The organism is Mucilaginibacter sp. Mucisp73, assembly GCF_059491465.1.
The window spans coordinates 2,941,245-3,056,587 of the sequence record NZ_CP168507.1 but is presented as its reverse complement, the minus strand read 5'-3'; the positions used below and the strand labels follow the sequence as shown (position 1 = coordinate 3,056,587).

Annotated in this window: 82 protein-coding genes (2 of these 82 cut by a window edge); 46 read left to right on the top strand and 36 right to left on the bottom strand. The window is 41.7% G+C overall.

Annotation, left to right across the window (positions count from 1 at the left end; genetic code table 11):
- From ACEN82_RS12875 to proB, 6 genes are all read right to left on the bottom strand, one after another.
- Positions 1 to 2,657, bottom strand: the start of a protein-coding gene (locus ACEN82_RS12875) for an alpha-2-macroglobulin family protein (RefSeq protein WP_413317276.1). The gene continues 2,950 nt to the left of window position 1, outside the view; only the first 2,657 of its 5,607 coding nucleotides appear in the window; it begins with the start codon at positions 2,655 to 2,657; its stop codon lies off the left edge, out of view.
- Between the two features lie 65 nt (positions 2,658 to 2,722).
- Positions 2,723 to 3,127 (bottom strand): hypothetical protein, encoded by a 405-nt coding sequence (locus ACEN82_RS12870; protein WP_090525388.1) that lies wholly within the window; start codon positions 3,125 to 3,127, stop codon positions 2,723 to 2,725.
- A 96-nt stretch (positions 3,128 to 3,223) separates the two neighbouring features.
- A complete protein-coding gene (gene topA, locus ACEN82_RS12865) occupies positions 3,224 to 5,617 on the bottom strand; it encodes a type I DNA topoisomerase (RefSeq protein ID WP_413317274.1) in 2,394 nt (797 codons plus the stop codon).
- 234 nt (positions 5,618 to 5,851) lie between these two features.
- Entirely contained in the window at positions 5,852 to 6,940 is a 1,089-nt protein-coding gene (gene mnmA / locus ACEN82_RS12860) for a tRNA 2-thiouridine(34) synthase MnmA (protein WP_413317272.1), read from the bottom strand.
- Positions 6,941 to 7,699: 759 nt separating this feature from the next.
- On the bottom strand, positions 7,700 to 8,947 hold the full coding sequence (locus tag ACEN82_RS12855) for a glutamate-5-semialdehyde dehydrogenase (RefSeq protein WP_413317270.1): 1,248 nt from the start codon (positions 8,945 to 8,947) through the stop codon (positions 7,700 to 7,702).
- 5 nt (positions 8,948 to 8,952) lie between these two features.
- Positions 8,953 to 10,032 carry a glutamate 5-kinase gene (gene proB, locus ACEN82_RS12850; RefSeq protein ID WP_413317268.1) on the bottom strand — a complete coding sequence of 360 codons (1,080 nt, stop codon included), beginning with the start codon at positions 10,030 to 10,032 and terminating at the stop codon, positions 8,953 to 8,955.
- A gap of 340 nt (positions 10,033 to 10,372) precedes the next feature.
- Here proB and ACEN82_RS12845 point away from each other — a divergent pair, with 340 nt between their 5' ends.
- Positions 10,373 to 13,321, top strand: a complete 2,949-nt coding sequence (locus ACEN82_RS12845) for a TonB-dependent receptor (protein ID WP_413317266.1) — start codon at positions 10,373 to 10,375, stop codon at positions 13,319 to 13,321.
- A 343-nt stretch (positions 13,322 to 13,664) separates the two neighbouring features.
- Here the strand turns inward: ACEN82_RS12845 and ACEN82_RS12840 are convergent, their stop codons facing one another.
- The 7 genes from ACEN82_RS12840 to ACEN82_RS12810 all read right to left on the bottom strand — a co-directional run bounded on the left by ACEN82_RS12840 (position 13,665) and on the right by ACEN82_RS12810 (position 20,655).
- Positions 13,665 to 14,375 (bottom strand): phosphoadenylyl-sulfate reductase, encoded by a 711-nt coding sequence (locus ACEN82_RS12840; protein WP_413317264.1) that lies wholly within the window; start codon positions 14,373 to 14,375, stop codon positions 13,665 to 13,667.
- Between the two features lies 1 nt (position 14,376).
- The gene (locus tag ACEN82_RS12835; protein ID WP_413317262.1) at positions 14,377 to 15,885 is read right to left on the bottom strand and encodes a TSUP family transporter; all 1,509 of its coding nucleotides are present in this window, start codon (positions 15,883 to 15,885) and stop codon (positions 14,377 to 14,379) included.
- Positions 15,863 to 16,648, bottom strand: coding sequence for a uroporphyrinogen-III C-methyltransferase (cobA, locus tag ACEN82_RS12830; RefSeq protein ID WP_413317260.1), 786 nt, complete (start codon positions 16,646 to 16,648; stop codon positions 15,863 to 15,865). Before cobA ends, ACEN82_RS12835 begins: the two co-directional genes overlap by 23 nt.
- On the bottom strand, positions 16,648 to 18,738 hold the full coding sequence (locus ACEN82_RS12825) for a ferredoxin-like domain-containing protein (protein ID WP_413317258.1): 2,091 nt from the start codon (positions 18,736 to 18,738) through the stop codon (positions 16,648 to 16,650). The genes cobA and ACEN82_RS12825 overlap by 1 nt, the downstream gene beginning before the upstream one ends.
- Before the next feature lie 241 nt (positions 18,739 to 18,979).
- On the bottom strand, positions 18,980 to 19,414 hold the full coding sequence (locus ACEN82_RS12820; RefSeq protein WP_090525408.1) for an RrF2 family transcriptional regulator: 435 nt from the start codon (positions 19,412 to 19,414) through the stop codon (positions 18,980 to 18,982).
- 117 nt (positions 19,415 to 19,531) lie between these two features.
- Positions 19,532 to 19,816: an Rdx family protein gene (locus ACEN82_RS12815; RefSeq protein WP_413323074.1), complete on the bottom strand. Its 285-nt coding sequence runs from the start codon at positions 19,814 to 19,816 to the stop codon at positions 19,532 to 19,534.
- A complete protein-coding gene (locus ACEN82_RS12810) occupies positions 19,813 to 20,655 on the bottom strand; it encodes an MOSC domain-containing protein (RefSeq protein WP_413323073.1) in 843 nt (280 codons plus the stop codon). The genes ACEN82_RS12815 and ACEN82_RS12810 overlap by 4 nt, the downstream gene beginning before the upstream one ends.
- Positions 20,656 to 20,846: 191 nt before the next feature.
- Between ACEN82_RS12810 and ACEN82_RS12805 the strand changes: the two genes are divergently transcribed.
- Together ACEN82_RS12805 and ACEN82_RS12800 are read left to right on the top strand one after the other, a co-directional pair.
- Positions 20,847 to 22,556, top strand: coding sequence for a GMC oxidoreductase (locus tag ACEN82_RS12805; protein ID WP_413323072.1), 1,710 nt, complete (start codon positions 20,847 to 20,849; stop codon positions 22,554 to 22,556).
- A 144-nt stretch (positions 22,557 to 22,700) separates the two neighbouring features.
- Positions 22,701 to 23,417 carry a ThuA domain-containing protein gene (locus ACEN82_RS12800; RefSeq protein ID WP_413323071.1) on the top strand — a complete coding sequence of 239 codons (717 nt, stop codon included), beginning with the start codon at positions 22,701 to 22,703 and terminating at the stop codon, positions 23,415 to 23,417.
- Positions 23,418 to 23,547: 130 nt separating this feature from the next.
- Here the strand turns inward: ACEN82_RS12800 and ACEN82_RS12795 are convergent, their stop codons facing one another.
- The 4 genes from ACEN82_RS12795 to ACEN82_RS12780 all read right to left on the bottom strand — a co-directional run bounded on the left by ACEN82_RS12795 (position 23,548) and on the right by ACEN82_RS12780 (position 27,368).
- Positions 23,548 to 24,807 carry a nucleoside permease gene (locus tag ACEN82_RS12795; RefSeq protein ID WP_413323070.1) on the bottom strand — a complete coding sequence of 420 codons (1,260 nt, stop codon included), beginning with the start codon at positions 24,805 to 24,807 and terminating at the stop codon, positions 23,548 to 23,550.
- A 193-nt stretch (positions 24,808 to 25,000) separates the two neighbouring features.
- Positions 25,001 to 25,600, bottom strand: coding sequence for a bifunctional nuclease family protein (locus ACEN82_RS12790; protein WP_090526212.1), 600 nt, complete (start codon positions 25,598 to 25,600; stop codon positions 25,001 to 25,003).
- Positions 25,601 to 25,623: 23 nt separating this feature from the next.
- Positions 25,624 to 26,601 carry an electron transfer flavoprotein subunit alpha/FixB family protein gene (locus ACEN82_RS12785; protein WP_413323069.1) on the bottom strand — a complete coding sequence of 326 codons (978 nt, stop codon included), beginning with the start codon at positions 26,599 to 26,601 and terminating at the stop codon, positions 25,624 to 25,626.
- Between the two features lie 29 nt (positions 26,602 to 26,630).
- Positions 26,631 to 27,368, bottom strand: a complete 738-nt coding sequence (locus ACEN82_RS12780) for an electron transfer flavoprotein subunit beta/FixA family protein (protein WP_413323068.1) — start codon at positions 27,366 to 27,368, stop codon at positions 26,631 to 26,633.
- A gap of 45 nt (positions 27,369 to 27,413) precedes the next feature.
- Here ACEN82_RS12780 and ACEN82_RS12775 point away from each other — a divergent pair, with 45 nt between their 5' ends.
- The gene (locus ACEN82_RS12775) at positions 27,414 to 27,755 is read left to right on the top strand and encodes a tetratricopeptide repeat protein (RefSeq protein WP_090525421.1); all 342 of its coding nucleotides are present in this window, start codon (positions 27,414 to 27,416) and stop codon (positions 27,753 to 27,755) included.
- Positions 27,756 to 27,892: 137 nt separating this feature from the next.
- Positions 27,893 to 29,092, top strand: coding sequence for a chromate efflux transporter (gene chrA / locus ACEN82_RS12770; protein ID WP_413323067.1), 1,200 nt, complete (start codon positions 27,893 to 27,895; stop codon positions 29,090 to 29,092).
- Positions 29,093 to 29,173: 81 nt separating this feature from the next.
- Here chrA and ACEN82_RS12765 read toward each other — a convergent pair whose 3' ends face one another.
- Together ACEN82_RS12765 and ACEN82_RS12760 are read right to left on the bottom strand one after the other, a co-directional pair.
- Positions 29,174 to 29,383 (bottom strand): hypothetical protein, encoded by a 210-nt coding sequence (locus ACEN82_RS12765; protein WP_413323066.1) that lies wholly within the window; start codon positions 29,381 to 29,383, stop codon positions 29,174 to 29,176.
- Positions 29,384 to 29,511: 128 nt separating this feature from the next.
- On the bottom strand, positions 29,512 to 29,907 hold the full coding sequence (locus tag ACEN82_RS12760) for a hypothetical protein (protein WP_413323065.1): 396 nt from the start codon (positions 29,905 to 29,907) through the stop codon (positions 29,512 to 29,514).
- Between the two features lie 447 nt (positions 29,908 to 30,354).
- On the opposite strand from ACEN82_RS12760, the gene ACEN82_RS12755 reads away from it, so the two are divergent.
- The 6 genes from ACEN82_RS12755 (at position 30,355) to ACEN82_RS12730 (ending at position 40,320) form a co-directional block, all read left to right on the top strand.
- On the top strand, positions 30,355 to 30,885 hold the full coding sequence (locus ACEN82_RS12755) for an RNA polymerase sigma factor (RefSeq protein ID WP_413317254.1): 531 nt from the start codon (positions 30,355 to 30,357) through the stop codon (positions 30,883 to 30,885).
- 36 nt (positions 30,886 to 30,921) lie between these two features.
- Entirely contained in the window at positions 30,922 to 32,067 is a 1,146-nt protein-coding gene (locus ACEN82_RS12750; RefSeq protein WP_413317252.1) for a FecR family protein, read from the top strand.
- A gap of 241 nt (positions 32,068 to 32,308) precedes the next feature.
- Complete coding sequence (locus tag ACEN82_RS12745; protein ID WP_413317250.1) at positions 32,309 to 35,797, top strand: TonB-dependent receptor; 3,489 nt, start codon at positions 32,309 to 32,311, stop codon at positions 35,795 to 35,797.
- A gap of 19 nt (positions 35,798 to 35,816) precedes the next feature.
- On the top strand, positions 35,817 to 37,793 hold the full coding sequence (locus tag ACEN82_RS12740) for a RagB/SusD family nutrient uptake outer membrane protein (protein WP_413317248.1): 1,977 nt from the start codon (positions 35,817 to 35,819) through the stop codon (positions 37,791 to 37,793).
- 39 nt (positions 37,794 to 37,832) lie between these two features.
- Entirely contained in the window at positions 37,833 to 39,038 is a 1,206-nt protein-coding gene (locus ACEN82_RS12735; RefSeq protein ID WP_413317246.1) for a DUF5000 domain-containing lipoprotein, read from the top strand.
- 34 nt (positions 39,039 to 39,072) lie between these two features.
- Entirely contained in the window at positions 39,073 to 40,320 is a 1,248-nt protein-coding gene (locus ACEN82_RS12730) for a DUF4998 domain-containing protein (protein ID WP_413317244.1), read from the top strand.
- A gap of 70 nt (positions 40,321 to 40,390) precedes the next feature.
- Here ACEN82_RS12730 and ACEN82_RS12725 read toward each other — a convergent pair whose 3' ends face one another.
- Complete coding sequence (locus ACEN82_RS12725) at positions 40,391 to 41,599, bottom strand: MFS transporter (RefSeq protein ID WP_413317242.1); 1,209 nt, start codon at positions 41,597 to 41,599, stop codon at positions 40,391 to 40,393.
- Positions 41,600 to 41,676: 77 nt separating this feature from the next.
- A complete protein-coding gene (locus ACEN82_RS12720) occupies positions 41,677 to 41,952 on the bottom strand; it encodes an ArsR/SmtB family transcription factor (RefSeq protein ID WP_129568074.1) in 276 nt (91 codons plus the stop codon).
- A gap of 229 nt (positions 41,953 to 42,181) precedes the next feature.
- Here ACEN82_RS12720 and ACEN82_RS12715 point away from each other — a divergent pair, with 229 nt between their 5' ends.
- Complete coding sequence (locus ACEN82_RS12715) at positions 42,182 to 42,490, top strand: hypothetical protein (RefSeq protein WP_413317240.1); 309 nt, start codon at positions 42,182 to 42,184, stop codon at positions 42,488 to 42,490.
- Positions 42,491 to 42,500: 10 nt separating this feature from the next.
- On the opposite strand, the gene ACEN82_RS12710 is transcribed toward ACEN82_RS12715, so the two are convergent.
- Positions 42,501 to 42,974 carry an Lrp/AsnC family transcriptional regulator gene (locus tag ACEN82_RS12710; RefSeq protein ID WP_090525447.1) on the bottom strand — a complete coding sequence of 158 codons (474 nt, stop codon included), beginning with the start codon at positions 42,972 to 42,974 and terminating at the stop codon, positions 42,501 to 42,503.
- Positions 42,975 to 43,122: 148 nt separating this feature from the next.
- Here ACEN82_RS12710 and ACEN82_RS12705 point away from each other — a divergent pair, with 148 nt between their 5' ends.
- The 8 genes from ACEN82_RS12705 (at position 43,123) to ACEN82_RS12670 (ending at position 53,850) form a co-directional block, all read left to right on the top strand.
- A complete protein-coding gene (locus tag ACEN82_RS12705) occupies positions 43,123 to 44,121 on the top strand; it encodes an NAD-dependent epimerase/dehydratase family protein (RefSeq protein ID WP_413317238.1) in 999 nt (332 codons plus the stop codon).
- Positions 44,122 to 44,132: 11 nt separating this feature from the next.
- A complete protein-coding gene (locus ACEN82_RS12700; protein WP_413317236.1) occupies positions 44,133 to 44,987 on the top strand; it encodes a sigma-70 family RNA polymerase sigma factor in 855 nt (284 codons plus the stop codon).
- Between the two features lie 279 nt (positions 44,988 to 45,266).
- Positions 45,267 to 47,123: a beta-galactosidase gene (locus tag ACEN82_RS12695; protein WP_413317234.1), complete on the top strand. Its 1,857-nt coding sequence runs from the start codon at positions 45,267 to 45,269 to the stop codon at positions 47,121 to 47,123.
- Between the two features lie 297 nt (positions 47,124 to 47,420).
- The gene (locus ACEN82_RS12690; RefSeq protein WP_413317232.1) at positions 47,421 to 49,790 is read left to right on the top strand and encodes a response regulator; all 2,370 of its coding nucleotides are present in this window, start codon (positions 47,421 to 47,423) and stop codon (positions 49,788 to 49,790) included.
- A gap of 241 nt (positions 49,791 to 50,031) precedes the next feature.
- Complete coding sequence (locus ACEN82_RS12685) at positions 50,032 to 50,637, top strand: RNA polymerase sigma-70 factor (RefSeq protein ID WP_354482689.1); 606 nt, start codon at positions 50,032 to 50,034, stop codon at positions 50,635 to 50,637.
- Between the two features lies 1 nt (position 50,638).
- A complete protein-coding gene (locus ACEN82_RS12680; RefSeq protein WP_495644134.1) occupies positions 50,639 to 51,601 on the top strand; it encodes a FecR family protein in 963 nt (320 codons plus the stop codon).
- Positions 51,601 to 53,334, top strand: a complete 1,734-nt coding sequence (locus ACEN82_RS12675; protein ID WP_413317228.1) for a carboxypeptidase-like regulatory domain-containing protein — start codon at positions 51,601 to 51,603, stop codon at positions 53,332 to 53,334. Before ACEN82_RS12680 ends, ACEN82_RS12675 begins: the two co-directional genes overlap by 1 nt.
- Positions 53,335 to 53,379: 45 nt before the next feature.
- Positions 53,380 to 53,850, top strand: coding sequence for a RidA family protein (locus ACEN82_RS12670; RefSeq protein WP_413317226.1), 471 nt, complete (start codon positions 53,380 to 53,382; stop codon positions 53,848 to 53,850).
- Between the two features lie 238 nt (positions 53,851 to 54,088).
- Here ACEN82_RS12670 and ACEN82_RS12665 read toward each other — a convergent pair whose 3' ends face one another.
- The gene (locus ACEN82_RS12665; RefSeq protein WP_413317224.1) at positions 54,089 to 55,396 is read right to left on the bottom strand and encodes a PQQ-dependent sugar dehydrogenase; all 1,308 of its coding nucleotides are present in this window, start codon (positions 55,394 to 55,396) and stop codon (positions 54,089 to 54,091) included.
- Between the two features lie 274 nt (positions 55,397 to 55,670).
- Between ACEN82_RS12665 and ACEN82_RS12660 the strand changes: the two genes are divergently transcribed.
- Both ACEN82_RS12660 and ACEN82_RS12655 read left to right on the top strand, forming a co-directional pair.
- On the top strand, positions 55,671 to 56,474 hold the full coding sequence (locus ACEN82_RS12660) for a hypothetical protein (protein WP_413317222.1): 804 nt from the start codon (positions 55,671 to 55,673) through the stop codon (positions 56,472 to 56,474).
- A 191-nt stretch (positions 56,475 to 56,665) separates the two neighbouring features.
- Positions 56,666 to 57,679 (top strand): LacI family DNA-binding transcriptional regulator, encoded by a 1,014-nt coding sequence (locus ACEN82_RS12655; protein WP_413317220.1) that lies wholly within the window; start codon positions 56,666 to 56,668, stop codon positions 57,677 to 57,679.
- Between the two features lie 57 nt (positions 57,680 to 57,736).
- On the opposite strand, the gene ACEN82_RS12650 is transcribed toward ACEN82_RS12655, so the two are convergent.
- The 5 genes from ACEN82_RS12650 to ACEN82_RS12630 all read right to left on the bottom strand — a co-directional run bounded on the left by ACEN82_RS12650 (position 57,737) and on the right by ACEN82_RS12630 (position 63,064).
- Positions 57,737 to 58,423 (bottom strand): arylesterase, encoded by a 687-nt coding sequence (locus ACEN82_RS12650; protein WP_413317218.1) that lies wholly within the window; start codon positions 58,421 to 58,423, stop codon positions 57,737 to 57,739.
- Between the two features lie 20 nt (positions 58,424 to 58,443).
- Complete coding sequence (locus ACEN82_RS12645) at positions 58,444 to 61,002, bottom strand: ABC transporter permease (protein ID WP_413317216.1); 2,559 nt, start codon at positions 61,000 to 61,002, stop codon at positions 58,444 to 58,446.
- 4 nt (positions 61,003 to 61,006) lie between these two features.
- Positions 61,007 to 61,696, bottom strand: a complete 690-nt coding sequence (locus tag ACEN82_RS12640; protein ID WP_373613881.1) for an ABC transporter ATP-binding protein — start codon at positions 61,694 to 61,696, stop codon at positions 61,007 to 61,009.
- 106 nt (positions 61,697 to 61,802) lie between these two features.
- Positions 61,803 to 62,402: a GNAT family N-acetyltransferase gene (locus ACEN82_RS12635; protein WP_413317214.1), complete on the bottom strand. Its 600-nt coding sequence runs from the start codon at positions 62,400 to 62,402 to the stop codon at positions 61,803 to 61,805.
- 29 nt (positions 62,403 to 62,431) lie between these two features.
- The gene (locus ACEN82_RS12630) at positions 62,432 to 63,064 is read right to left on the bottom strand and encodes a MarR family winged helix-turn-helix transcriptional regulator (RefSeq protein WP_413317212.1); all 633 of its coding nucleotides are present in this window, start codon (positions 63,062 to 63,064) and stop codon (positions 62,432 to 62,434) included.
- A 247-nt stretch (positions 63,065 to 63,311) separates the two neighbouring features.
- On the opposite strand from ACEN82_RS12630, the gene ACEN82_RS12625 reads away from it, so the two are divergent.
- The 7 genes from ACEN82_RS12625 (at position 63,312) to ACEN82_RS12595 (ending at position 73,853) form a co-directional block, all read left to right on the top strand.
- Positions 63,312 to 65,066 (top strand): ABC transporter ATP-binding protein, encoded by a 1,755-nt coding sequence (locus tag ACEN82_RS12625; RefSeq protein ID WP_413317210.1) that lies wholly within the window; start codon positions 63,312 to 63,314, stop codon positions 65,064 to 65,066.
- A 35-nt stretch (positions 65,067 to 65,101) separates the two neighbouring features.
- Positions 65,102 to 66,862 carry an ABC transporter ATP-binding protein gene (locus tag ACEN82_RS12620; RefSeq protein WP_373613879.1) on the top strand — a complete coding sequence of 587 codons (1,761 nt, stop codon included), beginning with the start codon at positions 65,102 to 65,104 and terminating at the stop codon, positions 66,860 to 66,862.
- A gap of 173 nt (positions 66,863 to 67,035) precedes the next feature.
- The gene (locus ACEN82_RS12615) at positions 67,036 to 67,740 is read left to right on the top strand and encodes an NUDIX hydrolase (RefSeq protein ID WP_413317208.1); all 705 of its coding nucleotides are present in this window, start codon (positions 67,036 to 67,038) and stop codon (positions 67,738 to 67,740) included.
- 646 nt (positions 67,741 to 68,386) lie between these two features.
- The gene (locus tag ACEN82_RS12610; protein ID WP_413317206.1) at positions 68,387 to 71,920 is read left to right on the top strand and encodes a PKD domain-containing protein; all 3,534 of its coding nucleotides are present in this window, start codon (positions 68,387 to 68,389) and stop codon (positions 71,918 to 71,920) included.
- Position 71,921: 1 nt separating this feature from the next.
- Complete coding sequence (locus ACEN82_RS12605) at positions 71,922 to 72,938, top strand: PorP/SprF family type IX secretion system membrane protein (protein ID WP_090525486.1); 1,017 nt, start codon at positions 71,922 to 71,924, stop codon at positions 72,936 to 72,938.
- Positions 72,939 to 73,199: 261 nt separating this feature from the next.
- A complete protein-coding gene (locus ACEN82_RS12600; protein WP_090525488.1) occupies positions 73,200 to 73,601 on the top strand; it encodes a hypothetical protein in 402 nt (133 codons plus the stop codon).
- An 18-nt stretch (positions 73,602 to 73,619) separates the two neighbouring features.
- On the top strand, positions 73,620 to 73,853 hold the full coding sequence (locus ACEN82_RS12595) for a hypothetical protein (protein ID WP_090525490.1): 234 nt from the start codon (positions 73,620 to 73,622) through the stop codon (positions 73,851 to 73,853).
- Positions 73,854 to 73,910: 57 nt separating this feature from the next.
- Here ACEN82_RS12595 and ACEN82_RS12590 read toward each other — a convergent pair whose 3' ends face one another.
- Together ACEN82_RS12590 and ACEN82_RS12585 are read right to left on the bottom strand one after the other, a co-directional pair.
- Positions 73,911 to 75,305: an arginine decarboxylase gene (locus ACEN82_RS12590; RefSeq protein WP_090525492.1), complete on the bottom strand. Its 1,395-nt coding sequence runs from the start codon at positions 75,303 to 75,305 to the stop codon at positions 73,911 to 73,913.
- A gap of 230 nt (positions 75,306 to 75,535) precedes the next feature.
- A complete protein-coding gene (locus tag ACEN82_RS12585) occupies positions 75,536 to 76,516 on the bottom strand; it encodes a GlxA family transcriptional regulator (RefSeq protein ID WP_090525495.1) in 981 nt (326 codons plus the stop codon).
- Between the two features lie 158 nt (positions 76,517 to 76,674).
- Between ACEN82_RS12585 and ACEN82_RS12580 the strand changes: the two genes are divergently transcribed.
- The 3 genes from ACEN82_RS12580 to ACEN82_RS12570 all read left to right on the top strand — a co-directional run bounded on the left by ACEN82_RS12580 (position 76,675) and on the right by ACEN82_RS12570 (position 78,163).
- Positions 76,675 to 77,097 carry a DoxX family protein gene (locus ACEN82_RS12580; RefSeq protein ID WP_090525498.1) on the top strand — a complete coding sequence of 141 codons (423 nt, stop codon included), beginning with the start codon at positions 76,675 to 76,677 and terminating at the stop codon, positions 77,095 to 77,097.
- A gap of 62 nt (positions 77,098 to 77,159) precedes the next feature.
- On the top strand, positions 77,160 to 77,735 hold the full coding sequence (locus ACEN82_RS12575) for a dihydrofolate reductase family protein (RefSeq protein ID WP_188831890.1): 576 nt from the start codon (positions 77,160 to 77,162) through the stop codon (positions 77,733 to 77,735).
- 104 nt (positions 77,736 to 77,839) lie between these two features.
- Positions 77,840 to 78,163, top strand: coding sequence for an HTH domain-containing protein (locus ACEN82_RS12570; protein ID WP_188831891.1), 324 nt, complete (start codon positions 77,840 to 77,842; stop codon positions 78,161 to 78,163).
- On the opposite strand, the gene ACEN82_RS12565 is transcribed toward ACEN82_RS12570, so the two are convergent.
- On the bottom strand, positions 78,145 to 79,425 hold the full coding sequence (locus ACEN82_RS12565; protein ID WP_188831892.1) for a hypothetical protein: 1,281 nt from the start codon (positions 79,423 to 79,425) through the stop codon (positions 78,145 to 78,147). The two genes, ACEN82_RS12570 and ACEN82_RS12565, sit on opposite strands and share 19 nt — an antisense overlap.
- Positions 79,426 to 79,581: 156 nt before the next feature.
- Between ACEN82_RS12565 and ACEN82_RS12560 the strand changes: the two genes are divergently transcribed.
- The 5 genes from ACEN82_RS12560 (at position 79,582) to ACEN82_RS12540 (ending at position 86,677) form a co-directional block, all read left to right on the top strand.
- Complete coding sequence (locus tag ACEN82_RS12560; RefSeq protein WP_188831893.1) at positions 79,582 to 79,953, top strand: DoxX-related protein; 372 nt, start codon at positions 79,582 to 79,584, stop codon at positions 79,951 to 79,953.
- Positions 79,954 to 80,360: 407 nt separating this feature from the next.
- Positions 80,361 to 81,416, top strand: a complete 1,056-nt coding sequence (locus tag ACEN82_RS12555) for a hypothetical protein (protein ID WP_176624600.1) — start codon at positions 80,361 to 80,363, stop codon at positions 81,414 to 81,416.
- The gene (locus ACEN82_RS12550) at positions 81,416 to 82,516 is read left to right on the top strand and encodes a S8 family peptidase (RefSeq protein WP_413317201.1); all 1,101 of its coding nucleotides are present in this window, start codon (positions 81,416 to 81,418) and stop codon (positions 82,514 to 82,516) included. The genes ACEN82_RS12555 and ACEN82_RS12550 overlap by 1 nt, the downstream gene beginning before the upstream one ends.
- Before the next feature lie 47 nt (positions 82,517 to 82,563).
- A complete protein-coding gene (locus ACEN82_RS12545; RefSeq protein ID WP_188831895.1) occupies positions 82,564 to 84,663 on the top strand; it encodes a hypothetical protein in 2,100 nt (699 codons plus the stop codon).
- Between the two features lie 277 nt (positions 84,664 to 84,940).
- A complete protein-coding gene (locus ACEN82_RS12540) occupies positions 84,941 to 86,677 on the top strand; it encodes a phospho-sugar mutase (RefSeq protein WP_413317199.1) in 1,737 nt (578 codons plus the stop codon).
- 82 nt (positions 86,678 to 86,759) lie between these two features.
- Here ACEN82_RS12540 and ACEN82_RS12535 read toward each other — a convergent pair whose 3' ends face one another.
- Positions 86,760 to 87,176, bottom strand: coding sequence for an RNA recognition motif domain-containing protein (locus tag ACEN82_RS12535; RefSeq protein ID WP_413317197.1), 417 nt, complete (start codon positions 87,174 to 87,176; stop codon positions 86,760 to 86,762).
- Positions 87,177 to 87,347: 171 nt separating this feature from the next.
- On the bottom strand, positions 87,348 to 87,944 hold the full coding sequence (locus tag ACEN82_RS12530; protein ID WP_413317195.1) for a hypothetical protein: 597 nt from the start codon (positions 87,942 to 87,944) through the stop codon (positions 87,348 to 87,350).
- Positions 87,945 to 88,423: 479 nt separating this feature from the next.
- Here ACEN82_RS12530 and susR point away from each other — a divergent pair, with 479 nt between their 5' ends.
- From susR to ACEN82_RS12505, 5 genes are all read left to right on the top strand, one after another.
- Positions 88,424 to 90,034 carry a SusR family glycan utilization regulator gene (gene susR, locus ACEN82_RS12525; protein WP_090525521.1) on the top strand — a complete coding sequence of 537 codons (1,611 nt, stop codon included), beginning with the start codon at positions 88,424 to 88,426 and terminating at the stop codon, positions 90,032 to 90,034.
- A gap of 508 nt (positions 90,035 to 90,542) precedes the next feature.
- Positions 90,543 to 93,584, top strand: a complete 3,042-nt coding sequence (locus ACEN82_RS12520) for a SusC/RagA family TonB-linked outer membrane protein (protein WP_413317193.1) — start codon at positions 90,543 to 90,545, stop codon at positions 93,582 to 93,584.
- A 10-nt stretch (positions 93,585 to 93,594) separates the two neighbouring features.
- The gene (locus tag ACEN82_RS12515; protein WP_208102466.1) at positions 93,595 to 95,133 is read left to right on the top strand and encodes a RagB/SusD family nutrient uptake outer membrane protein; all 1,539 of its coding nucleotides are present in this window, start codon (positions 93,595 to 93,597) and stop codon (positions 95,131 to 95,133) included.
- Between the two features lie 70 nt (positions 95,134 to 95,203).
- Positions 95,204 to 98,506: a VCBS repeat-containing protein gene (locus tag ACEN82_RS12510; protein ID WP_413317191.1), complete on the top strand. Its 3,303-nt coding sequence runs from the start codon at positions 95,204 to 95,206 to the stop codon at positions 98,504 to 98,506.
- Entirely contained in the window at positions 98,493 to 101,840 is a 3,348-nt protein-coding gene (locus ACEN82_RS12505; RefSeq protein WP_413317189.1) for an FG-GAP repeat domain-containing protein, read from the top strand. Before ACEN82_RS12510 ends, ACEN82_RS12505 begins: the two co-directional genes overlap by 14 nt.
- Positions 101,841 to 101,847: 7 nt before the next feature.
- On the opposite strand, the gene ACEN82_RS12500 is transcribed toward ACEN82_RS12505, so the two are convergent.
- Complete coding sequence (locus tag ACEN82_RS12500; RefSeq protein WP_413317187.1) at positions 101,848 to 102,777, bottom strand: GyrI-like domain-containing protein; 930 nt, start codon at positions 102,775 to 102,777, stop codon at positions 101,848 to 101,850.
- Between the two features lie 245 nt (positions 102,778 to 103,022).
- Here ACEN82_RS12500 and ACEN82_RS12495 point away from each other — a divergent pair, with 245 nt between their 5' ends.
- Positions 103,023 to 104,351 carry a vanadium-dependent haloperoxidase gene (locus tag ACEN82_RS12495; RefSeq protein ID WP_413317185.1) on the top strand — a complete coding sequence of 443 codons (1,329 nt, stop codon included), beginning with the start codon at positions 103,023 to 103,025 and terminating at the stop codon, positions 104,349 to 104,351.
- Positions 104,352 to 104,382: 31 nt separating this feature from the next.
- Positions 104,383 to 106,422, top strand: a complete 2,040-nt coding sequence (locus ACEN82_RS12490) for a kojibiose hydrolase (protein ID WP_413317183.1) — start codon at positions 104,383 to 104,385, stop codon at positions 106,420 to 106,422.
- Between the two features lie 133 nt (positions 106,423 to 106,555).
- Here ACEN82_RS12490 and treA read toward each other — a convergent pair whose 3' ends face one another.
- Positions 106,556 to 108,148, bottom strand: coding sequence for an alpha,alpha-trehalase TreA (gene treA / locus ACEN82_RS12485; RefSeq protein WP_413317181.1), 1,593 nt, complete (start codon positions 108,146 to 108,148; stop codon positions 106,556 to 106,558).
- 187 nt (positions 108,149 to 108,335) lie between these two features.
- Here treA and ACEN82_RS12480 point away from each other — a divergent pair, with 187 nt between their 5' ends.
- A complete protein-coding gene (locus ACEN82_RS12480) occupies positions 108,336 to 109,487 on the top strand; it encodes a beta-1,2-mannosidase (RefSeq protein WP_413317179.1) in 1,152 nt (383 codons plus the stop codon).
- 284 nt (positions 109,488 to 109,771) lie between these two features.
- On the opposite strand, the gene ACEN82_RS12475 is transcribed toward ACEN82_RS12480, so the two are convergent.
- Positions 109,772 to 113,161 (bottom strand): DEAD/DEAH box helicase, encoded by a 3,390-nt coding sequence (locus ACEN82_RS12475; RefSeq protein WP_413317177.1) that lies wholly within the window; start codon positions 113,159 to 113,161, stop codon positions 109,772 to 109,774.
- Between the two features lie 158 nt (positions 113,162 to 113,319).
- Here ACEN82_RS12475 and ACEN82_RS12470 point away from each other — a divergent pair, with 158 nt between their 5' ends.
- Positions 113,320 to 115,343, top strand: the 5' portion of a protein-coding gene (locus ACEN82_RS12470) for a bifunctional YncE family protein/alkaline phosphatase family protein (protein WP_413317175.1). It continues 715 nt past the right edge of the window; the window shows 2,024 of its 2,739 coding nt (coding positions 1-2,024); the start codon lies at positions 113,320 to 113,322; its stop codon lies beyond the right edge, outside the window.

The following is a 115,343-nucleotide window of genomic DNA, read 5'->3' as shown; positions in this document are numbered from 1 at the left end:
TGGTCCTTATCAGTAACCAACATGCCCGAAAGGTCACTGCCTTCAGGTGTCTTGATCCCTACGTAGCCTGGGTAAACGTTATAAGGCATGCTCACCTGGTTGATGCTGAAATTACCGCCCGGCTCAAATACCTTAACCAGGAAATTCGCACGAAGCTGACCAGGGGCCTGTTTCTCCACATTTACATTTGCGTCAACATCGGCCGTACCTGTTTCGCTTAGTTTGCCATCAAAAACGGTTTGAACCTGCGTATTAAAAGCCAGTGTAGGATCATCAAAAACATAATCTTTATATTTTTTGAAGCTGGTATTCTGTGCCGATAAATAAGCATCAACTTTGGCTTTTAAGTTTTGGGCCGCACCACCAAAAAGCCATTGTGCGCTTAGTTTTCCATTGGCGTTGTTTCCTTTGGTCAATTCAGCAGCCCCGCCGAAAGACAAGCTAAGCTTAAGCCGGTTAGGCATTATGGTTTCAACCTTTATCTTTTTCTCAAAAGTAGCGCCGCCAACCTTAACCTTAGCTGTCCAGTTACCGGTAGGGGACGAGGTTTCCGTCGCTGTATGGAAACTGTAAAATCCATCTAAGCTTTTGGTTTGGGTAATGCGCCTGTAAAGCTTATCACTTGGATCATACAATTCAAATTCGACAGGATGATCGGCCGGAAGAGTTTTTAATTTATCCTCCAGAATAAAAGATGTATAAATGGAGTCTCCCGGACGCCAAACACCGCGTTCGCCATAAATAAATCCTTTGAGGCCATTCTGCACTTCTTCACCGCCAACATTAAATCTTGACAGAGGTAAAGAGCTTCCGTCATCCAGCTTTAGGTAACCTCGCTGTACGCCTTTTTTGGCTACCAACAGGTACGGTTTACGCTTCAGGTCGAATTTGGCAAGCCCATCGCCGTCGCTGGTTGTTTTGTAAATCACCTGTTTTTGGTAGTCAAGTAATTCCAAATCCACGTTATTCATCGGCTGGGCACTAAGTATATCAGTAACAGCTATCAGCATACTGTTATCATTGCCACGTTTGGCAATAAGACCAATGTTTGAGGATATGATGTTTCGGGTAGCCCAGCGTTGCTTACTATAATACGAATCTGTGCACGCATCGTCGCGTTCCTGCCAGTTATACCCTTCGGGATAGTAATTGTCGTAGCGTTTCCAGAAGTCGTCGTCCTCGTCGCTTACTTTTGATGAATTGTCGCTGTATTCACCGCCATAGTATTCGCCTTCGTCACTATCACCGTTATCTTTTTGAACTTTACCGCTATAAACCTTGCAGTTGAACAACGAGTACGACCGCCTGAAACCGATTACCACGCGATAGATAGCGCCGGGTTCAGTTCGGATCATCTGGTCAAGATCAAGCATAAAGCGGTTTTTCTTGTGCAGGTTAAGACCTTTATCATTATCCAGGCGGATAGTTTTTTGCACTATGGGCTTACCAACCTGCCTTAATTCGGCACTGCCGTCAAAACCATTGCTTTGAAAGTATTGAGGTACGTTGTTTTCGTAGATCTTGATGATGGTGACATCAACCGCGTTCAGGTTAATTGCTTCAAACGGCATCATAATGCGGCCCGAATCGGGGAGGATCACACCCTTGCCGGGGATAGTAACTGCAGGCAAACGATTTTCAAAGAATAAATTAGCGGTATAACCCTTCGTGATCCTTTTAAGGAGCGTGTTTTTAATGCCTTCGTTCACAGATATGGTGTAATCCCCCTGCAAACGATCAGGTGCGTAAACTTTGACCAGGCTGCCATCTATGCTATAAGCAGGATCAGTTATATTATTGATTGTGATAAGCCCGTTAAGCTCCTGGCCAACCAAAATGTTATCCGAAAACTGTACTTCAACATACTGATCATTGTCCTGCACAGCGCGGATATTCAGTACCTTAAAATCGCCAATGGCGGGCACTTCAAAACTCTGGTTACCTTTTTTATCTACGCCAATGCTGCTGCCATCCCACTTAATAGTAAGTGGATTGGCTTTGCCTGCAATACGGGTTAAGCCGGTTATGGTAAAATGATGGTTTTTGTGGGCAGCGTCATGCTCCCAGTTTATTTTTACCGGAGATGCGTAGTTGGGTATGAGGATCTTATCAACAGCCGATGGATCTTCTGCATCGGCTGTTTGTACATCGCCAGTCAGTTTCATTTCGGTGTTTGAAGTGCTGGTTGCAGTTTGCATGCCAACAAATGAAACCGTAAAATCGGGCTGAATAATCTGGAAATTAAATTTAAAGTGTTCAAAATGATCCGACACTTCAATAAGCTTGCTCAATTTAAAATCGGCAGTATAGTTTTTACCGGGGTCGAGCTTTTCATCGGGCCTGAACTCGATGGTACGCGCATCCGTCCAGATAGCTTTTCCTTTTATAGCTGGTGAAAAGTTGAAAAGATCTTCGTTTATCTCCTCATTTTGCTGGTGCGTTACCTGCACGTCACTGGCCAGCCTGATACGAATGGGGCTCTGTTTGGAAATAACACCAGTTGTATACGACTCGATATACTTGCTGAAAGCAGGATCAACTATTGTTTTTTTATGGCCATGAGCTACCAGGTATATGATAAGTAATGCAAGAGCAATGGTAGTGACAACAGTGATTAAGGTTCGGCGTTTGCGGAATTGATTGTATCCGTTTTCCATGAATAGGTTTATTTATTATCAGGTAAATTATGAAATTTATGACAATAAATAATTTAAAGCGAAAATTATTTTATCATAACTCCGGGCTTATTTAAAACCGGGATTTTGATAAAATTCATCTCCACAATACTTTCAGGAAGGAATATAAATTTCTTGTCGAAAATGTCTTTGCCTATGTAATAGCTTAGCCAATATTCGTTGTTAAGGCCAAAGGTTTGCTCATCAATAGGCTCGATAAGCTTATATGCTTTGCTGTCAACAACAGGGATCATATGCCTCAGGGTGGAGGTTTTTACCTGTTCACCGTCCTTTTCCCCATAGCCTTTTGAGGTTATGAGCACGTTTTCGATCGGCTCGTTTTTAAGGTTAATGAGATATACATACCATACCTTACTTTCCACGCTCTCGCTCTCTAATGCTACCGCGATAGCAATATCCTTTACATTATTTTCGGGCAGGTCTTTTTTCATTCTTTTGGTTGATTGGGTTAATTAGGCTGATTAGGTGAGTGGTTTAGTAAAGATGCGATTAGAACCATTTCCCTAATCAACCCAATTAACTATTCACTACTTCTTCTTAGTTGCCGCCTTTTTCCTAGCCGGTGCTTTAGTTGCAGTAGGTTTAGCTGAGGCAGCAGCTTTACCAAAGCGGCCTTTCTTTGCATCCTTCGGTGTTGCATCGGCGAGTGCCTTGCATTCCTCGTAGGTCAGGGTCAAAGGATCTTTATCTTTAGGGATCTTAACGTTCAGTTTGCCGAATTCAATATAGGGCCCCCACCGGCCGTTCAATACTTTTACATCCGGATCTTCATCAAAAGCTTTGATTAACTTTTCAGCATCTTTTTTTCGCTTAAGGTTAATGAGCTCAATGGCTTGTTCCTCAGTAACATCATGCGGGTCGATCTCTTTAGGTAAAGATACAAAAGCGCTGTTGTGGCTGATGTAAGGCCCGAAACGGCCGATGGCCACTTTCATTACCTTGCCTTCATACTCGCCCACAACTTTGGGAAGCTTGAATAGCTCAAGTGCTTCTTCAAGGCTGATGGTCTCGATACTCTGTCCGCTCCGAAGACTTGCATAGAGGGGTTTCTCTTCGTTTTCGTCTGTAGCGCTCTCTCCAACCTGTACAAATGGCCCGAAACGGCCTATCCGAACAGAGACTTTTTTTCCGCTTTCCGGGTGGATGCCTAATTCGCGTTCGCCGGTTGCTTTGTCGGCCTTTTCGATGGTGCTTTCAACTTCTTTATGGAATGGATTATAAAAATCATGGAGCATTGCAGTCCACTCTTTCATTCCTTGCGCTATCTCGTCAAATTGTTTTTCAACGCTGGCGGTAAAGTTAAAATCAACAATATCCTTGAAGTATTGTACCAGGAAGTCGTTAACAACTGCACCAATATCAGTAGGGAACAGTTTGCCACGTTCGGCTCCGGTGTTCTCTGTTTTTTCCTCTTTGGTGATGCTGCCCGCCTTCAATGTTAACACCCGGAAATTACGCTGTTTACCTTCGCGTTCTTCCTTAACCACATAACCACGGTTTTGAATGGTGGAGATAGTTGGAGCGTAGGTTGACGGACGCCCGATACCAAGCTCTTCCAACTTTTTCACTAAGCTTGCCTCAGTGTAGCGTGCCGCCGGACGTGAGAAACGTTCGGTAGCCGACATTTCCTGTAATGCTAAACGCTGACCCTTGGCTAAAGGAGGCAGTATGGCATTTTCACCGTCCTGTTGTGGTTCGTCTTCCTCATCTTTCGATTCGAGGTAAACTTTCAGGAAGCCATCAAATTTCATTACCTCGCCGTTTGCCACTAAATCTTCATTACGGGTTGAGATGCTGATTTTTGCTGTGGTTTTCTCAAACTGGGCTTCGCTCATTTGCGAGGCGATGGCGCGTTTCCAGATTAGCTCATATAAGCGCTTTTCTGCCGATTCACCATCGATAGAATGATTATTGAAATATGTTGGCCTGATCGCTTCGTGCGCTTCCTGTGCACTGGCATTTTTGGTTTTATATCTTCTTTGCTGATGGTATTTTTCGCCATAGGCCGATACGATTTCGCTTGCAGCCGAATTTAAAGCCAGTTCAGACAGGTTTACCGAATCGGTACGCATGTAGGTAATGTAACCAGATTCGTATAGCCTTTGTGCAACCTGCATAGTCCGCGCTACTGAATAACCAAGTTTACGGCTTGCTTCCTGTTGAAGGGTAGAGGTAGTGAACGGCGCAGCTGGCGAACGCTTTGTTGGGCGGGTATCTAACAATTTTACATCGAAATCGGCCGCAATACAATCCTGTAAAAACTTTTCAGCATCTTCCTGTTTTGCAAAGCGCTCTGGCAATTCGGCTTTAAATGCTTCTTTGCCTTTACCAAATATGGCTACAATTTTAAATGATGCTTCTGATTTAAATTTATTGATTTCACGTTCACGATCAACAATAAGCCTTACCGCAACTGATTGTACGCGACCCGCTGAAAGCGACGGTTTTACCTTTTTCCATAAAACCGGGGAAAGCTCAAAACCTACAAGCCTGTCCAAAACGCGGCGTGCTTGCTGGGCATTAACCAGGTTATAATCAATTTTACGTGGTGTATCTATTGCTTTTAAAATGGCCGGCTTGGTAATCTCATGGAATACGATGCGTTTGGTATGCGCATCTTTTAGGTCCAGCGTTTCAAACAAGTGCCAGGATATTGCTTCACCCTCGCGGTCCTCGTCCGATGCGAGCCAAACCATTTCGGCTTCCTTAGCTAACTTCTTTAATTCGCTAACCACCTGCTTTTTATCTGCGGGTACCTCGTATTTTTGTTTAAAGTTATTAGCTATATCAATTGCATCTTCCGACTTAACCAGATCACGGATATGCCCATAGCTGGACTTTACAGTAAAGTCCTTTCCAAGGTAACCCTCAATGGTCTTAGCTTTCGCAGGTGATTCAACTATCAGTAAGTTTTTGGCCATTTAATCAGTTTTAGTTTTTGCAAATAAAACATAAAGTAAGCGAAACACCAATTAGTTTTTAGTAAAAGGTGTAAAAGTTGGAGGCGAATTATGTTTTAAGTTGAGATTTTTACGCGAAAATGCCTGTGAAAATTATATTCTTGCAAAATAACTAAACTGATTTTAACAAAATGATAACGAGCCGCTAAGGCGGTTCATGTTGTTAAGTTCAAAAGATTGCAGGAAAAGGGCTCTTTACATCAGGAAACCGCCGCCAACAAGGTCATCTCCTTCATAAAATACAGCTGATTGGCCCGGCGCTATGCCCGATACATTATGATGAAAATCAACTTTCATATGTTCGCCCATCTGAAGAATGGTACTTTGAGCACCGGCGTCCTTGTAGCGTATTTTGGTAATAGCTTCGAGCGGCTCATTTATATTTTCATATTTAATGAGGTTGAGGTTTTTTACCCAGGCTTGTTTGCGTTCAAGCTCGTCGGCGGTGCCTAAAACAACTGTGTTGGTAGCCGGATCGATTTTTGTAACAAACATAGGATGACCTAATGCCACGCCCAAGCCTTTACGCTGGCCAATGGTATAAAAAGGATAACCCTGGTGTTTGCCTACTACGGTGCCGTTGGTAAGTACAAAATTACCCGGACCTATGCGCTCGTCAAGGTCTTCTACTTTATGGCGCAGAAATGAGCGGTAGTCATTATCGGGTACAAAACAGATCTCGTAGCTTTCACTTTTACCGGCAAGCTCTATTTGCTCCATATCAAGCGCCATTTGCCTGATCTCGGGCTTTGAAAAACTACCCAGCGGGAATTTAGTACGTGCAAGGTTTTTTTGAGATACTCCCCACAACACGTACGATTGATCCTTATTGGCATCCTTGCCTTTTGATATCACATAACGGCCATTATCCTGCAAACGGATATTGGCATAGTGACCGGTGGCAATAAATTCACAATCGAGTTTATCAGCACGTTTTAGCAATGCTTCCCATTTAATATGGGTATTGCACAAAACGCATGGGTTAGGGGTGCGGCCGGCTAAATATTCATCAACAAAGTTATCGATCACAAAATCGCCAAACTCATTACGGATATCTAATATATAATGAGGGAAACCGTAACCAACGGCAAGGGCACGCGCATCATTGATGCTATCTAAACTACAACAGCCGGTTTCTTTTGAGCTGCCGCCCGATGAGGCATAGTCCCAGGTTTTCATGGTTAAACCAATAACTTCATAGCCCTGTTCATGCAGCATCACTGCCGCCACCGAACTATCAACCCCGCCGCTCATTGCCACTAATATCCTGCCATGCTTACTCATAATGCTGCAAAGATACCTAATTTGATTTTCATGTTAACACAAGCTTGGTCAGTATAGGGTAAAATGTGTTGAGATAACTATTGCTTTGCATTAATTAATAGTTAATTAATGCTGTATTCCAGTATTTTATATAGATTATATTAAGCAAAAGTGATGATCATATTCAAAACAAATTCGGGATAAATACTGCTCATAAATCCTGATTGCGTCGTCTTTAGTTTTATTGTTTCTTTAATATAAGTTAAAATACCCCAATAGCTATTTCCTTAACATACTATTAATATTGTATAATAATTGATAAAATTTAATCTACTTAGTGTAAAAAGGGCTGATTAAAAAAAGGAATTAAACGCGCGCTCCGGGAGTTCATTTCGTTGTAAAAAGTGTGTTTGTAACAGGTGTAGGTGATACACTAATTTCAACATTAAAAGACATTTGTTGCTAAAATTTTAAATAATAAATGTAGAGTTGACTATTATAAAAACAAGCAACATTATTTATTAAAAATAACGTAAAAGTGATGCTGCCTATTGTAACGGACCTATTACATTATAAATTTGCTATATCCTAATTAATAAAACAATGTTAACTCAATTGACTTTAGAACAAAAATTACAGGGCGTAATTTTAGTGATTATTTGCTTTATTGCAGCAGCCAACTACTTAATAAAGTAACGCTTAACAATACGAATAAACACGTTGAGGTGCTTACTACACAGAGTAAGCACCTTTTTTATGCATATGGTTTTACAGGATGTCTTACGGATTACGTGTTTGTCCGTTGCCTTTAACTATCCACTTGTAACTGGTAAGTTCTTCCAGGCCCATAGGACCGCGGGCATGAAGTTTTTGAGTGCTGATGCCAATCTCGGCGCCAAGACCAAATTGGGCGCCATCAGTGAACGCTGTTGATACGTTTGCATAAACAGCTGCAGCATCCACATCATTTAAAAATTTAGCAATGTTTTCTGCATTTTCAGAGATAATAGCTTCACTATGTTTTGAACTGTTTACAGCGATATATTCTAACGCTTCAGTAAATGAACTTACCGTTTTAATAGCCATTTTCATGGAAAGAAATTCTGTACCAAAGTGTTCCGGACTGGCTTTATGTAAAAGGCCGGCAGGATAGTCGTTTTTTAACGCTGTAAAAGACTGCTCATCGGCAAAGATCTCCACTTCTTTTTCCCTGAGGATCCGCGCCAGTCGCGGCAAGTCGTTTAAGCGGGTCGAGTGGATGAGCAAACAATCTAAGGCGTTACAAACACTTACACGGCGGGTTTTAGCATTGGCAATGATTTCAGCCCCTTTCTCCAGATTGCCCGATTCATCAAAATAAGTATGCACAATACCGGCACCTGTTTCAATAACCGGTACCTTGCTATTATCCCGCACAAAATCAATCAGCGACTGGCTTCCCCTTGGGATGAGCACATCGATATAACCAATAGCTGTCAATAAGGCGGTAGTGGCTTCACGGTCGGCAGGGAGCAGGGTAACTACATTAACATCAACGCCATGCTTTATCAATACCTTATGGATAACGGAGATAATGGCCCGGTTGGAGAAATCGGCATCACTACCACCTTTTAATACACTGATGTTACCCGTTTTAAAGCAAAGAGCAAAAACATCAAAAGTAACATTGGGGCGGGCTTCATATATAACACCAACAACGCCAAGCGGTACGCGTATTTTTGATATCGATAAGCCATTAGGCATTTCGGTAGCCGAAAGTTGTTTTCCAAGCGGACTATCCAATTTTGCGACGCTTATCATATCGCCTGCAATACCTTTTATCCTATCGGCGGTAAGTTTCAGGCGATCATATTTAGGATCAGCCGGATCCATTCGGTCAAGATCTTTCTGGTTTTCGGCCAGGATATATTCGGTTTGAGCTATAGCCTCAGCAGCAACATCCTCCAAAATTCCGTTGATTACGGAAGGGGCGAGGGGGGCTTTGCGGCTTGCTTCACGTGCTTTATCAAAATAGCTGTTATAATTCATGGTGTTTAGCCTTGTAAGTAAAGATAATCATAATGTACCAGTGCCTTTTGGTTTTTTTGGCCTACACGTTCGCGGGCCTTATCGGCACCATATTCGGCAATGCCTAAACCAATAAGCTTATCGGTATCATCTATCAGTTTAATAATATCGCCTTTTTTAAAGTCGGTTATTACCCCCACTATGCCAACCGGCAATAAGCTGGTTGCCTTGTTGGAGATGAGCGCGGCTTTTGCGCCGGCGTTAATGAGTACACTGCCCGTTGCTGATTTTTCGGAATGGGCAATCCACTTCTTTTTGCCTGATGCTGTTTTATTGGGAATGAAGCGGGTATGTGTAACCTGGTTTTCCAAAACATCGGTTAAAATCTGGTCCCGTTTACCATTGGCGATGTGCACCGAAATACCAAGCTGGGCGGTTTTTTGCGCCATGGTTGATTTGGTGATCATGCCACCTCTGCCAAATTGCGAACGTCCCGATGATACAAAGCTTGAAAAATCGAGTTCATTACCGCTAACTTCATCTATTACTGTCGAACCTACTGCTTTGGGATCGCCATTGTAAATACCATCAACGTTGGTGAGGATGATGAGCGCATTAGCGTTTAGCATAGATGCTATAAGGCCTGCCAATTCATCATTATCGGTAAACATAAGCTCGGTTACCGATACCACGTCGTTTTCGTTTACCACAGGGATCACCTCATATTGCAGTAATGCCTCAAGGCAGTTTTTCATATTGAGGTAATGCATCCTGTCCCTGAAATCCTCGCGGGTAACCAAAACCTGCGAACATAATATCTGAAACTGCTCAAACAAATGTGAATAGGTATTGATCAGTTTTACCTGCCCAATAGAGGCCAATACCTGCCGGGCCGCAACAGCATCTGATTTTTCGGCAACCGTAATGAGGCTGCGACCGGATGCTACAGCGCCCGATGAAACCAGTATCACTTCAATGCCTTGCTTTTTTATCGCAGCTATCTGGTCAACCAAATGGGTTATTCGCGGAAGGTCGGGGAGGCCGTTTTCCTGGGTAATAACATTTGAGCCGATTTTGATAACGATGCGTTGATAATTGAAAGCCATTAGTGCAGTACAGATTGAGGCTTCAATATTACAAATTTGGGAGAAATTAGGCCTTGTTTATTTTGAAATATCCAGTAAAGTGATGGATTTTATAGTGAAATGATGCGAAAGTCATCAAAAATTTAAAAAAACAGACAGAAAAGCTTGACAGTTAGTATTAAATTTATATTTTTGTCGACTAATTCTATAGACAATGTATCATTTTAGTGCAATTGCCGCTCTGTCCAAGTTAAAAATGCAGCTCCTAACTGCAATGTGTTGTTGTTGAGCCATAACCTCCATCAACGATAATACACAACCCAAAATCACAATTTTAATTACCACCACCACAAATTACTTCATGAAAATTTTTACAAACTTAGTTAGAATACTTGTGCTCTTCCTGGTACTATTGCCGGGTATAAGTTATGCACAGCTTAACGGCTCATATATATTGAGCGGAAAAGTGAACGACGATCAGGGTAAGCCGCTGATAGGTGCAACCGTATCTATTAAAGGCACAACCAATAAAACATCAACAGATACTACCGGTAAGTTTTCATTAACTACCAGTGCCAAATTGCCCTATACACTTGTTTTTACCGCGATCGGTTATCAGCCGCAGGAGTTTTACATTAAAAATGCCAATAGTGCCGTAAATATCACGCTTACTACGCAATCATTGTTGGTTAATGAGGTGGTAGTAACGGCATCCCGTAAGGAGGAAAAATTGCTTCGCTCGCCCGTAGCTATCGAAAAATTGAGTATCACGGCGTTAAAACAATCGCCTGGCCCAAGTTTTTATGATGCTTTGGAGAACGTTAAGGGCGTACAGATGACAACCACCAGTATCACCCTTAAAGTGCCTAATACCCGTGGCTTCAACAGTCCCAACAACTTCAGGTTTATGCAACTGGTTGATGGCGTTGATATGCAGTCGGCTACATTAGGTGTACCGCTTGGCAATGCCATTGGGCCGACTGAACTGGATATTGCCAGTGTGGAGATCACCCCGGGCGCTGCTGCTGCCCTTTATGGTACTAACGCCATTAACGGCCTGTCAAACCTGTTCACTAAAGATCCATTCAAATACCAAGGCTTAAGCTTTTACCATCGCCAGGGTTTAAACCATGTTGGTAAAGACCGCTTAGGGGCAAGTTCACTTACCGAGGATGCTTTGCGCTATGCCAAAGCTTTTAACGATAAGTTTGCGGTGAAAGTAAACTTTAGCTATATGCAAGGCCAGGACTGGCAATCAGATACCCGCCTTGATCAAAATCCAACTAACCTTAAATCGGCCAACCCTGCTTATCCTGAATTAACAGGTACCAGCAACGCAGCTTATGATGGCTGGAACAAATATGGTGATGACGCGCTCGCAGGTAGTAATACCGTATCAATAAAAGGTATCACGGTTGATGGCAAAGCCCGGCCAAATCTTACCGTAGCCCGTACAGGCTATAACGAAGTCGATCTGGTTGATCCGCATGTGAAAAACTTAAAACTTGATGGTACGCTGGCTTATAAATTATCGCCAAACACCGTCTTGTCGTATACTTATCGCTATGGCAGACTTGACGGCGTGTTTCAGCGCGGTAACAAAATCTCGTTACAAGGCGCAACAGTTCAGAATCATAAAATTGAGTTAAAAGGAAAAGACTTCCTGGTTCGTGGCTACGAATCGATTGAAAACACCGGCAACTCGTTTAACGTGAAACCACTGGCAGATAACCTTGATTTGAACCACGCCAGCAACTCGGCCTGGGCAACTCTATATGGCAATGCTTTAAAAGCTTATAATGGTGGTGTACTTACTTCAGCAAATCTGGCAGCGGCTGAGCAGGCTGCCCGCGCTGCCGCCGATAAAGGTCGTGTAGAGCCAGGTACTCCTGAATTTGATGCTTTGAGGAAAACCATTATAGGCATTAATAACTGGGATATTAAGTCAAGCCTGATCCCTAATGCACCGGTTACAGGTGGTGCGGCCTTGGTTCAGAAAAGCCATATGTATAACGGCGAGGCCCAATGGGATTTAAGCAGTAAAGTTAAATTTGTCGACTTGTTGGTTGGCGCCGATGTACGTGTGTACAGCATTACACCTGATGGTAACAACTTCGTAGATTTTAGCCGCCCAATTGCCGACAGAAACACCCCATTGGCCGATGGTACTTTCGGTAAAGACGTTATCTATAAAAAATACGGTGCATTTACCCAGGTTACCAAAACCTTTTTTGACGAAAAACTGAAAGTATTCGGCTCTATCCGTTGGGACCGCAATCCATACTTTGATCCTAAGTTTACACCGCGTTTAGCTGCTGTTTACACCGTTAATCAAAATCATAACTTCAGGTTTACATTCCAGAATGGTTATCGTTTCCCTTCATTGTTTGAGGCTTTATCATATGTAAATAACGGTCGCGTAAAACGTGTGGGTAGTTTACCATTCATTAACGAAGGCTTGGGGTATCTTGGTAATAGCTATACCCAAACATCGGTAGTGGCATTCAACGCTGCAGTAAACGCTGCAGGCGGCTCAGACCAGGCAGCTTTGGCTAACCGCAACCTGTTAAAAGTAGCGGACCTGCCACCTGCCCGCCCGGAGCAAATTACTTCTTTCGAGGTAGGTTATAAAGGTATCGTAGCCGACAATAAAGTGTTCATCGATATTGACGCTTACACCAACCGTTATGATGGTTTCCTTGGCCAGGTACAAGTTTTTGTGCCAAACGGTGTTACCGTAGGTTCAGACGCAGCTGTATTAGCCATGCTTGACATTAACCGTGATCCCACGACAGGCACATCAAGTAACGCAGCCAGCCAGGGGCAAAGCAGGTACCGCGTTTATACCAATGCTAAAAACATCTATCATAATTATGGTTCTTCGGCAGGTATCACTTACAATTTCTACCAGCACTATACAGTATCAGGTAACGTGAGCTTCAATAAGCTGAAAGCCCAAACAGCTTCAGATATTTTTGTTACAGGCTTCAATACCCCTGAGTGGTCGGGCAATGTATCATTCGGTAACCGTGAAGTGGTTAAAAACTTCGGCTTCAACGTAGTTTATAAGTGGCAGCAGTCATACCTGTGGGAGAGCCCGCTGGTTACCGGCACAGTGCCATCAATTAAAACAGTTGATGCGCAGGTTACTTACCGTGTACCTTCATACTATGCAACCTTTAAATTAGGTGCTACCGATATCTTTAATAAAAGGTATTACCAATACGCCGGCGGGCCAACCATCGGTGGCTTGTATTATGTATCGGTAACACTTGATGGATTATTAGCAGGTAATAATAATAACAAGTAAGCGCTTTTATTACGTTTTATATAGTTTGTAAGGGGATGGGATGTAAAAACTTCATCCCCTTTTTTACCGTTGATTTTTCTGTGATTTTTGTGATTACGCTGATCTTTTTGCGGTAGTATACATTGAAGCCAAAAGGAAAAAATAGTTACCGACGCTAAAAAAACATCAACGAAATCAGCGCAGTCACCAAAATCAGCGGTAAAAAAAGGCCAACTGATTTTTCAACCAATTGACCTACGTATAAAAAAAGCATCTTGAACTTGATCTGCCTGATTAAAGGATTTTCATGATTGGGATTAGCGCAGTTTGTACATTTTTCAAGCTAATTCCTAAATCCTATTCATCATGGTTTTGCTGTCTCATGCAAACCGCATTCTTTTTTCGATTGATCTTCCCACCACCACCGGCCGGCACGGAAGTCTTCGCCTTCGGCTACTGCACGGGTGCATGGCATACAGCCAATACTTGGGAAACCTTTATCGTGTAATGAATTATAAGGGATATTGTATTGTTTGATATAAGCCTTTACTTCATCCAGTGTCCAGCCGAAAATAGGGTGGAACTTAACCAGTTGGTTTTGCTCATCCCATTCCAGGTCATGCATGTCATGACGGTTAACCGATTGATCGGCGCGGATGCCGGTGATCCAAATTTTGTTGCCTTTTAAAGCGCGTTTGAGCGGTTCTATTTTACGGATCCCGCAGCACTCTTTGCGGTTTTCAACCGACTCGTAAAAGCTGTTTGGGCCTTTTTTGCTTACCATTTCTTCCAGCAACTCGTTATTGGGATAGTAAGCATGAATGGGTTTTTGATACCTGTTCATGGTAGCTGACCAAACCGAATAGGTTTCGCGGAAAAGCCTGCCGGTTTCAAGCGTAAATACTTTAATAGGCAGGTTATTGGCAAAGATCATATGACTGATCACCTGGTCTTCCCAACCAAAGCTGGTTGAAAATATAACTTCACCGGGGAAAAGCCCTGCCAGTTTAGTGAGGGCTTCCACGGGGCTAAGTCCGGTGGTTACGCCTTGTATTTGTTGTAATGCAGTGCTCATTTTATATAACCTTAGTAATAAACATTATAATAGAACGGATACTGATGAGGATCACGATTACTGATACCGCCACCATGATAGTTTTCGCAGAGATCTTATTAGAAATCTTAGCTGCGATTGGCGAAGCAAGGGCGCTGCCCAATATAAGTCCGGCTACAGCCTGCCAGTGATCGCTGCTTACCATGGCAATAAAGGTTATTGATCCCATCATTGCCACAAAAAAACGTGAAAGTTTAACGGTGCCTAATGAAAAACGTGGGCTCCGGCCACCGGCTATCAGGGTTGATAGCACGATTGAGCCCCAGCCGCCGCCACCAACGGCGTCGATAAAGCCACCGCCTAAACCCAGCAGCGAAATGCGTTTTACCTTATCGGCCGATTTTTTCTTTTGCGTATTGAATGCCTTCCTGAATATCACTATACCCAATATCAGGGTATAAACCGATACAACAGGTTTGGTGTACATACTGTAATGCTCAAGCGAAGATAGGAGATAAGCACCTGTTACCGCTCCTATTATACCTGGAATAACTAATAACTTAAATAGTTTCCAGTTGATGTTGCCCATGCGATAATGCATCCAACCGGCTATACCGCAACTCATGATCTCGGAAAGGTGTACGCCCATACTGGCCGAGGCCGGAGGGATACCCATAGAAAGAGAGAATGTGGTTGAAGTAACTCCGTATGACATGCCAATGGCCCCGTCAATCATTGCAAATACAAACCCGGCACCTAAAAAGTAATAAAAGATAGGATCGATGCCGGTTACGAAGTGCTTAAAGTTAGGCTCCTTGAAATAAAGCGCCGTAATACCAATAGCCAACGATACAATAATGGTTGACCAGATTAACCAAATGAAATTTTTACGGCTGGCGGCTTTAGGTTCAACCAGTACAGATGTTATACCATTTAATTTTTTTACCTTGTCAGCAAAGTCGCCTTCAAGGGTATTTCTTAGTTCGCTCATTTGCTGCAAAGTGATGTCGAGTTCAGCAGGGAGGCTTTCATTTAATACTTCTTTTAATCGTTTTGCCACAGTAGGTGATTTTCCATTGGTAGATATGGCTAATTTCAGGTCACCCTTTTGCACTATTGATCCCAGGTAAAAATCACATAGCGCAGGCTTATCAGCTACATTGATTAGCAGCTTACGGTCATGGGCGGCATTGCGGATATAGTTATTAAGTTCGCTATCATTAGTAGCAGCGATAACAATATCGGCGTCGTTCAGGTCGTCGTCGGTAAATGATTTTTGTATAATGCGGATGCCCGGATATTGCGATGCAAGTGTGTGTACCTCGGGCAAAAACTCTCGCGAAATAACAGTTACCCTCGCGCTGTTGCTGTTATTAAGTACAGCGGTAAGTTTTTCCAAACCAACATTACCGCCGCCAATAAGCACCGTATGCAGATCATTCAGTTTTAAAAATACTGGAAAAAGCTGGTTACCTTCCTGTTTTTCATCCTGAATGTTAGTTAAACTTTTATCCCCGGGCAACAAAGTCATAAACTTCTTTTATCAGTTGGAATTTTGGATGAAGTGATACTACCTCGCCTAAAACAATAACGGCAGGCGATGAAATCTCACTTTCTTCAACAGTATCAACAATGGTATCCACCGTCGCAACAGCGATCTTCTCGTCTGCAGTAGAACCGCTTTGAATAACGGCTACGGGTAGTTTGTTCTTGCCTTGTAACTTGAATATTTCAGCGATCTCGGCCAGCTTATGAATGCCCATCAATACAACCACGGTAGCATTTGATCGTGACGCATCAATAAGATCGTTCGAGATCTTGCCATTTGCAGTAGTTCCGGTAACCACCCAAAAACTTTCACTTAAACCGCGGTGAGTAACCGGGATCTGCTGCAATTCGGGTACGGCTATCGAGCTGGAAATGCCCGGAATAACAGAAGCGGATATATTGTGTGCCGCGGCAATTATCAACTCTTCATATCCACGACCGAATACAAACGGATCACCACCCTTTAACCTGACTACGTGACCATAGTTTTTGGCATAATCAACCATAAGATTGTTAATAGCTTCCTGCGAAAAGGTGTGATCGCCTGAACGTTTGCCAACGTAAACTTTTGTTGATGTTTCGGGAGCGTATTCAAGCAGTTCTTCATTAACCAACGCATCGTATAAAACAACATCGGCTGTTTTTAAAGCTTTGATGGCTTTCACGGTTATCAGGTCGGCATCGCCGGGACCGGCACCCACCAGGGTAATGCGCGGTTCTTTTATATTTTTATTGCTATCAGTCATTACTGTACAAGCGCCTCTCTCTTATCCTTGCTTCTGCTTAAAAATTCTGTAGCCTGAGCTAAATATGCGGTAGCAAATTCTTGCGAAGGCTCATTTTCATTGAGCTGTAATACCAGGTCGTTAAAGCTCCCGTTCAATTCAAACTCGCCTTTTTCAACGTATTGCGCATCAAACTCGCGGATCACGCCTATTTGTGTACTGCTATTAACACCTTTGTCAAGCAGTAAAGCTTTTGCGGAGCTTACAAACACGTTATAAGCATGATAAATAGCGTCAGCCCAGCGGCCATCAGCATAAGCTTCGTTAGCCCAGCCTAATTTTTCTTCCGATTCAAACAGGAGGGTAGCTACCAGGTCGATGATCACACCGGCGCATTCACCTACGCCTATAGCGGTAACAAATGTTTCCTGGTGCCCCCAGTCAATATATTCGTCATCGGTAAGAGTAGTTAAATCGGCAAGTGGTTTCAGCAAACGGTAAAAATAATCTTTACCCTGTCTGTCATAATATTCATGGTAAGTTTCACCCTCGGGCGAAAACTCTTTATAGTCGTTCAATAACCACCTTAGCACATCGGTAGCACGTTTGGTAGGTACTTTGATCACCCTTTCGGCAGCACGGCCAACGCCATCGCCAACAGTACCTCCACCTAACATTACTTGTACCGATGGTAATACTTTAGCGCCCGCTTTTAGTGAACTGCCATGAAAACCTATATGCGCCAAACCATGCTGACCGCATGAGTTCATACAGCCGCTTATTTTGATTTTGATTTCGCGGTTATAAATAAAGTCCTCGTATTCGTTATAGATCAGGTCCTCGAGTACGCGCGCCATGGTCATGCTGTTGGAGATACCAAGGTTGCAGGTGTCTGTACCCGGGCAGGTAGTAACATCAGCAATGCTATCAAAGCCCGGCGCAGCCAGTTCAAGCTTAGCCAGGCCTTCATATAAAGCAGGCAATGCTTCCTTTTGAACATATTTTAAAAGCAATCCCTGGTTTTGAGTAATGCGGATCTCGTGACCAACCAATGGCTCTAATGTTTTAACCAGTGCACGGGCAGTATCCGATGAGATATCACCTACAGGCACTTTAATATACACGCCGTAAAAACCTTTTTGTTTTTGCTCAAAAACGTTGGTAGCCAGCCATTGCTCATAGCGCAACGGGTTACTGATGGTTACCTCAGGATAGCTGTCAGTTGGTGGTAAAGCCGGGGCATCAATAGCATCCCGGTTGATAGGGTATGATTTTACTTTGTTGGCCGTACGCTCGATTTTGGTTAAACGCAATACCTCGTCTAAACCTAATTTTTGGATAAGGTATTTCATACGGGCTTTGTTGCGGTTATTGCGTTCGCCGTAACGGTCAAAAACACGGATTACTGATTCTATATAAGGGATCAGCTGATCTTCTGGTAAAAATTCTTCAACAATACTGGCTAAAATTGGCTGTGCACCTAAACCGCCGCCAAGCATGATCTTAAACCCACGTTCGCCATTGGCATTTATTTTAGGGATAGCACCGATATCATGAATGTATGAAAACGCTGTGTCCTCATCACTTGACGAGAAAGAGATTTTGAATTTGCGGCCCATTTCCTGGCATATCGGGTTACGCAGAAAATAATCAAACGTAGCATATGCGTAAGGGGAAACGTCAAATGGTTCTTTTGGGTCGATACCTGCAGTAGGAGAGGCTGTAACATTACGCACGGTATTGCCACATGCTTCGCGCAGGGTGATGTCATCCTGTGCAAGCTTAGCCCAAAGCTGGGGTGTACGGTCAAGACTTACATAGTGGATCTGGATGTCCTGGCGGGTGGTAAGGTGGAGATTACTGCTCCCAAACTCGTCAGAAATCTCGGCAATCTTCAATAGTTGCTTAAAGCTAACTTTGCCAAAAGGTAGTTTAATACGTACCATTTGCACACCTGGCTGACGCTGGCCATAAACACCGCGCGCCAAGCGTAAGCTTCTGAATTTTTCATCATGAATTTTACCTTCACGAAAAGCATGGATCTTTTTTTCAAGATCTATAATATCCTTCTCAACAATAGGGTTCTCCAGTTCCGTTCTGAAGCTCTGCATATTCTATGTATTAATTCTTTTATAAAAAAGCCCCTTTGGCTGTGGCTAAAGAGGCATATATGGGTAAATATTACGTTTACAGCCTCGTTTTCTCATTGCACATATAGCAATAAGTCAGCTGGTTAAGACAAGTAATATTAATGCTCTCATGATTCATTTCCCAAATATATATATAGTATACGGAAAAAGTAGCATTTAATTTAAAAAAACTGTGTTATGACAGTTTTATGAAGTTTTAAAATTAAACGCTGATGAGGGTGGTTTCGCGTTTGATGATATCGGCGATGCTGGTTTCGCTTAATATTTTAAGTGTGGCATCTCTTACATCAACAAATACATCCCTTATGCCGCAAGTGCTTTCCTGGTGGCATTCATCGCATTTGTGGTAAAAGTTTAAGCTGGCGCAGGGCACCATGGCAATAGGTCCGTCGGTTATACGCATGATACTTACCAGGAATATTTCTTTGGGATCGCGGTTAAGGCTGTAGCCACCACCTGCTCCTTTTTTGCTGTAAAGAAACCCCGCATTGCGCAGATCAAGCAGTATCTGCTCAAGAAACTTTTTAGGGATTCGTTCAATTTCGGCAATCTTCGAAATTTGCATAGGCGGCTGGTCCATGTTCTTGCCAAGAACCACAAGTGCCTTTATAGCATACTTAGTTTTTTTTGAAAGCATTTTCTAAAATAAAACTCACAAAGGTAAATAAAGATATTCTCTAAATTAACTATTTTTTCGAGTAATATTATAGATTATATAGAAAGGATATTTTATACAGACATTGTTATATAAAAGTTACAACTGATGCCTGTCTGAATGACCGAGGCTTTTACCCGGGTTAACTTTATCACGAACGGCCTGTTTTAACTCTTTGATTTCCGGGAAATGGCCGTCGCGCTTGCGGTCAAACAGTGTTTCTTCATCAACGGTTATCGTATACCTGCCGCTTACTTCACTTGGTTTTAAGGTAACACCATTTACATCATCGGTGAATGTTGTAAGCAGTTCCTGCGCCATGTAAGCGGCGCGCATCATCCAGTTGCATTTTGGGCAATATTCAATTGTTATTGTTGGTTTCATGCGGTTATCGGTTTCTTTTCTACAATAAATCTTTCCTCGGTATGGATACTTAAAACCTTAAGTTCATCGCCTACCGAAATTATGCCGGTATTTTCATGTACCAGGTTTTGCCCAAACATGATCTTATTGTTTTTCATACGGTAAGAAGCCAGGGTTTTTAGAGGCTCCTTAGCTTTCACGGCTGTTTGCTGATCGATGGTGGTTAACACACAACGTGCGCAAAGTTTTGCCCCGTAGAAGGTTATCCCTGCTATTGTTATCTGGTTCATCAGGTCCTCGCTATAAGCATCACCGCCGGTAAAAACTATATTGGGACGAAAGCGGTTCATTGGCAAAGGCAATGACATACGTTTGTTAAGGTCATTAAGCGAAGCCTGCCCAATAAGCAGGAAAGGATAGGCATCTGCAAATGAAGTGATCATGCCGGGTTTGGCGTAGCGCTGGTCAACTTCGCGTTCACTGTCATCGGGCATGTAAACGAGGCGGCATTTCATATTGAGTGCTTCGCTGAACCATTCGTCGAATTCTTCGCTTACATATTGTCCAAAACAGGTGTCTTCCCAAACTGCAAACTGTTGCAAAGGTTTTCTTTCGCAATTAAACGGAATTAATAACGACCCACTTGACTGATGATGTACTGTTATCCCATCCGATTGGATTGATGCCTTCAATAAGGCCATTTGCGGAAACTCCCGCTGGGTTATAAAGTGCCCGTGTTCATTAACCAGCATCCAACGCCTGTCGTGTTGTAAACCGCGACGGGTAACCTCCGCATTTTGTACCGCAACGCCGCCCAATGATTTAATAGGGTAGATGTATAATTCGCTTACTTGTAGCATGGGGTAAAAATAAATAAAAGAACCATGATTTTCAGGATTAGAGGATTTCATGATGGCTGAATAAAACTTATTATCAAGGTAATCCATCAATCCCATAAATCATGGTTCACACTTTTCTTCACAATCGATTGCTATATCGATTTTTAATTAATATAATTGTTTTATCCAATCTCAAAACCAATTTATAAACTATGCCATTAAGTAATATAAACGGCAAGGCTAAGGCTAATAATACCTATGATGCCATTGTAGTAGGGTCTGGCATCAGCGGTGGCTGGGCAGCAAAAGAGTTATCCGAACTTGGCTTGAAAACCATTATGCTTGAACGGGGGCGAAACTTTGAGCACATTAAAGATTATAAAACTGCTAATCAGGACCCCTGGGACCGACATCATGCCGGAAAGCCAACGCAAGCCCAACGTAAACAACGCCCCGTAATTTCACGTAATTGGGGAGCTTCCGAACCTATTATGGATTACTGGACCGACGAGCAAGCCGCTCCGTATACCGAGATCAAACCCTTTAACTGGTGGCGTTCATATCAGCTTGGCGGTCGCTCCATTTTATGGGGAAGGCAAAGCTATCGCTGGAGCGATTTTGATTTTGAAGCAAATGCTAAGGACGGCTGGGCTATTGATTGGCCTATCCGCTATAAAGATCTTGCGCCATGGTATGATCATGTAGAGAAATTTGCAGGTATAAGCGGCTCATTGGAAGGCTTACCACAACTGCCCGACGGTCATTATTTGCCCCCGATGGATATGAATTGGGTGGAAAAAGATGTCGCTGCCCGCATCAAGAAAAATTACAACGGCACCAGGCATATGATCATTGGTCGCTCGGCCAATTTAACTGCTGCTATTCCGGGACGTACGGCTTGCCAGTTCAGGAACAGGTGCTGGGAGGGTTGCCCTTTTGGTGGATACTTCAGCACGCAATCTTCAACATTGCCAGCGGCTTTGGCTACAGGCAATCTAACCGTGAGGCCATATTCTATCGTCACTAAAATATTGTATGATAAAGATACTAAAAAGGCCAGAGGGGTGGAAGTGCTTGATGCCGAAACCAACCAAACTTATGAGTATTATTCAAAGATCGTTTTTGTAAACGCCTCTGCTTTGAACAGCGCCTGGGTATTGATGAATTCGGCTACCGAAATTTGGCCTGATGGTTTGGGCAGCAGCAGCGGAGAGTTAGGCCATAACATTATGGATCATCATTACAATCTCGGCGCAAGCGGATTGGTTGAAGGTTTTGAAGATAAATATTATTACGGTCGCCGGGCTAATGGTATTTATGTTGTGCGTTTTGCCAACCTGTTTGGTGATAAACGCGATTACCTGCGTGGTTTCGGTTACCAGGGCGCGGCAAGCCGTATGGGATGGAGCCGAGAAATTGCTGAATTGAACATTGGAGCCGACTATAAAGACGCACTTACAGAGCCAGGTCCGTGGACTATAGGCTTAAGCGGTTTTGGTGAATTGCTGCCTTATCACGAAAATAAAATTACCCTTGATAAAACCCGCAAGGACAAATGGGGGTTGCCTATTTTAGCGATGGATGCTGAGATCAAAGAAAACGAAAAGAAAATGCGCTTTGATATCGTAAAGGAAGCCAAAGCGATGCTTGAAAGTGCCGGTGTAAAAAACATTGAAACCCATGACCGCGGCCACAATGTTGGCGATGGAATTCACGAAATGGGTACTGCAAGGATGGGACGTGACCCTAAAACTTCGGTACTTAATGGAAACAACCAGGTCTGGGATGCCAAAAACGTCTTCGTTACCGATGGTGCAGCTATGACCTCATCAGCGTGTCAAAACCCATCATTAACGTACATGGCAATGACGGCCCGCGCCGCTCATTTTGCTGTAGATGAATTGAAGAAAGGGAATTTATAATTTATCCAACACATCATCCCGAATTTATTTCGGGATCCCACATGCTAAGTATGCGCCATACTTGTCGGCTACTTGGCATGTGGGGTGCTGAAACAAGTTCAGCATGACGTTCATTTTTAATCTGATAACCAATAACAATCAACTATGAAAAAACTACTTACCATTTGCCTTTTAATAGGCGCACTAATAAGCCAGGTACTTGCTAAAGATAAGGTACTGATATTTTGTAAAACCGCGGGATTCCCTCATAAATCAATAGCGGTAGGCGTAACTGCAATAATTAAACTGGGGCAGGAAAATAATTTTGATACAGACAGTACCACTGATGCCGCGAGGTTTACGGTAGATAATTTAAAACAATATAAGGCGGTAATATTTTTAAACACCACCGGCGATGTTTTAAATGATGCCCAACAAACTGCATTTGAGCAATATATTAAGGCCGGCGGCGGTTTTGTTGGTGTTCATTCCGCAACTGACACCGAGTATGAGTGGCCATGGTATGGTAAACTGGTAGGGGCTTATTTCAAAAGTCATCCAAAACAACAGGAAGCAACATTACATGTGGTCGACTGTAATTTTATTGCCACTAAACATCTGCCCGAAACCTGGAAGCGATGGGACGAATGGTATAACTATAAATGGATAGGTGATGATCTGCACGTACTGATCAAAATAGATGAGAAAAGCTACACCGGCGGCGAAAACGGTGATAATCACCCAATGGCATGGTATCATAACTTCGATGGCGGCAGGGCCTTTTATACCGAATTAGGTCATACTGATGAATCATATGCTGATCCATTATATTTGAACCATCTGTTAGGTGGTATTAAATATGCAATGGGTTGGAAGAAGTAGTTTGAACCGGGATTTGGGGGTATTTTTTGGATTTCCCGAATAACATGCAATAGAGAGGGCTCACGATAATTCGTGAGCCCTCTCTATTTAACTAAGAAAATCCATAATCCCCCAAATCTCGTTTCAAAACTTACGCATGTTGTATCGCTTCAACGAGTGCCTTATTGTGCTTATATCTGAATACGAAAGGGAAAACAATGGCTATTACAAGAGCATACCCGGCAAACGTAAGCCAGATCCCGTGCCAGTCTTTGCTACCGCCGGGCAGCAGAAAGAAGTGATCGATAATAAGTCCGCTTGCGATGCTTCCGAAAAAAGCCCCGAAACCGTTTACCATCATCATAAACAAGCCCTGTGCGCTCGCCCTGATGTTGGGAGTGGCCTGGGTTTCGACGAAAAGTGAACCAGATATATTGAAGAAATCGAAGGCCATACCGTAAACAATGCATGATAAAACAATCATCCATAAACCACCTGCCGGATCGCCAAAGGCAAAAAGGCCAAAACGCAGCACCCAGGCCAGCATGCTGAACAGCATTACATACTTAATACCAAACTTACGCAGAAAGAACGGGATCAGTAAAATGAAAAACGTTTCAGAAAACTGGGAAATAGACATGATAATGGCCGGGTATTTTACGCCGACCGAATCTTTATAAATGGCTATATTTTTAAAGTCTTGTATAAAGGTATCACCGTACGCATTGGTAAGTTGCAGTGCTGCGCCCAAAAGCATCGAAAATGCAAAGAAAATAGCAAACTTTGGATCTTTGAATAGTTTAAAGGCATTTAGCCCCAATGAATCAACAAACGATTTGTTATTTGCTTTGGCCGAAAGTGGCGGGCATTTAGGAAGACTAAAAGAATAAATGCCAAGTGCAAGAGCTACGGCCGATGCAATATAAAACTGGTTGGGAGAGGTTTCGTTATGTGTGAGGCTCACTGTCCATAATGCGGCTATAAACCCGATAGTTCCCCAAATCCTGATAGGGGGATAATCTTTAACTACATCTTTGTTGTTACTTTTTAACGCCGAATATGCCACTGTTATTGATAATGAAAGGGTTGGCATATAAAAGATCATGTTGATCAGCATTACCCAGAAAAAGGCGGAAGGACTGGTAATTAAAGGCAAGGTAAATAAGGATGCCGCCCCTAAAATATGCATGATACCGTAAAGCTTTTCAGCATTGATAAACCTATCGGCTATGATACCGGTAAGGGCAGGCATAAATATTGCCGAAATACCCATGGTACTGAAGATTGCCCCAAATTGTGCGCCCGACCAATGTTTATCCTGGAACCAGTATGCACCAATGGTAAGCAACCAGGCACCCCAGATAAAAAATTGCATAAAATTCATCAGTATTAAGCGGAACTTAATATTCATATGGTACCGGGTTTAAATAATTTTAGTCAGTGTTAAATTAAAAGCGGAAAGTAGTGAAATAAATGTAAATCAGAAAGCTACAAGTGTAGAAATTACGATTGTTAAACAGAAATCCGGGGTTGGATTTCTGTTTAATATTATTATTTGTGATAAATTATCTTTTGGCAAATCCGAAATCGAAAATCCGAAATCCTCAGGATGCTTTACGCTTGTTCAGTTCATCACGGATCTTTGCCGCTTTTTCGTATGATTCTTCGGCGAGGGCTTCCTGAAGTTTGGTTTTGAGCTCTTCAGTACTGATGGAAGCATAGCCACTTACGGATGCACTAACCGATTTCTCCTCAGGTGCTTCATTGATATTCTCTAAATACACAAAGTCATTACCTTCGATAACGATACCCGCTGTTGAAAGGATAAATTCATAAGTGAAGATAGGACAGTCAAAGCGTACAGCTACTGCAATAGCGTCAGAAGTGCGGGCATCTATTTCTACAGAACGCTTTCCGTCGCTGCAAACCAATTTGGCATAAAATATCCCATCAACCAGGTTGTAGATAATTACTTCCTGAACTTCAATCTGGTAAGCCTGAGCGAAACTTTTAAACAGATCGTGCGTAAGCGGGCGGCTTGGGGTCATTTTTTCTATTTCGATAGCGATAGCCTGAGCTTCAAAGCTTCCGATGATAATAGGTAAGCGACGACGACCGCTAACTTCACCCAAAACAAGTGCATAGGCGCCCGATTGAGTTTGACTGTATGATAAGCCGACAATATCAAGCTTTATTTTTTTCATGTTATTCCCCATCACACCTGTATTTATGCTGAAGCTTTATATTCTTTAACGGCTGCAATTAATTTAGGGAGTACTTCAAACGCGTCGCCCACAATTCCGTAATCTGCCACCTTAAAAAACGGTGCTTCCGGATCTTTGTTTATGACTACAATAACTTTTGACGAACTTACCCCAGCCAGGTGTTGAATTGCACCTGAAATACCGACTGCAATATACAAATTTGGACTGACAGCTATACCGGTTTGTCCAACGTGTTCGCTATGTGGCCTCCAGCCAGCATCTGATACAGGTTTTGAACATGCAGTAGCTGCGCCTAAAAGTTCGGCAAGTTCTTCTATCATGCCCCAGTTTTCGGGGCCTTTTAAACCGCGACCGCCCGAAACAACGATTTCAGCATCAGGCAATGAAACTTTATCCGTTGAACGAACGATTTCTTTAATCATCGCCTTAAAGTCTGAAGCTTTAGTTTCAACACTAAAGTCCTCAACCTGGGCAGTACCGCCAGTTTCAACAACTTTATAAGAGTTGGGTACAAGCGCAATAACTTTTATGGCGGAGGTAAGCTCGACAGTTGCGAAAGCTTTACCTGAAAATGCTGTCTTTTTTACTTTAAACGAGCCGCCTGTCTGTTCAGGTAAAGCAACCGCTCCGTCGGCAACACCGGCTTCCAGTTTAATACCTATACGGGGCGCTAAACCACGGCCCGAAAAGGTGTTTGATAATACCACAACTGCAGAACCTTCTTTTTTGGCCGCCTCGGCTATGACAGATGCGTAGGCCTGGTTTACAAATTCCTTCAATTTATCTCCTGATACATTAAGCACTTTATTTGCACCGTATTTACTTAATAAAGCTAATTCGGTGGCGTCAACGTTGCCTATTGAAACAGCGGTAAGAGAAGTATTATTTTGATCGGCAATGGCGCGGGCATAAGAAACGGCTTCAAAAACTGATTTCTTGAATTTGCCCCCCGTATTTTCCGCATATATTAAAACTGACATATTTATCTGTTAATGATTTAGATCATAATTTATATAACACGCGCTTCGGTATGCAGCAGCTCAACCAGTTTAGCAGTATCATCAGCAGGTATAAGCTTCACCTGGCCGCGTGGAGCAGGTGTTTCATAACTAATGATCTCCGAAAATGTTTTTATCTCAACCGGTTCAACAACTGTAAGTGGCTTGGTTCGGGCAGACATAATGCCGCGCATATTGGGTATTTTGGGTTCGGCCACACCTTCGGCCGTACCGGCTACAAAAGGATAGGGAATAGTTAAAACCTCTTTACCACCTTCAATCTCGCGCTCAACGGTTGCCTCTGTGTCAGCGGCATCTAATTTTTTAATGATGGATACCGATGGCAGATCAAGCAGTTCGCCAAGCATACCGGCAACTTTTGATCCATTATAATCAATAGATTCACGACCTGTCAGGATCAGATCAAAAGGATTTGATTTTACATATTGCGCAATCTGATATGCTACATACCAGGCATCGTGCGGTTTAGCGTTTATTCGTATCGCATCGGTAGCGCCAATGGCCAGAGCTTTACGTATAGTGGCTTCTGTATTTGCTTCCCCAACATTTATTACAGTTACTGTACCTTTACCGCCGTCGGTTAGTTCAATGGCGCGGGCAAGTGCAATTTCATCATAAGGGTTAAGTATAAACTGAACCCCGTTTGTATTAAATTGCGTGTTATTATTAGTAAAAGTTATTTTTGTGGTGGTATCAGGAACATTACTTACACATACCAGAATCTTCATATCAATAGGTTTTTGCAAATTTAGTTAAAAAAGATAGAGTTTAAAATGGAGTTAAGCAGATTGAATAAGCTGTTGGAATTTATAAAAAATGAACCGGATGATGAGTTTCTGAAATATGCCCTGGCAACAGAATATCTGCGTCTGAATGAGACAGATAAGGCTCTTGCTTATTATGAAGACCTGGTAAATAACCACCCCGGCTATACAGGTACCTATTATCATTTGGGTAAGCTTTATGAAGCGCTAAACCGAAAGGATGACGCCATTAAAACTTATGAAGCCGGTATGAAAGTGACAAAAGAAAAGCGCGATAACCATGCTTTTTCTGAATTGCAGGCAGTATATAGGCAGGCAATGGGTTTTGAAGAAGACGATGACGATTATTAGTAGTTCATAGTTATGGTTAATAGTTCATGGTAGCTCCGCAGTATTGGCTCGTCCATTTTTCGTGAACATATCTATGATCTGCCTGCTATGAACCATATCTATGAACTATCTGCAAAAAACTATCTGCGAATATAAAAATGAAGAAACGGCAACTATTATTTCTGCGGGATGTGCTAATTTATACTTTTACCGCTTTTGGCGGACCGCAGGCCCACATTGCTGTTTTGCTGCGCGAATTTGTTGAAAAACGAAAATATATTACCGAAGATGAGTTGATGGAGCTTAACGCCTTATCGCAGGTATTGCCCGGCCCTTCGTCAACCCAAACACTGGTTGGGATAGCCTGGAAAGTGGGTGGACTTAGGCTGGCTATTATTACATTTTTAATTTGGATCCTCCCCTCGGCCACTATTATGTGTATGGCGGCTATCAGCTACAGCATGGTTGCTAATAAGGCCAAATTTGCTCATGTAATCAGTTATGTACAGCCTATAGCGGTAGGCATAGTTGCTTATGCCACTTATACATTTGCCAACAAATTTTTAAAAACCAGGATCAGCACCATGCTGGCAATTGGTTCACTGATTGTGACACTCATCCTTCAAAATGCTTATGCCTTTCCGATACTCATATTGCTTGGCGGCATTATATCATCGGCTATGGAAACCCAGCAGCATGAAAACGAATTGAGGGTAAAACTATATTCAAATGTAAACCCTAATAAAGTAGCATACTTTATAGGGATTCTGCTTTTTTTTGCTGCTTTAGGTGCGGTTGTAAATCAAACGTCCCCATTAAGTTTACCAATCCGTTTATTTGAAAACTTTTACCGCAACGGCATCCTTATTTTTGGAGGGGGACAAGTGCTGGTACCACTCATGTATACCGAATTTGTTGAGGTTAAGCATTACTTAAGCCGGTCGGAGTTTTTGTCGGGATATGCTTTGCAGCAGGCTTTGCCGGGGCCCACATTTTCATTTACTTCGTTTTTGGGCGGCATAACGCTTGGCAACAAGGGATACAGTATTTGGGGGCAGGTAATCGGTAGCCTGGTTGCTGTTATTGGCATCAATACACCAGGCCTTATCCTTATCCTGTTTATTGTGCCGTTTTGGGAGGATCTGAAGAAGATTACACGTATAAAAAACTCACTAAGCGGTATAAATGCAGTAGCTGTAGGTTTTATGGCTACTGCGCTGATTTTACTGGTAAGGCCTTTTGGCTTAAATTGGACAGCCTATGCCTTAATGATCGGCACCTTCCTGGTGCTGCATTTTACCAAAATAAAAACACCGATAGTGATCATTATCGGCGTGGTTTTAGGAATAATATTTTAGCCTCCTGGCCCTAAAGGGGGAGGTTAGGGAACCCAGGGATTACTTTTAACGGCATCATATTCCACAATCAGCAATTGAGAATTATCCTTTCTCCAGCTGTTTTATCAATTTTGGTTTATCAGCTACAAAAAGCAGTGAATTTGCCATAAGCCCCCCATCCAGCGAGTTAACGCCAATCTGCTCATTTACAAAATCGACTTTTCTGAAATCTATTTTGACGTCATCACTAAACGCCGGAAAATGTTGTTGCGTTTTGTCGATGGCTGTAATATAACTTTCCGGGGGCAGCAAGCTTGCAAGGGCAAACCTAAATGTGCCGTTTTCGTAACCCGGATCTGCCCGGCATTGTGGATGTTCACTTGTTATTCCTTTTTTATAAGCGCTATAGCTCCGGACTGTTGCAGGCCTGAAATGAGGATCTAAAACTCTTCGGCCGTGCTACGGCTGTCAATAAAGGGCGAACTATAAAGATTTATAATTAAAAGCTTGTAATCAACGATGAAAGTCCATTCTGATGTTTGATTTTTTTTATGGGTAACCAGGTCTTCGCAGCCGAACGCATAGTTGATATCTAATACTATTCGGAAACTTCCCTGGCCTGTGTTCTCATCAAATTTGATCCTGTCAAAATTTAAGCTGACCACTTCCGGCGAGCCCTCAGGTCTGAATTCACGTTCAAGGGCATACTTAAGCTGTCCGTAGTTTGCTGAAAGAGGCTCAAATATAACATTCAGAAAATTTAACAAGCTGGCAGGTTCATCCTTTAGCTCATCGAGCTGCCCTTTGTGAAGTTTAATTTGCAAGCTGTTTATCATCAAAACAAAATTAAAAACAAAGCCGGATTAAATGAAATGCGAAATAGAACGAGTGTTTTTGCGCATTTTGTAAAAAAAAGCGTCGGATAAATTTTGATGCCGAACTGGATATCCTAAGTTAAAAAGAATTAAAAGAGGAATGCCTTATTTTTATTTTTTAATTGTTTTTATTACAATAATTACTAAATGAAATCGATTGCTTTTGAATATTTTTTAAAACCAAAGCATATCCCGTTTCTTACGATGTATCAAGAATGTCTCCGCTATAAATCTTAACTTTTAAATGGCCCGTTTAGTAAAAAAGGCTTGTTAGAGATCCTGGTTTTGAGTAAAGTGATGATTTTTTAATATTTTTTTAATAATTGTTGTTTTGACAATAAAAGTTTTTACATTTAGCTTTCTATAGTAGCCCAACCTATTTAATTATAAACCAGTTAAGACCAATTCATGGAGATTTTGAACGATGCTCATATTATTGAGCAATTAAAATTGGGGAACAAGGAGGCCTTTGAAGCAGTATTTAAAAAATACTATAAGCTGCTTAATGTATCGGCCTTTTATATTTTACGGGATGAAATGGAAGCTGAAGATACCGTTCAGGGTTTTTTTGTTGATCTTTGGGAAAGACAATTATATACCAATATTAATTCGTCATTAAAAGCTTATTTAACTACAGCAATCCGTAATAGATGCCTCAAAAAAGTTGAAAGCGAAACACGAACGCAAAAAAAATTGGTAGATTACAAATATACACTTACCGAAATAGAGGAGGAAGAAACACCTGTACCGGAAATTTATCCTGAAAAAGTGCTGGCCGATTTGTCGATACAGCGGATGCAGGCTTTTACCCTGGTGCATTATGAGCATAAAAAGTATAAAGATGCGGCCTTTGAGATGGGTATTAGTATAAATTCTTTGAAAACTCATTTGAAACTGGCAATAAAAACTTTAAAAGAAGGGTTAAAAAGTGCCAAATAAGTTCACCCTTTTATCCATAATGAGGTCTTATATATAATGACATACAATAAAGCGTATTTTCAGGAGCTAATAATTGAGCAAATTACGGGGGTAATCAGTGAGGAAGAAGGTCATTTGCTTGAACATGCTATACAAAACGATCCCCGGATTAAACAACTGTGGGATGAAATGCAACAGGTACTTACTTCAGATAAAGCTCAAACCTTCTTTAATAATATTGATGAAAATAAAGCCTGGGATACAATCCAGCCCGAAATAAAGCCGGTACGATCGATCAGGCCTGGCTGGACAGGCGCAATAAAATGGCTTTCTGTAGCGGCTTTATTATGTGTCGCTTTTACTGCCGGATATTATTGGCGGCAAATACCTGTTAATACTATTGTTGCTGCAAAAAAAAATCTTAAAACACCGTCCATTGAGTTACGGCTGGCAAACGGGCAGCATATCAACCTGTCTGATACCAGCAAAAAGGTGATTAATATGTCGTTCGCTCATTTAAATAAAGGTGTTAACGGTTTAAGTTACCAGGTAGATAATAGTAAAAATGAGGAGTGGAGCACACTCGTTATTCCTTCAAAATTAAACTACCGGATAGTACTTTCAGACGGTACACAGGTTTGGTTAAATTCGGTATCGAGTCTGCGCTTCCCGTTTTCATTTTTAGGCAAAACCAGAGAAGTGTACTTAACAGGCGAAGCTTTTTTTAAAGTTGCAAAAAATGCTGCTCACCCCTTTATAGTTCATACAGGCCAAACTGATGTAAAAGTTTTAGGTACGGAGTTTAATGTAAATACTTATCATGCCGATGAAACGGTAACCTCGTTGGTTGAAGGCTCGGTATCAACAAGCGGCCAGGATAAGCAAAAAATGCTTTTACAACCTGGCTACCAGGCTGTTTATACATCGGGGTCCGGGTTCCGGTCCCAACCATTTGATCCTACTGTTGAACTGGCCTGGATGAATGATATTTATTATTTCCATAACACTAAACTTCACGATATAAGCGATGTACTGCTCCGCTGGTTTGATGTAAAAGTAGTTTTTGACGATCCTGCGAAAGCTGATGAAGCATTTAGTGGCGCTATTCAAAAAAACAAACCAATTGAAGTTTTTATTCAAAATATTAAAGCATCTGCAGGGGTTTCGACCCTTTTAAAAGAAGGGGTTTTACACATCAGGTAAGAAAACGACGTCGGTTAAACCACAACTTGTTTCCTGGTTATTTAATGCCTGGCCCTTAAGCGCCATGGGAATCATTTGCCCTTTTTTGTAAAACGGATAGTGTTGGTAATTCATTGAAATAGTGTTGATTAATAGCTTTTGTTTTTCATTGTAATAAAAAAAATACAATTTTTCTTATTTCCGTTCACCCGTTTTAGCAGGAACAGGTCTTAGAGAAAACCAAATCGTAAACCCAATAAATATGGAGAGAATTCTATTCAGCCGGCGGCTTATACTGCCCTTTATTTTTCTTTTATTGGTAACCCGGTATGGCGCTGTACAAGCGCAGAGTACGGGACCAATAACACTCAAAAAGGCCAACATCAGTTTGGCCGAAGTATTTAAAGCAATCAAAAAGCAAACGGGCCTAACCGTTTTTTACAGTAACACGCTGTTGAATGACAAAGAACTTGTTACTGTAGATTTTAAAAACGCTGAATTAAAAGAAGTGTTCGGCGTTCTTTTGAAAGGAAAAAGCCTGAGTTATGTAGTACGCGACCAACTCATTGTTATTGAAAAGAGTGAACCCGCACCCGTTGTAAACCCTCCCAAAAAAGAACCTGCAGGAGCCGTCGTTCCTAAAAAAGTGCAGGGGATTGTTTCTGATGACAAGGGGCTTACTTTACCAGGCGTAACTGTTAAGGTTAAAGGCGGCACCAATGGAACGCAATCAGACATTGATGGTAAATATACCCTTAATTTAAAGGAAGGCGGAAGTTCAATCATCGTGTTTTCATTCGTAGGCTCAAAATCGCAGGAATTTGACCTTGCAAACTATTCCCCGTCGGCAGCCGGCGTTTATAAAATAAACGTGCAAATGGGTGCTGATAAAAATGCACTTGAAGAGGTTGCAGTTGTTGCCTATGGTACGCAAAAAAAGACAAGCCTTGTTAGCTCCATTACCACTGTAAACCCTAAACAACTTAAAGGGCCATCAAGTAACCTTACAACGATGCTGGCAGGTGTTGTACCCGGGATGATCTCCTATCAGCGAAGCGGCGAACCCGGTGCTGATAATGCCCAGTTCTTTATAAGGGGTGTAGGGACGTTTGGTGCAGGTAAGGTTGATCCGCTGATATTAATAGATGGTATTGAATCGGGCACTACCGATCTGGCAAGGCTTCAACCGGATGATATATCGGGCTTTTCGGTATTGAAGGATGCTACAGCTTCATCATTATACGGTGCGAGAGGTGCAAATGGCGTAATATTGGTTACTACCAAACGTGGCGATGTAGGCACTGTGAAATTCAATATCCGCGGTGAAAACTCAACATCCTCAAACATCAAGAATATTGACCTTGCCGATAATATTACTTACATGACACTGGCCAATGAGGCGGTGCTTACGCGTAATCCATTGGGCATTTTACCTTACTCGCAAAATAAAATAGATCATACGGCCAAAGGTGATGATCCGTTGTTATACCCCAACAATAACTGGATCAAGCAGTTGATCAAAACCAAAACCAATAACCAGAGATTCAATATGAACGCCAGCGGCGGGTCAGAAAAAGCTAAGTACTACCTGGCCATGACCTATAATATTGACAATGGCAATCTGGCGGAGAATAGCCTTAACAATTTCAGCAACAACATTAAGCTGCAATCATATTCTATTTTATCAAATACAACTTTAAACCTTACTAAAACCACTGAAGCAGTAGTGAGCTTAAAAGGTCAGTTTGATAGTTATCATGGGCCGATAAATGGTGGCGGCTATACTTTTTTAAATGCTTTATGGAGTAACCCGGTAGCTTTTCCGGCTATTTACCCCGGCAACCTGTTGCCATATGTAAGTCATCCGCTTTTTGGTAATGCTATTATACCCGGTGGCGGTCTTTATATGAACCCATACGCGCAATCTCTGTCTGGTTACCAAAGTTCCAATACCAGTACATTGACGGCGCAATTAAATTTGAATCAAAAGCTTGATTTTATTACCCAGGGCTTATCCAGCAGGGTAATGGCATACACAACCCGTTATTCATACTTCACGGTTTCCCGCCAATACAGCCCTTATTACTACCAATCAAACGTACTTAACGGTCAATTTAATGGTTTAACTTTACTTAATAGCGGAGCGGCAGGCAGCGTAGGTGCCACTCCAACCGAGTACTTAACTTATAGCCCCGGAGGAAGTGTATCCAATGCAACCACATATATTGAAGCAGCGGTAAACTACAACCGTACATTTGGGCAAAAACACGCTGTTAGCGGCTTGTTAATTGGTACTATGCGCAATTATCTTACAGCTAATGCGCCAACGCTTCAACTGTCCCTGCCATCGCGTAACCAGGGCGTATCAGGCAGATTTACGTATGGTTATGACAATCGTTACCTGGTTGAATTTAACTTTGGTTATAACGGCTCGGAGCGTTTTGCCAGCAACCACCGTTTTGGCTTTTTCCCATCTGTAGGTGCGGGTTGGGTGGTATCAAACGAAAAGTTTTTTGAGCCGCTACTGTCAACCATTGATAACCTTAAATTCAGGGTTACCTATGGTTTAGTAGGTAACGATCAGATTGGTTCGGCTAATGATCGCTTCTTCTATCTTTCTGATGTTAATTTAAATAATGGTTCTAACGGCCAATTCGGTACTAATTATTCCTATAGCAGGCCTGGCGTAGTTACCTATCGTTATGAAAACCAAAATATTACCTGGGAGCAATCAAAGCAAACCAACATAGGTATGGATTTAACGGTAGCTAAAAACTTTACTTTAACTGTAGATGCCTATCAGCAAAAGCGTGATAATATCCTGATGGTACGTAGTACTATACCTACTTCAATGGGTTTACAGGCCAATATATCATCAAACGCCGGTAAATCATCGAGCAAGGGTATTGATATCGCCATGGATTATAAAAAGAACTTTAATAATTCATTTTGGATTCAATCGCGCGGTACGCTTACCTATTCCCAAAGCAAACTGTTAAAAAACGAAGAACCTCTTTACAGCGATAACCTGAAATACCTCAGCAAGGTTGGCAACTCTTTAAGCCAGATCTATGGCCTCCTGGCCGAACGGTTATTTGTTGATGATAAAGATGTAGCCAATTCACCGGTGCAAAGCTTTGGTGATTATAAAGCAGGCGATATCAAATATCGTGATATGAATGGCGATGGTAAAATATCCAGCTCGGATGTTGTGCCAATAGGGTATCCCCTTGTACCCGAAATTATTTATGGCTTCGGTTTTTCCGTAGGGTATAAAAATTTCGATATCAGCGCATTCTTCCAGGGATCAGCACGCTCATCTTTTGTTATCAATTCGGCAGATATTTCTCCTTTTTACCTGGTAAACGGCTTGCAGAGTAACGGCCTTAACTCCGGTAATCAAAGCGGTTTGTTAAGCACAATTGCTAACGACCACTGGTCGGAAGATAACCGCAACCCATACGCTTTTTGGCCAAGGTTAAGCACTAATATACAGGGTAATAATACCCAAACATCCACATGGTGGCTGCGTAACGGCTCATTTGTACGTCTTAAATCGGCCGAGTTGGGATACAATTTCAACAAGAGCCAGCTCAAGTTTATCCATTTGAGCAGTGCGCGTATTTATTTAAATGGCTTAAACCTGTTAACCTTAAGCAGCTTTAAACTCTGGGACCCTGAAATGGGAACATCTGGATTGGGGTATCCGATTCAAAAAGTGTTCAACTTAGGCTTAAGGGTAGAATTTTAAAAGCTTTCAAATCAGTTATATGAAAACTAATTTTATAAAAAAAATTAAGCATTCAGTATTGGGCCACGCAACTAAAGGGAATATTACCCTTTTAATGGTTGGCTTAATAATGATTGTGCCGGTATCATCCTGTAAAAAATCATTTTTGGATGTTGTTCCTGATAACGTGTCAACAATAGCAAATGCTTTTGTTTCAAAAACCGAGGCAGAAAAGTACCTGTTTACCTGCTACTCATACCTCCCAACAGAAACCGATCCTACTTATAACGTTGGCCTCACTGCCGGCGATGAAGTTTGGGTAGAAGACCCTGCTAATCACATCAGGTCGACAAACGTATTGCAATTGCCAAGAGGCTTCCAAAACTCGTCGGACCCTATTGCCAATTATATGAACGGCACCAGGGACGCAGCGGCAAACTACAAAGCCATACGTGATTGTAATGTTTTTATTGAGAATGTAAGTGACAAGGGAAAGGTGCTTGATTTAGATATCGATACCCGCGAACGCTGGATAGCCGAAGCACAGTTTTTAAAGGCATTTTATCATTTTCAACTTTTTAGGGCTTATGGGCCAATCCCAATTATTGATAAAAATCTGGCCATCGATGCACCTATTGACGAAATAAGGGTAAAACGCCGCCCGGTTGATGAAGTTGTAAACTATATTGCTAATTTATATGATCTGGCAGCTGCAAAACTACCTTTGACTATTCGAAATGAAGGGAGTGAATTAGGCCGGGTTACTAAAGGTGCAGCATTAAGTATGAAGGCAAAACTGCTGGTTACAGCTGCGAGCCCGCTCTTTAATGGCAACCCTGATTATAGCTCATTCAAAAATAAAGACGGTGAGCAATTGTTTAACCCTGCTTTTAGCACCGAAAAATGGCAACGTGCAGCGGATGCCTGCAAAGCCGCTATTGATTTTTGCGAAGCGCAAAGCATACACCTGTATACGTTTCCTGCACCAACTATTCCGCTTAGCCAAACTACCATGACGCAAATGAGCATCAGGAATGCGATGAGCGAAAAGTGGAATGATGAGCTGATATGGGGTTTAACCGCTAACAATAATATCAATTACAATTCTTTTTTCCAGTCGATGTGCGCGGGGCAATATGATTTTAATAATGCCGATGCCGCAAAATCAGCAAACCGCCCATTGCTTGGTCCTACCATAAAAATGGCTAAGATGTTCTACACTAAAAACGGAGTACCTATTAACGAAGATAAAACGCTTGATTTTAGTGATATATCGCAGTTGAGGGTGGGTACGCACGATGAACGTTTTAATATCAAAGAAGGTGAAACAACTGCGAGGCTCAATTTTGACAGAGAACCGCGTTATTATGCCGACCTTGGATTTGATCGCGGTGTGTGGTATATGGCCAACAGCCCAACCAAAACCGACGAAGATACCTGGTGGATGAAATCCCGCGGCGCCGAAGTAGGTCAATCGTCCCCAATACCAATTGCCGGCTTTTATATGAAAAAAGCACTGAACTGGCATTATGAATGGGCAACTGTTACCTATATCAACTATCCGTGGCCCGAAATGCGTTTATCTGATCTTTATTTACTTTATGCGGAATCATTAAATGAAGCACAGGGACCTGTAGCCGATGTGTATACCTACGTAAACCGTATAAGGGCGAGGGCCGGTTTGGCCACTGTTCAGGAGTCGTGGTCAAATTACAGTATCAACCCAACTAAATATACCACTAAAGATGGTATGCGTTCAATCATTCAGCGCGAACGCAGCCTTGAGCTTTGCTTTGAAGGACACCGTTTCTGGGATCTGCTGCGCTGGAAAACCGCAGGAGTTGAGCTTAACGGAAACGTAACAGGTTGGTCAATCAGCGAAAACTCGCCTGAGTTATATTATCGCGAACGCACCATTTATTCGCGGCATTTTGTGATCCCGCGCGATTATTTATGGCCGATACAGGAAAACGACCTCCTGGTTAATCAAAACCTGGTACAAAATCCCAACTGGTAAATGCATAGCAATAATATGTTTAACATTAAAAGCATTAACATGGAAACAAGGAAATTACAAACTGCTTTCTGCATTTTACTATTAATGATAGTAATAACAGGCTGCAAGCAGGAATCACTCAATAAACCCACTATAACCAATAACAATGGCCCGGGGACTGTAAGCAACGTACAGGTACAAAACCTGAATGGTCAGGCTACTTTAACTTATTCTTTACCCGGCGATAACGATCTTTTTTATGTAAAGGCTGTTTACGAAACTTCGCCCGGCAAAACCCGCGAAGTAATAGCATCGCATTACACCAACAATTTAACTGTGGATGGCTTTGGAGATACGCTGGCGCATGTAGTAAAACTATATGCGGTTAATTCCAGCGAAAAGGCTTCGGCACCGGTTTCAGTCACAGTAAATCCTTTAACACCTCCTTTTTTACTTGCTTTCCGGTCGCTAAAAGTAACGCCTACTTTCGGCGGTTTTAATGTCACTTGTGATAACGTAGCTAAAGACAACCTTGCTATTGTACCAATGGTTGATACCGCCGATAATGGCCAATATGTGCAGCCAAAGGGAATGGATAATATATACAGCAACAGCGTTTTAATAAAGGCAGCAGTAAGGGGCCAGCCGGCTATTGAACGTAAATACGCGTTTTTTGTACGGGACAGGTTTTTGAATAAATCCGATACTTTGTTTTTGAAATTTACACCGTTTTACGAAGAGCAATTTGCAAAATCGGATTGGTCGGTTTATAAGTTGCCGGGTGATGCCACCAATTTATATTCATATACTGATGTAACCAAGATTTTTGACGGGAACTTTACAGGTGGCTGGCCAAATTGCCTCTTTACGGTTGAGAGCGCCGGCAGTCCGCAAATGGTAACTATCGATCTGGGCAAGCAGCGTGTATTCAGCCGTTTTATCCTTAATCCTTTTATCGAGATAGGTAACGTGTACTATGTAAGGGGTAACCTGCGTGATTTTGAAATATGGGGGTCGAACGCACCAAACGTGAATGGTGCGCTGGATGCATCATGGACAAAATTAGTAACCTGTAATATAGTGAAGCCTTCCGGTTCTCCGTCGGGTACGGAAACAGCTGCCGATTACAAATACGCTCATGACGGATGGGGCTTTGATTTTCCGGCCGGTTTAAGTGGTTATAGGTATCTCAGGATCAGGAGCCTGCGTAACTGGACAGGGTCGTACTTTATGAGTATCAGCGAGTTTACACTGTTTGGGAAATAATAAGGCTTACTTATTTATCAATTTAATTTCAATCATGAAACTATATAAAATAACATCATACTATCTGTTGGTACTGGTAACTTTCGTTGTAAGTGCCTGTACTAAAATGGATGATTACAAAAAGAAATATGAGCCGAACGGGCCAATTATATATCCGGGAAAGCTGGATTCGGTACAGGTGTTTTCGGGCCGGAACCGCGTGCTGTTAACCGGCCTTTTTACATCCGATCCTAAAATTATAAAATACCGGGTATATTGGAACAGTAAACAAGATTCAATAGAAACTCCGGTAACCCGCACTTCAGGAGTTGATACCGCAAAATTGTTGATACCTAATTTACCAGAAGGGATCATGACTTTCGAAATCCGTACTTATGACAATGGGGGGCATGTATCTATCCCGGTTACGCTGGCAGGCAACGTATATGGCAGTTTATACCAAAGTTCGCTTATTAACCGCGGTATAGCCAAAGCAGAGCTGCAAACAGATGGCTCGGCCTTAATCAACTGGGCTGATGTGAATGCCGATGATGGTTTGCTCTCTATGCGGATTAAATTTACCGATGCTTCCAATAAACAGCATGATACATTGATTATTTCATCACCAACCGGGTTAAGCACATCACTGCCTAAATTTAAAGCAGGTAGCGTGATCACTTATCGTACCGCGTTTAAACCCAACAAAACCGCTATCGATACCTTTTATACAGATTACCAGGATCATAGTGTTAAGGCTGATGTGACAAGTATTTACCTCTCAAATACAGGCCCTTTTCAAAGGAACACCTTTGATGGTCGTTGGGGAACACTTGCCGCGCCGTGGATAACCAACGCGGCAGCCAAAAATAAAGATGGCGGTACTAATGGTGGCTATAGTTCTGATGGTGGTGGTACCATTAACTGGGAAACATGGAATAATACCCCGGTGGTAAACGGTATAGTATATCAGGCTACCTCATCAGCATTGCCTGCCGGTAATTATATCGTCTCGTTCGATTCTTATTCGGAGGTGCAATCAAATTCATCTGTTTATTGTGTGGCTGCTGCCGGAGGGAATGGCATCCCTGTACTCGCAGATCTTTCTACCGCGCTGGGATCCGTAAATATGTTTAATGGCGCAAAAGTAGGCGCTACGAGTCCTAATTCAAGGGAGGTGAAAACTTTCACGTTTACACTTTCTTCACCGCAGGTGGTATCCATAGGATTTCTGGGTAATCTGGTCGGTAATGGAAACCCGGGCAATTACTTCACGGTGTTTAATATTAAATTGTTTAAAAATTAAGAATGATAAAAAGTCCCTGGTGTTAGCCAGGGACTTTTTACTTTAATATAGTCATCGTTTACAATTGAGCTTATTCATAAATGGCTATCTGTACAGGTTCGTCCTCAGGTATTTCCCCAATTTGAGCTGACATTGATTTTTCCGTAGCATTTGAGGTAATAAAACTCATGCCAAATGCAAGTAAAAGCAGTGGTACTGTCATCCAGATTACCTGATGGATACCATAATGAGCAATCACAAAACCGCCCAGTAAAGTGCCCAATGTAATACCTGCGTTAAAGAAGGAGGGAAGCAGGCTGTTTACAAAGTCAAGCGCTGGTTCCTGAATGCCATGGGTAAGCTGTATATTTGCCGCCAGAAATCCTCCGGTGTGTATAAAGCCCCAAACTGAAAGAATAATAACCATTGGAATAAAATGCCCGCCAAACAGATATGCCAAAACATGGGTTGCAACTAAAGACAGCAAAAACAGCCGCGTTGTAAGTGTTACATTTTTACTAAGCGCTATACCCATAAGCCAGTTGCCGGCTATCCCTGTACCTCCAAATACCAGCAACATGATGCTAATTTGAGCTCCGCTCATACGCGAAACTTTATCCAGGTATTCGGCAAGATAACCATAGGTGGCAAACATGCCTGCCAGGATAATGGTTGAAGCCAGTAGCTTAATCCATAAGTGTACACTCCGCAGCAGCTTTACCTGGCTTTTGGGACTTGCCTGTTCCTCATTAACGGGCATTGAAGGTGCAAATAGCGTCAACGCGCCAAAGGCTAATAGGTTAATGACGGCTGATAAGAGAAAAGATGCCCTCCAACTAAAAAGATCTGCCATATAGGTGGTGAGAGGTACCCCTAACACGGTAGCAACGCTAAGCCCGGCCATTACTATCGAGATGGCTTTTGGCGCATCTTTTGGCCCCGCTTGTTTTGCAGCCGCAGTCATGGATACTGCCCAGAACACCGGGTGCAAAAATGCCGGTAGTATACGGGCAATCATAAGTACGGTGAAGTTCGGCGCTATTGCCGATAACAGGTTAGAAATAACAAATATCCCTAATACCAGGCACATCACAAATTTGCGGTTAAGACGTGCTGTTAGCATATTGGTAAACGGTCCTGCAAGCGCCACCGTTAACGCGAAGGCACTAAGCAGCCAGCCTGCCGTATCAATGGAAATATGAAATTCTTTCACCAGGTCGGGAAGGATACCGATAACTCCGAACTCCGTGGTTATGATGCCGAAGGCACCAAGGGCCATAATGTAGATTAATTTATTCATGAGTAGATGCATTTAAATATTTGAATGTTTCGATGTTTTATGTTGAAGTAATCAGTCAAATCAGAAGATGTCAGTACTTAGCTTTTCAGTTCGTTCAGGCAGGCAATGTAGTCGTCAAGTACCTGTTGGTTCAATACATATTTAAGGTTCCGACCTTCTTTTTGTGATAGTAATAAATCGGCATCAACCAGTTGTTTAAGGTGGTGTGATACGGAAGGCTGCGTAAGGTCAAGCAGATCATTTACCTCCGCACAGTAAAGGCAATCTTTCCTTTTTTTAAACTGTTGTAAAATAGCTATCCGGTTCGCATCACTCAGCGCCCTGGATATTTTCTCTATTTTTTTGTTGTCCATTTTTTGCCGTCAATTATATGTAATCAGCGTTATGATGTAAAGGTAAAATAATATTAACATATAGAAATGTTTCTATGTATTTAAAACGCATAAATGACAATAAAAGGATATAAAGACAGGCCTTATGGAGGAGAGATGCTTCTCCGATGTTCCATTTTGTCACAAACACACCCGTTTGTTGGCATATTTACCTGTTTAATAGTGATCGTGCTGATCTTAATTTTATGGTATGAAAGTAGTAAGAGTACAATATACCACACGCCCGGAGTTTGCGGCCACCAATCAGCGGAACATCGCTGCCATTGTTGAAGAGTTGAAAATTCTAAATCATCCCGGTATTAAATATACAGCATGGCTATTGCCCGACGGTAAAACATTCATGCATTTTGATCAGCTCGAAAATGAAGAAGCCCACCTTGTATTACAAGGGCTGGCTTCGTTCCATAAATTTGCTGACGAACTTGAAGCCAGTGATTTAGAAGTCGAACCCAAGCTTGAGCTGCTTTCGCTTGTGGCGTCTACGGAGACCTATTTTTAATGCACTAAAACTATTGTTTGCCGATTGGTAAAGCCGTTTCTGTTTTCGCAGCTTTCATCACGAGTTTGGTTTCTACTTTACCAATTGCAACGACCGCGAAAAGCCGGTTCATCAAAAAATCATAGTACTCTTTGCGGTCTTTTACGGTTACCTTAAGTATAAAGTCAAAATCGCCGGTGAGGTGATAGCATTCCAGTACTTCCGGAAGTTTAATGATCTCACTTTCAAAATGGCTTAAGCTGTGCTGACTGTGATCTTTCAGTTGCACATGCGTAAAGGTCATGAAATCCAGCTCGAGCTTTTCATGATCAAGCACCGCAACGTATTTTTTAATATAGCCTCGCTCCTGGAGCGAACGGATCCTGTTATTGATAGGAGTAGTGGTTTTGTTAAGCTTAAGGCCTATCTCCTGGCCGGTAAGGCGCGCATTTTCCTGTAAAAGCTGGAGTATGCGGATATCTGTTTCATCGAGTTGGTTGAGCATGAGAGTTATAAAAACTAAAATATAAGCTTTAAATATTTATCAAAAGTTTTAAAACCTGTTTTTAAGAAGATTTTTAGTCTTAAAAACCAAATTTTAAGTGCTGTGTGGATTATGAGATTGTGAATATACAATTTTACATCGTAATACTATGAAGCACGACAAAAAACAACTATCGCCGGTAATCCTTGTTACGGGCGCCCGGGGGCAGATCGGTACCGAACTGGTTGCCGCTTTAAGAAATGTTTATGGCAGGGAACAAGTAATTGCCACCGACTTACATGATGCTATGGCAACCCCGGATTTAGAGGGGCCATATCACCAGTTAAATGTATTAGATAAAGATGAGCTGGAAAACCTGGTTGCTACCTACGGAGTAACTCAAATTTATCACCTTGCAGCTACCTTATCTGCCAAAGGAGAAGAGGCCCCGCTAAAAGCATGGCACCTGAACATGCAAAGCCTGCTCAATATATTGGAAGCAGCCAAAGATCATAAATTGGATAAAGTGTTTTGGCCGAGCAGTATCGCTGTATTCGGGCCTTCAACAGCACGTAAGATCAGTCCCCAGAATGCTTTGCTTGATCCAAAAACGGTCTACGGTATCAGCAAGGAAGCTGGTGAGCAATGGTGCGCCTATTACAGGGAGCATTATGGAGTGGATGTACGCAGCTTGCGTTATCCAGGATTGATCAGCTACAGCGCCCCGGCTGGCGGGGGTACTACAGACTATGCGGTAGCTATATTTCACGAAGCTTTGCAGAATGGACGTTACGAATGCTACCTAAGCCCCAACACCGCATTACCTATGATGTATATGGATGACGCGGTAAGGGCTACACTTCAACTGATGAACGCGCCCGTGGAAGCACTCAAAGAACGCGGAGCATATAATATCGGTGCTTTAAGTTTTACACCTGCTCAGCTTGCCGTAGAGTTGAAGAATCACCTGCCCGATTTTACCATTAGTTATAACACCGACAAGCGCCAGTCCATTGCAAACTCATGGCCCGCCGGTGTTGAGGATGCTGAAGCAAGGCGCGACTGGAACTGGCGTCCTGAATATGATCTTGTTACTATGACTGCAGATATGCTCGGTCATCTTACACCTGTTTATAAAAATAACAGCAATACTGCTGCAGTGAGTTAAATAAGGGTTTAATGAGAGACCTGAATATTACCCAATCGATCACAGCCCGGGATGCCGCTTCGCTGGAGAAGTATTTTAGTGATATTGCCCGCGAGCCAACTATCAATACGGAAGAAGAAGTTCTGTTAGCTCGGAAGATCCGGCAGGGAGATCTGTCGGCTTTGCATAGGTTGGTAAAGGCCAATCTGCGTTTTGTGGTTTCCGTGGCAAAAAAGTATCAGCACCAGGGCATGCCCATGGGCGACCTGATAAGCGAAGGTAATTTGGGTTTGCTTGAAGCTGCGAAACGGTTTGACGAAACCCGCGGCTTCAAGTTTATATCTTATGCAGTTTGGTGGATCAGGCAGCGAATCATGGAAGCGCTGTTGGATAAAACGCGGATGATCCGCCTGCCTGCCAACCAGGTGGATATGATTGTTCATGTTAACAGGGCTACAGGGGTTCTGGAACAACGACTTGAGCGACTGCCCGTTCAGGATGAAATAGCGGCATTCCTGGAAACTGCTGAATGGAAAGTAAAAGAAGCTTTACATGTGGCTCCTTTTACTCATTCGTATGATAAAGCCGATACACCCGGCAATGACGGATACAGCCTGCTTGATCGTTTACATACAGATGAATCCGGAATAGAAGGCCTTTTGGAAGCTTACCAACTTAAACAACAGCTTGATGATTTGCTTAATAAGCTAAACGATGCTGAACGATCTGTTGTGTTTTATCATTATGGTCTGGACGGGCACAGTGAACTCTCGGCTCCCGAAATCGGCAACCGGCTTGGTATTAGCGCAGAAAGGGTAAGGCAGCTAAGAAACCGGGCTATTGACAAGCTTAGGGAAAGTGCTAATTTGCAAAAACTTGAAATTTGAGATAAGAGGTAGGGATTTTATTTTCTGTGTCTTAATTTCTTTCGGTGCTTTATCATTCGTTTGTTAACTTCACCAGTCCATTATTCAGAGCTAATTTGCGATTAAAATGAGCTGCTGAACTATTTATCTTGCATCCGCTGGATTAAGCAAACGTTTGCGCTAAATTAAGATTGCAGGAAATTAGGCATTCCTATTTAACCTTTATAATTTAGGAGCTTAAAAACATCATGGTCGGTACACTTAATATACGGTCAATCATGTTCAACCCTACAAATGCAAATGAAAAAAATACTCCTCTCTTTATTATTGCTAACCCTCATAATTTCACAGGCTTTTAGCCAGGCGAAACATAGTTTTAAAATTGCTGATGGTAATTTTATTTATGATGGAAAATCCATTCAAATCCACTCGGGCGAAATGCATTTTGCAAGAATCCCTAAAGCTTACTGGAAGCAACGCCTGCAAATGCTCAGGGCAATGGGTATGAATGCGGTTGCCACTTACGTTTTCTGGAACCATCATGAGGTTAGTCCGGGTGTGTGGGACTTTAAAACTGATAACCGCGATATCCGCGAGTTTGTAAAAACCGCACAGCAGGAGGGCTTAATGGTAATATTAAGGCCGGGCCCCTACGCTTGTGCCGAATGGGAATTTGGCGGCTATCCCTGGTGGCTCCAAAATGATAAACAATTGGTTATCCGCAGTAAAAACGACCGCTTCCTGGACTCCTGCAAAACTTATATCAACCAGTTGATGGGGCAGGTTAAAGACCTGCAAATAACCCATGGCGGGCCAATAATCATGGTTCAGGCCGAAAATGAATTTGGATCATATGTAGCTCAGCGTAAGGATGTGCCACTTGCCGATCATAAAATTTATAGTGCAGCTGTAAAAGATCTGCTTTTAAAAGCGGGCGTTGATGTGCCATTGTTTACTTCTGATGGCGACTGGTTGTTTGAAGGCGGCGTAATTAAAGGGGCATTGCCAACTGCCAATGGCGAAGGTGATACCAGAAATTTGAAGAAGCTCATTAACCAATATAACGGAGGAAAAGGCCCTTATATGGTGGCCGAATATTATCCTGGCTGGCTTGATCATTGGGGCGAGAAATTTGAAAAAGTATCAGAAACCTCGGTAATTAAAGACCTGGAGAAGTACTTGAAAGATACCGTATCATTTAATATATACATGGCACATGGTGGCACCAATTTTGGTTTCACAAGCGGTGCTAATTATGACAAGGAACATCAAATTCAGCCGGATATCACCAGCTATGATTATGATGCCCCTATCAGCGAGGCAGGATGGGTAACTCCCAAGTTTACAGCTATCCGCAACCTGATGAAAAAGTATGCAGCTTATGCTATTCCTGAAGTACCCGCGCAGCTTCCGGTGATCCAGATACCGGTTATTAAGCTTACCAAAACGGCCGATTTGCTGGAGATGGCGAAAGACCAGCCCGCTGTAGAAAGCGATACCCCGCAAACATTTGAAACGCTTAAGCAAGGCCATGGCTATGTATTATACAGCCGTAAATTTACCCAACCTGTCAGCGGCACTTTAAACCTGGAAGGCCTGCGGGATTATGCGACCATATATGTAAATGGCGAAAAAGTTGCAGAGCTTAACAGGCAAAGTAATAAATTTAGCTGCCCTGTAAATATTCCTTTTAATGCGCGTTTGGATATTTTGGTTGAAAACCTTGGCAGGATCAATTACGGGGGCGAGATCATTCACAATCTTAAAGGAATCATTAGCCCGGTGAAGGTTGACGATCATGAAATTACAGGCAACTGGCAAATGTATAAGCTACCTATGGATAAAGTACCGACGCTCGGGGCAGGCACAACAAACACACCCGGCCATCCAGCACTTTACCAGGGGACATTTGACCTGACTAAAGTGGGAGATACCTTTTTAGACATGAAGAATTGGGGTAAAGGTATAGTATTCGTAAACGGGATCAACATTGGTCGCTATTGGAAAATTGGCCCGCAGCAAACGCTTTATTTGCCAGGCTGCTGGCTAAAAAAAGGTACAAACAGTATCGTTGTACTTGATCAGTTGAATGATATCCAGCAAACAGAGATCGCTACGGTAACCGTGCCGGTATTAGATGGCCCGGTAAGTAAATAATATAATTTAACTTAATGAATGACGGCAGGATACTATCCTGTCGTTTTTTTATGGCTGTTATTTAACAGGATTTGGTTTTAATATTTAACTATTACTATTTAAAAATAAGAGGTAATTTAACCTATTGTTTATATCAATAGATAAGCCTTAATAATAGTTCTAAATATTCGTACGGGTTGGTATATTCACACTTAATTATGAAATCCTTAAGTTAGATTAAGGAAGATAAATCCTGTTTCTTATTCCCGAACGAAACAATTTGTAAGCTTTTGGTTTGATAATAAGTGCCGTAAATCGATGAAAATCAGTAAGGTTCTATATGTTGTATTTATATTATTGATCGGAACCATAGCGAGGGTATCTGCCCAAAATACCTATGTAGCCGCGGTGCACGGCGTACTCGATCTTCGTAATCAGCCTGTCAATGATAAAATTGAACTGACCGGAAACTGGTTGTTTTATTGGAACCAATTAATAAATCCCAATGACACTACTGCTATTAAGGACAGGCTTTTGGTTGAGTTTCCATTTAAATGGAGTGGATATGCCTGGCGGGGCAAAAAGCTACCTGCGTTTGGCTATGGTACTTACCGACTTAAAATTTTACTTCCCCAAAAACACGGCGAATTAAAGCTGGCCATGCCTGATGTTTACAGCGCGTACAGGCTGTATATTAACAAAAAGTTAGTATCATCAAACGGGAAGGTAACTACTTCCGGAAAGGGATTTGAAGCACATTGGGAATATCATGCTGTTGCCCTGCCCAACAGTGATACCATCAATATCACATTACAAATTTCCAATTTTATACACAGTAAAGGAGGAATCAGTAAACCCATTTTCATAGGGCCTGCGGAAAGAATTGACCTGGCCCGGCATCGCGCCGAAGGTATTGATCTGATGCTGACGGGCTGTTTACTGATGGGGGGATTATTTTTTCTTGGTTTATATCTGCTGGGCAGCCGTGATAAAGCCATTTTACTTTTTGCCTTGTTCTCGATAGTTTATAGTTACCGGATCATAGGTACAGATAACTATGTGCTGCACACCTTATTGCCTGATATTAACTGGTACATAACGGCCCGGTTGGAATATATGAGCTTATTTTCGGGGATAGGTCTGTTTGGGCTTTACACGTTATACTTATATCCGGCAGATGTAAATCGGCGGGTTGTAAATATTATTAATGGCATTTGCTTTTCGTTCACTTTAATGACATTATTTAGTCCTCCGTGGATTTTTACCCAGCTCGTGAACCCATTTTTAGCAGTGATGCTGTTTTGCCTCGTTTATATTCCATATGTATACTCAAAAGCCTGGCGCAATAACAGGCCCGGATCTGTTTATGCTTTAATGAGCGCGTTTGCTTTAATGTCGGTATTTGCGATATCGCTTTTTCATTACTGGGCATTAATACCTCCGTTGCAGCTGGTTAGTTTTTTAGGATATATCGCTTTTTTCTTTTTGCAGTCGCTTGTGTTAGCGCACCGGGTATCATTTGTATTGAAAAAGGCGAGGGCTGAAGCCGAACAGGGTTTAAAGGTTAAAAGTGAATTTTTGAGCACGATGAGCCACGAAATCCGGACACCGCTTAATTCGGTAATAGGGATGAGCCATCTGCTGCTTAAGAACGAGCCACGCAAGGATCAGATCGAACATCTCAACGTCATGCTTTTTTCGGCTAATAACCTTTTGGCAATAGTGAATGATGTACTGGATTATAACAAGATAGAAGCCGGGAAGATAACTTTTGAAAGCATTGAAATGGACCTGGCTGCACTTGCCCGTAATGTAGTAGGTGGTTTGCAAACAGTAGCACATGATAAGGATATAACCCTACGCCTTGATTTTGATAAGAAATTGCAGCATAAACTGCTTGGCGATCCCACCCGCTTATCGCAGGTAATTACTAACCTCGTTCATAATGCTATAAAGTTTACCCCAAGCGGGGAGGTTGTGTTAGGGATTGAGGTGAAAGAACAAACCGAAACTACGGCCACATTAATGGTGTTTGTTAAAGATACCGGTATCGGTATCCCCCGTGGCAAACAAAAACTCATATTTGAACGCTTTACCCAGGCCGATTCGTCCATATCACGCAGTTTTGGTGGGACAGGTTTAGGTCTCGCAATCAGTAAAAAAATATTGGAGTTACAGGAATCGTCCTTGCAGTTGATTAGTGAGGAAGGAGTAGGCTCGGTATTTTATTTTGTTAAAACCTTTGAAAAAGCTGGTAAAATATCAGAGGCGGTTAATGTTAACGTTAAACCCGATGCAAATGATAAGCTCCTGAGCGGGATCTCTATCTTGCTGGTTGATGATAACCCGATGAATGTGCTGGTGGCGCAAACTTATTTAAAACGCTGGGGGGCTGCTACCGATGTGGCAACCAACGGACAGGAAGCACTTGACAAGCTGGATACGTCAAAACATCGTCTTGTGTTGATGGATTTGCAAATGCCTGTGATGGATGGGTATGAATCCACAAAAAAAATGAGATTGAACGGTATAAATATCCCCATTATAGCGCTTACCGCCAATCTTCCCAAAGATGTAGAGGACGAAGCTTATAAAACAGGTTTTGACGATATTGTGATGAAACCTTTTTTACCCGATGAACTGCATAGTAAAGTATTGCACCACGTTTTTAAGCAGGAGCATGTGTAAGATATTCCTGAATCAAACTTCCTGTTTATTTTCTGAATAAAAATTTCATTTACTCATAGGGGTAAAATGATCCTGGCGTGTTTCAGGATAAATTTTACTAAAATGAACTCATTAGCTTCCTTATTACTTCTTATTACTTTTATTTACCCTCCCGATAATAATCGGGCCAGCCGGATGATTGAGGAAAATAAATGGATAAACATCCTTACAACCATTAATTACCGCGTTAAGATTTAATTGAATGTTAACCCAAACTGATGATATTTTGGATATAAATAGCGAACAATTGATCCCGCTGTTGCTCTCGGGCGATGAAGCGACCTTTGAAAAGGTATATAAGCACTTCATCAGACCGTTACATGTGTATGCTATCTCTATTTTAAGAGATGAAGATACGGCGAAGGGGATGGTACAAAACGTTTTTATGCGGCTGTGGGAACGAAAGGAACGGCTGAATTTTACCGGCTCGATAAAGGCCTACTTGTATGGCGCGGTTTATAACGAATGCCTTAACAACCTCAGGCACCAGAAAGTAAAGGTTAATCACCAGCAGCACGTACTGTATATGACAAAGGATAAAGTTGATGGGGCCGCCGGTATGGAACTGCTTGACCTCAAAGAAAAATTACAACAGGCATTGAATGACCTGCCCGAAAAATGCCGTACAGTGTTTCAGCTGAGCAGGTTTGAGGATTTAAAATACCAGGAAATTGCTGATGAATTAGGCATCTCCATAAAAACAGTAGAAAACCAGATGGGCAAGGCCCTGAAAACATTACGGCTCAAATTAGTTGATTACCTGCCGTTGATCATTTGGCTTATCAGCCGGGCTTTTAATATTATTTAACATGATGGACGATTTATTAACCAAATACATGCTGAACGAGACCACGCCGGTTGAGAACGAAACCATCAGCCGCTGGCTTGGCGAAAATGACGATAACCGGAAATATTTCGATCATTTTAAACTGATCTGGGATACCAGCCGCGAACTTAAAATAGAAAGTAAGCTTGATCCCGAAGCTTCATGGGCCGAATTTAAACAGCTGGCGCAAAACAGGGATGAAGCACCGGCTACAATTAAACCTTTAAAACCGGCAAACAGCTGGCTTAAAATGGCTGCTATGTGGCTGGTGATATTGGGAAGTGCGGGGATCTTGTACGCCGTATTCAAGCCGGTAAAAGTTAATATGCTTGCACTGCAAAGCGGTAATATAGTACGCAAGGTTACCTTATCAGATGGATCATTGATCACCATGAATAAAAACTCGGTGTTGAATTACCCGGACAGATTTACCGGCGGTACCAGGGAGATATCATTAAAGGGGGAAGCCTTTTTTGATGTGGCTCATGACAAATCAAAACCATTTATGATCCACGTAAATGACCTGGTTGTGAAGGTGGTAGGTACATCGTTCAATATCAAAACTACCGGCCCCAATACCGAGGTTATTGTTGAAACCGGCATTGTGCAGGTAATTCAGCAGGAGATAGTGGTGAAACTAAAACCTAAGGAGAAAGCATCGGTACAAAGTGGCCGCCTGCAGAAAGGCAGCAGCCAGGATGAGCTATATAATTATTATCGTACCCAAAAGTTCGTAGCCAATAAAACACCACTGTGGCGGCTTGTGGATGTGCTTAATGAAGCCTATCACGCAAATATTGTTATAGATAATAAAAAACTGGCTAACAGGACTATAACAACCACATTTAAAGCAGATTCACTTGATGGGATATTAGAGGTCATAAGCAAAACCCTGGGCGATGTTAAAGTGGTCAAAAAACCTCATCTCATCATAATCAAAAACTGATGGAAAAGAAACTAAGCATATTATTTTATATAATGCTCGTGTTGGCGGGCTGCCTGCTCATTACCAATGCGCTGGCGCAGGATAACCTGAACCGTACTGTAGCGCTCAATGTTAAACAAAAAAAGATAGCCGAGATCCTCACCATTATCGGCGAAAAAGGGAAGTTTTATTTCTCGTACAGCAATGATGTCATCAAAACCGATAGTGTGGTGAGCATAGTATCATCCGGGCAAACGATCAAAAACTTACTTGATGAGCTGTTTCATGGCAGGGTTGATTATAAGGAGTCGCCGGGATATATTATTCTCCGGCCTACCCCGTACAGGTTAACCCTTGTGCCTGATACCCTGGCCCGGCCAGGCAATGTTTATTACATCAGCGGGTACGTGTATGATGATATCACCGGCAAAAAACTTTACAATGCCAGTGTTTATGAAAAAAATTCGCTGGAATCAACCCTTACCGATCAGAACGGTTACTTCCAGCTCAAGATAAAAGCCAATGGTATGATTACACTTAATGTAAGTAAGGAGCTATATCGTGATACCAGTATCAATTTTTTAAATAATGTAAACGTATCCATAAAGTCACGCGAATATTATTACAGCGCCGATGCCGCAAATTCAAAATCAGACAGGAGCTGGCTGGGCAGAATGTTCCTTTCATCCGGCCAGAAAATACAGAACCTTAATTTAGGTGGATATCTTTCAACGGTTCCGGTACAAACCTCGCTTTTACCAAGTTTAGGAAGCCATGGTATCATGAGCGGGCAAATAGTCAATAACTTTTCGCTCAATATTTTAGGGGGATATAACGGTGGCGTTAATGGCGTTGAACTTGGGGGACTGTTTAATATCAACAAACAAGAAGTTAAATATGTACAGGCCGCCGGGCTCTTTAATATTGTTGGGGGTAACAGCAAAGGCGTTCAATTGGCCGGCATTAATAATAACGACCAGAAAAACATAGAAGGTATCCAGGCGGCTGGTATATATAATATGGTAAAAGACAGTCTTAAAGGCGTTCAGCTTGCCGGGATCTTTAACCACGTGAGCAATAGCAAAGGCATCCAGGCGGCAGGTATTTACAATTACACCCGGAAAAACAACAAAGGTTTTAGTATTGCGGGGATAGCCAATGTTACAGGCAACGAAGCAAGCGGAATACAGGTAGCAGGAATTTTTAATAAAGCCCGGGTGATAAAAGGCGTGTCATTTGCTATGGTAAATATTGCCGATACGCTTGATGGTTATGGCATCGGCTTATTGAATATTTCGCGTAATGGATATGCTAAAATTGAAGTGTACAGTAACGAGATCACTACAACAAACATCGCCTTTAAGTCGGGGAATGCTAAACTGTATTCCATCATATCAGGCGGAGTTAATTTTACGGACAAACATGTTTATTACAGCACAGGTTTTGGCTTAGGTCACGATTTTATCTTCAATAACAATATGTCACTGTCAGCTGAAGGTTCGACTCAGTTACTATTGGCAAAAGGATGGAAAAACCAAAATCAGATAAACCGGGTAAGCGCGTTGCTCAATTTCAGAGCAGGTTCAAAAGTTAGCTTCTTTGCAGGGCCGTCGTTTAATGTTTACACTAATTATGGCAATCATCCCGGAGACAGCGATATTCAGCAGATCATAAAAAACAAACCTGGTTTGATTGATTGGGGTAACCGCACAAAAGGTTGGATCGGTTGGTCGGCCGGTATCACGATATTGTAAGTGTGCTTTAATATGTCCAAATTTGTGGAAATCACTAATCACCTGATGAAAAAACTCCTTTATCTCATTTTGTTCTGCGCACCGTCAGCTTGTTTTGCCCAGGATTCGAATAAAGACGTAACTTTCTTAAACCCATCTACAGTTGTTAAGCCATTTGGCTATTCTCACGCTGTAATTGTTGATCTGGGTAAAAATAAAATGGTGATCATGTCGGGTCAGGTTGGTTTGGATCAGGCCGGTAAGCTTGCCGGCAAAGGTGATCTGGCCAGCCAAACTGAACAGGTTTTTGCCAATATCAAAAACATTGTTGAGGCTGCAGGCGGGACCATGAATGATCTGGTTGAGTTGAACTACTATATCATAGACGCATCGCAGGTGCAGGTAGTTCGTAATATAAGGGATAGATATGTGAATACAAAGCAACCACCGGCAAGTACACTGGTGCAGGTAAGCAAGCTTTTCAGGGATGATATTTTAATTGAGATAAAAGCGACGGCTGTTATCAAAAAGAAGTGAGGTTAATATTAAGCCTACGAAGTTTTAAAAACTTCGTAGGCTGATTTACGTGTTACCATTTATTGGCAACCCTTGCTGCCTTTACCTGTGCAATATTGAGTAAAAAGGGCTTGGCCATTAATTTTTAAAAACCGACGACAGGTTTCCTTATCGCCGGTTTTTATGCCTTGTTTATACCTGTGAGGCAATACTTGTAAGTGATTATGATAATAAAATGACAGCTTTTTTTAGTCCGTTATTATTTCTTATAAGTGATTTTATAAATATTTCCAGCTACATCATCGGTAACGTAAAGTGAGCCATCCGGGCCTTGCGCCAAGCCGCATGGACGGTGGGCCGCAGCACCTGAAGCTGTATTAGCAGCAGAGCCAGAAAAGCCGTCGGCAAAAACTTCCCACTGACCATCGGGCTTGCCATCTTTAAACGGTTGAAATACCACGAAGTAACCAGCCTGCGGTTCAGGTGCGCGGTTCCATGAACCATGAAAAGCTATGAATGCACCATTTTTATATTTCGCGGGGAACTGATCGCCGGTATAAAATAACAGGCCGTTAGGGGCAAGATGGCCCGGATAAGCGGCGGCAGGGTCGATAGCATCTTTTCCGCCTTCAATCTTGCCGTCGCCGCCATATTCAGGCATCAGCATTTTTTTATGTTGTTGCTGGTCGTAATACATATAAGGCCAGCCTGCATTATCTCCTTTTTTAAGCGCATACATACACTCGGCAGGTAATATGGCCGATTGTTTAGCAGTGAAATATTGTGGATAGAATTCAAAAAGCTGATCGCGGCCGTGCTGCATTACAAAAAGCTGGTTGTTTTGCTGATTCCAGGTGATACCTACAACATTACGCAGACCGGTAGCATAACGTACACCATCGCCATAATGCTGGTTCAATTTATCTGCTTTAAACTGCCAGATGCCGCCGGCCGAATCTAAAATAGGGCAGCCCTTTTGGCCCGGGGAACCCTTTTTTCGGTCTTCAACCTGGCAGGCATTTGAGTAAGCGCCAATGTTTACGTAAATGTTGCCATCGTTATCAAGCGTTATGGCCTTAGCTTCGTGCTCGTGGCGGCTGATAAGCCCTGTAACGATTTTCTCAGGCTGATCAGGATTGATAACCTCGCCCTTATCGTTCAGTTTATAACGAAAAACCTCTTCATCCGACGATGCATACAGGTATCCGTTTTTAATCGACATGCCTGTACCGCTATAAACACCAAAGCTGTTCTTTACGGTAGCCTTGCCGCCATCTTCGTGAAGCATTAATATTCCCTTGTTGTTTTTGACGTTAGTAAGTTTTACGTAGATGTCGCCCTGTGGAGTGATGGCAATATGGCGGGTGCCCCCAAGTTTTTCAGCAATAATACTGGCGCTAAAGCCTTCTGGAGTTTTAATACCCGCGTTTTCTGTTGATGGAGCGGGGGTAGAAGTGCTATCGGCAGTTTTCTTTGAGTCGTTATTACTTTTGCAGGCTGTAATAAACATAATACCTCCCATAGCAACTACAGGCAGTATGGAACGTAATAATTTGCGGTTTTTCATGGTAAAGATTAATGGTTATCAAATTAAGTAAATATACCGATAATCCTAAAATCTGTTTTGTAGTAATCAAGTGACACTTTGTTTTTTATTTAACCATGCCAATTAATAAAATTTGGCAGCAATAGATTGCGGTATTAATTGTTTGAAATAAAATTTGGTTAAATAGCTTGTGGGTAAAACATAGTATCAATCAACTAATGTTGTGACATATAATGCTGTGTTTGATTAAACCATTGCTGATAGATATCGTCCTAATTATATAAAATTTACAATTATGAAGAAGTTAGCCATATTATCAGCAATAGCAGCCGGAAGCTTATTTATCAGTAAAGCCAACGCACAAGTATCTATACAATTTGGTATCAATATCCCCGCTCATCGCGTTTACGTACCTGCCCCTCCTCCGCCAGTAGTAGAAGAAGAGCCTGTTTATGATGATAACGTAAATGTTAGTGACGACGATGATTATTACTATTTACCGGAAGTAGAAGCTTACTATAATGTAGGTGCAGGATGCTACTACTACAATGACGGCAGCCGCTGGGTAAGCTGTGCTTATCTGCCTGGCGCTTACCGTGACTATAACTGGCGTACTGCTGTACGATACGAGGTAAGAGCGCCACGACCATACTTGCGTCACGATTTTTACAGGCAAAGGTGGGGCGGTTACATGGGCGACCGTGGTAACTGGGGACACCGTTTTGACAGAAGGCCTGCAGGCGGCTATGCTTATCGCCCGGGTTGGGGTGGTGACCGTGGAAGCTGGGGCAGAAGACCTAATCCGTATGATAACCGTGGTAACTGGGGAAATGGCAGAGATAATCATAACTGGGGCAACGGTAATCATGACCGTGGTAACTGGGGTAATGGAAACCAATCTGACAATGACAACCATGGTAACCATGGCGGATGGGGTAACGGACAGCCTAACAATGGCAACAATGATAACCATGGCGGTCATGACAATCGCGGCAACTGGGGTGGCCGACCATCAAACGGCGGCGGTTATGACAGGGGCAATGGTGGTGAGCGTTTTTCTCAAAATGGAAATTACGGCCGGGGCATGCGCAGGTTTTAATATTCTAACTCCCTATATATTAACTGAAAGGTCGCCTGTTATGGGCGATCTTTTTTGTTTTATATATTGTTGTGCATTTTTGAGTTATCCTGCATGCATTAATTAATAAGTAATATAAACCATTTATTATCTACTAAACCTGTTTAGCATTACCATTTATATTATATATTTGGTTTTAAAATACTAAATCCTTGAAGAAGAAATTATCTATAGTTGACATTGCCAATAGCCTTAATATATCTAAAACTACGGTATCTTTTATCCTTAATGGTCGCGCGCAGGAAAAACGCATCAGCGATGAGTTGGTGAAGCGCGTACTTCAATATGTAAAAGAGGTTGGTTATAAACCTAATTCGTTAGCCAAAAGTTTACGCACCGGCAAATCAAATATCATTGGCTTGCTGGTGCAGGATATTTCCAATCATTTTTTTGCCACAATAGCCCGCCGCATAGAGGACCTTGCTTACCAAAACGGTTATAAGATCATTTACAGCAGTACAGATAACGATACGCAAAAAACGCGCGAACTGATAGCTATGTTTCGCGACAGGCATGTTGATGGGTACATTATTACCCCGCCCGATAATATTGAAGAAGATATCAGCGATTTGATCAAAGATGGTTTCCCTGTGGTACTTTTTGACCGCTACCTGCCTAAAGTAGCTACCGACTATGTAGTGGTTGATAACCTGTTCAGCACCTTTAACGCCACACAGTACCTTATTGATAAAGGACATAAAAATATAGCTTTTATAACTTACAGCTCTATCCAAACTCAAATGATAGAAAGGCTTGAAGGTTATGAAAAAGCCATGCACCAAAGCAAATTAAAACCCAATATAACCGAGGTCGATTTTCACACTACTGTTCAGGAACTGCTTAAGTTAATGACAAACTTCCTGGAAAAAAATAAAGATGTCGATGCCATTCTGTTCGCCAATAATCATTTGGGCAAATGCGGCTTGAAAGCCATCCGTAAGGCAGGTAAAAATATACCGGGTGATATTGCTTTGATCGCGTTTGACGATTACGAACTTTTTGAATTGTATAACCCGGCTGTTACCGCTATAGCTCAGCCAATTGACGAAATAGCCGACAACGTGATCAAGCTGCTGATGGAAAGGCTTAACACAGCTGTCCCCGAAGAAAAAAATCAACACATAACATTAGCAACCGAACTAATTATCAGGGATTCATCAAACTAATGAACTATTTTGCAGAATGAATTCAGGGTGATGATGCACCACGTCCTGAACGATTGATTATTTCAATTCATCTTTCAATATAGCCCAAACATTATTGGCTACAATCTTTGCACCCTGAGCGGTAGGGTGGATGCCATCGCCCTGGTTAAGTGAGGGTACGCCTCCAACGCCTTGCAATAAAAAGGGGACAAGGGCCATATTGTTTTTTTTAGCCAGATGGGGGAAAACGTTTTTAAACTTAGCGGTATAATCGGCGCCCATGTTCGGCGGTACCTGCATGCCCAGCAAAACAAGTTTAGCATCAGGATATTTGGCTTTTACCTTATCTACTATGGACTGAAGATTTTTGGCGGTTTCGCTTACCGGGATGCCACGAAGGCCATCGTTGGCGCCAAGCTCTAATACAAAAACGTCTACTTTTTGCTTTAACAGCCAGTCTATGCGGCCATTGCCGCCTGCGGTAGTTTCGCCGCTTAATCCGGCATTTATTACTTTATACGGTAATTTTAATGAGTCAACCCGGCGACTGATAACGCCGGGAAATGCATCTGCAGGATCATCGAGGCCGTACCCGGCAGTGAGGCTATCGCCAAAAAACAAAACAATTTTCTTTGATGCCGAATCGGTTTTGACATTTTCTGTGGCAGCTTCCGCCTGATCATTGTTTGACGATTTAGCACCATCGCCGCAACCTGCCATTGTGAGGGCCGCAAGCAAGATACCGCTTAATGTAACTTTGTTCATATAAAATAAATACAATGCGCTCAGGCGTTTGTTCTTAAAATCTCAAGCGGCGGCTTGTTTAACACTCCACGGCTGTTCAGTAAGCCAATAACAACAGTCAGCAAACTTATTATTAAAAATAGTACAAGTGCCGGTAATATGTTCACACTGTATGGTATTTCAAAACTATATTTTGCCAGGAAATAAGTACCCGCAAAAGCTATCAGGATTCCGGTTAAGGCCGACAGGCTACCCAAAAACCAGTACTCTAACGCTGTTATAGTGAATATTTGTTTACGGCTTGCACCAAGCGTACGTAATAAAACACTTTCCTGTATGCGCTGATATTTGCTGATCCGTACAGATGCTATCAGTACCACAATACCTGTTATAATACTGAACGCGCTCATGAAACGTATAACGTAGCTGATTTTACTTAACAGCTCATCAACAACACTTAAAATTAGCCCCAGATCAATTATCGAAACGTTAGGATAAGCCCTTACTACAACCTGCTGAAAAGCTGCTGATACCTTGTTTGATGGCACGTGTGTCATCAACACATGAAATTGCGGTGCACCCTCAAGTATTCCCTTCGGAAAAACTACCTGAAAATTGGTTTGTACCTTACCCCAGTTAACCTTGCGGATACTGGCAACATATGCCGGCATTTGTACGCCCTGCACATTAAATACTATTTTATCACCTATTTTAAGGTTGCCCCGTTTAGAGAGGTTTTCTTCAACAGATACCGGGATTTCTTTTGAAGGATCGGCTTTGCCAATCCATTTGCCATCCAGCAATTTCTCTGATGATGTTAACGAATCTCTGAACGTTACACGGTACTCCCAGGTAAACACACCATGCTGTATTTTAATAGTAGTGTCTTTTGTAAGGTCGGCGGCCGTTTTACCGTTGATTTGTTCAATACGCATCGTAACAATAGGCACTTGTTGCAGCACAGGAAGTCCCTGTTGCTTTGTTAACTGAACAACCCCTTTTTCCTGGCTGCTCTGAATATCAAACAGGATCATATTTGATTGATTGCCGCTGGTTGAAAGATTGACTTGCTGTACCAATAATGTTTGCACGAAATAAAGTGTGCAAATAAACATGGTACTTAAACCAATGGATACGATAAGAATAATGGTTTGATTATTGGGCCGGTATAAATTGGCAAATCCTTGTCGCCATAAATAACTCCAGGAGCCTTTAATAATGGATTTAGTAACGCGCATGAGTAACCATGCCGTCGCCGTAAGGATCATGAATGCAATTAAGATTCCAAGTGTAAACAGGATACTACCTATCACGCTATCCAACTGCAAATAAGTAAAGGCAATTATAAAGATCAGTATCAGCAGGTAAACCAGCCAACGCAAAGGATCCCGTCTGTTCCCGCTCTCATCAACTGAAATTCGGAGCGTGTTAAGCGGCGAGATATTGCGAACGGAGATTAAAGGTAGTAAAGCAAATAGTATAGAGATAATCACACCCAGTAAAATACCCTGGCCAATAGCCATCCACGAAATTTGTACGGAAATGGTAAACGGTAAAAAGTCCTTAAATACAATGGGGAGTAAATGTTGAACAGCGGTACCCAATATAGCCCCGGTAACAGAACCGATAATCCCGATGCCTACAATTTGTATCAGGTAAATCAAAAATGCTTCGGATGATTTAACACCAAGACAACGCATAATAGCTATCGATGCAATTTTTTCTTTTACATAAATATGGATTGCACTGGCTACACCAACGCAACCTAATAATAGGGCAACAAAACCAACTAAGGATAAAAAGCGGCTTAAGTCACCGAAGGCTCGCCCCGTATTGTCTTTTTTTGTTTCGATGGTTTCAAAGCGCATCCCTGCCTTGTCAAGCATAGGATCGATCTTTTTCCCGATCTTATCTACATTAACCGACGAATTAAACTTATAATAAAAACTATAATTAACCCGGCTGCCAATTTTTACAAGCCCGGTTTGCTCCAGGTACTGCATGGGGATATAAACTACCGGGGCAATACCCGCCATTACACCGCTTTGGCCCGGTGCTTTATTGAGGATCCCGGCAATCAGGAAATTGAGGTTTCCCACCTTTACCGAATCACCGACTTTAGCATTAAACTGTAGCATCAGGGTTTTATCAACCAACGCCATTCTGCCTTTCTTGAAGGTAAGTCCGGCCACCTCGGGTGTGGTTTCTAAAGTGCCGTAGTAGGGGAAACCTCCCTGCAATGCCCTGATCTGTACCAACCGGGTGCCTTTTGTTCGCGGAAAATAAAGCATGGACGCAAAGCTTCGTTCCTGTGAGCGCTCGTCGCCTAATGAATCGAGCATATGCTTCAATTTATCATCAACAGGTTTGTTTCCGGATATGGCGAGATCTGCACCTATGAGCGTGGCTGCCTGATCGTTCACATCATTTTGTACATTGTATTTGAACGAATAAATAGCCACCAGTGCAGCAATCCCAAATACGATGGCCGATATAAAAAGGAACAGCCTTGACCGGTTGCGCCGGCTATCGCGCCAGGCCATCCGAAACAGCCAGGGGATATTTATTTTTCTTTTGAAATCAATAGCAGTATTATCCATTAGCTTATCCGTTAATGGTTTTTTCGTCGGCAATCAGTTTGCCGCCTTTGATCCTGATGATGCGCTGGGTTTTGGCTGCCAACTCAAGATCATGGGTCACCACTACAAGTGTAGTACCCGCTTCCTTATTCAGGTCGAAAATGAGTTTGATCACCTTGTCACTGGTTTCTGCATCGAGGTTTCCCGTAGGCTCGTCGGCAAAGAGGATCCGGGGGGCATTTGAAAAAGCACGAGCCAATGATACACGTTGCTGTTCACCACCCGAAAGCTGGAGCGGGTAATGATGTCCGCGCTCTGATAAGCCCACTTTATCTAAAAGATCCAAAGCCCTTGCTTTGATGTTTTTTTCGCCTCTAAGTTCAAGTGGCACCATGACGTTTTCGAGCGCAGTAAGTGTAGGTAGCAACTGGAAATTCTGGAATATGAAACCTACATGCTGATTCCGCACTTGTGCACGCTGATCTTCAGTAAGTTTATTAAGGTTAATACCATTAAGCTCAACAGTGCCTGAAGTTGAGCGGTCAAGCCCGGCACAAAGGCCAAGCAGGGTGGTTTTTCCGCTGCCTGATGGCCCAACTATAGCATTGGTTGAACCTGCCGCAACGGAAAAATTTATTTGATCGAGCACGGTGAGCGTACGACCGGCACTTTGGTATGTTTTACTTAAATCAGAGATATTGAGGATATTGTCCACAGCTGTTTTTTTTATGGTATAGATACAAAAAAGCCGGGGTTGTTACCACGCCCGGCCATTGAATGTCCAAGTATTATGCCATCTTTACTTTTAGCTGACATTGAGTTTAAAGGCGGCTTTTCAAGCTGTCTCTTAGTTTATTTTCCCATTCGTCTTTTAAAATACTCAACACTATCGAGTCGCGGCGGCTGCCATCGGCGAGAGGCGTATGATTTCGCAAAACGCCTTCAACTGTACAACCAATGCTTTTCATGGCAGCTATGCTTCGCTCGTTTCGGGCATCGGCCCTGAACTCCACGCGTTCTATTCCCAGTTGGTCAAAAGCAAATTGAAGCAGCAAAAACTTACAATGTTTGTTGAGCCCTGTGCCCCTGAATTTTTCGCCATACCAGGTATAGCCTAACTGTAAGGTTTGATAGGCAGGCTGAATATCATAGAAACGGGTACTGCCTGCATATCCGCCGCTTGCTTTATCAAAAATTATAAAAGGATATTCCCTACCTGTCGTGCGCCCATTAGCAGCTGCTTTGATATAAGCTCGCATGCCATCCTCACCGGCGGCACTTGTGAGCGAATAATTCCAGGTATCGGGTTCGTTGATGGCGAAAGGGAGCAGGTAGTGAAGATCAGTTTCCTGTAAAGGGCGTAATAGTACCCTCTCATCTTCTAAAACATAGGGTGTTTCGGGGTTGAATGCAGCGCTCATCGGTTAATTGTTATTACCTGGTATTGAAGTTAAACTTTATCGGCCATTGCAAGCTCATACATCTGGTCAAAAGGTTTATTTTTTAGTTCGATGGCAACAGCGGAGTTCCGCTGCTCACAATATTTGAGCATTTCGTAACAGTCGGTTAAGATATCATCGTCAATACCTTTGAAGGTCATTTCAACCACTTTTCCAGAGATCTTATAATATTCGTCAAGAGCTGCAATACCCTTCTCGGTTATTTTGATCAGCTTAGCCCGTTTGTCATCGGGGGAGGTTCGTTCATCTATCTTGTTTTCCCGGATGAGCCGGTTAATGACTTCCATGCCGGTTGTTGTTTCGGCAAACATATAGTTTATCAGGTCGCTTTTTCTTACCTCCCCAAGGTGAAGTAAACCATTTAGGTAATAGAAACTTTCGGCAGGAGGGATGCCGATGTGGTTAACTGCCGACCGGAAATAAAGCGAATAAGCGCTCAGGATGCGGCCGAGGGTTTTAAGCAGGTAAGCTCCGTTCATGATGCGCTCACCTTTTTTGCCGGCTTGTTTAGGCTTTGGGCGTTGCTTTTGCAGGTAGTATCTACAAAATGCTTCTACAGTAGGTTGTTCACTTACTTCTTCAAAAGCAGCCCATTCGTTAACTAATTGCACTATTGGTTTCATTTTATTCCTGTTTGGGTGTAAAATTAAAAATTTATTTCTAAAATGTTTTAATTATTCCCAAATAGAAATATATTTGTCAAACTATATCGAAATAGAAATATATGGAAAATGAGAATGGCTTACCGTTCCGTTCTGATTTATTTCGATAATTTTAGATTGAAATAAAAATGTTTTGCAGGTTCAGTCGTCAACTATAATAAAAGCGCGATTTGATACCCGCAAAAGAGAATTATAAATCAAGATCACTATGCAACCTGATCCTACAAAAAAAACAAACAATAAACCTCCCGGCGTATTTAGTTTGCTGAAACCATATAAAGGGCTTGTGGCGCTGTTACTGTTATTTGCTTTACTGGGCAACGCCATGAACCTTTGGCTGCCTAAAATTATAGCTAACGGTATTGATGCTTACTCCAATCATCACTTTGTGATAAACGAGGTTATGGCCAAATTTCTGACGGCGACAATTGTGGTGTTTTTGTTTGCAGGCTTACAGGCAATTGTTCAAATATATGCATCTGAAAAAGTAGCGCGTGATCTCAGGCAGCAACTGGCTGATAAAATATCCCGCCAAACCCATGCTTTTATCGAACAGGCAAACCCTTCAAAACTGTTAACCAATCTAACTTCGGATATCGATTCGATCAAACTATTCGTATCGCAGGCTTTGGTTTCTATTGTATCGTCGCTGTTTATTATTATTGGCTGCAGTGTTATGCTGCTTACCATTAACTGGAAACTTGCGTTGGTTGTGATCACTATTATTCCCATCATTGGCGGTACTTTTTTTTACGTTTTGAAAAACGTGCGCGCGTTGTTTATGAAAAGCCGCGGCGTTATCGACCAGCTTAATAAGGTAATTAACGAGAGCATACTCGGCGCAGCACTCATCAGGGTGATCAACTCGCAGCAGTTGGAATACAATAAATTCCTCGCTGCCAATACCGAAGCAAAGGATTACGGTTTAAAGATCCTTGGTTTTTTTGCCGGGCTCATTCCCATTGTAACGTTTACCGCTAACATGGCAGCATTTACTATTTTGGTAATGGGCGGGCATTTCGTAATCAGCGGCAGCATGACCCTGGGTAGTTTCGCGGCTTTCAACAGCTACCTGTCGTTATTGATATTCCCGATATTCATTTTAGGTTTCATGAGCAACCTGATAGCCCAGGCTACGGCTTCATTTACGAGGATCAGCATGGTTTTGAATGCGCCGGATGTTACCGACGGTGGCCCGTTGAAGGATCCTTTGCGCGGCGATGTGGAACTGAGGAACGTTACAATAAGCTACGGCCAAAAATCGGCGCTGAAAAACGTCTCATTTAAAGTAAAGGCGGGTTCAAAAATCGCCATCATCGGGCCTACATCTGCCGGTAAAACACAATTGTTGTACCTGCTTACAGGTTTGATTAACGCCACTGAGGGAGAAGTGTTGTTTGATGGTAAAGACCTTGCCGAATATGACAGCGAAACCTTTCACCGGCAGGTTGGCTTTGTTTTTCAGGACAGTATCATCTTTAACATGAGCATCCGTGAAAATATAGCTTTCAGCGATACGGTAACTGATGAATCGCTTCAAAAAGCTATTGAAACGGCCGAGTTAAGTACGTTTATCGATAACCTGCCCGATAAATTGAGCACCATTGTTTCTGAACGGGGCTCAAGTCTTTCGGGCGGACAAAAGCAACGCATTATGCTGGCCCGGGCACTTGCAGTTAATCCAAAGGTTTTGCTGCTTGATGATTTTACGGCAAGGGTTGATAACAACACAGAAAGGAAGATCCTGGCTAATATCCAAAAAAATTATCCGGGTTTAACTCTGATATCCGTAACCCAGAAAATTGCGTCTGTTGAACACTATGACCAAATCATACTATTGATGCAGGGCGAAATAGTGGCCAGTGGTGTGCATGATGAGTTGATGAAAACCAGTCCGGATTATGTACAGATCTTTAATTCACAGCAAAGTACCAGCAATTACGAACAGGGTGTTAACCATTAAACATAAAGTTAACGACTGAAAAAATATTGATTACAATGAACTACGATCTTAACCAATTAGGTAAAAATCAGCCAAAAACTTCTACGCTGGCCGGATTAAAAAAGCTGCTCCAGCTGATAGCCCATGAAAAGCGTACACTCATCATTGCTTTTTTTGCCATCCTTGTTAACTCTACACTTAACCTGCTCGGGCCGCTCATTATTGGTCATACTATTGACAAATATGTGCAGCACAAGGATTTTAGCGGAGTTTTACATAATGCGGCTATTTTATTTTGTATGTACCTGGTAGCTTTATTTACCAGCTATAAGCAAACCACGCTGATGGGAGGGGTAGGGCAAAGGATGTTATTTACACTACGCAATTCTATCTTTAATAAGTTACAGCAGTTGCCGGTAGCCTTTTTTAATCAGAACAAGGCCGGCGACCTGATATCGAGGGTTAACAACGATACCGATAAGCTTAATCAATTCTTCTCCCAGTCATTGATGCAGTTTATCGGCAATATCTCTATTATGATTGGTGCCGGTATTTTTTTGCTGGCTATCAATATTGAGCTGGGAGCAGCTGCTTTATCTCCGGCCTTGGTCATCCTGTTTTTAACGCTGGTATTATCACCATGGATAAAAAGGAAAAATGCAGCAAATTTGAAAAGTACCGGTGCATTGAGCGGTGAGATCCAGGAGAGTATTAATAATTTTAAAGTGATCATCGCTTTTAACCGGCGCGATTATTTCAGGAAGCGTTTTGACATAGCTAACAATCAAAACTATAAAACAGCCATTGGATCGGGCCTGGCTAACAATGTCTTTGTGCCGGTATATGGTTTACTTGCCAGTATGGCCCAGCTTACCGTACTATGCTTTGGTATCTACCTGATCAGTAAAGGTATGTTCTCTATAGGATTGCTGGTGAGCTACTTATCATATGCTACCAATTTTTATAACCCCTTAAGGCAATTAGCTGCCTTATGGACAAACTTTCAGCTGGCGATGGCGGGCTGGGACAGGATCTCGCAGATCTTATCCCTTGAAACCGATTTACCCGTGCTGCAGGCAGGCATTAACGAACCAGATGCTGCTTTATTAGAGTTCAGACATGTGCACTTTAGTTATGATGAAAGCCGGGAGATCCTCCATAATATCTGCTTTAAATTAGAGTGTGGCAAAACCTATGCCTTGGTTGGCCCCACAGGTGGCGGCAAAACAACAACGGCTTCATTAATAGCACGTTTGTATGACCCTACTAAAGGGTTGGTGTTACTTGGCGGGAAAGATATCAGGAGTTTTACGGCCGAGGAACGCAGCCGAAAAATAGGCTTTATTTTACAGGAGCCGTTCCTGTTTACAGGCACGGTAAGAGATAATATCCTTTATGGCAACGAGCTTTTTCAAGATCATACCAACGAAGAAATGGAACAGGTGATCAGGGATGCCAACCTGGGCAGCCTGCTGGCAATTTTTGAAGAAGGGTTGGACACCAAAGTTCTATCAGGCGGCGACAGCATTAGCTTGGGCCAGAAGCAGCTTATTGCCTTTATGCGGGCTGTTTTACGCAACCCGGAGATTTTGATACTGGATGAGGCAACAGCCAACATTGATACCATTACCGAAAAATTGCTGAGCGACATTTTGGATAACCTGCCAAAAACTACTACAAGGGTAATCATAGCACATCGTTTAAATACGATTGAAAATGCTGATGAGATCTTTTTTGTAAACTCGGGTGAGGTGATCAGGGCTGGATCATTTGATGACGCTATGGATTTATTGTTGCAAGGAAAGAGGGTAAGCTGATCTTTCTTGGGATATGGATATGCAGTATCACGGTTTTGCCTTGTTTTTTATCCGGATTTGATAAATCGTTTTAAATTTTGCCGATAAATTGCCAGCATATAAAATAGTTGTCCGATCAACACTAAATAATTGCTAAATTATTTTTACAATTGCATATAAACTTAACCTAAGTTATGCATAAGTACAGCGGCGAAACGCGCATTTTAGTTGCAACAGATTGTATCATATTCGGATTCGACGGGGCAAATATTAAATTATTGCTTGTTCAACGTGGCCTTGAGCCGGAAAAACACAAGTGGAGTCTGATAGGTGGTTTTATAAAGCCAACCGAATCACCCGAAGATGCTGCAAACCGTGTGCTTGAACTGCGCACCGGGCTTAGGAATGTATACATGGAACAGTTCCAGGTATTCGGTAAACCGGAACGCGACCCGGTAGAAAGGACCCTTTCCGTTGCTTATTTCGCGCTTATCGACATCCATAAATATGAGGCCCAACTAAGTGAAGAATATCACCCCGAATGGTTTTTACTGGATGAGATGCCCGATCTGATCTTTGACCATAATGAAATGGTGCGCCTCGCTAAAAGACAACTGCGTTATAAAGCCGCGCTTCACCCGATTTTATTTCAATTGCTTCCGGAAAAGTTCACCATTCCGCAATTACAGGCCCTTTATGAAGGAGTTTATCAAACCAAGTTTGATGACAGGAACTTTAGCCGTAAGCTGCTTTCAACAGGTTTACTTGTAAAGCTTCCTGAAAAAGATAAGCTCTCATCAAAAAAAGGTGCATTTTACTATAAACTTGATCAGTCGCATTACGAAGAAAATTTTGAAAAGTTCCTGAACCTGGTGCCTAACCCGGATAAGTTTTTTTAGCATGCCGGGCAATGCATTTTAATATTTTTATGACAAGGCCTTGTTATTCATATAACTAACGAAATGGTATCGGGTTAGTAATTAACATCAAATTATACTTGTTTTATGGCCTGATGTGGTTTAAATGTACCCGGTCTTGTCAGCATGTTTTTACTAATAACAGGCGCAAAACATTCGGATGTGCATGATTACTCAAAAATTAGTTTAGTGTTAACCCTGTAAAAATATAAATAATTGATTATTAGGTGGTTGAATATGTTGTTTTTAAAATGTGTTAAGTCGTGTTAACCCCTGTTATTTGCGTGTGTCCTGTTTTAGCACGTGTTTTTTTATTACCACCTGAACCCGCTGACCGGGTTTTTAAATAGCCATATTTTTTCTGACACTGTTATCGCGGGGATCCACAAAACCATTACTATACCATGATAGCATCACGATCTCAAATACATCATTTAAAATGCTCTTGAAGTTTATGATCTGCGGAAAAGCGACTGAGCTTAGTTATAAATTAAACGTAGCTAATTATGAAATTGCCCCGGCAATTAAACGGCTGGTTATTTTATATAATCATACCGTATAAATTAAAGGTTTTTGTATTTTTAAAGGGTTAGTTTAATGCTACAAAACCAAATCCAACTGTACACCTTTGAGCAAGATAATTTTTTTGCGGTCGTTAAGCCTCTCTTTTATTTTCATATGCATTGCTATTTGCACTAACGCGCAAGGTTCAAACCAGGGTACGGAGTTTTATACTGCATATATTGATCACGTTGATGGTGCAGCGGGCAGTCCTACCGCGTTGGGCAGGGGTAGTCAGATGGACCTGTACATAACTGCCGACGTAAATACCACCGTAACAGTTGAAGTTACAGATGGTAGCTTTTCAAGTACCTACCAGGTTAAGGCAAAGGATATATTAACGGTAGCTATTCCCCCCGAAGCCTTTGTAGGAAACCAGGGGCAGTTTTTAAAGGGGATTCATATCACGTCGTTAAAACCTATTGCAGTTTACGCGCATATTTTTGCAGAGAACGTATCCGGCGCAACGCTTCTGCTGCCCGTCAATACGCTCGGTAAAGATTATCTCTCCATTAACTATAAACAAATATCAAACTCAAACAATGGTACGAAAAATACTGAAGGCGTACCCTCATATTCAACCTTAGCGGTAATAGCTACAGAAGATAATACCACGGTGGAAATAACACCCTCGCAACCATTGCTAAACGGGATTCCTGCAAACCAACCATTTACCGTAAATTTAAAAAAAGGCGAAGTATACCAGGGATTATCAGCTACTGACCTTACCGGCAGCCGCATTCGCTCAATTGTGAGCGCAGCCGGGGCCTGTAAAAAAATCGCTGTTTTTTCGGGCAGCTCAAAAATAAGCATAGGGTGTCAGGGCGATAAGGGATCATCAGATAACCTCTTTCAGCAAGTTTATCCTTTAGCAGTTTGGGGTAAGAACTATGTAACCGCACCTTTAAAAGGGCGCTATTATGATATCTTAAGAATAGTGCTTAGTTCGCCCGATACAAAGGTTACCGTAAACGGTGCCGCGCCAACGGGAGGGCTAAACAATGGTTTGTATTACGAGTTTACATCAACCACAACTAACGTTATCGCTGCCGATAAACCAATCCAGGTAGTGCAATATGCGGTAACCCAGGGTGAAGGTTTAAATTGCCAGTTTATTCAAGGTGATACAGGTGATCCTGAAATGATCTATCTGACCCCGATTGAACAAACACTCGATCACGTTACGCTAAACTCAACCGGAAACTATAGGATCCTGAATAATTTTATTAATGTTATTATTAAAACAGCTGTGGTGCCAACGTTTTCGCTCGATGGAGAACCTTATACCCAGTTTTCTCCTGTGCCGAACAGTATTTATTCGTATGCACAAATCAGCGCAAACGCGGGTGTACATAATATCAAAGCATCCGACGGGTTCAACGCAATTGCTTATGGGTTTGGCAAAACGGAATCATATGGTTATGCTGCGGGCACCAACCTTAAAAACCTGAATGAGTTTATTGTATTATTAAATCCTGCGGACAAGACGGTACAGGCCAATGGCTGTACTGATACTCGTTATAAACTGCAGCTTACGCTGCCATTTCAAACCAATAAAATAAGCTGGGATTTTAAGGATGGCAGTGCTGCTGTTGTTGTAGACAACCCAATACCAACCGGTTCTGTCATAAAGGATTCGAAGGTGCTTTATACTTATGAATGTCCGGGAGATAAAACCTATATCGACGGTGATTATAGTGTAGTGGCGACTGTATTTAACCCTATTGCAGATGAATGCGGATCGAACGAAGATATAGAGTTTGATTTTAATATATCATTGCCACCGGTTGTAAAGTTCAATTTTGCAAATACCTGTTTTGGCAGCGATGTTCAATTCACCGACCAGTCAACCTCAGGTACACGGCAAATTAAAACATGGCGATGGGACTTTGGCGATGGGTTAACTGATGTTGTACAAAACCCTGTACACAAATATGCCCAACCCGGTTATTACCTGGTTAAACTTTTTGTTACCAATGAAAATGGATGCGGCGCTGCATCTGATCCAATAAAGATCCATATATCAAAACCACCTCTTGCATCTTTTAACTATTCGTCGCCAAGCTGTACAGGTCAGGATGTTACATTTACGGATAAGTCCACATCTGCCGAAGGAAGTATCATTAGCTGGCAATGGGACTTTGGTGATGGCACACCGGTTGAAATTCTTAAAAGCAAGAACCCATTTAACCATACATTTAGTGAACCGGGAGATTATTTAGTTAAGCTAACCGTCACAAATGATAATGGTTGTACAAGTAATATAGCCCCGCTGCCTGTTAAAGTTTATCCTGTGCCGGTAGTGGATTTTTTATTGCCCGATGCCTGTGAAGATGACTTTGTTCAGTTTACTGATCGAAGCACAATTGCTGATGCCACAGAAGCTGACTTTACCTACGAATGGAATTTTGGTGACCCTAATGCAGCACCAGCTAACCCGAATATTTCCCACGAGAAAAACCCGAAGCACAAGTTTTTAGCCGGCAACTATCAGGTTACACTTAAGGTTACTTCAAAAAATGGATGCTCTTTTACATCGGCTTCAAAGTCATTAACAATTAACGGTAGTAAGCCAAAAGCTAAAGTAATTATTAAGGACCCGGCAGGGTTGTGCAGCGCTCAGGAAGTATTTTTTGAAAACCAATCCTCGGTTAATTTCGGCGAGATTACCCGGCTGGAGGTTACTTATGACATCAACGACCCATCAACTACGGTAGTTTATGACCATCCGGCATATGGAAGGCAACTCAGGCATAAATATCCTTTGTTCACATCAGGATCGCGGCAGGTTACCTTGCGAGTAATTGCATATTCGGGTACATCATGCTCTGATGTCGCAGAAATCCCGGTTAATTTAAAAGCATCGCCTGTGGTCATCTTTGATCAGGCGCCGGTTTTTTGTATCGAATCGGAGCCCAAAAAATTGTTGCCAAAACCTCAGGGACCTGTTGGCTCCGGTGTGTTTTCAGGAACAGGGATTAGTACAGATGGTGTGTTTAACCCTGCTGTTTCGGGCGTCGGCGAATTTGATATCATGTACATTTATACCACCCGGGACGCGTGCGCTGATACAGTTATGCAGCAGGTTAAGGTAGATGCATCGCCTGTTGTAACGTTGGGGCCGGATTTTACTATGCTTGAAGGCACAAAGCGTGTTTTAAAACCCATAGTAAACGATAATAACTTAAGTTATAAATGGACACCAGCAACAGGCCTTGATCATGATGATGTGGCTAATCCTGTTGCAAGTCCGTCGCAGGATATTACCTATCAGGTAGTGGTTACATCGGCACATGGATGCCAGGCTATGGCCAGCGTATCGGTAAAGGTTTTAAAGTTTTTAGTCGTTCCCAATGTGTTTACGCCTAATGGAGATGGGGTAAATGACGTTTGGAATGTTAAATATTTAGAAAGTTATCCAAATAATAAGGTTGACGTATACAACCGATTCGGAGAAAAGGTATATTCGTCAATTGGTTATAGTGTACCCTGGGATGGGAAATACAAAGGCTCATATTTGCCTCCCGGGACTTATTATTATATTATTGATCCGAAAAATGGCCGGGAGGTTATTGCAGGTAATGTGACCATTATCAGATAAAATGAAGCGAATTTTATATACTCTACTTATTATTGCCGTAACAATTCAATTAGCAAAAGCACAGCAACGGCCGCAGTACACTCAATACGTATTCAATAATTACCTTTTGAACCCTGCGTTAAGCGGTATTGAAAACTATACCGATGTAAAACTGGGTTATCGCAGCCAATGGACAGGGCTTGAAGGCGCGCCGGTAACATCCTATTTTTCAGTAAACGCGCCTATAGGTAACCGGTTTTTACAGGGCGATGCTACTGCATTTCCTGCGGGTGGAGGTTTAAACCCATCAAGCAGGTCATATACACAAAATTACATGGCTGCGGAGCCGCATCATGGCGTGGGCTTAATGGTGGTGTCTGATAAAACAGGCCCGATAACACAAACCAATATTGACGCTACTTACGCTTATCACCTCGGCCTTACCGAAACATTGAATTTAGCGGTAGGGGTGTCTGCCGGGGTAAGTCATAATATTATAGATAAAAGTAAACTTACCTATGTTGATCAAAATGACCCAACCATTAATAGCATCGCGGGGGCGCAGTGGAAACCTGATTTGGGAGTAGGCGTATGGGCTTATTCTTCCAATTATTTTTTTGGCGCGTCTGTACAGCAAATCCTTCCGCAAAATTTATATGTAACTACGTCAACAACTGCTGTACAAAACAAAACGGTACCCCATTATTTTGTGACCGGCGGCGTTAAGCTTTTTGTATCTGATGATATTACGCTTATGCCTTCAGCCTTGTTGAAATTTATAGCACCGGTTCCGGTAACTTTTGATGTGAACATGAAAATGTCATTTAAAGACAGGTTCTGGATTGGTGGTTCATACCGCCGCAATGATTCATATGCCGCATTGGTTGGATTTAACCTGAGTTCGCTTATTAATGTTGGCTACTCATATGATTTTACAACATCTGCCCTAAATACGGTGAGTCATGGTTCGCATGAAATTGTGTTAGGCATCCTGCTTAATAATAGATATAAAGTAACTTGCCCTCAGCATACTTTTTAATTTTAAAAAGCGTTTTTAATATACTGGCGGATAAACTGCCGTATCGTTCGAGATTAGTCCGAATCAAGCTCTATAATCCGGTTCGGCTCGCGAAGGCGCAATTATGCCATGCTGCATAACATTTATAAACTATTTTGAAGCTTCCTAATAATTACAACTATAATAGTTTTAATTTACGATATTTAATTTCTTAAAAGGATAAAAAATAAAACAATACAATTGTTTCGTAGGTTTATTAAATAACAACTAAAATTAAAACCTATGAATACCAATAATGAAAACTGGGGAAACCAGGATAATGATCGTAATGATTTTGAAAACAACACCAACTCATTTTCTGTGAATGGTGATGAAGCCTATCCAAACCGTGATCTTGAAAACGATGATGATGATCTGGATGAGGTAGACGATATAGTAGACTATGATGAACAGCCTGAAGTAGAAAAACCCGAAGACGAACAGGTGGGTACCCATAGTCAATCGGAGATTGACCAGCCCAACAGAAGCGCCGACACCTCATTTAGCGAACAAACAGATGTAACACCGCCGAATAAAAAGGAATTTCCATCGGTAGGCCCCGCTAAAACTGATTTTGAGAGCCGCCCGCAAGGACGCACCACCGGCAGGATGGTTGGTCATGAACCAGGAACTGAAGGAATTTAGTAAAAGGAGGGTATAATCATGAATGATTATAAAAATGACTATCCTGCTTCCCGGCAGGGTAATATTAAGGAGACCAGGGAAAGTAACATTAAAGACAGCTATAACTATGCTGCCCGAAACAACCCCTGTCTTGAAACAAAAGGTCCTCAAAGAAAACACTTTAAAGTTTTACATGAGGATGGGAGCCTGGCTGATCTTCCGGATCCAAATGTTGAAGGAGCAGGTGTCGGAGATGGCACCATAGGCCGTTAAGCAAAAAAGGTGACCGAAATGGCCACCTTTTTTATGCTGTTATGATTAGATTTACAATTACGTGGTATAACCCAGAATTTTCAATACTTGCTTGCTGTTTTGCTCTTCTCCAAACACCTCAAAGTTAAACGTTTCGTCCCTGTTACGGCGAATGATCACATGCTTGGGTGATGGCAGTAGGCAGTGGTGGATACCGCCGTAGCCACTTAATACTTCCTGGTAGGCGCCGGTATTAAAGAAGCCTAAATATTGCACCTTACGGGTTTTAGGCATAAATACGCTGTTCATATGCGCTTCCTGGTTGTAATAATCCTGCCCGTCGCAGGTGATACCCCCAAGGTTTACACGTTCGTATTCCGAATCCCAATTGTTAACCGGCAACAGGATGTACTTTTGGTTCAGCGCCCAGACGTCAGGCAGATTGGTAATGAACGAGCCATCAAGCATCAGCCAGCGTTCGCGGTCATTTTGTTGTTTACGGCCTAATACCTTGTACAGGATACCAGAAGCTTCGGCTACAGTATACTTGCCGAATTCTGTAATGATATCCGGTTCCATGGTGTCATGCTCAGCACATATCTCTTTGATCCGGCTTACTATTTCGTTGATCATGTATTCATAATCAAAATCGAAAACCAGTGAATCTTTAAATGGCATACCACCACCAATATCAAGCGTATCCAGATGCGGGTTTACTTTTTTGAATTTGCAGTAAAGAGTTACATATTTTTCAAGCTCGTTCCAGTAGTATGGTGTATCGGAAATACCCGAGTTAATGAAGAAATGTAATAGCTTAACCTGGAAGTTAGGGTTATCCTCAATTTTGTTATGATAAAAATCAATAACATCTTCCATACGCACACCCAAACGTGAAGTATAAAACTGAGAATCAGGCTGTTCTTCAGCTGCGATCCGGATGCCCAGATTGCAAGGGGTGTCCATCTCAATTTCGTCGTCGTAAAGGTTAAATTCTTCTTTATTATCCAATACCGGAATGATGTTTTTAAAGCCATCATGCAGCATATCAATAATATATGTTTTGTACTGGAAGGTTTTAAAGCCGTTGCATATTACGGTTATATCCTTTGTTACAGTACCTTTTTTCTCCAGTGCATCAATCATCGGCATATCAAAGGCCGATGATGTTTCCAGGTGGATCTCGTTTTTCAGGGCTTCTTCAACAATGTGCTTGAAATGCGAGCTCTTGGTACAATAGCAGTATTTATAACTGCCGCGATAGTTGTTTTTGATGATGGCCTGTTGAAACAGCAGTTTAGCTTGCTGGATCTTTTTGGATATCATAGGCAGATAAGTAAAGCGTAAGGGAGTACCGTACGTTTCAATCATCTCCATCAAATTTAGGTCCTGAAAGTATAGTTCATCGTCGATGATCTCAAAACCATCCTGTGGAAAGCCTACACTTAAGTCAAGAAATTCCTGATAACTCTGCATCCTTAAAAATTTTGGGGCAAAAATGTAATTTTTAAACGGAATATTTGGCTATTTGTTAGGATTAATTTTATTGACAGAATGTAATGTTTTTGAGGTAGAAGCCGGATTGGCCAGTACTTACTGCAATACAGCAGGTTCCGGTTGATAATCAATAGATATTTTCGATAATAACAAACCTGGAGTATAGGTGACCGAGGGTTAGCAGAAATTCAAAATTCTGATGGACATACCTATGCTACAGCCGCTTCTTTGTTATATTTATTACGGTAATCAATTGGCGAGAGCCCGGTGATCTTTTTAAAAACTGTACGAAATGCTTTGGCATCGGTATACCCAACATCATACATTACCTCATTGATGTTTTTGGGGGTACTTTCCAATTGTTTTTTGGCTGCTTCAATTTTTACGCGCTGTATATATTCGACCGGGGTATTGTTGGTGGCTTTTTTAAACCGGCGTTCAAAATGCCTGCGGCCAATAGCATACATTGATGACAGGTCTTCAACTGAGATTTTTTCGGTAACGTTATTCTCTATGTATTCCTGGGCTTGCTTTATAGGATTGTCTTCATGTTTTTTTTGCCCGGTGAACATAGCAAATGGGGACTGACTTTTCCGGTCGATCTCTAAAGCATAGATCTTGGCGGCCATGATGGCTATATCCCGACCAGCATATTTTTCAATCAATAACAGTAATAAACTCCAGTAAGAGGTAGCGCCGCCGCTTGAATATAAACCCTGCTGTTCGGTAACAATACGCCCGTCAACCAGCTTCACTTCCGGGAACATATTTCTGAAGGCATCAGCTGTAATCCAATGGCTGGAACACTCTTTACCGTTCAATAACCCTGTAGAGGCCAATATGAATGAGCCGATACAAAGACTTGCTATTTCGGCGCCGTTGTTATATTGGTTGATGATCCACGGTACAAAATCCCGGTTTACGTTTACCGCATTTTGAAGATCGCCGCTTATGGCAGGGATGATCACCATATCGCTTTTTTGCAGATCGCTTAACAAAATATCCGTATGAACCGAAAACATGCCGCCATGCACCTTAACTTCTTTAGAAAGCCCAACCATCTGTACGTCAAAAACAGGTTGCCTCCCCATGGATTGTAAAAAATCGTTGGCGCCTGTAAAAATGGTTCGGGCGTCAACGATGCTGGCTAAAACTGCTTCGTTGGGTATCAGGATGGCAACATGTTTCATTTTATTATTGTATAACTGGTTATCTGGGATAAAGATAGCGAACACTAAAGTCGCAAACAACCCCTTAACAAGTCCTTTTTACGTGCTACACAACTTTATCGCCCGAGATAACTTTGTATCGTTAACAAATATGTAAATCACACAAAACAAATATCATCATGAAACCAAAAACAATTAAAACCCTTTATTGGATCTTTACCGTCCTTTTTTTATTAGCTATGCTTGGCGATGCATACGGAGGGATCACAATGCAGCAGGCAGGCAAAGATTCATTAGCTAAACTTGGTTACCCTTTTTACCTCATGGTTATTATGGGGGCGGCAAAAATAGCAGGTGTACTGGCCATAGCTCAAACCAGGTATCAGGTTATTAAAGAATGGGCTTATTCAGGCTTCACCATCAGCTTTATCGGTGCATTTTTATCATGGCTTGCTGTTGGAGCCGGGGCAGCTATGCTCATTCCGCCGGTAGTTATGCTGCTTGTTATGTTCCTTACCTACTATTTATGGAAAAGGTATGAGCAGGTAAAAGAGCTGGGCTTAACCAATACCAAACTTGCCGGAAATACCGAACTGGCTTAATGTTTTTAGTTTAATTATAAATTCCGGGTTTATCAATAAACCCGGTTTGCTTGTTTATCACCATGCGCAAACTAATTGTATCCTTAAACATTACGCTGGATGGTTTTGTAGCGGCGGAGGATGAGGGCCTTGATTGGCACTATCAATACTGGACGGATGAAATAGCCGAGACAACAACAGAATTGCTTAGCCGGGCCGATACTATTTTATTGGGTAAAAACACCTATCAGGCTATGGCTGCCTATTGGCCTTTTCAGGCCAAGTGCATGAACTTTCCGCGTACGGATATTGCTTATGCAGATATGATGAACAACTACCTAAAAGTGGTTATGTCCTCAACAATGACCTCCGTGTGGTGGAACAATTCATTACTGCTCAAAGGAAATCTGAAGAAAGCTGTTGAGCATTTAAAAAAGCAGCATGGCCGTGACATCCTTACTTACGGAAGCATCAGTGTGGTTAAAAAACTGGTGACCGCGAATTTGGTTGATGAGTACCAGTTTTGGATCCACCCGGTAATTTTAGGCAATGGTAAAGCACTTTTCAAGGGGGTAAAAAATACCTTACCTTTAAAACTGGTTTTAAAGAAAGTTTTTTCATCGGGTGTTATTTTGATGGTTTATCAATCACATAATTAACTTAGGTAACAGAATCAAACCAACCGGGTTAAAACGCATCTTTACTGCTGACACACTGTTGTCAATAGCGCGTTGCACCTTTGTATATAAAAATGTGATCCGTTATGAACAGAGCCGACAGGTTGCTCAGAGTATTGGTGCTGCTGCAAACCAGGGATATGGTTTCTATCGACCTGCTGAAATCACATTTTCATATCAGTACCCGTACAGCCTATCAGGACCTTGAGTGCCTGAAGCAATTAAAAATAACAGTGACCTTTGAAGCTGAAAAGGGGTGTTTGGTTTTAGTCGCAAGCTGCCCTTCACCCGATAGAAAAAATGACATCATTTCTCAGCCTATGCTGGTTATTCCGGCGGCCATAAAAAATGAAATGTTATCAATTATCCCGCGTGTGGTAAATAATGATCCTCAAAACTCATCGTCGTAGTTTACCTTTCCATTTTTTAACCGCACATAATCTACCGATCCTGTACCCTGGAACCGGAAAACAATCCCGATTATTTTAGCCCGACTGATTCCTTTATTCACTGTGTAAATAGGTTTGTTATCAATGAAAATCAGTGCCTTTCCATTGTGTGATTCAATTTTAAGCGATACATATTTTTCAAAATCTACCCCAAAGGCTGATAGATCATGTTTTTTACCGGATGCCTCATAACCTGCAAAATACATGTCGAGATCAGATACACAGCCTTTAGTACTTAGTGGAATCCAGATAGCAGTGCCTTTACACAGTATATAAACAGTACTTAGACGGCAAGCAGCCGCGCCCTCGTTATAGTTGTTTTTTACGGATGTTTCAAATGTGAAATCATCGCTGTAAATCTCGCCGTAATCGCTTACATTGGTATAAACCACAAAAGGAGGGGCAGGCTGCAGGGCAATATTTCGCTCTTTGATCTTTTCGGGCGATAGGGAAAGCTTACCATCGCCTAAGGCATCCATTTTTTCATAATAAACGGGAACAGGCTGCTTTTCAACTACGGGTAGCCATCCGTTCGATTCAATAAACAATTCATGCTGTTTTACAATTTTTCCACCGACAATAAGCTTGGCGTAATAGAAATCGGGGAAATAATAAATGGACGTATGCTGGCGGTCGTTTTTGGAAACGTTAACCCGTAAATGCCTGTCCCATGATTGCTGAATAGCTACCGAATCATATGGAGATTTACTTGCATCAAAATCAAACACAACTGAATTAGGTAATCCTGATGTGATCACCTTTTTACTGCTGAAAGTATAATCCTTAGGGTTGATAGCCGGTGTTGTTTTCGAATGTTCGGTACGTGAAGCTATTATCAAAACCAATAAAATACCCATCAGCGTTAAAGCGCCCAAAGCATAGCGCATTGATCTGAACTGTTTTTTTACAGGCCGGGGTTTCGGTTGAGGGAGATTGACCGATATATCAGCAGGAACAAACCGCATACTGAATACCCTGAAGTTTTCATAACCTAAAAACTGAGCCAGCGTATCCATGGTATAGGTATTGGGCAGGCTGTCATATTTAACTTTGCCCCAGATGCGCTTCAGCGTAACGTGGCTAATAGAAGCGCCGGTCTTCTCCCTTATCTTTTCGCTAAGGTTTATAAAATCCTGGTTCTTCCAGTTACTACTGTCGCCCCAGCCGGTGAAGGCCTCGTATTGTTTTATCAGTTCGGTAATAAGCAACGCTTGTGCAGGCATATCCATTGGTCAAAAATAGCCGGTAAATCAGTTCAAATATTATTTGTACAGGCTTGTACCAACTTGTACAGGCTGTGAATTGCAATAGCCTGGCGGGCGAACTAATTTTATCAGCAATTCGAAAATTAAGCCTAATATACCATAACCTAACCAACAATGAAACAAATACTAAGCAGGATCAGTGCATACATTTATGCCACAGTAACGTTCATATTCGGTATCCAGCATTTTATGTATGCCGATTTTGTGGCAACGCTTGTACCCGGCTGGATCCCATTCCATCTATTTTGGGTATATCTTACGGCGGTTGCACTTATAGCCGCTGCAATTAGTATCTATGTTAATCTGTATGCTCAATGGGGATGTTTTTTATTAGGATGTATGATATGGGTGTTTATTTTAACGATCCATATCCCGCTGCTGATCGACAGTCATTTCGATGCAGGTAAAATAACCAATGCCCTGAAAGATACAGGGCTCGCATCATGTGCCTTTATACTTGCGGCTATCTATGATCGGCAGGGGTAAAATTATATCCTATCGTATGTAACCTGAATGCGTTTGTTGTGTGAACGAAATCAGCTTATCTCATGAACAAAAAAAACGGCCGATACAGTTGCTGTTTGAATAAAGTAGATAATCCTAAAAAGATCATAACTGAACTGGATAAATAGGGAAGCCGAATTGTGCAAACACTTACCAACAATTATATATATCCACCTGTTAGCCGGCTTGCACAAGCAAGCCGGCTAACGGTCATTAAAAGCATAAATTATCCAGCCTCACACCACCTGTCTGGTACAAGTTTAAAACGAGGGAACCTCTGGTTTTTGCGCAAAATTACGTATGAAAATACCGTATTTTAACGGATTGATATTTGGCCGATTGCTTTGTAAATTGGGAAACATTTTTATGTCTGTTAAACCCGCAACCTTATGTTTAATTCCCCAATTATCGATCTTGCGCTCACGCTGTCGTTCACCTATTTTTCGCTCAGTCTAACTGTTAGCACAATTCATGAGTATCTATCCGCTCTGCTTAATAAGCGGGGAGAGTATCTGAAAAATGCTATTGACTGTTTACTTTTTGACCAGGACTGGAAAAAAATAGCTGAAAAGCTTTATAACAATCCGAACATTACATCTTTAAAAAAGGATTTAAACAGTTTGCCATCATATATCCCAGCGGGCAATTTTGCCGCGGCTTTAATGGATCAGTTTAAAGACGATAAAAATATTATCCTTGATATGAATAAGATCAGGGACGTTTTAACAGATGATGGAATAGCGGCACAGGTTGGTATCTCTGCCGGTATCAGGAAACTTCTTCTTAATTTTTATGAACGCGCCCAGGGCGATCTTCAGAGTTTTCAAAAACAGATCGAAACATTTTATAATTCGGCCATGGACAGGGCCTCGGGAGTTTATAAACGATCGTCTCAGCTTATTGTATTTATTATTTCGGTGGTAATCTGTGCCTCCTTGAATGTTGATACCATAAATATTGTGAACAAGCTTTGGGGTAACCAGGAAGCACTGAAACATACAGCCGATAATTTACAAACCGTAGTTAAACAAGTAAACGAAAAAGGATATAATCCTAAAACTGATACGATAAAGTTTGAAGCCAGCAAAGTAACGGTTATTAAAAACATACCTGCCGATACAAGTAAAAACGCACCTAACGGAAAAAAAGTCGCCCAGCAAATCAGCACAGTTAGTACGTTTCTGGTAAGCTCTGGTATTCCTGTAGGTTGGACGGCACAAAATACTCCAGATTTGAAGGGTAAAACATTCTGCCAAAGCCTTTTGTCCCTTTTAATCAAGATAACGGGTTTATTATTAACAGCTATCGCTTTAATGTTAGGCGCTCCCTTTTGGTTCGATTTGATCAATAAAATTGTAAGTTTACGTGCGGCAGGCAAAAAGCCTGAAGAAGAAGCAACCACACCAACTAAGAATACCACCGTAACCGTAAAACCAGTAGGCTAATGCGTATTAAAGTAACCAAGCTGCTCAATACCAGGGTAGGAGGCGCTCATACAACCTATCAAACCGGTGCTGTAAGAGAGCCGGGTGACGAGATAGAAGTAACGGGTACTGTGCAGGGAGAGGAACTTGATGGAAACAATACCTGGTATAAAGTGGGTGACGATGCTAATAGTCATTATTGGAGCGGCGGGGCCGAACAAATAGATGGCGTCGGGAGCAATTATCAGCAATGGATGATTGACTTGAACCTGCCGGAGATTTGGGGCCGGTATGCAGGTACAGGCGTTGGTGTTGCTGTGGTTGACACCGGTATTGCGCCAGGCATAACAGACCTGTTTTATAATCAGAGTAAGTATTATGTTTATGGCGATAATGTTGAGATAAAAGACAACGCCGGTCATGGTACATTTTGTGCTTCCCTTGTTGGGCTACGGAATACCAGCGGCAACTATGTCGGTGTGGCTCCGGGATGTAATTTATTCGCCTGTAAAATATCCGAAAAAAGAATATTTGAAAACACGGAGAGAGATGCCCAAAGATATGCTGACGCGATTAATTGGTGTGCAAAAAAAACTGATATTCATATAGTGTCAATAAGTTGGTCGTCAGGTATAAGTAATGCGGCTACTCTAAGTTTAATTCAGGAGGCTATAAACAATGCCGTAGCTAACAATAAAATAATTGTTTGTTCTATCGGAAATTCGATAGTATTTGGAGATACAAGTAAATATTATCCGGCCTGTTTGAAAAATACAATCGGGGTCGGCATGGTTCCGGATAAGGAGAATGGCTATCCTTGTATAAATGAGTTCCTGTCGCTGGTGATCAATGGCTCGCAAATAAAATCATATGATCAGAATAACGAATTGATAGCTGATAGCGGGAGTAGTTTTGCGACGGCTATTACATCGGGCATAATTGCGCTGATGATTCAAAAAATGAATTTTAGTTATTCATTTGCTACGATCATTGAAAAATTGGCGGCTATGACGCAGAAAACAACCTTCATTATAACCGAAGATGGAAACCCGCCAGCATCCTTCGATCTTCCACTGCTAAAACCCGAACTTTTATTGAATTTTTTTAATGATGTTGTATGAAATATAAATACGCCCCCCTTTTTTTGTTCTTGCTTCTGTCTTGCAAAATGTTTGCACAACAACCCGAAAGGCGCGTTTTTTATGATGTGTTATATTTGAAAAGCCTTTACGACAAAGACGGGAAAATAAGGATCAGCCCGCAAAATAAGCCGCTGTTTGCTTATTATTTTAATCTCAAGAACACCACTAATGTAGATACTGTTATCAAGAAAAACCCTTTTTTTAATTTGAACGGGATTTATGAAGCTGGCGGTGCAAGCGGAGGGACAATACCCAGCCCATCCGGATTACTACAATCCATAGGCTCACTTGATGTTACCAATCTTGCCGACGGTCTTGCAAAGTTTTTAGTGGAACGAACAAAGCAGGAACTTTCCACTGCCTTTTTTTCACGGTTTAAAAAGGAGCTGGATAGTACCAGGCAGTTGCAGTTATTATTCCCGGTTACTTACAAATCACTTACAGCTATAGATGTTGAGATCTATAATTACGCCGCCTATACAGATTTGCTGCGGGAGTCATTTCAGAAAGACCTGGCACTATTACTTCCCAATGTTTCCAATTTGATTGACGACCCGTGCATGGATCAATTGTTTGCTGCCATGCCCCACGTCAGGATAATCTTCATCGATGCCTTGTATATAGCCAACGAGTTTCATGAGGGTTCGCATCCGGGGGATATTTTTCATAACTACCTGGTTAATAAAGCAGGCAATGGCACCTTAAAGCTTGTAAATGAAAATGTATATCCGGCATTGCAAGCTTTTGATCTTTTTTCACAATCATTACGGTCAAATCAGAGAGATAAATACTGGGTCGATGCCGATTCGGCGAAGATGCTGTTTAGTAACCCTGTAACTTTCCAAATCTACCTTGGTTTGCTTTATCAGCAATTGGAAAAAAAAGACATTAATTTTAAAGAGGGGTCAATGAAGCAGTTTCTGAAAGATCGTAGTGGTGACTTTTTAAAGTTTGAGGAAATTTATCAGAGTTATAACATTGAATTTATCCAAAAAGCAACAATAGCAAACAGGTATTTCATTAATTTAAAGCAACTTCAGCAAAAAGGTGAAAATACTTTTAATTACCAGGATTATTACGCGCTTTATAATTCATCACTTAATCTTTTTGAGCAATTATTGAAATCACCATTGCTTTTAAATGTCGACCCGGCCAATATTACTATACCAATGATTGACCGGAAAGACACAAAGATTGATCAGTACCTGTCATCAGCCAGGAGTCTTGGCAACGTTTACATTGATGTTTACGAAAAACAGTACCCATCGGCCATAGTTGAGCTTAGTGGCGTTTACGATAACCTGTTTATTAATAAAGTCGTTACTAACCCAATAAAACAGGATTTAGTTAGAAATCTTGCAGACAAAAAAGCAGAATATGATAAACTGCAGGATGCAGTCGTCAAGACTGCCATAAAGAAAGAAATAAATGAACTTGAAGCGAAAATTGCAGCGTTCACCGAGTGGCCGGCAATAAATAAAATGTTTATTAAATATGCCAATTTTGCCGCTGAGGTATCAAAAGCGAAAAACAGCGACGAAGTAAAAAATGCTATTGAAGCAATTGCTTTACCGGTAGGCAGCTCAACCGTTAAACGCGAGGCTATTTTTAATGTCGCTCTAAACGCCTATGTTGGCCCTTATGTAGGTAAAGAAAAAGTGCACGGCATTGATGAAAAGTATAAAGGCACATACGGGCTCTCAGCACCGGTAGGAATTTCATTTAGCTGGGGGCACCGTTTATTATTTGTTCCTACTGGCGATAAAAAATGGTCGACTTCTGTTTTTGTTTCTTTAATTGATATCGGCGCACTTGCTTCATACCGTTTTACATCCGGAAGTACCCCGGTAGCAAAAGATACCAGCGCCACTGTAGCGCAGGTGCCTAAAATTGAGCTGAAGAATATCATAAGCCCAGGTTTGTTTTTATCTGTAGGCATACCATCCACGCCAATCTCAATTTCGGGTGGTTTCCAGGTTGCGCCAAATTTGCGTAGCGTTAGTTTAACAGGAGCCAATAAAGATGTGATAACTAACACTTACGGCGATAATAAGTTATATACACGTTGGTCGGTGGGGGTTTTAGTTGATATACCGATACTCAATTTGTTTACTAAAGGACGTTAACAGATTTGATCAACGGTTCGTCGGCCAACGATAAATCGAGGGCGAAGGATGGCAGCGCCATTTATAGCTTGAAATTGATAAAACTTTTACTGGAGTATCCTGTTCAGATAACGGTTCGGCGGCTGCCGCTCTTGCCGTGCATTATATTTAAAAGTTATTGCATATTGGGCTGGCATAATTAAAAAGATGATTTAACTTTAAGGCGTTCTGTTTTGATTATTTATTATCATATTTAAAACAAAACCGAATCTGATAAATTGAAAATATACAACCACTTATGCAGGAATTAGACCCCACCATTCTTCAAAAAGCAAACTCATGGCTTCAAGGAAATTATGATGCTGATGTAAAGCACGAAATTCAAAAATTAATTGACGATAAGGCATATACCGAACTGACGGATTCATTTTATCGTGATCTGGAGTTTGGTACCGGTGGCCTTCGCGGTATTATGGGGCCGGGTTCAAACCGTATCAATAAGTATACTATAGGCGCCGCCACACAGGGATTAGCTAATTATCTGAAAAAAACCTACCCCGGCGAAAAAATCAAAGTAGCTATTGCTCATGACAGCCGTAACAATGCCGATTTCTTTTCGACTATTACGGCCGAAGTTTTTTCAGCTAATGACATTTATGTTTACTTTTTTAAGGCATTGCGTCCTACACCCGAGCTTTCATTTGCCGTGCGCCATTTAGGTTGCAAAAGCGGCGTAATGCTTACAGCATCGCACAACCCAAAAGAGTATAACGGTTACAAAGCTTATGGGGCCGATGGTGGGCAATTTGTTTCTCCGCACGATAAGGCCGTAATGGACGAGGTTGCTGCAATCAGCAGCATTGATGACATCAAATTTAACCGTGTTGATGCTAATATTGAAGAAATAGGGGAGGATATTGACGAGCTTTACCTGAGCAAGATCACTGAGCTTTCTGTTTCGCCTGATGCTATTGAACGTCAAAAAGATCTTAAAATAGTTTATTCGCCCATCCATGGTACAGGCATCACGTTGGTACCCCAAGCCCTGAAACGGTTTGGTTTTGAGAATGTGATCCTGGTTGACGAGCAAATAACTCCCGATGGAAATTTCCCAACAGTAGTTTACCCTAACCCCGAAGAAAAGGAAGCGCTTACACTTGCTCTTAAAAAAGCCCAGGATACTGATGCCGATCTGGTATTGGCAACGGATCCGGACGCAGACCGTGTGGGTATTGCTGTGAAAAATACCGATGGCGAGTTTATTCTGCTCAATGGCAACCAAACCGGCGCTATGCTGATCAATTATTTATTAAGCGCATGGGAAGAAAAAGGCAAGCTTACCGGTAAAGAATACATTGTTAAAACCATTGTTACCACAAATCTTATCGAACGCATAGCCGAAGCCAAGAATGTTACTTACTATAACACCCTTACCGGCTTCAAATATATTGGCGAGTTAATGACCCATTTTGAGGGTAAACAAACTTTTATAGGTGGCGGTGAAGAAAGCTATGGTTATTTAATAGGCGAACTGGTAAGGGATAAGGACGCTGTAGTTTCAAGCGCATTCATTGCAGAAATGACCGCTTATTATAAAGACAAGGGAAGCAGCCTTTTTGAAGCATTGATTGATACTTACGTGCAATATGGGTTTTATAAGGAAAAGCTGATCTCCCTGACTAAAAAAGGTAAAACCGGTGCGGAAGAAATTAAGGAAATGATGGAGAAATTCCGTACCAATCCTCCGGCAACCTTAGGTGGCTCAAAAGTAAGCACGCTTAAGGATTATGAAAAACGGATTGAAACTGATTTAGCAACCAATACAAGCAAACCAATTGAATTGCCTGTATCTGATGTTTTACAATTCATTACCGAGGACGGCAGTATCATCTCGGCCCGTCCGTCAGGCACGGAGCCTAAAATTAAGTTTTATTGCAGTGTGAACGGCAAACTTGAAAGTAAAGAAACATACAGTGAAACAGACAAACAACTTGACGCTAAGATTGCCTCAATTATGCAGGATCTCGGTGTTTAACTACGGATAATGATGTTTGAAAAAATCCCGGCCAGATCTCAATCGGCCGGGATTTTTTTTAGTATGACCTATCAGTGGTTTGTTACATCGTTTTTCTGGGGCGCCTTGGTCTGTCAACTCCAGGTGACTGATCATTATTGCTCCGGTAATTGTTTTGGCTGTTATAGCTCCGGGTATTGTTAGTTCTGTTACCGCTGCCTCTGTTGGTGTTATTTCCGTATCCAAATGACTTACGGGGCGGAGGAGTTTTCTTTACAAAGTCGTCGTTTATTTTTACACTTAATACCCGATCGGCAATAGGCGTGCCGTCTAAGGCAATCACCGCGTTTTCGGCTCCGGTGCGGTCCTTCATTTCAAGAAACGCATACCCCTTGCATATCCTTGTTTTTTTGTCGCGTACAATTTTAATCGTTTCCACATCGCCATGCGGACCTATCATTTTAACAAGTTCCAGCTCTGTCATTTCCAGAGGAAAGCCGCCTACAAATAATTTGACCATTTATAAATTGAGATTAAGATGATAGATAACCACCGTACACAAATTTCGTTTGATTTTTTTTAAATAAAGGATGTTTTCGCGTTAAAACCAAAGTTTATTTAATAATTCGTTGTTTTCAAGTCAGTAATGGTCCTGAAGAGGCATTTTGTGACCCTTAATAATAGAACGCCATCAATACAAAACAGAAAACGACTGATATGCATCTTTAAGGAGTACTGAAGGCCGGTTGGCTGCAATTTCGTTTTCAAGGTTTTTATTGCTAAATATAGCTACCCCCATCTCGGTTTTTACCTGGTATCTCAATGACAAATTCAGTGCGGTTGTATTCCAGTTATAAATATCAGCATAAGCGTTCGGGCGCCCTGTAAATGGCCCATATGCTTTTAAGAAATAGTCCAGTATTTTATAAGCGTCAGTCATCTTAAAGAAAAGATAAATGTTCACTATTTTGTTTTTGTAAACGCGGAAACCTATTGCATCTAATAACAAACTATCTCCCTGTATCAATGAGCTACTGTCTTTATATTGATAACGGATACAGCTGTCTGCATCGGGTTTAGCATCATTATCTAAATAGGTAAACTTACGGGCCGGAATTTGGCTAATGTCCTCACCAAGTGTCAGTCCGCTAATTCCATTGCAAAATTTTAAATACTCAACCGATCCCGGTGTTTTAGACTGTGAGAAAACCAGCGATGGTAAAAGGCAGGCTATTGCAATCAATAGGGTTTTGATGCCTGTTGTTAGAGATTCATAATATGCTTTCATAAGTCAGGTTTTACAATAATAAAAACAAGGGAGATGCCATCTTCGCCCTAAAAATTAGTTTGTATTAATTTTTACTTAAATTTTGAAAATTTGAGTTTGTATAATTGAATTTATTGCAATACTTTAATTGGTTACGCACTTCTTGTATAGAAAAGAACGCAGTAATTGAAAATACTGTCTGCTTTTGTTAACTATAGGTTAAAAACAAAGCCCGTCGTTTGAGTGGCATAGTCTCAATCTTTTTTCGGTTCGGACAGTGTAATCTCTGTTGACCAAAAAACAAAACTAAAACGCATTAGCAATGCCGTAAATCCATATATTTGAGAATATAAACCGGGGATAGGTGTGCAATTTATCTCCTAAAATGATAGCCTTGTTGGTTGCAGTTTAATTAATTTATTGCCGCATTTGATTTGCAGAAATTGTGTGTTTGATTAATCATCGGATCGGTACGCTATTTAAAAACCGTTATAACAAAAATGAAATATATCTTCTGTTTGTTTTTTTCATTAATTATTCTTTCGGCAAATGCATTCACTGATCCTAATACCTTACTCGAAGAATTAAAAACTGAAATCGCAAAAAAAAATATATATGATAGCAGTAAAGAAGCAAGGATCCGAAAATTAAAGGCATATCAATCAAATCTTTCGCAAACCAATTATGATGCGCGGTTTGATACCTGGGACAAGCTTTACACCGAATACAAATCATATCAGTTTGATTCAGCGTATGTTTATGTCGATAAAATGATATCGCTAAGCAAGGTAACAGGTAATAAACCAAAGGAGTATTATAGTTATGTAAGGATGGCTTTTATTCTCCTGTCGTCGGGGATGTTTAACGAAACCTTTGACTATTTACGAAAAGTAAATGTAAAAGCCCTAAGCAATGCCGATAAAGTTGATTACTATTTCTTTTTAGGCAGGTGCAATTATGACCTGGCGAATTACAGTAATGACAAATATTTTAGCCCCGATTATATTAAGGCCGGCAATAAATACATTGATTCGGCGGTCTCGTTTTGCGGCAACGACCATATAATGCATACTTATTTACTTGGTTTGAAGGATTACCAGGAAAAGAATTACGGAGAAGGACGCTTACGGTTTAAAAAATTACTGGAGAAAGATATGCCAATTTCCATGCACTTGCGGGCAATGGTCTCATGCTCGTTAGGAGCAATCTGTCTTGAAGATAACGAAAGGCAGGAAGGCCTTAATTTGATGATGAGGGCTGCCATAGCCGATATCAAATCATCAACCCGTGAAACGGTTGCGCTTTATACGCTGGCAGAACTGTTGTATAAACAGGGCAATATCAAAGATGCTTACAGTTTCATTCAATTGGCAAAAGCTGATGCCGACTTTTACGGAGCCCGGCAGCGTAAAATACAAATTGCTTCAATTTTACCATTAATAGCAGCAGCCGAGCTTAATAATACCGAGCATCAAAAAAACCGCTTCCTGGTGTTCCTGTTAATTATTACTGCGCTTGCATTGCTGGTTGTCTTTTTCCTGGTGATGATCATTAACCAATTAAAAAAGTTGAAGGTTAAAGAAGCAATAATTGAAGGGAAAAATGTGCAATTAAACCACATAAACGCGAAACTAATTGAAGATGCAAAAATTAAAGAGGAATATATCGGACAGTTTTTTAAAGCCATTTCGGGATATATCGTTAAGCTCGAAAATTTGAAAATCTCTATTGATGCCAAGCTCTCGATGAAAAAGTATGACGCCATTCATACTTTTGTAAATAATATTGATATTAAAAAAGAAAGGGAGAGCTTGTATTACAGCTTTGATCATATTTTTTTAAAGATCTTCCCTAACTTTATTACGGTGTTCAATAGCTTGTTTGCCGAGAAAGATCAGATCTGGCCTGATGAGGACGAAGTATTAAATACCGACCTTCGCATATTCGCGCTTATAAGGATGGGTATTGCTGATAATGAAACTATTGCCAAAATATTGGAATATTCTGTCAATACAATCTATGTTTACAAAATGAGGATCAAAGCCAAATCGTTGCACCCTGATCAATTCGAACAACGGATTATGGATATTAAGGCTTTTGATTACGAGTGATTTTTTTTGAAGATACATGCTAAAAACCCTGTAAAGTAGCCAAACCTTACAGGGTTTTTAGCAAAAAAAGTATTATAAATAATTAAAAAAACATTATATTTTTTGTCAGTATTTTTTATATAAATATCTGTTTTTCAATGTTTTAAATTTAAAAAACATCGAAAAAAATTATAAAATTATTAAAATAAGCCTTTTTCGCGTTTACCGCAACGCATAAGTCTTTTTCTGAGTTTATTTATAAGTAAATTGCATCAGAATTTAACCTGTAATAATTGTAAACCATTACATTTTTAAACGATCGGTCATTGTTAACCTTTTCCTGTGCTCACCTGCTAACCTATCGGTACGGGCGATGTTTGCATGGCCATTATGCGTATACTTCGGGTATTATTTATTATGATAACCCGAAACCATATTAGCATGACTTCGTATAAAATGTTGGGGATCTCTTTTACGGATTGAAAACTAAACCCAAACAACAACCAATTTCAACTAAATCTCAAGTTTTATGCAAATTAAACATTTACTCAACGTATGTTTCTTTGCTGTTTTTCTCTTTTTGATGGAGCCTGCTATGGCCCAAAATAAGATAATAACAGGTAAAGTAACCGACAAAAAAGATGGCTCCCCTTTAATAGGAGTATCGGTAGTAACTGCTGTAGGTGCCCAGGGTGGCGCTATAACAGCAACAGACGGATCATACAAAATTTCCGTTCCGGCAAATACCGCAAGCCTTACTTTTACTTATGTTGGTTTCCTCAACGCAACTGTTCCATTAAACGGTCGGACTTCTGTTGATGTACAGATGGAAGAAGCGAATCGTGCACTGAACGAAGTTGTAGTGATAGGTTACGGTACCCAGAAAGTTAAGGATGCAACCGGTTCTGTAGCCTCATTGAGCACAAAAGATTTTAACAAAGGCGTTATTTCAACTCCTGATCAATTACTTCAGGGCCGTATTTCGGGCGTACAGGTTACGCCATCAAGCGGTGAACCGGGTGCTGGGGCTACAATCGCAATACGTGGTGCTGGTTCTATTCGTTCAGGCGATGGCCCGCTTTATGTAGTTGATGGTGTTCCATTGGATAACGGTGGAGGTACAAGCGGTGGTTATGGTGTTGGAGCTGGTAGCTCATCTGCACGCAACCCGCTGGCTTTCTTAAACCCTGCTGATATTGAAAACATTTCTGTGTTAAAAGATGCGTCTTCGGCTGCTATTTATGGTTCACGTGGTGCTAATGGTGTAATTTTGATAACCACTCGTAAAGGGCGTAAAGGTCAGGGTATCCAATTTTCATCAAATACAAGTGTTTCAAGCACTGCAAAGCGTTATGACGTACTTGGCAGGGATGCGTTTTTGAAAGCAGTAGCTGCAGTTGGTGCTAATGCGGGTCCGGTAGCTGATGGAGGTATTGATTATGGTGCCAATACCGACTGGCAAAAACAGATCTTCCGCAGTCCGATATCGCAGAACTATAACTTAAGCCTGGGTGGCGCAAGCAAAGATAATACTGCAAGTTACCGTGCCTCCTTTGGCTATGACGACCAGCAGGGCATCGTGAAAAATTCAGGCCTTAAACGTTTAAACGGACGTATTAATGCTTCCAAATCATTTTTAAACAATAGGATCAAATTAGATCTCCAGTCAACCTATTCAAATGTTAAAAACCAGTATGCCCCAATTACTAATAATGCCGGTTTTAACGGAAGTTTAGTGGGTGCAGCTATACAGCTAAACCCAACAGCCCCGGTATTTGACTCGCAAGGAAGATATTTTAACCTTAACGGCTATAACGATGCTGGTTACCCTAACGGTAACAGTTTCAGGAACCCGGTATCGTTATTAAATCAGATAGATGACAGGGATAATATAAACAGGTTTTTGAATAACCTTACACTTACCTTGAAGTTATTTGAAGGTCTTTCATACAAGGGCAATTTTGGAGCTGATATATCAAGGGGATTAAGAAAGACTTTTTATGATCCTAAAATTGTTGGCTATACAGATGCTATCGGTATCAGGCAGATAAACTTCCCGTCGCCAACAGGTAATGGTACTGCTATCCTTACACATAACGAGTTAACAAATTACACAACCGAACATACCTTAAACTATGACAAGAAGTGGAAGGATGGAAGCTCGCTTACAGCTTTGGCCGGTTATTCATACCAGACTTTCAAAAACTTTAACCGTAATGAATTTGGTTTCGGCACATCAACTGCCGGTGTATTAGTTAAAAATTATGATGATTTTAAAACGCATCTTCCTTATCCGGTTGGCGATAGCTCGAGCTATAAATTACAATCATACTTTGCTCGTGTAAATTACTCTTATAAAGACCGTTACATTATTACTGGTACAATCAGAAGGGACGGTTCATCACGCTTTGGGGCTAACCATAAATATGGTAACTTCCCGGCTTTGGCTGTAAAATGGCGTATAACCAATGAAAGCTTCATGCCTAAAGATGGTTTATTTGATGATCTGAGCCTTAGGTTAAACTATGGTAAAACCGGTAACCAGGAAATTCCTGCGTACGCTTCATTACCTGTGCAGCAATTACAGGATTTTCCAGGTAATTCAGTTGCTCCGTTATACCAGGCTAATCCCGATTTGAAATGGCAAACTAACACTACCTATGGTGCAGGCCTCGATTTCTCGATCATAAAGGGACGGTTAACGGGTTCGGTTGATTATTTCAACAAATCAATTAAAGATTTGCTTTTCTTCCAGGATATTGCGCAGCCAACGTTTTCTTCGAGAATTTATAAAAACCTGGATGGTGACGTAATCAATAAAGGTGTCGAAGTAGGATTGAACCTTGCTGCTATACAGAGCAAGGACTTTAATTGGGATGTTGCTTACAACATGACTTTTATAAGCAACACGCTTAAAAACTTCAAAAATTATATTGTTACGGGTAATATCGACGGACAAGGCCTTTCTGGCGCTTATTCGCAATTAATTACCAACGGCGTGCCGCTATATACCTTCAATGTTCCGAATTATAAAGGGCTTGACGCAAATGGCTTTAGTATCTATCCTCAGGGTGTCGATGTTTCTTCACTACAAGGAAGCCCTAATCCTAAATTCACTGCCAGCTTAACCAATAACTTTAATTATAAAAACTGGAGTTTAAGCTTCTTCCTAAATGCTGCTACAGGCTTCTATATTTACAACAACACTGCAAACGCGTTCTTTTACAAAGGCAACCTTGTTAGTGGTCGTAACGTAACAAAAGAAGTAGCAGCAACCAATGAAAACCCGCTTAACTCTGGTGAGGTATCAACCCGTTTTCTTGAAAAAGGTGATTTTTTAAGATTAAGCAATGCCACCTTAGGGTATACCTTCTCGCTTAAATCTAAGGCGATAAAAACTTTAAGGGTTTCATTTACAGGGCAGAATTTATTCCTGATCACCGGTTACTCTGGTTTGGATCCGGAAATTAACACAGATAAACAACGTAATGACGTGGCTTCAAAGGGTATAGACTATACCTCTTACCCCAAGGCCCGTATATTTACTTTAGGTTTAAACGCAGGCTTTTAATAACATGAAAATGAAAAATATAACATCACGAGCAGCTCTTTGTAGCTTAGTTCTGATAACCGCAGCCGGTTGTGCAAAACTGGATGAAAAACTTTACGGATCGAAATCGTTATATGGTAACAATGCCGGATCGGCCGAACTGAATGGTGTTTACACACAATTATATGGACAAACCGATCAGGCCAATACATATGCCCTACAGGAACATCCAACGGATGAAATGATGGGTCCTACCCGCGGTACTGACTGGGGCGATTTTGGTACATGGCGTAAATTGCACACCCATACCTGGACACCTACCCACAACCAGGTAAATGATACCTGGGACCAGCTAAATATTGGTGTATTCCGTGCAACACAGGTGATCTCAAAGGCAACCGATAACAATATCAAAGCACAGGCAAGTTTTTTACGGGCCTACTTTATGTTCCAGGTGGTTGATTTGTACGGACAGCAACCTATGCGTGATCCTGATGCGCCAACCTCATCTATTCCTACAGTTATGAAACGGGCAGAAGCAACTGATTTCATAATCAAAGATTTGGAATTTGCGGAAGCTAACCTGGCAGCCACTACCGCAAATATTGGTGTTGCTAATAAAGCAGCAGCTCAGGCACTGTTGGCAAAAGTTTATTTAAATAGGGCGGTTTATGCCGCAACCACAGTTGGTGGTCCGTTTACATTTGCTAAGGCAGATATGGATAAAGTGATAGAATATGCCAACAAGGTTACCGCGGCAGGATATACTTTGGAGCCGGCCGGCAAATATTTCCAGGATTTTGCATGGGACAACTCAGAACAATCACACGGAAACATATTTGGCTTCTACAACACCGCCACATCTTCTCCTGCGCCTGCTAAAAACCGCTGGAGGATGGGCCTTCATTATAACCAAACTCCGGATGGTTGGAACGGTTTTACCACACTGGCCGATTTTTATAACTCATTTGAAGCTACCGACGAACGCCGTGGTGTAGATTATCCGGGATTAACTGATAAAGTTGGTTTAAGGGCAGGTTTTGCTGTGGGACAACAATATGGCCCTGGTCACAAAGCTTTAACACAACGTAGTGGCAAGCCTCTGATTTTTACACCGGATGTTAACCTTAACTTTTCAACCGAAGCTCAAGGGATCAGGGTATTTAAATATTTCCCTCAACCAAAAGCTGATAACACAGTTAACGATGATAATACGTCTAATGACTATGTGATTTTGCGTTACGCCGACGTGGTGCTTGAAAAAGCCGAAGCTATTTTACGTGGTGGTACTGACCCTATGGGACAAACAGCGTTGCAGCTTGTAAATTCAATCCGCGTACCTCGCGGTGCCACAGCCTTAACTTCTGTTGATCTGACCGCGATGCTTGCTGAAAGGGGCCGTGAACTTTACTGGGAAGGTTGGAGAAGGAATGACCTGATCCGTTTTGAGAAATTTAATGATCCGGTTGATCAGCGCCCGGCCAAAACAGATAAAAGCAAAACAATTTATCCAATTCCTCAGCGTGCGGTGGATACAAATCCTAATCTTAAACAAAATCCAGGTTATTAATAATTGAGATTTATTTGATTGAAAGGAACGTAGCGGAATTTTCCGCTACGTTTGTTTTTTCGCAAAGTATATGCAACCAAAAATACCCCTGTTTCTGCTTGTCCTGATCCCTACTATTTTTTGCGCCTGCAATGGGGGGGATAAACAAACCCTGTTTACCGAGCAGAATAATGAAACCATCGGCATCAATTTCGCTAATCAGCTCAATGACCAGGACCGTACCAATGTGTTCACCTTTCGTAATTATTACAATGGAGGCGGGGTTGCCATTGGCGATGTAAATAATGACGGGTTAAATGATGTTTACCTGACATCAAACATGGGCGGCAATCAACTCTATATCAACAAGGGAAATTGGAAATTTGAAAACATAACCGATAAGGCAGGAGTTAAGGGTACTAAATATTGGAGCACCGGAGCTACTATGGTTGATATCAACGGCGACGGCTGGCTTGATATTTACGTTTGCCACAGCGGTAATGCCCGCGGCAACGAAAAGGGTAATGAACTATTTATTAATCAGCACGATGGTACGTTTAAGGAAGAAGCCCAAAAGTATGGCCTGGTAGATAATGGGTTATCCACCCAGGCCATTTTTTTCGACTATGATAATGACGGCGATCTGGACTGCTTTGTACTAAATAATTCTTTCAGGCCTATAGAGTCGTTTGATTTTAGTAAAAACCTGCGCGCTGTTGTTGATGAGTTGGGTGGTGCCCGTCTTTATCGTAATGATGGCGGCCATTTTACAAATGTAACCAAAGAAGCAGGAATATATTCGAGCGATATAGGTTTCGGTTTAGGCGTTTCTGTAGCCGATATCAACCAGGATGGATATCCTGATATCTATGTCTCCAATGATTTTTTTGAACGCGATTATCTTTATATCAACCAAAAAAACGGAACTTTTAAAGAGGATATTCAAAATGAAACCGGCCACCTGAGCCTGGCCTCAATGGGATCAGATATTGCCGATATCAATAACGATGGGCAGTATGATATTTTTACTACAGAGATGCTGCCCGAAGGCGATCGGCGTTTAAAAAAAATGACCTCGTTTGAATCGTACGATGTGATTAAAGCCAAGCAGCGCGATGGCTATTATAACCAATACATGCAAAACTGCCTACAGGTGCGTAATAGCGACGGTACGTTCTCCGAAACTGCTTTCTATTCGGGCGTAGCAGCAACCGACTGGAGCTGGGGCGCGCTGATGTTTGATATGGATAATGACGGATGGAAAGACATTTTTGTGTCGAACGGCATCTATAAAGACCTTACCGATCAGGATTATATTGAGTTTTTGGGCAATCGCGATAACATGGCCAAAATAGCCGAAGGCCGGAAGAAATTTGATTATAAAGATTTTACTGATAAAATGGCTTCATCGCCTTTGTCTAACTATGCCTATCTGAACAATCACAACCTTACTTTCACCAATAAATCAACTGATTTTGGTTTGGATAAGCCGGGGTTTAGTAACGGTTCGTCATATGCCGATCTGGATAATGATGGGGACAATGACCTCATCGTAAATAACGAAAATGCCCAGGTGTCGATCTTTAAAAACAACGCCGAAAAAAACGGGAACCATCATATCCAAATAAAATTAAAAGGAACAGGTCTGAATACTTTTGGAATAGGTACTACGGTAAAAGTATTTATGAAGGGCAGTTCGCTAATTTACTATAATCAGCCTACACGTGGTTTTCAAAGTTGCACATCGCCCAATTTACTTACAATAGGTATAGGTAAATACAAATCTATTGATTCGATCCAGGTGATTTGGCCGGGTAATACTTATCAGTTGTTAAAAAACGTAAACGCGGATAAAGTTTACACAGTTAAGCAAACCGATGCCGTCTTGAAATATAACTGGACAAAGCCTGCTGTTAAAACATTATTTGCCGATGTTACCAAATCAATATTTGACAACATTCCTAAGCATAAGGAGGACGATTTTATCGATTTCGACAACGAGCGCCTGATGCTCCAGATGTTATCGACAGAAAACCCTTATATGGCTACCGGTGACGTTAATGGCGACGGGCTGACTGATTTTTATTTCGGAAGTTCAAAAAACAGTTTTGCCAGCATCTATATCCAACAAAAGAACGGTAAGTTTAAACAAACCATTCCTGAAGATTTTAAAAAGCAGGAATACCTGGAAAATGCCGGGGCTGTTTTTGGAGATTTTGATGGCGATGGCGACCAGGACCTGATAATAGTAGTAGGAGGTAACGCCGATGAAGCCGAAACACCAGTGTACAATCCTCGTTTTTTTGTGAATGATGGCAAGGGGAATTTTCATAGGGACCCTGAGAGAACACTCCATGCGGCTGTTAATGCCTCGGTGATTATTTCGGCCGATTATGATGGCGATGGCAAGCCCGACCTTTTTGTTGGGGGCAGAAGTGTGCCCGGGCTTTACGGATGTTCGCCGCAATCATTTGTTTTTCATAATGAAGGCGACGGGCATTTTACCGATGTATCAAAATTAGTATTGGGCACGGATACAAAGATCGGTATGGTAACAGCAGCCAAATGGGCTGATATTGATCATAACGGTTCGCCAGATTTGATAATTGCAGGTGATTGGATGGGGATTAAGATCTTCAAAAACAACAAAGGGAAATTTGCTGAAGATAAACAATTGGCCAATTACAAAGGCTGGTGGAGCAGTCTTGAAATTGCTGATGTGGATGGCGACGGCACCCTTGATATTATTGGCGGTAACATCGGGCTTAACTCAAAATTCAGGGCTTCGTTTGAGCGGCCCATGGAAATTTTTGTAAAGGATTTCGATAATAACGGTACAAAAGAATGTGTAACTTCCATGTATAAAAGTGATGGGGTAAACTATGTTTTTCATATGAAACCTGATTTAGTGGGCCAGATGCCAATCTTCAAAAAACGTTTTCTGCGCTATATTGACTATGCGGGCAAACCATTTGACGAGGTATTTCCTGCTGAGATGCTTGATGGCGCCGAAAAGCACCAAATGAATTTCCTGGCTTCGGCGGTATTTTTTAATAAAGGCAAAAAATTTATTTGTAAACCACTGCCTGCCGATGCACAGTTATCTATGATAAATACTATTTTGTGTGCAGATTTTGATAATACCGGAGCTGTGAAGATCATATTAGGAGGTAACTTTTATGGCTTTAAACCCGAAATCGGCCGGCTTGATGCCAATCGGGGGCTTGTTTATCAATATACAAAAAATGGGTTTGCTTATTTTCCGGCTGCCAAAACGGGCCTCAATTTAAACGGACAGGTACGCTCATCGTTAGGTATAAGAAATGCATCCGGTAAAAATTATTACCTGTTTGGCATTAATGATGAACCGCTTAAAGCTTATGAACTACGTTAACATCAATTTAATGCTGCTTGCCAAATATATTCTTAGATACTTCTTTTTCCTTCTTTGTATTGGTGTGGTCGGCTTGTCTTCTTGTAAACCCCAAAAGGCGGGAGAAGGTATATTTAAATTATTACCTGCTAATGAAACGGGGGTGACCTTCGAAAACAGGAACGTAGTATCCGATTCGGTCAATGTTTTAGATTATTTGTATTTCTACAATGGTGCCGGCATAGCTACCGCTGATTTTAATAACGACGGCTTGCCCGATCTTTATTTCGTATCAAACCAGGGTTCTAACAAGCTTTACCTTAATAAAGGAGGGATGAAGTTTGAAGACATCACCGATAGAGCGGGTGTTGCAGGTACCGGGAATTGGAAAACCGGCGTAACTGTAGTTGATATCAATGGCGATGGATTTAAAGATATCTACGTAAGCGTGGTGTCAGGTTATAAAACCTTTAAAGGTAAAAATCAGCTTTACATCAATAACGGTAATTTAACTTTTACCGAAAGCGCGGCCAAATACGGGCTCGATTTTGCAGGACTTTCTACCCAGGCTTCTTTTTTTGATTATGATAAGGACGGTGACCTGGATATGTTCCTGCTTACCTCATCAGTTCATAGCAATGATACCTATGGCGATTCAACCCAAAGGTTTAAATACAGCCATGATGCCGGCGATCATCTTTTCAGGAATGACAATGGACACTTTACAGATGTAACTGCGGGTTCAGGCATTTATTCGGCGCCAATTGGTTACGGATTAGGTGTGAGTGTAGGTGATTTGAATAATGATGGCTGGGATGATCTTTATGTAAGTAACGACTTTTTTGAGCAGGACTATTACTACGTTAACCAACATAACGGCACATTTAAAGAAGAGTTGAAAAGTGCGTTCGGACATACGAGCCTTTTTTCAATGGGGAATACTATAAGTGATATCAACCAGGATGGCCATTTAGATGTGCTTAGCACCGACATGCTTCCGGAAGAAATGAAGGTGTTACGATCGACCATCAACGACGAACCTTTGGATATTTATAATCAGGAAGTTAATGCCGGGTATTACTATCAATATTCAAAAAATTGTATGCAATTGAACGTAGGCAACGGCAATAAGTTTGTCGACCTGAGTTTGTACAGCGGGAACTCTGCTACGGATTGGACATGGTCGCCACTGGTGCAGGATTTTGATATGGACGGAATGAAAGATATGTTCTTCTCCAACGGTATTAAACGCCGTCTCAATGATATGGACTACCTGAAATATCTTGGTGACCCCATGGTTATGCAGGCATATAAACAAAATCGCGTTTTTGACAAGGACAAGATCAACAGAATGCCAGAAGGCGGTGTGCATAATTACTTTTATCACGGTGAGGATAAATTGAAATTTACAGATGTTTCTAACGGCAACGATATGCAGCAGGCATCTATATCGGCAGGATCTGTTGCCGTTGATTTAGATAATGATGGCGATCTCGATATTGTGACCAACAACATGGATGAGCCGGCATATATCTATAACAATACCACAATGGAGGGCCGTAAAGAAAGCAAGCCGGGCTATCTTAAATACACTGTAAAATATAACCTCTTAAACCGTGATGGCATCGGTACTAAATTTTTCCTTAAGTCAAAGCATCATCTCGATCACCAGGAAATACAAACCAGCAACGCGTACGAAAGTAATTTGAATAACGAACTGCTTTTTACATTTGCCCCTGACGATAAACCAGAATCGTTGTTAGTGGTTTGGCCTGACAATAGCTACGAAGTGGTGAATGATTTTAGGCTCGGTCAGAAAACTACTTTAAGATATAACCCTCAAGCAGTTGAAAATAGTAAACCTATAGCTAAGGTTATCGAAGCTTTCATCAGCGATAAAAAACAGTTTGACAGCAAATCTATGCAAGCAAAGCTTTTGACCACCGTTAAAACTTTTGATACTCCCGACTTTAATTATTATTCGCTTTTACCGCACACTTATTTGCAGCACACTCCCGCAGTTGCCGTAGCTGATGCCAATAATGATGGCATTGATGATATTTACGTAGGAGGCATAGCCGACGAAGAAAAATACATACTTGCAGGTGATAAATCGGGAGGATTTACCAAAGTTAAAGTGTCATTATTTGACCGGGATAAATATATTGCGGATGAGCAGGCTACATGGGCTGATGTAAATAACGATGGTAAGCCCGATTTGATCGTGATCAGCGCTAACCATCCTTTTCAGGAAACCGAGAAATTGATACAGCCCCGGTTATATATCAATAAAGGCAATTTTCAGTTTGAAGATCAACATTTGCCAAAACTCAATTACCAGGCATCAAAAATTACGTTGTTTGATTTTAACGGAGATGGGCTGAATGATATTTTATTTACCAGCGCCGTTTCATTTAAGGATTATACAGCTACTATTCCTTCCTCAATACTCATTAATAAAGGCAATGGCAAGTTTGAAATAAGTCACGACAAAGCTTATGATCAAATCACGACCCTGCAATATGTCACCGGTATAACAACTGCCGATATCGACCACAATGGCAAGTTTGATCTGCTGATAACAGCCGAGTGGCAGCCCATTTACATTTTCCTGAATGATGGAAAAAAATTAAGTCGTTTTTCATCACCGGTTTTGGATAAGGAAAAGGGCTGGTGGCAGTCGGCTATAATAAGTGATATGGACGGCGACGGCAAGGCCGACCTTATTGCCGGTAATTGGGGATTGAATAACAAATATAATGTTACTGCTGATCAGCCGCTGTATGCCTATAATACCGATTTGGATAAGGATGGCAAAAACGATTTGATATTATCATATTTTTATAAAGACCTTTATTACCCGTTTCGTCCAAAAAATGATTTGGAGCAGGAACTTCCATATCTCAAAAAAGAATGGCTTAGTTATCAAAAAATGGCCGACAAAACCACCACTGAGGTATTTAAGGACAAACTGGATGACAATGATCGTTTAAGTGTAAACCAGTTCAATAGTATTTCTGTGAGCGATGTATTGCATGTTACTTCAGTTACCGCACTGCCATATCTTTATCAGCAGGCTCCAATTAAATCGATGCTAAAATATAACAATGGCGATATATTGCTGAACGGAAACTTTTGGGGTGTTGTGCCCTATGAAGGAAAGTACGATGCACTCGGCCTGGCCGGCTTACACTACAACAAACAGCAAAAACAATTTGATACGCCGACATACTATGTTAACGGTGCAATCAACTCACTGGAAATCACTTATCTGGCGGCAGTGAAAACGGCAACCAATCTGAATAATTATCTTGCGGTTACCTATGATGGCCGGGTAATGTTATTAAGCAGATAACGTAATATCACAATATCGGATAATATATTTTGGTAATCCATTTTGAGGTATCCTTTTGTGCCAGCCTATCGGTAACAAGCGATTGAAACGGCATGGCAGGTGATATCAACCTATGATCTTTCATGTATATCTTCATTTGCGCCAGGGCATTGTTAACCGTATTTTGCCCACCACGTACATCGGCCACCAATAAATTTCCCCCCTTAGGTATGTTGTTTATACTTGTTTTTTGAAAAGGAGTGATCGTTTTGTTGATTGGCAGGGCAACATTTACCCGGTATTCATGTTCATCCGTTTGGGTAACGTTAAGCATGGGGAAGCTTGTTAGTTTAGCCCCTTGGCCGACGGCCTGTTCTTGCAGGGTTTTAATGGTGCTATAAATAGCTTGCAATGAAGGATATTCCGGATATGTATTAGCTGAAGCGAGCAAAACTGTGTCTTTGGCATGGTTTAAGTAGATCCTATAGCCATATGCGTTTCTTTCATCCTCAAGGAAATGTTTAAGGTTTAGTAAAATTTCCGCAACCCGGTTTTCGACATCTTTGGTTTTGAAATAATTAGTTATCCGTGATAAAAATTGGGTATTATTCTCATCAACAGCATCCCATTTAAATTTGACAGAACCTTCGGCGTCGGCAAAATAGCTTATTTTGCCGCTAAAGGTCAGGTTATCTTTTTTCAATTTAAGATAGGTACTGCTATTGGTCATTTTATCGATACTGATTTTTGCACCTTTAAAATTGTATTGCCTGTCCCCGGTTTTGGTGCCGGGCCACCATTTATCCCATCCGCTTTCGGTGGTCAGGAATTTTTCAGCAATAACATCGGACGTATCAATTGACAGGTCCTGTGCTATCACAGGTTTTTCGGGGAGCAAAATATAAGCCGCTGCAATAATTACAATAATGGTAAGTATAATAAAAAAGATCTTCTTCATTTAGTTTATAAAAGACGGATACCCGGGGTGATAAATTTAATAATATCGGGTGGATTAACAGGTGTATATTGTTATAAAATATGTTGCCTTTTTATTAAATAAAAAAAGTGCCTCATCGGGTTAAAAAACTAATGTAAATATGCTGTAGCGTACAAAAAAAAGCCTATATTGGCTGTTGATCAATCAAAAAACCAGCAGATTTTCTCCTTGTATATCTGTCCGGTTTTTAACCTATTTTATAACTTATGAGATCCTTTTTATTTTGCCTTGCCGGTGTATTACTTTTATTCACCTCCTGTAAAAAGCCCTATTATGAAAAAGTACTTCACGATCCCGAACTTTATCGTATAACCGTTAAAAAACTTAATGATATTGTACTGGAAAATAACTTTCCGCCGGTTACAGCTTCCCGTAATTATGTATATGCCAATATAGCCGCCTATGAAGTTATAGCTTCCGGAGATCCTGAGCATTTTAGATCATTAGCCGGGCAAATTAAACACTTACCGGCCGTACCCAAAGCGTCAAAAGATACTGCTGTTGATTACCAATTTGCTTCGTTGCTTGCCTTTTGCACAGTTGGCAATGCGGTAACGTTTCCGGAAGGTAGCATGGATCAGTATGTTGATGAGCTTAAAAAGAAGGCCAAAGATGCAGGTATGCCGTCGGCTTTGTTTGAGGGCTCTGTAAACTACGCTGATAAAGTCGCCAAATTTATATTGAAGTGGAGCAAAGGTGATCACTATGCACAAACCCGGTCGGCAAGTAAATACACGGTAAAACAGCTGGATGGTCGTTGGATTCCTACACCGCCCATGTACGCGCAGGCCCTTGAGGCCCATTGGGGTGAGATCAGGCCCATGGTGCTGGATTCCACAGCCCAATTTATACCGCCCGACCCACCGGCCTTCAATGTTAAAGACCATAATAGTCCGTTTTATAAACAAGCGCTTGAGGTAAAACAAATAGTTGACAGCCTAACCAAAGAAGAGAAACACCAGGCAGATTTTTGGGACGATAATGCTTTTAAACTTAACGTAGTTGGCCATGCATCGTTTGCAACCAAGAAATTTTCGCCGGGAGGGCACTGGATGAATATTACTGCAATCGGTACAAGAAGTAAAAAGTTTGATTTTGGAACCACAGTAAGCGTTTATACCGAAACGGCGATCGCTCTGTTTGATGGCTTTATCAATTGCTGGTACCTTAAATATCGCTCAAATTACGTTCGCCCCGAAACCATAATTACCAAATATATGGATGCCGAATGGCGCCCATATATTCAAACGCCTCCATTTCCCGAATATAGTAGCGGTCATGCCGTAATTTCTGCAGCCGCGGCCGAAGTGCTTACCAACAGGATTGGTGATAATTTTGCTTATACAGATTCATCAGAAATGGAGTTTGGGATCGATCCGCTTTCTTTTAAATCATTCCGGGCGGCCGCGAAATCAGCGGGAATGTCAAGGGTAATGGGAGGAATCCATTTTAAGAATGCCTGTATTGTGGGCAATAAACAAGGCGCCGAGATTGGGCAACTGGTGGTGAAAAAGCTACAATTAAAAATTAAGTAGTATTTTATTTATTTTAATTAAATAATTGATTTTGAACAGGATATTTAAATTGAGCTTGTTTTTCGCTTTGTTAACACCTGCTGTGTCTGAGGCGCAAAGCATCGATCCATGGAAAATTAAAGCCGACAAAATTGATCCCGCAAACTATTACGGAATTACCGTAGCCAACGGGATGATTGGGATAGTATCAGCACCGGAGCCTTTCAAGGTTAAAAATGTAGTACTGGCCGGCGCCTATGATCTATATGGCAGGGGGCGGGTAAGCAATTTCCTAAACAGCTTTAACCTGCTTAATATGTACCTTGAAATAGATGGCAGACGGATCGATGCTAAAAGTATTAACAATTTTAAGCAGGAACTGGATATGCAACACGCCGCCTTCACTACTACCTTTGATTATGCCGATAAAGCGACCATAAAATATACTTATTACTCGCTGCGGCAACTGCCCTTTACCGTTTTGATGGATGTTTCGGTAACAGCAAAACAGGCCATCAACATTACATCGGCCAGTGTAATGGAAGCGCTCGATGCGCTCAAAGAAGTGCAGAATTATTATAACGAAATCGACAGACCGCATGTAACCATTAGTTTGCTTACTTCAACAGCAAAGAGCCCTACAGGTAAAATGCAGTTATGTGCATCTACTTCGTTCTTATTCAATGAACCGCATGGACAAGAGCCGCGCATTATTCATGAAATGTGGGACAATAACATGCACCTTATGAAGTTTAGCAAGTCAATAGCTGCGGGGCAAACTTATAATTATGCGGTAACTGGTTCATCCATAACTTCAGCACACCATGCCGACCCACTGAATGAAGCCGAACGCCTCACCATTTTTGCCAAATTGGAAGGTCGGGACAGGCTAATTAAATTTCATAATAAGGCCTGGAGTGAGCTGTGGACAAGCGATATCCAAATAGAAGGCGACGATCAATCGCAGCAGGATATTCACAGCATGTTATATCATTTATATTCATTCTCGAGGGCTGGCACAGCATACTCACCTTCACCCATGGGACTTTCGGGGTTGGGTTACAATGGCCACGTTTTTTGGGATTGTGATGTTTGGATGTATCCGGCTATGCTGGTTTTACACCCCGACATTGCCAAATCTATGGTTGAATACCGGTTTGAACGATTGGATGCCGCGCGTAAAAATGCTTTTTCGCATGGGTATAAAGGAGCGATGTTCCCCTGGGAAAGTGCTGACAGTGGGGTAGAGGAAACACCGGTTTGGGCGTTGAGCGGTCCGTTTGAGCACCATATTACTGCGGATGTAGCGCTGGCCGCGTGGAATTACTATTGCGTAACCCAGGATAAACAATGGCTAAAAGAAAAAGGTTGGCCAATACTTTCAGCCACTGCTGATTTCTGGGCAAGCAGAGTTGAACGCAATGGACCCGGTCATTATGATATTAAAAACGTAGTAGCTGCAGATGAATGGGCCGAAAATATCGACAATAATGCTTTCACCAATGCCGCAGCGAAAGCTAACTTGCTAAATGCTACCGCTGCTGCCAAAATCCTGGGAGAAAAGGCCGATGCCGATTGGGTAAGTGTTGCTCAAAACATCCCGATCCTGAAGTTGGATAATGGCGTTACCAGCGAACATGTTTCTTATAAAGGTGAAGGAATTAAACAGGCTGATGTTAACCTGTTAGCTTATCCGCTTAAAACAATAACCGATCCGGCACAAATAAAAAAAGACCTTGAATATTATGAAACCCGTGTACCTAACGAAGGTACGCCTGCCATGACCCAGGCTGTTTTTGCTTTATTATACTCGCGGTTGGGCAATGGCGAAAAGGCATTTCACTTTTTTAAGGATGCTTACGAACCTAACCTCAACCCGCCATTCAGGGTAATTGCCGAAACAAAAGGTGGAACCAATCCGTATTTTGCTACAGGCGCAGGGGGTATTATTCAAAGCTTGCTGATGGGTTTTGGCGGTTTGGATATTACACCAACCGGTATAGTACAAGTTAAAAGCAAGTTGCCTGCTAACTGGAAATCATTGAAAATTACAGGCGTGGGAATGGATAAGGCTACTTATACAATAAAGTAATTGTTTTATAACTTTATACATTATGCCGTTTAAAATCTCCTGCGTTTGATAGAGAGAGAACTGGCGAATGGAAGACTGACGAAGTTTTTAAAACTTCGTCAGTCTGGCTTCTGAAACTTGCTTTATCAGGTACTTAGTTCTGAACTTCTGCCGGAGCCCTTTCTAATTGCTGGGTATCAATATGATACCTGTTTACTAAGTGCAGTAATACCCCATTTGTCCAGCCGAAACCATCTTGTAGGGGGTATTCACCACCGCCGGCAGTTAATTGGGTATCAACCACATTATACTTTTCAAGCAATTTGCCCGTTTGTTTAAACACCCGGATGTTAAGTTTAAGCCAGCGGGTGGCTATCTCTTTAGCCAGCGTATTGTAATTGTACTTTTCAAGCCCGTCTATAGCTATGTATTGCAGCGGGGCCCAGCCATTGGGTGCATCCCACTGCTGGCCGGAGAAGTTGAGGGTAGTAACCAGTCCGCCGGGTTTCAGGAAATTATTTTTAAGCCCGTCGGCCACAAGGCGGGCTTGCTCATCGCTGGCAATTTTAAATTCGAGAGGGAACTCACCTGCAAGTGTTTCCACGGCAGATAGTTGTTTCAGCTGCCAGTTGTAATCATCAAACCAGCCTGTTTTTTGGTTCCAGCAATATTTCAGGATAGCATTTTTGCGGCTGTTTGCCCTATATCTATACATTTTGGCAAGCTTTGCATTTGAAAGTTGGTTTAAACTTCGTGCAATAGTCATTTCCAGGTTATATAATAGGCAATTCAAATCAACCGGTATAATATCGGTGGTTTGTATAGTTGGCAACTTACCCGATTCATCAAACCAGCGCGTACTGAAATCCCAACCCGAAGCCGCCGCTGCCCGCACGTTGCGGTAAAATTGTGCTGCCGGTTGTTTGCTTTCTTTGGCGGCATTAACATCTTTTATATATGATTCTTCGCGGGGTTCATCACTTTCGTCCCAATAACGGTTCATTATCTGCCCATCCGGCATTCGTACAACCCGGTGTGCAGCCTGATTGGCTTGTACAGCTTCCCATCCATGCATCCAATATTCATATTCTTTGATCAATTGTGGTCTGAAATGTACCAATACTTTCTCTCCCTCAATTTTTGCCAACAGGTTTACCATCATAGCAAAAAATGGCGGCTGCGAACGGGTAAGATAATAACTTCGATTGCCGTTGGGTATAAAGCCATATTTATCAATGAGGTAAGCAAAGTTTTCGACCATGTTGCGGATCACTTTAACCTGATGACTTTCCTGTAAACCCAGCATCGTAAAATAAGAGTCCCAATAGTAAATTTCCCTGAACCTGCCGCCAGGTACAATGTAAGGGTTAGGCAGCGCCAGGGTTGATGAAAAAGGTTTTGCTTCATCCGGACGGCGTTGTAATACCTGCCACAAAGTATCAATATGTTTGCGGATGCCGGCCGATATATCTGTTTGAAAATTGTTGTGCGATACAGGTACATTAAAATTGGCCAATATAAATGCCTGGAGGTTAAACCCGGGCTGACCTTTCTGTTCGTTATAAGCCTTCATGATCAGCGCTGGATCCTGTTTGGGCACAGCATCAACAAAAGTTTTGTTATCCGGGAAAATGGTTGAAGTTTGAACCGCCTCAAACAATCCCGGGAATTGTTGCCGGGGTGTAGGCGTTTGCGATTTTGCGTTAAATACAAAGAATAAAAATGCGAGTAAAAAAAGTTTTCTCATCGGCCTAAAATTATACCCTTTGCAGGATGGGTAACTGGTTTATAACAGATTATAAATTTACTATTTTTGGAATGAATATAACTGATATCTGATTTGTTTTCAGGGGTTTTTGTGCGATATCATCGCAGGGAAATAATAGATATCAAGGTGGGCCAATTAAAAAAACAAAATACATAAGCCATTTATTATGATAAACTTTTTACGGAAGGGAAGTATTATATTTTCGTTGTTACTTACCCAGCTATGCTATGGCCAGTCGCGGGTTAATACCCTGCCTTCCTGGGCCTTTGGCGGCTTTGTGCGGCCGGTAAATATCAATCCTATTATCTCACCAGATACGGTTTCCCGCTTTCTTGATCCTATGAGTAAAAAGCAGGTTCAATGGGAAGCCAATGACACTTTTAACCCGGCCGCAACCGTCAAGAACAATAAAATAATAGTATTATACCGGGCTGAAGACTTGTACGGTATAGGTATTGGCTTCCGTACTTCCCGTGTTGGATATGCCGAAAGTGCTGATGGTATTCGGTTTAGCAGAAGGAAAACCCCGGTACTATATCCTGATAATGATATCGCTAAAAAGTACGAATGGCCCGGAGGCTGTGAAGACCCCCGCGTAGCCGTCACCGCCGGCGGGACTTATGTTGTTTTTTACACCGAATGGAACCGCGATCTGCCAAGATTAGGTGTGGCCACATCAAAAGACCTCATCCATTGGAAAAAACACGGGCCGATATTTGAAGCTGCCTATCATGGCAAGTTTTTCAATATCGCCAGTAAATCGGCTTCTATATTAACCCGGGTGGTTAATGGTAAACAAGTGATTATTAAAGCAAATGGAAAATATTGGCTGTACTGGGGCGAGCATCATGTATACGCGGCAACATCGACAAACCTGGTAGACTGGGCCCCGGTGGTTGACAATAAAGGAGAGTTGAAAGAACTCATGTCCCCGCGCGATGGTTATTTCGATAGCGACTTAACCGAATGCGGCCCGCCTGCTTTGATGACCAAAAATGGTATAATCCTATTTTACAACGGTAAGAACAAACCTGCCGAAGGCAGGGACATCCGGTTTAACGCCAATTCATACTGTGCAGGGCAGGCTTTGTTTGATGCAAAAGATCCTTCTAAATTCAAAACACGCCTTGATATTCCTTTTTTAAGGCCAATGGAACCTTTCGAGAAAAGCGGTCAATATATTAACGGAACAGTGTTTATTGAAGGGATGGTTTATTTTAAAAGGAAATGGTTCCTTTACTATGGCTGTGCAGATTCACGGGTAGCCGTAGCTGTATATGATCCATCGAAACCGGCGCCTCCTGATCCGGTTGAATAGTATTTGACATTTGTTTACTGTTAAAGAGAAAAATACAGCTTAAAACCTTTGGGCTTTGGCTTACCGACTTATCTGTGTTTGCTTTAGCTGCCTTGTATAGTGGTACAAACCGCTCAGCCTTCCTTGATTATTTTAATACCTGGATGAGGAGATCATATATCGTGCTGTTTACTTTTGGGCTGTCATTAGTTGCTCACGTTATTGTTATTTTTTTAGTTCTCCCGCTATTACTAAAATCTAAAACGCAATAGCGACGGTTAGCTTGAATGTTCAACAATGATTAACTAATTCAATAAATCAAGGAGGTCATCTTTTGACAATGAACTCGTAGCAGCGCTGTCGGGCCTGATCAGGCTATTGGCGATATCCTTTTTTGATTGCTGCATCACCATGATCTTCTCTTCGATAGTGCCGGGGCAAATGAGCCTTACCGCCACAATTTTTTTATCCTGGCCTATGCGGTGGCAGCGGTCTATAGCCTGGTTTTCGACAGCCGGGTTCCACCACGGGTCGACGAGGTAAACATAATCGGCTTCCGTTAAATTAAGACCGGTACCGCCGGCTTTAAGACTAATCAGGAATACCCTGATGCCGGGATCATTCTGAAACTCATTAACAACCTGCTCGCGTTTTCGGGTTTGACCGGTGAGGTACGAGAAGCGAATCCCGCGGGATATCAATTCCCTGCGGATAAGATCAAGCATGGAAACAAACTGCGAAAATATGAGGATCTTATGCTGGTGCTTTTTGCTTTCTATTTCCTCAATCAGCGTTTCCAATTTGGCCGATGCATCACCGGGCATTTTCTCGCCTTTTATGAGCATCGGCGAGTCGCAGATCTGCCTCAATTTGTTTAATCCTTTTAATACGTTCATCGGACTCTTTTTTAGCTCTTCGTTTGTTGTGGCCGAAATGTACTCTCTGAATTCTTTTTCATATGAGTCGTAAATATGACGCTGCTCCTGCTTCATTTCGCAATACAACACCATTTCGGTTTTTTCGGGCAGTTCAGTTGCAACCTGCTGTTTAGTACGCCGAAGTATAAAAGGCTTTACTTTTTCCTGTAGTTCGGCCGCGCGTTTGCTACCCTTAAATTTATCGATCGGAACAGCATAAATATCCTTGAAATATTGTTTGCTCCCCAATAAACCGGGGCAGGCAAATGATAGCTGGCCATACAAATCGAACGTATTATTTTCTATCGGAGTGCCCGTTATCGTAATTTTATTGCGCGATTTCAGGAGCCTTACAGCCTTGTAGCGCTGCGCTTCGGGATTCTTTATATTCTGGGATTCATCGAGAAAAATATAATTGAAATTAAAATCCTTCAAGAAATTAATATCTGACAGTAAAGTACCGTAGGAGGTAAGTACAATTTCATATTGGTGCAGGTGCCTGGTATGCTTAAGCCGTTCAGCACCGTAAATGGTATGGATGCTGATAGAAGGCGCAAATTTCTGTACCTCCTGTTGCCAGTTAAACAGGAGCGAGGTAGGCACTACAATAAGATTGGTGTTGTTTTCGGTTTTGCCGCGCTGTAAAAGTACAAATGCTATCACCTGAAGGCTTTTACCCAGACCCATATCATCGGCAAGGCAGCCGCCAAAATTAAGGTTATCTAAAAAATTTAACCAGTTTAAACCCTGGCGTTGGTAAGCGCGAAGCGTTCCGTTTAACCCGGGAGGAACCGGTACTTCATCAATGCTTTCTGTACCGGTAAGCTTTCTGTTGTATATCGCAAGTTCGTTTCGCACATCCTCGTCAAGCATTTCCTCGTCGTAATATTGCTGTATAGCAGTGTAATTACTTTTTGAAGTATGCAGCGTGTCATCATCAGTAATCTCCCCCGAATTAAAATAATCGGTGAATTTCTCTATCCATTCGGTGGGTAAAATTCCCCGGGTTCCATCATCAAGGTGTACATACTTGCTTTTATTTTTTACAGCCTGGTGAACCTGTTTTAACGAAGCTCTTTTTTTGCCAAATTTTATATCGATAATAGTATTGAACCAGTTAATCCCGCTCACTACGTTGATGGTTATCTTTACTTTATGCGGGTTCAGCTTGTTGCCTTCCAGTTCGTTAAAGCCGAGTATTTCGATCTTGTGGTTATGCCATTCGTCAAATACGTTTAAAAACCACTCCTCATCTAAAAAATGCCTTTTATGCAGGTAGAAGTAATCAAGGCCGTTATCCAACTGTTCGTTAAAATAAGGATGTTGTTTTACAAGCAGGGCTGTAAAGGCTATTTCCTCATCATCGCGCCGTTTAACTAAAAATTGATTGCCTTTTTCGTCGGTTCCGTAGATCTGCTTTTGCGTGCGGATAGGGATCTCGGCCTCACCATAGCGCAGCACAGGAATGATCATGACATGCGCGCCAAAGTCCGATAGATAAATGATCTTCTCGGCAGGCTGATCAAAGCCTTCTTTTTTTATTTGCTCCTGTGTTGCAGGTTTAATGTAAGTATAATCAATAAGAAGCTTGTTTTCCAGTTTGTTAAGCAAATGTGATTTTAATTCTGCAAACTTACTCTTATGTACCTGCAGGCTGCCTTGTTTCTTTTTCAAAAGGTCGAGGATATTTAATACCTGTAAGCTTTCAATAAGATAAAGCGTGTTGCCTATGCCGATAAAATAGGTATACCTGATATCAAGATCTTTAACATTATACAGCAAACCATCAATGTTTAAAATACCGCTTATTTCATAAAAATCATCCCAGGTATTTACTTTCAGCTCGATATCACTTTTTAAATTCTTAACCAGTACAGGATTTATTGAGCCAGCTGTTACCTTGTCCGAAACGGTGTTGTCATGCGCGTAGAAACTGTAGGCCAAAGGGTTTTTAACGATAGCCTTTAGTGCAGCAATATCGGCGGCGGTTATTTGCGTGTTTATATGATTTTGAAACTTGTGTACCCCGGTAAAGAATTTGAGTTGCTGCGCGTCATTCGTTTCCCAGATCAGCTCTAAAGGAGCTATAGGCACCAGCGGGTTCTTGATTTTTCCATCTTTGGTGCTTTGTGCGGTGTATAGTTCAATAAATAAATATTTATAATATTTATGCTGTTTCAGCACGATACAGGTTGTTTTATCGGTGTCCTCGCCGGGGTGCCCAACCGGTTCGGAAACGTCATTAACTATAACACTTTGCAAATTTGCAAGGCTTTCTTTAGTAATGGCTGTTAACGCGGCGGAGCGGGGGACTATTTCGAAATTTTTAGACAATGGTCTTACCTCAAAAAACTTGTCCAGGTCAGGCTCGTCTTTAAGCCCATAATCGACCGCTGCTTTTTTTAGTTTTGTATCCCGTAGTTCATCATCAAAAAACACTCTAAACTCATCACGCTGTGTTATTGCCGATAGTACCTGTGCCTGGTGCTCGCACAGTTTATTACCTGTAGCATGGCACCCGCACGAAAGTGCCAGCTGCCCTTCATGACTGGTAATGATTACCTCGGGGAAGGCAACCGTACCCGACTGATTGGTAAAAGCCCCGTGGTTAATTTCCAAATGTTTGGCCAGTATTTGCCTGTAACTTTGCTTGTCAAAATAAATGCTGACGGCTGCATGAGCGGCAATAACACTTTCATTAAAGTCGGTTATGGTTGCGCCTTTGATGATGATATTATGGTTGCTTTCGCCTTCCTGGTAGCTAATTATCCTGATCACTCGTATATTGATGTGTTACCCGGTAAATATCATAACAATTATATAAAAGAAGACAATCACCAACGCATTTTCGTGAACTATGTAACAATTATATTCTTTATCAAATATTTACCTTTAGTAAACGTATCTGCCTTAATTTAGCCACTTAGTTCAGTACTATGAAGTATCCAAAATTCTTATTGCATCTATCCATATTAGCAATTTTTTTTCCCCTTTATGCCTGCCATACCGTTTCTGGCAACAAACAAAGCTCCGATAATGAACAGGTTAATATGCATAGCGCTTATGACGACAGCACACTAAACCGCCATATACTACCGGTTTTAATGCCTTACAACCGTATTATTGATCCGGCAGGAACGGTGATATCGTTTGGCGATGCATCCGACGAAAATCATAGCATGGATGTAAGGCTGATCCCCGGCACGAGGTTTATCGCTGTCGAAGACCGATACGGACTTACTATAATTGATACACTCTCAAAAAAAGTAACCACCCGCTGGACCTATAAACAAGATCCCCGCTACGGCGGACTTACAAGTACTTACTCCGGCCTAAAAGTTGTAAATATTGACAATCAAACTCAAATATATTGGAGCGCTGCAGCAGGCAAGGGTAAGGATTCAAAATCGTACGTTTTCCAGGCTATCTGGAAAGATGGTAATATCAGCATACAAAACACTTTCAATTTTAAAGCTGAAGGCGAGTCGCCATTGGCATTACCTAACGATTTAGCCATCAATAAAGAAAATGGTATAAATTACTTATATGTAGTTTTAAACGGGAATAATCAACTGGTAAAGATTAATTTAACTGATAATAAAACCGTTTGGACAAGATCGACCGGTGTTGCACCTTATGGATTGACGATAGCAAAGGGCAAGATATTTTTAACCAACTGGGCCGGGCCGCAAGCTATTGATACATTGAAGCGTGAAACAGCGGGTGTACCCTATGGTAAGGCTTATGTCGATCCTAAAACAGGGGCAACAGTGCAGGGCACTGTAATGGTTATGGATTTGGCTAAAGGAGATGTGATCAAGGAAATTACTGTGGGGCTGCATCCTAATGCCATTATCAACAGTGCCGATGAAGCTTTTGTTTATGTTGCGAATGGCAATAGTGACATGGTATCGGTAATTTCAACAAGTTCATTACAAAATGTAGCAGCGATTGATGTTAAATTAAATTCTGGCAAAAAGAGTTATATAGGTGATACGCCCAATGCTTTAGCCATTAATGCCGATGGTACAATACTTTATGTAGCAAATGGTTTGGATAACGCTGTGGCCATGGTAAAATTGGGTAGTAAAACATCTCTTAAAGGAACCGGCACTAACGAAGTGAAAGGCTTTATTCCAACCGAAGCATACCCTGGCGGCCTGGCTGTTGACGGCAATAATTTATTTGTAACTAACCTGGAAGGAGAAGGCTCGAGGGTAAGTGCCGATGAGATAGGTAAAAGCAATTTGAAAGGTGATTTACCCTCGGGAGCAGACGTTACAGCTTACAACTCGCACCATTCGAAGGCTACGGTATCAATGATAGCCATTCCCGATGATGCTTTGCTTAAAAAGTATACTCAAAAAGTCCAAAACCTAAACCTGAGTTTCCGCCAGCAGATAGCGCAGCTACTGCCCCGTAAAAACATTGCGCCTAAACCCATACCAGAGCGTATTGGCGAGCCATCGGTATTTAACCATGTGCTTTATATCATCAAGGAAAACCGTACATACGACCAGGTTTTGGGCGATATGCCTGAAGGTGAAGGCAATAAATCGCTTTGCATTTATGGTGATAGTGTTACCCCCAATCAACATAATTTGGCGCGCAACTTTTTATTGCTTGATAATTATTACGCCTCAGGAAAATGCTCTGCCGAAGGGCACCAATGGACTGATGCCGCTATGGTAACCGATTATGTTGAAAAAAGTGTACGCTCCTGGTTTAGAAGTTATCCGCATGTGCAGGAGGACGCCTTAGTTTATGACGGGAACGGTTTTATCTGGAATAATGCCGCCGATCATGGCAAAACGGTCAGAATTTACGGTGAAGCCTGTGCCGTGCATTTTGATGATAAGTTAAGCTGGAGCGATATTTATAACAATTACACAGCAGGTAAACCATTCGCATTTAAAAACACCAGCACTATTTCCCGGGTGAGGCCAATGCTGTCACAAAA

What these genes read in the sequence shown, in the direction of transcription:
- ACEN82_RS12870 (WP_090525388.1), bottom strand. Translation starts at nt 3,127, where the DNA reads ATGAAAAAAGACCTGCCCGAAAATAATGTAAAGGATATTGCTATCGCG.
- topA (WP_413317274.1), bottom strand. Translation starts at nt 5,617, where the DNA reads ATGGCCAAAAACTTACTGATAGTTGAATCACCTGCGAAAGCTAAGACC.
- mnmA (WP_413317272.1), bottom strand. Translation starts at nt 6,940, where the DNA reads ATGAGTAAGCATGGCAGGATATTAGTGGCAATGAGCGGCGGGGTTGAT.
- ACEN82_RS12855 (WP_413317270.1), bottom strand. Translation starts at nt 8,947, where the DNA reads ATGAATTATAACAGCTATTTTGATAAAGCACGTGAAGCAAGCCGCAAA.
- proB (WP_413317268.1), bottom strand. Translation starts at nt 10,032, where the DNA reads ATGGCTTTCAATTATCAACGCATCGTTATCAAAATCGGCTCAAATGTT.
- ACEN82_RS12845 (WP_413317266.1), top strand. Translation starts at nt 10,373, where the DNA reads ATGAAAATTTTTACAAACTTAGTTAGAATACTTGTGCTCTTCCTGGTA.
- ACEN82_RS12840 (WP_413317264.1), bottom strand. Translation starts at nt 14,375, where the DNA reads ATGAGCACTGCATTACAACAAATACAAGGCGTAACCACCGGACTTAGC.
- ACEN82_RS12835 (WP_413317262.1), bottom strand. Translation starts at nt 15,885, where the DNA reads ATGACTTTGTTGCCCGGGGATAAAAGTTTAACTAACATTCAGGATGAA.
- cobA (WP_413317260.1), bottom strand. Translation starts at nt 16,648, where the DNA reads ATGACTGATAGCAATAAAAATATAAAAGAACCGCGCATTACCCTGGTG.
- ACEN82_RS12825 (WP_413317258.1), bottom strand. Translation starts at nt 18,738, where the DNA reads ATGCAGAGCTTCAGAACGGAACTGGAGAACCCTATTGTTGAGAAGGAT.
- ACEN82_RS12820 (WP_090525408.1), bottom strand. Translation starts at nt 19,414, where the DNA reads ATGCTTTCAAAAAAAACTAAGTATGCTATAAAGGCACTTGTGGTTCTT.
- ACEN82_RS12815 (WP_413323074.1), bottom strand. Translation starts at nt 19,816, where the DNA reads ATGAAACCAACAATAACAATTGAATATTGCCCAAAATGCAACTGGATG.
- ACEN82_RS12810 (WP_413323073.1), bottom strand. Translation starts at nt 20,655, where the DNA reads ATGCTACAAGTAAGCGAATTATACATCTACCCTATTAAATCATTGGGC.
- ACEN82_RS12805 (WP_413323072.1), top strand. Translation starts at nt 20,847, where the DNA reads ATGCCATTAAGTAATATAAACGGCAAGGCTAAGGCTAATAATACCTAT.
- ACEN82_RS12800 (WP_413323071.1), top strand. Translation starts at nt 22,701, where the DNA reads ATGAAAAAACTACTTACCATTTGCCTTTTAATAGGCGCACTAATAAGC.
- ACEN82_RS12795 (WP_413323070.1), bottom strand. Translation starts at nt 24,807, where the DNA reads ATGAATATTAAGTTCCGCTTAATACTGATGAATTTTATGCAATTTTTT.
- ACEN82_RS12790 (WP_090526212.1), bottom strand. Translation starts at nt 25,600, where the DNA reads ATGAAAAAAATAAAGCTTGATATTGTCGGCTTATCATACAGTCAAACT.
- ACEN82_RS12785 (WP_413323069.1), bottom strand. Translation starts at nt 26,601, where the DNA reads ATGTCAGTTTTAATATATGCGGAAAATACGGGGGGCAAATTCAAGAAA.
- ACEN82_RS12780 (WP_413323068.1), bottom strand. Translation starts at nt 27,368, where the DNA reads ATGAAGATTCTGGTATGTGTAAGTAATGTTCCTGATACCACCACAAAA.
- ACEN82_RS12775 (WP_090525421.1), top strand. Translation starts at nt 27,414, where the DNA reads ATGGAGTTAAGCAGATTGAATAAGCTGTTGGAATTTATAAAAAATGAA.
- chrA (WP_413323067.1), top strand. Translation starts at nt 27,893, where the DNA reads ATGAAGAAACGGCAACTATTATTTCTGCGGGATGTGCTAATTTATACT.
- ACEN82_RS12760 (WP_413323065.1), bottom strand. Translation starts at nt 29,907, where the DNA reads ATGATAAACAGCTTGCAAATTAAACTTCACAAAGGGCAGCTCGATGAG.
- ACEN82_RS12755 (WP_413317254.1), top strand. Translation starts at nt 30,355, where the DNA reads ATGGAGATTTTGAACGATGCTCATATTATTGAGCAATTAAAATTGGGG.
- ACEN82_RS12750 (WP_413317252.1), top strand. Translation starts at nt 30,922, where the DNA reads ATGACATACAATAAAGCGTATTTTCAGGAGCTAATAATTGAGCAAATT.
- ACEN82_RS12745 (WP_413317250.1), top strand. Translation starts at nt 32,309, where the DNA reads ATGGAGAGAATTCTATTCAGCCGGCGGCTTATACTGCCCTTTATTTTT.
- ACEN82_RS12740 (WP_413317248.1), top strand. Translation starts at nt 35,817, where the DNA reads ATGAAAACTAATTTTATAAAAAAAATTAAGCATTCAGTATTGGGCCAC.
- ACEN82_RS12735 (WP_413317246.1), top strand. Translation starts at nt 37,833, where the DNA reads ATGGAAACAAGGAAATTACAAACTGCTTTCTGCATTTTACTATTAATG.
- ACEN82_RS12730 (WP_413317244.1), top strand. Translation starts at nt 39,073, where the DNA reads ATGAAACTATATAAAATAACATCATACTATCTGTTGGTACTGGTAACT.
- ACEN82_RS12725 (WP_413317242.1), bottom strand. Translation starts at nt 41,599, where the DNA reads ATGAATAAATTAATCTACATTATGGCCCTTGGTGCCTTCGGCATCATA.
- ACEN82_RS12720 (WP_129568074.1), bottom strand. Translation starts at nt 41,952, where the DNA reads ATGGACAACAAAAAAATAGAGAAAATATCCAGGGCGCTGAGTGATGCG.
- ACEN82_RS12715 (WP_413317240.1), top strand. Translation starts at nt 42,182, where the DNA reads ATGAAAGTAGTAAGAGTACAATATACCACACGCCCGGAGTTTGCGGCC.
- ACEN82_RS12710 (WP_090525447.1), bottom strand. Translation starts at nt 42,974, where the DNA reads ATGCTCAACCAACTCGATGAAACAGATATCCGCATACTCCAGCTTTTA.
- ACEN82_RS12705 (WP_413317238.1), top strand. Translation starts at nt 43,123, where the DNA reads ATGAAGCACGACAAAAAACAACTATCGCCGGTAATCCTTGTTACGGGC.
- ACEN82_RS12700 (WP_413317236.1), top strand. Translation starts at nt 44,133, where the DNA reads ATGAGAGACCTGAATATTACCCAATCGATCACAGCCCGGGATGCCGCT.
- ACEN82_RS12695 (WP_413317234.1), top strand. Translation starts at nt 45,267, where the DNA reads ATGAAAAAAATACTCCTCTCTTTATTATTGCTAACCCTCATAATTTCA.
- ACEN82_RS12690 (WP_413317232.1), top strand. Translation starts at nt 47,421, where the DNA reads ATGAAAATCAGTAAGGTTCTATATGTTGTATTTATATTATTGATCGGA.
- ACEN82_RS12685 (WP_354482689.1), top strand. Translation starts at nt 50,032, where the DNA reads ATGTTAACCCAAACTGATGATATTTTGGATATAAATAGCGAACAATTG.
- ACEN82_RS12680 (WP_495644134.1), top strand. Translation starts at nt 50,639, where the DNA reads ATGATGGACGATTTATTAACCAAATACATGCTGAACGAGACCACGCCG.
- ACEN82_RS12675 (WP_413317228.1), top strand. Translation starts at nt 51,601, where the DNA reads ATGGAAAAGAAACTAAGCATATTATTTTATATAATGCTCGTGTTGGCG.
- ACEN82_RS12670 (WP_413317226.1), top strand. Translation starts at nt 53,380, where the DNA reads ATGAAAAAACTCCTTTATCTCATTTTGTTCTGCGCACCGTCAGCTTGT.
- ACEN82_RS12665 (WP_413317224.1), bottom strand. Translation starts at nt 55,396, where the DNA reads ATGAAAAACCGCAAATTATTACGTTCCATACTGCCTGTAGTTGCTATG.
- ACEN82_RS12660 (WP_413317222.1), top strand. Translation starts at nt 55,671, where the DNA reads ATGAAGAAGTTAGCCATATTATCAGCAATAGCAGCCGGAAGCTTATTT.
- ACEN82_RS12650 (WP_413317218.1), bottom strand. Translation starts at nt 58,423, where the DNA reads ATGAACAAAGTTACATTAAGCGGTATCTTGCTTGCGGCCCTCACAATG.
- ACEN82_RS12645 (WP_413317216.1), bottom strand. Translation starts at nt 61,002, where the DNA reads ATGGATAATACTGCTATTGATTTCAAAAGAAAAATAAATATCCCCTGG.
- ACEN82_RS12635 (WP_413317214.1), bottom strand. Translation starts at nt 62,402, where the DNA reads ATGAGCGCTGCATTCAACCCCGAAACACCCTATGTTTTAGAAGATGAG.
- ACEN82_RS12630 (WP_413317212.1), bottom strand. Translation starts at nt 63,064, where the DNA reads ATGAAACCAATAGTGCAATTAGTTAACGAATGGGCTGCTTTTGAAGAA.
- ACEN82_RS12625 (WP_413317210.1), top strand. Translation starts at nt 63,312, where the DNA reads ATGCAACCTGATCCTACAAAAAAAACAAACAATAAACCTCCCGGCGTA.
- ACEN82_RS12620 (WP_373613879.1), top strand. Translation starts at nt 65,102, where the DNA reads ATGAACTACGATCTTAACCAATTAGGTAAAAATCAGCCAAAAACTTCT.
- ACEN82_RS12615 (WP_413317208.1), top strand. Translation starts at nt 67,036, where the DNA reads ATGCATAAGTACAGCGGCGAAACGCGCATTTTAGTTGCAACAGATTGT.
- ACEN82_RS12605 (WP_090525486.1), top strand. Translation starts at nt 71,922, where the DNA reads ATGAAGCGAATTTTATATACTCTACTTATTATTGCCGTAACAATTCAA.
- ACEN82_RS12600 (WP_090525488.1), top strand. Translation starts at nt 73,200, where the DNA reads ATGAATACCAATAATGAAAACTGGGGAAACCAGGATAATGATCGTAAT.
- ACEN82_RS12595 (WP_090525490.1), top strand. Translation starts at nt 73,620, where the DNA reads ATGAATGATTATAAAAATGACTATCCTGCTTCCCGGCAGGGTAATATT.
- ACEN82_RS12590 (WP_090525492.1), bottom strand. Translation starts at nt 75,305, where the DNA reads ATGCAGAGTTATCAGGAATTTCTTGACTTAAGTGTAGGCTTTCCACAG.
- ACEN82_RS12585 (WP_090525495.1), bottom strand. Translation starts at nt 76,516, where the DNA reads ATGAAACATGTTGCCATCCTGATACCCAACGAAGCAGTTTTAGCCAGC.
- ACEN82_RS12580 (WP_090525498.1), top strand. Translation starts at nt 76,675, where the DNA reads ATGAAACCAAAAACAATTAAAACCCTTTATTGGATCTTTACCGTCCTT.
- ACEN82_RS12575 (WP_188831890.1), top strand. Translation starts at nt 77,160, where the DNA reads ATGCGCAAACTAATTGTATCCTTAAACATTACGCTGGATGGTTTTGTA.
- ACEN82_RS12570 (WP_188831891.1), top strand. Translation starts at nt 77,840, where the DNA reads ATGAACAGAGCCGACAGGTTGCTCAGAGTATTGGTGCTGCTGCAAACC.
- ACEN82_RS12565 (WP_188831892.1), bottom strand. Translation starts at nt 79,425, where the DNA reads ATGCCTGCACAAGCGTTGCTTATTACCGAACTGATAAAACAATACGAG.
- ACEN82_RS12560 (WP_188831893.1), top strand. Translation starts at nt 79,582, where the DNA reads ATGAAACAAATACTAAGCAGGATCAGTGCATACATTTATGCCACAGTA.
- ACEN82_RS12555 (WP_176624600.1), top strand. Translation starts at nt 80,361, where the DNA reads ATGTTTAATTCCCCAATTATCGATCTTGCGCTCACGCTGTCGTTCACC.
- ACEN82_RS12550 (WP_413317201.1), top strand. Translation starts at nt 81,416, where the DNA reads ATGCGTATTAAAGTAACCAAGCTGCTCAATACCAGGGTAGGAGGCGCT.
- ACEN82_RS12545 (WP_188831895.1), top strand. Translation starts at nt 82,564, where the DNA reads ATGTTTGCACAACAACCCGAAAGGCGCGTTTTTTATGATGTGTTATAT.
- ACEN82_RS12540 (WP_413317199.1), top strand. Translation starts at nt 84,941, where the DNA reads ATGCAGGAATTAGACCCCACCATTCTTCAAAAAGCAAACTCATGGCTT.
- ACEN82_RS12535 (WP_413317197.1), bottom strand. Translation starts at nt 87,176, where the DNA reads ATGGTCAAATTATTTGTAGGCGGCTTTCCTCTGGAAATGACAGAGCTG.
- ACEN82_RS12530 (WP_413317195.1), bottom strand. Translation starts at nt 87,944, where the DNA reads ATGAAAGCATATTATGAATCTCTAACAACAGGCATCAAAACCCTATTG.
- susR (WP_090525521.1), top strand. Translation starts at nt 88,424, where the DNA reads ATGAAATATATCTTCTGTTTGTTTTTTTCATTAATTATTCTTTCGGCA.
- ACEN82_RS12520 (WP_413317193.1), top strand. Translation starts at nt 90,543, where the DNA reads ATGCAAATTAAACATTTACTCAACGTATGTTTCTTTGCTGTTTTTCTC.
- ACEN82_RS12515 (WP_208102466.1), top strand. Translation starts at nt 93,595, where the DNA reads ATGAAAAATATAACATCACGAGCAGCTCTTTGTAGCTTAGTTCTGATA.
- ACEN82_RS12510 (WP_413317191.1), top strand. Translation starts at nt 95,204, where the DNA reads ATGCAACCAAAAATACCCCTGTTTCTGCTTGTCCTGATCCCTACTATT.
- ACEN82_RS12505 (WP_413317189.1), top strand. Translation starts at nt 98,493, where the DNA reads ATGAACTACGTTAACATCAATTTAATGCTGCTTGCCAAATATATTCTT.
- ACEN82_RS12500 (WP_413317187.1), bottom strand. Translation starts at nt 102,777, where the DNA reads ATGAAGAAGATCTTTTTTATTATACTTACCATTATTGTAATTATTGCA.
- ACEN82_RS12495 (WP_413317185.1), top strand. Translation starts at nt 103,023, where the DNA reads ATGAGATCCTTTTTATTTTGCCTTGCCGGTGTATTACTTTTATTCACC.
- treA (WP_413317181.1), bottom strand. Translation starts at nt 108,148, where the DNA reads ATGAGAAAACTTTTTTTACTCGCATTTTTATTCTTTGTATTTAACGCA.
- ACEN82_RS12480 (WP_413317179.1), top strand. Translation starts at nt 108,336, where the DNA reads ATGATAAACTTTTTACGGAAGGGAAGTATTATATTTTCGTTGTTACTT.